This window comes from Pectobacterium hainanensis (genome assembly GCF_046237015.1).
In the GTDB taxonomy this organism is placed as follows: domain Bacteria; phylum Pseudomonadota; class Gammaproteobacteria; order Enterobacterales; family Enterobacteriaceae; genus JBJYIN01.
Map to the genome: position 1 here is coordinate 1 of NZ_JBJYIN010000003.1, position 115,343 is coordinate 115,343.

A 115,343-nucleotide genomic window follows, 5' to 3' on the forward strand; every position below is an offset into this window, starting at 1 on the left:
ATTTTAACCAGAGAACTCTATTAAGCGGTAAGACTAAATTCAGGGGGGACTACAGATCGTTGGGATCGTTTCCGGATCATTTTATTAATCACCACTAACGGAATTATAACTAGGCTTTTCTTTTTTTATATTTACATATAAATCTTTATCATCCAATTTCCACCAATATTCATTATATGATGAAGGATTTTTATATTCATAAATTGAAACAATACCAAGCAACCCACATGGGGTTTCGGACATAAAATCCCAGCCATTCCTCTCAGCGCAAAACATATCCAAACTTTCGTCATACCATACAGAAAAACCTTTTTTATCAAGGATGTTTAACGCTGTATTATATACATTACTATATTCCGATAACGCAGGCATATACACTCCATATTTGCATTAATAAAATATCAACCAATTATTTTTATTGTATAAAATAGTATTTCACATTTAAATAGGACCTTCAATGCTCGTTTAGCATTCCGTCTATCACTAAGTTTCCACCTCATTCGACTGCTTACAATACATTATTATGGCCAATAACTTTAGTTTCAGGCACGCTACCGCCCTGCTGTGACTGCCCTGTCCGACTGTGGAACAGGCATAGCAGCGGCTGTCGCCGCTGCCATTAGTCGTTTTGCTGTTGAGCCGGGGTTTATCGCGGCACGAGCCGTTCCGCCACTTGCCAGTGGGATCGCTTCCGGCTAATTACCTATTTTTTAGGTTTCCATGAATAATAATCAGCAACCCTCACTTCTTTTAGAAGAATATCTAAAGGAATGTGATCTATATCATCTGCTATTTCATCATATGGCTCGGGAAGATCAATTAAAAAACCAAAATCATCATTAATTATGATACAACCATTAAAGATATGTTGTTTATCAGTCAATTTAATGATATCAGACATTCTCATTCCAGTATGCAAAGAGTTCATGTAATGACCCCTATATCTCTCATTGCATCCGACAGATATAATTAAACCGTTAGATAATGTCGCTATCGTAATCGTTTCATCAACAACATACGCCATTCTTTTTTCATTATCAGGCAAAAAATAATCGAAAACTCTAACAACATGATTTGAATACATTTCAATGAAATAGTCTTCAATATTATCGCCTAAAACGATATTCCCAATCGATTTATTAGAAATAATATCGGCATTGATATCGATCATTTATCGTCCACCATTCATTAAGACACCATCAATATAAACTAGCGAATCTGTGATAAGATCATAATTTTCAAACCCACTGCGCCTATTCGCCCATAAACAACATCTTTGCCATTAACATCACGATAAACTTTCCAGTAGTCATTCCCATGAATATTCTTCTGGGAGCCAGCCTGAAGATATGTTCTCGACCATCCTTTCGACGTTAAATAATCATGAACATCCGCAGGCTTTTTCCCTGTCAAACGATCAGTCCAGCGACTGGTAATGCTATCTCTTTTATTAAATCCTTTAGATGAACAACCAGCCAACCCAAACGGATCAACCCAGCTGACAGGGTTATGCACATAACCGTAATTACTTTCCCCACCCAGCCCCCTATCGGGTCATCGAGATTATCCGGTACTCGCCATACTTTTTATCGCACTTAACCTATTGATGCAAATTGCTTTTTAAAAGTCACTTTCGGCCTAGTTAATAACACATTAACCTGAACATCCCGACGCGCTCTTTTAGCTCCGGACATGCTACCGCTACGCTGTGACTGCCCTGTCTGCATAAGCCACATCATAGCGGCGGCGCGAGCCGCTGCCATTAGTCGTCTTGCTGTTGAACCGGAGTTTAGCGCGGCGCGAGCCGTTCCTCGGCTTGCCTGTGGGACGGTGAAGCGTTTGCCGGGTACGGGCTGGCGAAGCCCGTAAAAGAAGAGGTTAAACAGATAAAATAAAGCCGGAAGGATCGTGGGGATCGCTTCAGGATATTTTTAATTAATTTTGATAGCTTCCTTGCCATTAATTAGAACATCAAAACAAGATTCAATGTCCTTCCCATATTTATATATGCATTCATCAAAAATACCGTATATAACACCATTACCATACATGAGGATAATATATCCATTATCACATTCACCTATAGGAACTAAAGGACATTGTGTTATTTTTTCATAACTTTCAACTTGTTCCTTGTATAGCTCAAAAATAGCTTTTTCGGGGTCTATATAGAAAAACTTACTAGGTCTATTAGTATCTTTCTTTCTAAGCTAGGACTAGGCATTCTTTCTGCCAAAGTTGTTGACGCGTAAAATTCAATCTACCTCTATATCGTAAAATATTGACTTGAGGTTTTTTATAAAATCAATAACTTGTAATAATCTTACGTCAGTATTTTGATAAACGGAACATTCTTCTTCCAATTGATTCATCATTAGTAAGTAATGATTGTCCATGTCATCCATTGCGTCATATGCTTCTTGACTGCAAAAATATAACATATTTATTAAAAATGAATTAAAAATATCATCATCGCATTCTTTAGTATGCCCATAAATATGATGAGTAGCATTGACCAATAAATACCCTTGATACTTAAAATTTTCATCTAGTAAAAAATATAGTTCATCTAATATTTGAGTTTTATAAAAAATCAGTGCGCTATTAGATGTAACGACTAATTCATTTTTTTTAATGAAGTAAGTGGCTTCGTTTTGTATTGAAACGTTATCGGAAAAAACATGAACACATTCGGACGAATTAATAATACAGAGAGAATCAATGTCAAGATTAGAGCTTTCGGATGATTTTTTTAAAACCGAAGGGATAGTTAGTAATAGAAATGTTAAAACCCGCAAGATCCCAAATAATAGGTTTCATCTGTCATCCCCAAAACGTTATAAGTATTGCAGTAGGCAAAAATCCACCACCTGTTTTTGTAATCATAAACTATGATTGTGATAATCTACTTAATTGTTTTTCTGCATTTAATTTAATTATTTCTATATTTGATTGACAGAGTTTGGATAATTTAAATTTGGCACGCTCGCTATTTATATCTCCTAAAGCCCATATACATTTTACTGCCAATGCATGACTATCATCAAATGATAAATATATGTAATTTTCTTGGGTGGCTTTGAATAAATACTCAACACTGCTTTCTGATTTAACATCCTGAAGCAGACTAGCGATATCCTCATGTTTATAGTGCCAGTGTTCAAGCAATAAAAAATTTAATTTTTCTGCCGGTATTTTTATTTCATTAAAAATAAAAATAAGTGTTATGGCATCCTCTAATTCATCAGCATTTTCTTTTTGGGATGCATTCTCTATCTCTTTTGAGATTAACTCAATGGGCGTATAGGACCCAAGATCAAATATTTTTATTATCTCCTCTTTAGAAAGTTTTTGAGAGTAAAACTGATTGAGCAGTTCTTGATTATATGGGCTCATTTAAAATACCTCCATTATTTTCGTCTCCTCGTCAATCCCAGAATTAAATATACGTAATCTCCCTGTCTTTTGTAAATGTGTAAAGCCGTCCGGATTCATAGTACGATAGTATATTTCATTTTTACAACCAGCTAACCCAAATGGACCAACCCACGTATTGAGATTAGGCATATACCCGTAGTTATTATCACCCCCCAGCCTCCCTATCGGGTCAGGCGAAACGTAGTACTCACCAGTCGGGTCGTAGAACCGAAAGTTGTTATAACATAGCCCGCTTTCGCTGTCACGATGCGGCCCCGCAAAGGCCAGTCCCGGGTGCGCGAAGCCTATCAGCGATAGTTCTCCTTCCGGGTTAAAAATAGCCTGCTCGTTACTGTTAAGCGCAACACGCAAAGTAAACACGTCTTTTTTCGATCAAAAAACACATCAGCTATTAATGACAATCAGTTAAGGGTTGATTGAATATTTTCGTCGTTTTCGTAAACGCCAAAGAATCCCATCTCGACCACCGCACGACATTTCTCATTTACACTTTAATAGTTACGTTATAACATAACATTTTTAGCGTAATTCACATGGAATGATGTCGGGCATGAGCAATACCTCTGTACGGTTAACAAACCTGACGCTGGGATATGATGGTCACCCGGCAATACGAAATATTACCGGTACGATACGCAGAGGCTCACTTACCGCCGTGGTTGGGCCCAACGGCTCAGGCAAGTCAACGCTACTTAAAGGCATCACGGGCATTTTGGCCCCGTTAAGTGGTTCATGCAGTACCAGCCCTGACGCCCGGATAGCCTACCTCCCCCAGATATCAGAGTTAGATCGGAGTTTTCCTGCGTGTGTCATCGATTTAGTTTCACTCGGCTTATGGCCTGAAAGAGGCTTATTCCGGCGCCATCGCGCCCAGGATCGTCAGCGTGTCACTGAAGCATTGGCCCACGTAGGATTATCTGGATTTGAAAGAAAACCGCTTAGCGCACTATCAGGCGGACAGCTGCAACGTGCGCTATTCGCCCGCGTGGTTCTACAGGATGCCAATATCATTCTGCTTGATGAACCCTTTAATGCTGTCGATGCCACCACCATCCACGACATGCTAACGCTGATTAAACACTGGCATGCTCAAAAACGCACCATCCTCACGGTGATTCATGATATCGACCTGGTATGTAAGCACTTTCCCGAAACCCTCATCATTAATGGCGAGCTAGTCGCATGGGGCGAGACAAACACGGTGATGCATCAGGAAGCGCTGCCACACATGCAAAATATTGCCGTAACGTCGGATAGACAGAGGGATAAGCGTCTTCATGAGGGAGCTTCAGTAAAATGATCGGATGGATTCATGAGTGGTTTATGGCCCCGTTTATCGAATTCGGTTTCATGCGTCGCGCCCTGTATGGTTCCTTTCTCCTTTCCCTTGGGGCCTGTCCGGTTGGCGTATTTTTAACGTTACGACGTATGAGCCTGGTTGGTGATGCCATGTCTCACGCGATCCTTCCTGGCGCAGCCTTTGGGTTTCTGCTGTATGGACTGGAGATTTTCCCCATGACCATCGGCGGCTTAATCGCTGGTCTGGTTGTGGCGGTATGTGCAGGCGTCGTCTCTCGCTTAACGATACAGAAAGAAGATGCGTCAATGGCTGCCTTTTATCTGATCTCTCTGGCACTCGGCGTACTTATCGTATCGTTACGGGGCTCCAGTGTTGACCTGATGCATGTTCTGTTTGGTACGGTTCTCGCTTTAAATAGCGACGCATTAATTTTAATTGCCGTCGTCGCCTTAATAACGCTACTGACCTTTTTCATATTCTGGCGAGCGTTAATTGCCGAATGCCTTGATCCCTTATTTTTACGTTCAGTTTCACGATTAGGATCGCCGGTCCATTTTATTTTTTTATCGCTGGTCGTTTTAAATCTCGTTGCCGGTTTCCAGGCGCTTGGAACCTTATTATCCGTTGGAGTCATGATATTACCTGCGGTAACGGCTCGTTTTTGGACAAAACGCGTGGCAACCATGTGTATCGTTTCTATTTTGTTGGGGATGTTTGCCTGTATAAGTGGTTTGCTATTTTCATTCCATTTTTCGCTACCGTCAGGCCCCGCAATCATATTGTCTGCTGGTGTTTTTTATCTTGTCTCTGCCTCCGTTGTCATGATGAAACATTCACGGTTAATAAAAGACACCCCATTTAATTTTTTGAAAAAAAGATAAACAGAGGAGAAAGTCGCCAATGAAAAAGGCAACGTTTTTACCATGGTATATCACCATGGCGGCATTGTTATCCCTCGTAGCAACTCCGTTACAAGCGAACGCGAAAATTAATGTTATTGCGAGTTTTTCTATTATCGGTGACATGGCGAAAAACATCGGCAAAGATCGAATTGCACTGAGGACAATTGTCGGCCCAAACAGTGATGCTCACGTTTATGAACCGTCACCTGCGGATGCCATTGCCATGGCCAAAGCCGACGTTATTCTGATTAATGGTTTGCAATTTGAAGGTTTTATTAACCGATTAGTTCAGGCCAGTGAAACTTCGGCTCCGGTGATTGAAACAACCAAAGGCGCAAATATCATTCGCGATCCCGCAGGCGGACATTATCACTTTTATGAGGGTAAAGCGGTTTTTCACGCTGCGCCTTTCGACCCACATGCCTGGCAATCTATTTCAAATGCCAAAGTGTATGTGAAAAATATTACGGATGCCTTTTGCGCGGTTGATCAATCAGGCTGCCAGTTCTATCGGGACAATGCCAAGAATTATGATCATCAACTGACAGAATTAGAAAAGAAAATAGCGTCATCCATTAATGCTATTCCACAGGATAAGCGAACCGTCGTCGTTGGCCATAATGCATTCAGATACTTTGAGCAAGCTTACGGTATTCATTTTCTTTCACCTCAAGGTATTTCTACAGAATCAGAAGCCTCAGCGGCGGATGTTGCCGGTATTTTGAAAGAGATAAAAGCGAATAAAGCCTCGGCCGTATTTTCGGAAAACATCTCTAATCCACGTTTAGTCGAACAAATTGCCTCAGAAGCCAAACTCACCGTCGCGGGCACGCTTTATTCAGATGCGTTATCAGCATCAAACGAGCCTGCTCCCACCTATCTCGCGATGATGGAACATAACGTGGCAATGATAACCAATGCCACAAACCATCATAAAAAATCACACCAGTAGTTCATTAATGGAGATAACCATGAAGAAACTTTTATTATCTGCATCAATCTCAGCGCTGCTTCTTGGTCTTAGCGGCACGTCCGCGCTGGCAGATGAAAATGTTACCGCGTGGCGGCTATTTGTCGCCGATCATGATAAGCCCGTCGTCAATATCATTGATGCGCTAGACGGCGATAAGCTTGAAACATTGAATATTAAAGGCCCGGCGAGCTTATACCGTAGTGAAAGTGGCGCGACCGTTTTCGCCGTTCAGGGAAGCGCAGGGGTTGTTTCAACAATCGCTTCCGGTATTAGTTTTCACGACCACGGCGACCATGCCGACATTGATGTTGACCCTCCTAAACTCCTGAATGTTGAGTTAACGGGTAAAAAACCAGGGCACTTTGTTGAACGTCAGGGAAAAATTGCCCAATGGTTTGACGGTGAGGCCAGCACCGATATTTTGAGTGAACAAGCTGTGCTCAATGGGAAAAAAGCGGTAACGAAAGTGAATGTCGTTGCCCCTCATCACGGTGTTGCCGTTCCTTATGATAATTATGTCGTGGTCTCTATCCCTAATCCTGAAGATGCCTCAAAACGTCCAATCGGTGCCCGAGTAGTGGGTCTTGACGGGAAAAAAGTGGGCGAAGATGCGCTATGCCCCGGTTTGCATGGCTCAGCGGGTTCAGGCGATACCTATGCCCTCGCTTGCGGAACGGGTTTACTGCTGATCACGCAGAAAGGCGCGACACCCGTAATCAAACATTTGCCGTATGCAAAATCGTTACCGGAAGGCAGTGCCTCTACGCTGATTGGAGGGAAAGGATTACAGTATTTCATCGGTAACTATGGGCCTGACCGCGTTGTGCTGGTTGATCCCACCGAATCCGATAGCTTCCGTCTGGTCCAACTCCCTACCCGACGCGTTCATTTCGCCGTGGATCCGATCAGATCGAAATTTGCCTATGTCTTTACGGAAGATGGTCGGTTAAATCAGCTCGATGTGCTTAAAGGTGAGATTACGCAATCGACCAAATTAACCGAGCCGTACTCAATGGATGGTCATTGGAACGATCCTCGTCCACGCATTGCTGTCGCGGATAACAAAATTTTTGTTACCGATCCGTTAAAAAGCAAAATTCATGTATTAGATGCGGTCAACTTCAAGAAAACGGGAGAAATCAACGTTGAAGGGCAGCCTTTTAATATTGTTGCCGTCGGCGGTTCGGGTAAAGTGCACGAAGGTGAGCACGAACATGGCACCCATGAACATCATGGTACGGAACAGCACGCGCATTGATAATTATAGACGACAAGCGTGGGATCGAGTCGAACGCCCTTCTCGCCTGAATAGCTGATTCGTTGTATTCTCCCCATGTTCCCAAATGGGGAGAATGCTTATCTGATCAACTGCATAAGGAGATGACGGTGTACAACAGGGAAAAACTGCGTTTTTCACAAATATTGCTTGGCATCGCCGCGATATTTTCAGCCCTGATGGCGGGGTTATTCGGCTGGCTCTATCTTGCTCTTTACTGGCCATATCGCGATAAATTCAATGAGTTGGGTCGATACTTTGATGAGGAAGCGACAGTGGTTTATCACGAAGATGCGAGTGCCTTTCTGTGCCCTACACTGTTTTTTACACTGCTCACCCTACTGATCGTTGCACTTTGGATGAAACGTCGGCGTCGTCCTGCCGCTCAACACGATAAACAGCAATAATACGGTAAGGCCCGGGTTCACAGCCGGTCAGCGCACCTGATGTAATCAACGTACTCGCCGCCTCCGCTGTTTCCAGCAAACAATACTCGTTAACCTGAACCTTCTCCGCAAGATGATTACACGATAGCGGAGAACACTCAGCCGAATAACTCGTCGTATATGAAACGATGTCGAACCCGATGAGTACCTTTTTTACAGGGATCTCTACATTTACTGGCACATCCGGCTCAGGTTCGTAACGAACCCAATTTGGGGCATCGTCATACTCTCTTTCATCACCTTCATAATAAAAATAAGTTAGCGATGTCGCATCGATCTGCTTTTCCCGGACAATATCATCAATCACGTCGAGCGAATCAAACAGCCAATATCCATTATGTCGCCAGCATTCAATCCACTCAGTAAAATCAGATGAAACACACGCGCTTACTGAACAGACCGTTTTGACTTGCGAGGTATGCAACCATGGCGGACAAGCCACGATGAATTTCGCCATATATCCCAATGGTTTCATTGCTGACACCCTAATAATTTCCCTAATGACCGATACTCAACGACAGGTCGGTATCGCATCAATACTCTTTTTACTATGCAGACGGCTGAAAACCATACCATAACCACTTTCCGCCGGGACGATTAATTATCTTATTTTAGATATTTTCCTCATCTTTCAGCATAATAGGGTTTTCTCTCTTCCTATTTAACGGAGAAGCCGTATGTCTCTTGAACCCACGCTCCCCAGTGGCTGGGAATACGCCGACAGCCAAAAACAGCAGGCTTTACAGGCAGAGTACCAACGTGAGCTACCAACGATTCACCCGCTTTATGGCATTGATGTATCAGCGATTGCTTACCGTGAATGTAATGATGATATTCTGGTGCGGCATACGCAGGAAACGGATCGTGTCTCGGTGGTACATCTGACCTGGATTATGAAAAAGGAGTTTGCCAATTTTCCCCGAGTGGATTTTACCGGCTCTTTTCAAGAATTCATTCAATGGGAATACCAGATGTATGGACTGGAACCGGAATAACACCAATCGGTCACTCATTAACAAGGAAGCAAATTAATGCAGGCACAAGCGCACCACTGGAAGCACACCCCCGCACCGCAGCAGACAGCGCCACTTCACTTTCAGGCACTATTTACCGATGTAGAAGCTGAAAAAATGCGGCAAGGCATTATCCCAAAGCAAATGGAAGATAAATGGTTTGTCTATTTTGAGGACGGTTGGCTTCGTTTTCATCGCAGCTGGACCGGATTTTTTATCTATGCGCTGAAACTGGAAGGCTCCCCTGCTGGCGTTCGGGTAACAGATTCATGGGTAAACCGAGATCCGGAACAATATACAAGTACCGATCTGGAATATGACCGGATTATGCTGGGTTACCTGATTGATGTCTCATTGCTGAAAAAGCAGGACGTTCCTTTTCCAACGTATAAGCACCCCGATGCCTGACGATAAAACCTCTTCCCGTTTCGCGGTAGCGCTCACGGCGTTGAATACTTTACGGTCAGAGGCAATTGGCCGTTTATCACAGGGTGATACATCGGCCCTGCCGAGCAAATTGCAGCTTGATGACGCCATTCAGTGTCTACAATTTTGCCAGCAACACCAGATAACTGCCGCCGCCAACGTCATTCAACTTCCTATGCCCCAAACGGCCACTCCCTCATCGGAATACCGCATTGTGGAAGATCACGAAACCGATCAACAGGAATACTGGACAGAACTGAGCCTAAACCATCACCCGGTCAGGCCATCACCGGGCGTCTTACTACTGGATTGCGGCCTGATACCAAAGGAATGACCACCATGTCTCAACATGAAATGGAGGCACATTTGGCGCAAGAACACCCGAGTGAATGGAAACAGATACGAGCAGGTTTGATGCAACTTGCACAATATATTCAGGAAAATGAAGCTCAGATCCGTGCCGAGCGTCAGGCACTCGGTTTAGAGAATAGATAACCCCACTCTTTCCTCCCTACCCGGCGGTACGTCAAAGAGCCTAAGTACCGCCGAGGACAATGTTTCTATACTATTTCCGTTCGGCAAAATAATGAGCAGGTGTGCTACCCATTGTTTTCCTAAACATCGTGATGAACGCGTTAACGGACTCATACCCTAATTGGGTCGCCACATTTTGGACGGGAACACCGCTGGCAAGCGCCTGTAGCGCAATAATCAAATGAAGCTGCTGACGCCAACGTCCGAAGGTCAGCCCCGTCTCACGCAACATCAATCGTGCCAACGTTCGTTCACTTACTGCCAGCCTTTTCGCCCACTCTTTAGATGTACTTCGATCGTCAGGACAACTGACCAACGTATCAGCCATTTCACGTATTTTGGCATTCGCAGAAACCGGCAAACAGAGATTTTGCTGTGGCATATCCGCTAATTCGTCAAGTGTGACTCTGGCGAGTCTGGCGGCATGACTTTCCGGCGGATAATCAATGGCCTCATGTGTTAAACGGTCAACTAATTCTCTGATCAACGGGGAGATCGCCAATGTACAACATTTATCCGGAAGCGCAGCGGTTCCGGGTTCAACGAATAAATAATTGAGGCGTGCATTCCAGGTCGCTTTAGCGCTATGCGAAACGCCACCTGGAATCCATACGCCACAGTGCGGAGGCACGATCCAGATATCGTTTTCCGTCCGACAGGTCACCGCACCGTAAAGCACGATAATTAATTGCCCCTTACGGTGTGTATGGTGTGGGACTTCCGCTTCGTAATCAATGAAATCGAGATGACGCGCGACGGCTGAGCATGGCGTAGCGTCAGGGTCAAACAGCGTATTAGCATATTGTGATTTCATGTTATTGGCAGCATTTAGGGATTTTTTGACAGAATATAGTATTTAACATGGCCTGTAACCCGGCAATAATGAGCGCCATGAGCAAAATATACGTCTGTTACCGCCACTTTTTGCGGAACCAATATGCCATGTTTCACCGCGTCGGCGTGGCACTGTCTTCCCCTTCCATACTCAGCGATGCTAATGCCTTACTGTACTCAGCCAAAAGCTTTGCGGCAGCGATGTTGGCTTATTACCTCGCCTTATCTATCGGTCTGGACAAGCCATCCTGGGCAATCGTTACTGTCTATATTGTTTCGCAAACGTCGGTTGGGGCCTCACTAAGCAGAAGCGTCTATCGTCTGGTTGGAACGGTCATCGGTGCCGCAGCAACCGTATTGATTGTGCCGACGTTTGTGAATATGCCGATTGTTTGCAGCATCGTACTTGCTGGCTGGATTGCCCTTTGTCTTTACTTCTCACTGCTTGAACGTACACCTCGCGCTTATGCCTTTGTATTGGCTGGTTACACCGCGAGTCTGATTGGTTTTCCTGCTGTATTCGATCCCAGCGCAATTTTTGATATTGCGGTCATCCGAGTGCAGGAGATCATGATCGGCATACTCTGTGTCGGTTTGATACATCGATACGTTTTTCCAAAACGTCTATCCGGGATGTTTAACCGCAAGCTGTCGGAAACGCTGCATAGCGCACGGCAAATGCTTACTGACACATTAAAGGGAACATCCGTCGGGAATGCAGGGAATCTACAACTGGCTCTCGCGTTACAGTTCTTACAGGGCGTAAATCATCATCTCCCCTATGACTTTGCCATCTCAGTTCCCGCCCAGCATGCCAGAAAAATAATCCATGACAGGCTGGCACGGTTGTTGGTTGTGAACAGCGAATTACACGATCGTATGCCGATGATAAATGCATTTTCCCCCGCGCTACAGAGGCTGCTGGAGGATGTTAAAAGCTGGCTTATCGTTGAAGACGCGAACGAACGCAAACAACAAGGCGATACGCTGACAGAGCGAAGCGCTACGTTAGCGGAACAATTAGAATCAAATGCGCGGACATTTGAAGAAAAGTTGCAAGTGAGCTTCAGCCGATACCTTCAGGAAGCGCTTGACCTCTTGCAGCAGTGCTATCGCCTTGCTGATGCCATCCATCATGCAAAACCTGTACACCTACAGACAGAAAATCAGGCGGCAAAAGGCTATGTTTTCCATCGCGATAGCCTCACCGCGCTGCGTACTGCGCTAGGGGCTTTCGTCATCATCTTGAGTGGCTGCCTGGTATGGATTTATTCAGCCTGGCCCGATGGTGCCATGGCAGTCTCTATTCTCGGGGTCTGCTGCACGTTATTTGGCAGTTTTGATACCCCAGCCCCCCATATTGTCAAATATATTGTCGGCTCAGTTTATGGCGTGGCGATCAGCCTGATTTACACCTGCATACTTCTTCCTCAAGTCACCGAATTCAATGTTCTGATTGCTGTACTCGCACCGGTCTATTTACTAGCCGGATCGCTGCAAGCTCGGCCCCCTACGACCTTTCTGGCTATGGGCATTACGCTGACATTGCCCATTTTATCCGAGTTAGACGCTCACTACCGCGGTGACTTCGTCACGGCAGTCAACACGGCCATTGCATTATTTGTCGCGACAGGTTTTGCGGTGGTCAGCATGGGTCTGCTGCAAACGGTGCAGGCAGACGCTGCTATTCATCGTCTGCTAAAAATTTGCAGGCGAGACATCCGACATAGCAAAAGGAGTGTGGTTTCAAATGACGTGTATTGGACGAATCTAATGATTGATAGAACGGCATTACTGCTGCCTCGTTTGCCGCGGAGCAAGCAATCGTCGGGACAGGTGCTCAATCAGATGTTGCATTATCTGCGTATAGGCCTCACCACCCTGCACTTACGGCGTTTACGTACTCAATTAGGGGAAGAAATCGCGACAGAGATTAACGAAATTCTTCACCTTCTCGCCCAAGAAGCAGACACCAGAATCTTACAACAGCGTATTGATTCAATGATTGCGATCCACTCTCCGTCCATGCATGAACCATTGCGTCAACTCATTTACCGGCTGATTGACCTGCGCTGTGCACTGATGGAACAAGATAAAAGGCTGACAGATGATTAGTGACGTGAATATTGATGGTGTCTTTGTTCCAGGTTTGCTGGTCATCGCGCTCATAACCTTGCTTTGCACGATGTTACTGGTTCCTCTTTTCACTTTCAGTAAGGTCTATCGCCGTTTGCCTTGTCGACCGCTGATTGATTTCTCAACTTATATTGTTACGTTTTTCCTGCTGCTACAGGGACTGAACGCGTGGGGGTTATTAGCATGAAATCATTTTTTTCTCTGTTAGGTCGCTATGCACTTACGTTAAGTGCAGTCGGCATAGCGATCATCGTCGCTTTCATCATGTGGAAATATTATGCGCAGAAGCCGTGGACCCGGGATGGGAGAGTTCGCGCTGATGTGGTGCAAATTGCGCCGGATGTTTCCGGGCCAGTAAGCAGCGTCGCAGTAAGAGATAATCAGCGGGTGAATCGTGGCGATATCCTCTATTCGATAGATCCAAACTGGTTGAAGTTAGCCGTAGCCAGCGCGAAAGCGGACGTTGAAGCCAGACGCCACGAAATGCTAATGCGCCAAAACGCCGCCACACGACGCACCCAACTCAAAGAGATGATTTCAAAAGAGGACTTACAAGAAACAGGCAGCGCAGCAAATGTCGCAACGGCTAATTATCAGAGAGCGCTGGCCGCTCTGGAGTTGGCTCAACTCAATTTATCCCGTGCTGTCGTTCGATCGCCAGTAACGGGCTATGTCACGCATCTCAGACTTCGCCCAGGAGACTATGCGACAGCAGGCGTGACAAAAGTTGCGATTATTGATGCCAGTAGTTTCTGGATTGTTGGCTATTTTGAGGAGACGAAACTACGCCATATCCGTGTGGGAAACCCAGCACAGATCGCACTGATGGGATTTGAACCTATCGTCACCGGTCACGTTGAGAGCATCGGACACGGAATCAATGACAGCAACGACGATACGGGTGGGCTGGGTCTGCCAGAGGTAGAACCTACTTTTAACTGGGTGCGGCTTGCACAGCGTATTCCTGTTCGTATTCAGATTGATAACTTACCCGAAGAAATTGAGTTAGTCGCAGGTATGTCAGCAAGCGTCGCCCTGACGCCTTGATGGTGGATCACATCGCTGCTGTAAATTTACATCAAAATCAGACAGCCATCGGTGTAGATATGGGTGGCTGTCTGCACGGTTTAGGACGCTTTTCGGGTCAGAACCAGAAGACTCTCTGGGTTAAAAACAAATGCCGCATAACGGCTGAGTAAGATAAAAGGATGGGAAAAATCAGTTAATTCAATAAGTTTCCTGTGATTTTTGTTATTACGCTTTGGATAATTCATGACAAAAGATCTGTTTATGGATGTATCAGCATGGCACATAAACTAATTAACACTGTTAACTACTTTGTGTATCATCAATCTCAGTCATTCAATTCAGGTCTAATTTATGAAGAAAGATGAAGTACGCCACTTCCGTGCTGCATTACGAGAAATGGTCAGAGAACTTGGCATGCTCAGCCGTAAAAGCAGCGGAACAGAGTTATCCCCCCTTCAGAGCCATATTTTAATTGAACTGAACAATAAGCCCTATGGCGCAACCGAACTGGCTGCAAAACTCTGTGTTGATAAGGCGAGTATGAGCCGCACCCTTCGCTCCCTGATTGATACTGGATACTTGCTAAGGGATCGTGATGAGAATGACGGCAGGGCCTCAACATTTCGCTTAAGCCAATCAGGAAAACAGCAACTTTTATATCTGGAAGAAAATGCCGACAGGTTTACAGAGGAAGCTCTTGCTTCATCCTCAGATGGAGAAGTTAAGGAATTCGTTCAAACTATCACGCGGTTCTCCAACAGCCTGCGCAATGCACGTCTCCAACGTGAAGCGGAGATGATTTTCCGCCCCATTGAGGCCAGAGACAATATCGCTATAGCAGAGATCATACGCAACAGCTTCCGGGAGAATAAAATCGATCATCTGGAAGGCGTCAGCCTTCATGATCCAGAGCTTGAACGTTTGAGCGAAGTTTACAATCAGCCAGCCGCAGGATACTGGATTGCCGAGGCTAACGGTAGGATCGTGGGAGGCGCAGGAATCGCTCCCCTATCCGGTGAAAAAGGCACCTGTGAAATGCAGAAACTGTATTTCCGCAGTGACGTAAAAGGCATGGGAATGGGTAGGCGTATGATTGCCTTCATTATCGCTCAGGCAACAGCCATGGGATACCAGTCCTGTTATCTCGAAACGCTTGATGAACTAAAGGATGCCGTTCGACTGTATGAAGCTTTCGGATTCCGTCATCTGGCTAAAAGGATGGGTGATACGGGTCATAACAGCTGTGGTATTTGCATGCTCAGGAAGCTATAACACCGTAAAAATTTGATTACGTTTACGCCTTCTGCGTTGACCCCGAAGAGGTGATGCCATAAGGCCGAATTACGGCGTTAGTCGCGCTGATACGCTTGCTTGTCAGACGGTTGCAGCAGGGGCGTATTTTTTGACAAAGAAACCGACGGCATCAATATGGTCGGTTTCTTTGTCAGAGTGAGCTTATTCTCGCGTCAATTCAAAAGCGCTCTTCTCACCATCAATTTCGATAGTCATACGCATTTTATCATTAGGCAACAGGCGGATTTGAGTCGGGATTTGTGATTTGTGGAACGGATGATCAAACAGCTTAGGCTTCTCGGAATAGGCATAGCTGTCGAAATTCAACTCGTCGCCGACCCAACGCACATTATTAAACAGGTAACGCCAATTATCATCTGCCGCTTGGAACAGTGTGAATCGACCCTGTTTATCCTTAACGATCTCTAACTGAGTCGCTTTTTTTGACTGCCATTTGCCAACGAATTTCTCGAGATCTTTATGCTCAGGGATCACCGGCGCCGCAATAAAGTCACTGGGCTTAAAGGCCGTCTTTTGACTTTTGTCCTCTGATTTATACATTTCACACAAGGGCACGACTTGCGCCACCTTCAGATAGGAAAAGGTCAGGCTTTCATTCTCAAAACCAATAGGCTGTTTCAGCTTCATCGCCCGCCCAACGATACCAAGAATCTTCAGTTGAGTGACATGGTCGGACGATGTCAGACGAATAGTCTGGCTGCTTTTGTCAACCGCATAGTGAGATTGCTCAACACCCATTTTTACCTGCGGGTTTTCACAGTTAAATGAATGTAGCAGTGCCTGGTCATCGGCACGGAACTCCACAACATTAGCGATACCATTTTTTAATGGCAGCATCGCCCAGATTCCGATAAGCGCTTTTTTATCAACAGCAGAAGGCGAGGCAGGCTGAGCTGTTGGACGGACACAGCCACTGAGTAGGGTCACAACCAATACAACAATCACGTGTTTAAACATGCTACATCCCGTAAGGAGACAGTGAAAAAAGGTCAATATAAACCAGTCTGGGGAAAGAGATAACAAACCTTCGTTCTTGGCAAACATCATGAATCTATAATGTCTGCGGAGTTGGAGGTTTTATCATGACCGCCTTGTCGCTCCCCCGGTAAAGCCAAGCCATTTCAGAAGCGGTTATTTTCCTTATACACAGGGCCCAGTGGCGCATCCATACATCATGACCAGCGGAAACAAGGGGACTAAAGGGATCAGGGCGACAGTTCCAAGAGTGCTCAGCGTTTTGGTTTTATCATTGATTGATACCACCACTGGGCGTTCCAACTGGTAAGGGGCTGCCAGTTCTGGAGCATACGATGAAGACCAAAACCCTGCCGCTTTAAACAAAACACCGAGGCGATCGTTATCAATCTGCACCGCCTGATACTCATTGACCAGCGCGGTATGCTGCCCAGCATCCAGTTTGCGCTTATCAATCACCACTAGGTACTCTGCTGTCACCTCATGCTGTTCTACCACAAAGTTAACCCGCACTCCGGAGGCCTGTTGATGAAAGCGTTCATAAAATGTCTTATAGCGCTGATATTCCTGCGGCACACCGTTACGAAAAAAACGGTAACTGTATTTCGCTGAGCTGGCAATAATGCCGGACTCAATAGGTTTAACAGCTACAATGGTATCGGTAGGCGGCAAGTTTGGCGCACTTGTACACCCTGCCAGAACAATCACTACCAGCAGCGATAAATATTTCATCATGTCAGCCATTTCTGTTCGCTATTTCCTCTGTGACATCCGGACAATTTCTTTAAGACACGACTTACAAATGTCCATCTCTGGTTATCATAACTTCCGAACCGGTTTCAATCATTCGATCTATCATAGTATCAGGAGAGGACGCTGCATCGTTTGTAAGTCAATTACAGATTTTTCCAGTCTGGCAGGTCATTGGCCTTTTTACGCCACCCGTGAAACGCGGCCATTACTACGCCAAACAAAATCCCACAGGAGAGACTTCTGAATACCGCCCAGAAGGGTTGAACACCCATACCTTGCCATGTGAAAAACCACATAACGAGCCCCCATACAAGACCAAATCCAAACCCCATCGTGATTGTGATTTGCCAGAATGAAGCGAAAGGTAATGGCGGGATCTTTAGCCCTAACTTCCATAATCCACGCAGCAGAGGCGGAGCATAGTTGCTGCGCCACATGTTTTTACTTTCCATAATGGAAAGTACGCGTTCCTTTTTTCGCTCAAAACTCATCTCTTCCTCCCGGAATGACGCTTGGTCCGTTTGTGTGAACTCTCATGTGATTGTTTGCCTTCACATCTGAACGGAATCGTGCCGACCTTCACCCGGCATCTTAACTCAAAATAGCCTGGTTAGATCCGCTTATGGCTATAAGTTCAACCGATGGACAGAGGTCAGGCCCAAATATCTCAACCATTGGGAGTAAGCCATGACAGCTATCGGCTACTGAGTGGATACGTCTATTGTAAGCGTATATTTAATCAGCTATATTCTGCCGAGGTGTTCTCCACGCCTCCATCCGCGGAAAGGGCTGCGCCCAGGTACTTTCATTCAAATACACTGTTACGACTCCAGCCTCAAAGCGGAAAAGGTTTGTGTCAGGAGATCGTATGTCTACAAAAGCTAAGCCGCAGCCAGAAAGCGGTAAAATCAACCTGGACTATCAGCGTAAACTTGCCAAAGAACTTCTTAGACATTTAAGAAATGGCACGGCATCTCCAGAATCTTATTCCTGGCTTTCAACTGGAAACCCTCGTTCAAAACCCACCTTAACCGATGCGCAGTGGTTGATTGCCAGAAAATTGGGGTTCAGTAGCTGGATGAAACTTAAAGCTCATGTCGATGCGATTAGTTTTGCTGCCAGGAACCCGGATTTCAAAACCAGTGATGAAGAGCTCACAACACATTGGCGCTGCGGCAACGATATCGCGCACAACCTAAAAATTGCTGGCTTCAAGGGTAATTTCCGTACGTTAACCGACCCTTTATGCATAGGGCCTGTTAGATATTTACATTTTGATGAATTTAAGAACATGCGGAGTGGCTATATCAGCCGCACATTCGGAATACCACATAATGAAGCGTTACACCGTCTTGAAGAAGAATATAAAAGTCTCGCGTTGTTAGAAGGAGATAACCACAACGTTCTGTGGTGCGAAGCGGACACATATGATCAGCTCTTTTTAGTTCGCTTATTGGCCGGACTTGACCGTTTGCCGCCGAAGCTGGAACTTATACAAGTCAATGGAATACCCGGTGTATCGAGATTTATCGGGATCGGTCAGCTCGCTCCCGATGTATTGGCCTGGCTATGGTCACAACGTAAACCAGTAAATAGAGACATGTTACAGTTGGCCAGGCAAGCCTGGTCAGCTTTTTGCAGTCATTCACCGGTTGAGCTTGCCAGTATGGCGGATCGCCATCACGCCCCCTTACCCTTTCTGGCTCCTGCCTTGCTAAGGCAGTTACAGGAATTACCTGCGATTAGTGGAGGATTATCCCTGACTGAACGTCTGGCTCTGGAAATTGTAAATGAAAGAGGTGCTGTCACTTTCCGCAGAGTATTTAATGAGCTTACGCGGATACGTGAACCACTACCGTTCCTTGGCGACATGATGTTTCATAGTTTGATGCGCCCTCTTATCGATACGGATCAGCCACTCCTTGTAGAACGCGACGTTCATAAGGAATGGACAGAACACACATTGACGATTACTCCGTTGGGGCGTGAAGTCTTAACTGGCGCGGCTTACTGGCCTGATTACGCCACGCATGAACGATGGATAGGAGGGGTGTGTATCAAACCAGGCCACGCCCATTGGATGCTTGATGAAAATAACAAGCCAGTGTGGAATAACTCGGTTTTGAATAAATTAAAGAACAGATAAAAGTGGAAGTGACGTAATCAGATTGCGTAGTGCATCAGAATCGCCACAGCAACGTTATCAAGGACTCCGAAGCGTCTAAGCTATCTGTGGCAATTCACATCTCGATTTTGGCATCTGCCAAGCAGACTGAATATGATGTTGCTGACAGATCAATTCGCCATCCCACGTAGGTGCACGAAACTCATCTGCAATAGTGGGTAACATTCACAGGCAAATTAACGTCTATTCAACATAATTTAATTTGTTATAAAAACCATTCTGGTTTCACACCAAAACGAGCCGACAGTGCCTTAATGTGGGCGATGGTCAAAGAGCGCTGGCCAGACAGAATCTGGCTAACCAGTGATTTAGATCCGATCTCCTCTTTGAGATCAGAGTAAGACAGCTTGTGCTGGTCAATCAGGGTACGCAGCAGTGCAACGCCGACCGGCATTTCAGCGATAGCTTTGTTGAATTCAGCGAAACGGGGGCTGTTATCTTCATAGTCGGCAATCTTACTTGCCAGGAAGTCAATAAGTGGGCTCTCGTCGTCGTTCTCGATCAGGTAGTCCACCAGCGCCATCGCTTCTCGGTAATCGCTCTCGGACGAACTCCCCCCTAGGAAGGGGACAGCAGCTACGAGTTGTTTGGTTGCTTCAATGGCTTTTGCAGTGTCGGTAATCATTCTTTGTTCTCCCTGTAATAGCGGGTCAACTTGTCGTAATCAGCGTGGGTTACGATGTGCCTCACATAGAAGCGCTTATTCACGAAATTGATATAGGCGATAACCCTTAAGTTGTTGCCTCCTACATCCAAAACCCACCACTTATTCCGGTACTTAAAATTATCCAGGCTCGGCATCAGAGTTCGCATCTCAGTTGGAGAAGAGAAATCCGTCTCGCGCACTAAGCGGTACAGCGCCCGAATGGCTAACGAATCGTTGGGATATCGCTTTGCCGCTTCCTCAAAAGGCTCTTTTGAAATTACGTGCACTTGCGGTCGTTCCATCCGTTTACATTATGTAAACATGATAGCACTGCCCTTTTCCCGTTTACAATATGTGAACGCTAACTTTTCATTTCATAACCTCGCCAAAATCCTGATCCTACCCGCCAATAGTGGACACGCGACTAAGGTAGCTCATATGACAAAATCCATATCAACCAGTAAGAAGCCACGTAAGCAACATACACCTGAATTTCGCAACGAAGCCCTGAAGCTTGCAGAACGCATCAGTGTTGCTGCCGCTGCCCGTCAACTCAGTCTGTACGAATCCCAGCTCTATAACTGGCGTAGCAAGCAGCAGAGCCAGACAACGTCCTCTGAGCGAGAGAGTGAGCAGGCAGCAGAGATTGCCCGCCTCAAACGCCAAGTACAGTCGTTATCTGAGCATTGAAGTCGATGATGCGTTGGAGAGCAAGGAAGACTCCGCTTCGACAGAGTCTTCTCACTATTAAGGTACTTTTATTCAGCAAATTTCAGCAGGGCTTCACTGTCAAGGCGATAGCGTACCCATTCAGACTGCGGCAATGCACCAATGCTCAGGTAAAAATCAATGGCAGGCTGATTCCAGTCCAGCACACTCCATTCAAGGCGGCCGCACTGCCGCTTCACTGCACATTGCGCGATACTTTTCAGCATCGCTCTTCCCGCGCCCTGCCCGCGATAATCAGGGGAAATATACAAATCTTCCATATAAATACCGTTACGCCCGAGCCATGTAGAATAGCTGGTGAAGAAAACGGCATATCCTACAGTTTTACCTTCAATCTCACAGATCAACGCTTCGGTTTTACTGTCTGCACTAAAGAGGGTTTCCCGGATCTCTTCCGCCGTAGTGACTACTTCTTCCGGAGCCTTTTCATACACAGCCAGCTCATAGATCATATCGTAAATTGCCGTTGCATCTTCCGGACGGGCCTGGCGAATCGTGATACTCATTAGTTTTCCTGTCATTTCTGAATGGTGTCGATATTGATGGCACTAAGCATAAGGGTTATTGTCAGGAGAATTAAGTGCAATGAAATCACCAAATGATGAATATTATGCATCCAACATTAAGGCGTCTTGATTTAAACCTTCTCCCTGTTTTTGACGCGATTTATCGTCACCGTTCCGTTCGTCTGGCAGCGGATGAACTGGCGATGAGCACCTCAGCGCTGAGCCATGCGCTATCAAGACTGCGTATCACTCTCAATGATCCGTTATTTTACCGGGAAGGACACCATATGTGCCCCAGCGTATATGCCATACAGCTTGCGCCTTCTATTGCTTCGTCACTGAAATTCCTCAATCAGGAGCTGACGCCGCAAACGGAGTTTGCAGCCGCCGCCAGTACGGAATGTTTACAGATTGCGATTACGGATTTTACTGCGTTTTGTATTTTCCCTGCCTTGATGCACAGACTACAGCACGAAGCGCCCGGCTTGCGCTTTGAGCTACTCTATCTGCCACACAGCCCAGCGCTGACGGAACTGCTGGCAGGAGAAGTGGATCTAGCGCTTGGATTTAGCACGTCGGATGATACCCGGCATCCGGAACTGGACGAGATCGGCTGGTTCGAAGATGAGTATGTTGTTATCAGCAACACTAACCGAGCCCAGCTAACGCTGGAGGATTATCTTGCCGCACGGCACCTTGTAGTGACGCCCTGGAATGAAAAGAAGGGTGTTCTAGATTTACAGCTTGAGAAGATGGGATATACACGTCAGATAGCGATCAAAACACCGTCTATGCTCAGCGCACCGTTTATTGTTGCGGAAAGTGATCTACTGATGGCGATCCCCCGTTTTGCCGCGGAGAAGCTCATTCCGGCAATGAATATCAAGATTTTTCCATTACCGTTCGCGATACGCTCGTTTGAAGTGAAGATTTTTTCCCATAAACGGAGTGGTCAGCGAGGTGCGACTAACTGGCTGAAGGCGAAACTGCAAACGCTGGCGAAAGAGATTAATTTAAGGCAGAAGGAAATTACAGGAGATCGCTATCTGAGGACAACGCCTTAAACTGCTGCGGCGGTGAATTCAATCGATGGACGCAACACACCGATTAAACCGCCTGCGGGTAATTCATAGCCTGGCATTTTTCTCGGCCTCTCGTTGAGCACATCCAAGAGAAAACAACCTCGTATCATTCTATAAAGCGCAGAAGGTCATCGTTTGGCTCCTGAACCAGAAATTCTTTAGCAGGCTGAGGTCTCACAGTGTGTAGTGATTATTCTGAAATTTCCGATATAGCGGCATACTGTTTGCCTACGGAGTGAAGCCAAGCACACCGCTACAGGTGGGCAGAGAGAAAGGAAAGTTGGTTACGATCGGTTCAGGAACCATTCATGCATGGATTTGCGATTCAGCGTTTTTTATTGATTTAACTCATTTTGTATTTCTCTAGTCGGACATCGCCATCATCAATATCCGTTTCATTACCCCAGCCCAGATGCTTGTAAAATTTCACCGCACGGCTATTTTTTGCCGTTTCCAACCAGACTATTTCATGATGTTTAAATAATTCTTGCTCAGCACACCCCACAAGTTCACTACCTATTCCTTTATTTTCATAATCAGGAAGAACAAATGCAGCAAAAAGACAACCTTCATCCGGCAAAATCATGGAAAAACCGACAATGACTTCATTATCCGCCGCGACCCAGGCACAAGGGCTGTGCGCTATCATATCGGTCACAATGTCTTCGGTGATCCCTATCTGACGCATTTCTTCACGGCTGAGATGATTGTCAACGACTGATGTTCTAACGATGAAAATAGCATCAACATCTGATGGCCGTGCTTGTCTTATCTCTATTCCCATTGAATCTTATCTCTGCATGGTAGAAATAGTGCGTAATCATGACACCTAACATACCCTATCAGATGCTTTTATACAGAATGAAAAGAGGATAATGTGACGCCCCTTCCCTGCTCAAAACTGCCAGCCTAATTTGAGCAAATGCAGCCAGAAAACAATGTCGGGCTAAAACTGAGCTAATACAAATAGAATGCTATTACAATGTCTATCTAAACAATAGACACTGTATGACAGCTTTTTGACACTCAACTACGTGTGCTCATCGATAAGGTTAATATCTGAATCTACAATACAGGAACATTGAATATTTATCGACTTAACACGATTAAAGTAAAAAAACACCCCGATTGATAATCATATCAAGCATAGTAAAATAGACTATATGAACAGAGATAGTCATATAGGATGACTACCTCTGTTCGTCTATTTAAATATCACTTCTATTATTTTTTCTGTTTTTCAGTCTCTTTACTCATTAAATCTTTGACCATTTGATCAGCTTTTTCAAATGAAACAAAGACTTTTTCACCAACAGCATCTTTGTCTACAGTCTCTGGGATGATTCCGGACCATTTATCACGTGGGTTATCCCCTCGTAGCCATTTATCTGGGAAATCAGCCATTTTCTTCCCTGTTTCCTGATAACGGAAAACTTGCCCCTCTTTTGTCCTTTGGTTGTAAGGGATAATGTTGTTTCCATTATGATCCTTTAACTCGTCATATAATTTCTTACGAAGAGCAATTTTTGTCTCAATAAGACTCTTATCTTTAGATGTAATAAGATTATGCTTTTCATCCGGATCATTTTTCATGTCATACAGTTCTTCTGTATCCCATACACCATAATACTGAATATATTTAAATTCTGGCGTGCGAATAGCAAAAGTCGTTGGTGTATATGGGAAATCGTATTCCCAGAAATATTCATACGCGAAGTAGTCTTTACGTTTTTCTTTCTTTTCTTGTTCTTTATTGATATTTAGGAAACTATTACCATCATAGTTTTTCGGCTTCTCTACTCCTGCCGCTTCCAGGAATGTAGGTGCAATATCAATGTTAGCGACCAGATCTTCAACAACTTCCCCTTTACCAAAACCTGGACCAGATGCGATAAGTGGTACGCGCATAGAGGTTTCATAGGCAGAACGTTTATCAGTCAGGCCATGTTCACCGAATGAAAAACCATTATCCCCCATCACCATGACAATGGTATTTTTATCCAAGCCATTAGCTTTCAGCCATTCCTGTACTCTACCTACACTGTCATCGACCGAACGCAATGTTTCATAATAATCACGCTGGAACTGCTGTATATCCATTTTTTTATTATACGGATAATCTACACCATGCCAGCTATTCCGCTGATTTTTAACCCACATGGGCTTACCTTCATAATTCTCAGGTGTATCAGCATAAGTATCTGGTAATGGGAAAGTCACCTTATCCATTGAACCTTTATGTCTGGTCGCAGGATAAAAATCGGAATGGACACCCTTATGTGACAGATACATCATGAATGGTTTCTTTTTATCAATACCATCAAGCCAGTTAACGGCATAATCAGTTAACTCATCTGTAATATACCCTTTCTGTGGCACCAACTTGCCATCGATATTCAGCTTAGCTTGCTCACCGAACATATTTATTGGATAGTAATCTCCTTGGCCTAATAACCCTACCCAACGGTCAAACCCAGCAAACCCAGCTTTCGCTGTTTGATCTGCCCCACCAAAATGCCATTTACCGAAGAAGCCTGTTTGATAACCGCTCTCACGCAATTTTTCAGGGAAATAGCGTAGTTTGGATAAGTCAGTTGGATTGTTATCTGATACACCGTGATTATGGACATACATACCGGTCAAAATGCTGGCACGGCTGGGTGAACAAAGCGAAGTAGTAACAAATGCGTTTTTAAACCATGTCCCATTATGCGCAATCTCATCCATATGAGGCGTTTTAATGCGATCATTGATAAAGCCGAATGCATCATAGCGCTGATCATCTAACAAGATATATACAATATTTGGACGCTGCGATTCAGCGTTATTTCCAGCTTTATTCGGCACCATTTTGTCTGCTGCTTGTACAGAACTACTTAGTGCTTGCAAACAACATAGTGCAATAGCACTACGTGCAAAAGTATTCATAGTTGACCTCTTTTTCCTGGATAAAGCCCAAAAAAAAACCTGACGCAGATCGAGTTATGCTCAATCTGCGTCAGGTCACGTTCATACAGCGTTACGCCCTGTTTGTTCCTATAGAATGACGCAAAAATGTTTTAATTCAATATGACTGCAACACATCTGTGAGTTTGATCACTCTCAAAGATATAAAATTTGCAGCAGTTGCATCGTCAATAGCTAAAAATTAGCGACTAAAATGATCGTCTAAAATACAACTGTAATCATTAGGTTATTTTCATATCGTTATCAATACAATAGCCTTAATGTTTATAGAACATGCCATAAACTCTCATTACCTATCTAGTAATATTGATATGTATCATCCTTTTGGTATGATAGATATTGAGATCGTTACCGAAGTATTGGGCGAAACCTGACAAGCGTTGTCTATAAATAGACCAACACCTGTCAGGTTTTTTTGTTTTCAGCACAGAGATATATCACGTAAAACAATGTTATTAGAGGGCAGTATGAGTATGAAAATACAAAATTTCCAACTGATGGCAAAACCTTCAGGCTCAGTGTGTAATATTGACTGCTCGTATTGCTTCTATCTAGAAAAAGAACATCTATACCCAGAACGAAAAAATCGCTGGAAAATGGACAATATTACTTTAGAAAATTATGTCAAAAAAAATATCGCTGGGCAAAAAGCAGATGTGGTCGATTTTCTTTGGCAAGGAGGAGAGCCCACGCTGTTAGGTATCGATTTTTTTCATGAAGCAATTCGACTACAGAATTTATATCGTGGCAATAAACAAATAAATAACTATTTCCAGACTAATGGGACGAACATTGACGATAACTGGGCCCGTTTCTTAAAAGAGCACAACTTTCTAGTTGGCTTATCTATTGACGGTGATCGTATCAGTAATGATGCTCATCGACTAACTCGAGCTGGGAAAAGTACATTTGATTCGGTTATGGCTGGTTTAAGTTCACTACAACGTCACCATGTCGAGTTCAATACACTGACCGTCGTTAATGCAGAGAACGTTCAACGCCCCCTGGATGTTTATCGTTTTCTGAAACGTATCGGTAGTCGTTATATGCAATTTATCCCATTAGTTGAAAGACGAGCAACCTTACCCGACGAAAATGGGTTAACTTTAATTCAACCTGATTTTTCAGGTCAGTGCCATGTGGAATCATGGTCAGTACCACCCGCAGCATGGGGACGCTTTCTTAACACAATTTTTGATGAATGGTCACAAAAAGATTTAGGTTCAGTCTTTGTCATGAATTTCGAACATACCATGGCTAAAATGGCGGGAATGGCAAGCGCTTGTGTCATTAACGAAGTATGCGGGGGTAATCTAATAGTGGAGGCCAATGGCGATGTATATTCCTGCGACCACTTTGTTTATCCAGAAAATAAACTAGGCAACATTAATAATGATGATCTAGTAGCATTGGTAAACTCACCAGAAAATATTGCTTTTGGGGAACGAAAACTGACTCACATTAGCAAGGATTGCTTATCCTGCCCTGTGAAATTTGTCTGTAATGGTGGATGTCCAAAACACCGTTTTTCCCTTTCCCGCGATGGCCGTCCGAATAAACACTATCTATGCCGTGGGTTTGATGTTCACCTCACTCATGTATTACCAAAAATGCAAATGATATTAAATATGATACAACATCAGGCCACACCGACTAAAATACGTAAGACGATCAAACAAAGTTATTCATAATAAAAAACACATAACAAAAAACACGATGAGAAAAAATCACTCCCATCGTGTTTTTTTAAATATCATTTTAGGCTAGTAAACTACCACCAAACCTCTGCTTGTACACCTACGCTCAATTGATCTTGTTTATCATCTCGGAAAGTAAATTTATCCAATTCATTATCCAATACGCGTAACCATGTTCCATAAAAACGGATTTCTGGCCTAGATGATAACATACTCGTATCCACCTTGATCGTATGGAATAATGTTGTTTTCACACCAGACTGTTTATAATTAACGCCTAATTTATCTTTATTATTTTGATTAAAATATCCTAACTCAATACCAGTTTGGTTATAGTTATCCCAAATCCAAGCCGGTCTAACAGCACCACTTATACTATTAAAGTCGCTGTTCTCACCTGTGTATGGACTATAAATATTATTACCTTGTGAATAGACTAGAGCATTCGCCATAATAATGTTGTCAGTAAGATACATTTCTCCTTGAGAAATCAATCTCCATGTATTCCCACTATGCTCGCCACTATAAGTAGGCAAGACCCCATCACCAGTAAATGGGTTAGAGTTCGTATACCGAGACAAATTACTGGCAATCGAGTTATTCGCAATTTGGAAAGTAAACTCATTAAACCCTTTAGGGCTTAATTTTTGGTTTAATATCACACTAGCAAGATAACTATCTTTTAAATTGAAATACTCTCCATTTCTTTCACCACTTTTCTGCGAATCACTCTTATTAGCCATCATATATTTTCCGGTCACGGATATATCGGCCTTATCCCAAAGAGGAATTTTTTTATAACGCATTTCAATAGTGTTGGTATTAGCCTGCTTTGTCGTTCTATCTGTCGCATCAGTTTTTCTTAAATTAAGATCTTCACGCGTCAGAGCCATATCTAATTTACCAGGACCTACATTGACGTTTTCTATCCCTACACCGGCACCGACACCAGAACGATGGCTTTTCCAGTCTAACATCTGTATTTCGTAAAATGGTAATGCATGCTTACCAACCCAAAAATCAGCTTCTGGTGCAAATGGGAGGAACCCTTTTGTTGTCACATACAAATCTGAAAACTGTAATCTATTCTCTGTTTCGGGAGTTTCACCAAACCACCCTGCGGCATATTGTTGCCCAACTACACCATCTAACTTAACAATAGCGTGCGCACTTCTATTATTCTGTGAATAAACCCTTTGCTTTAAAATAAAATCAAACCATCCATTATGCTCATTCCCGAAGCGCCCTAAAGCACCAGGAGCCCATCCTTCTGGCGATCCATTAGAAGCGGTTGCATACCCTGCACGAAAATAGCCAGAATAGGTGAAGCCGATGTCATCTTTAACAAATTTACTGATATCTTTTAGAGTGATATCATTATTTTCTTTACTACCTTCTTTTGTTGTAGTCGTCACATTAACCGTTGATTTTTCATCAACAGCCTGCATGACCAGTTTAGCTTGATTACTTTTAACAGGTTTTTCTGATTTATTAGCGGCCACTACTGTGGTCTTATCATTTACTTTTTCTTTCCAAGACTTTAGTTCCGCTTTAGTTGATTCTAACTCTTTTTGATTTTTCTCTAATGCTTTTTCAAGCATAATCATGCGTTGTTCTAGAGTCAATTCACTAGCGCTAACCGCTCCAATATAACCAGAAGAGCCAGTACAGATAGCAGCAATAATTATTGCTAACGTCTTTCTATTTTTCATATCAACCCCTGAAAGTATGAGTACAGTTACAAATCCGTTTTATTAGTTCCGAGTTGCAAGATGTCATAAAATAATAAAAATCAATAAGCGTACCGAAATACACTCTCCTATCTTAATTATTTATAAAATTTAATTATTCATCTTCATATCCCTCTATAGGGAAAGATGAAAATCACTTTCCCTATAGATAACACACTTATTTAAGGTGTTTCCCCTGGCTGTTGATCACTTCTTTATACCAATAAAAACTTTTCTTGCGACGGCGTTCTAATGAGCCATTACCGCTATCATCGCGATCGACATAAATAAACCCGTAACGCTTCGACATTTCCGCTTTTGACGCACTCACCAGATCAATTGGTCCCCAGCAGGTATATCCCATGATCTCAACGCCATCTTGCAAAGCTTCACCCATCTGATAAAGATGATCGTTCAGGTATTGGATACGGTAATCATCATTAATGCTGCCGTCACTTTCGATCTGATCTTTTGCGCCCAGCCCATTTTCCACCACAAATAATGGTTTTTGATAACGGTCATAAAGGTAATTCAGCAAATAACGCAGCCCTTCTGGATCGATCTGCCAACCCCATTCTGAACTTTCCAGATGCGGGTTTGGCACCATATTCAAAATATTCCCTCTGGCTTTTAGGTTCATTTCTGCATCAGCCGTTACGCACCCCGTCATGTAATAGCTGAATGAAATAAAATCGATAGTTTCTTTCAGAGACTGGCGATCATCTTCCGTCACCGTCAGTTCAATGCCATGTTGTGCAAAAAAACGGTTCATATAAGCCGGATAATATCCTCTGGCCTGAACATCGCCGAAGAATAGCCAATCACGGTTTTGCTGTAACGTTTCCATGACATCGGAAGGCTTACAGGTTAGCGGATAGAACATCGACCCCAGCATCATATTGCCAATCTTGGCATCTGGAATCATTTCATGGCAGGCCTTTACTGCTTTCGCACTGGCAACCAACTGGTGGTGAATGGCCTGATAAATATCCTGCTTGCTACTGTTATTCCCCGTCGGTAAACCGATTCCGGTAAACGGCGCATGTAATGCACAGTTAATTTCGTTAAAGGTCAGCCAATGTTTGACTTTATGCTGATAACGGGCAAACACCGTGCGGGCATAGCGTTCAAAAAACGCAATCGTTTTTCGATTGCCCCATCCACCATAGTTTTTTACCAGACCATACGGCATTTCATAATGTGACAATGTCACTAATGGCTGAATATTATGCTTCGCCAGTTCATCAAACACCCGATCGTAAAAAGCCAGCCCCGCCTCATTCGGCGTTTCTTCGTCACCCTGAGGAAAAATGCGCGACCAGGCGATAGAAAGCCGCAGACATTTGAAGCCCATTTCCGCAAACAGAGCGATATCCTCTTGATAGCGGTGATAGAAATCAATCGCGACATCCTTAATACCTGAATCTCCGGGCGTCCGTTCGACAACTTCACCAAAGATACCGTGCGGTTGTAAATCAGATGTCGATAGCCCTTTACCATCCGTTAAATACGCGCCTTCAACCTGATTCGCAGCGATCGCGCCGCCCCATAAAAAGTTTTCTGGAAAATGTTGAGTCATTTATCTCTCCCTTTCGTCAATGGCAAATGAAAATAAGGATTACCGGATGAGCGTTAATAACGCGGCCTGTTCTTGCACGTCTTCACCCGCAGATATCGTGGTCAGAACATCAATGTAATCTTCGGTGTTAGTGATAATGACCGGGGTGATGGTGTCATAGCCGGCTTGCTCAATTGCCTGATGATCAAACTCAACCAGGAGATCGCCCTGCTTTACCACATCGCCGGTTTTGATATGTGCGGTGAAATACTGACCATCCAATTTCACCGTATCGATACCCACATGAATGAGAATTTCTGCGCCATCTTCCGACTCTAATCCAATGGCGTGATTAGTTTTGAATAGGGAAGCAATCGTACCGTTGACCGGAGAAACAACGCGTCCTGAATGGGGTTTAATTGCAATCCCTTTCCCCATCAAACCACTGGCAAACGTTTGATCGGGAACTTGATCCAGCGACAGCAGCGTGCCGTTAATCGGGCTATAAATCACCTGCTTACGTGTTACGTCGCGATGAGAAGGCGTTGCGGGTACTGGCGCCGCTGGCTCAACGGCGGCTTTTTCCTGTTGTGGAATACCGAAAGCCCAAGTGGCCATTGCAGCAAACGTAAACGCAATCAAGGTGCCAATAATAGCGGCCCAGACCGTATTATCGATGCCTGAAGGAGGGATAACCTGGGTAAAAGTGAAGATACTCGGGAAACCGAAAGAATAAATGGTGGTATGGAAGAACCCCAGAACCGCCGCCCCCATCGCGCCGCCAATACACCCGAAAATAAAGGGACGTTTCAACGGTAATGTGACACCGTATACCGCAGGTTCAGTAATACCAAAAATAGCCGCCGAGAGCGCCGAACCAGAAATGCCTTTGAGCTTCATATCTCGGGTGCGCAACAATACACCCAGCACCGCGCCAGCTTGCCCCAGTACGGCAGGGATCAGCAGTGGCACCATGGTATCATGGCCCAGTACAGTAAGGTTGTTGATCATTAGTGGCACAAGCCCCCAATGCAAACCGAAAATAACAAACACCTGCCATAAACCGCCCATTAAGGCACCGGCAATGCTGGCATTAAGGCCATAAATAAACTGATAGCCATTCGCCAACATGTGACCAATCCAAGTCGCCGCAGGTCCAATCAATAAGAACGTAATCGGCACAGTAATGCAGAGACACAACATTGGCGTGAAGAAGTTACGGATATTAATATGTAATATCGCATTCAATGGTTTTTCCAGGCGTGAAGAAAGCCAGGCCGAGAAAATAATCGGGATAACGGAAGAGGAATAATTAATGAACGTAACTGGAATACCGAGAAAATAGAGTTGCTGGTAATCCGGATTTTGCATTGCACCAAATTCAGCAATCATTGACGGATGAACCAACGTCGCACCAATAACCATGGTTACAAAAGGATTCCCGCCAAATTTCTTTCCTGCCGTATAACCCAGAACGACAGGGAAGAAAAAGAACAATGCATCACTGGCGGCAAATAATACTTTATAGGTGCCATTTGTTTCGACAATCCAACCACAGACCAAGCTAAGGGCGAGAAATCCTTTTAATATACCGGAGGCGGCCATTACCCCAATTAGCGGCGTAAATATTCCGGAAATGATATCAATAAAGCGAGAAAGAATATTCCCCTTCTTTTCTTCACTTTCGTCGTTATTTGAAGAGTCAGTCTGTTCATTCATTCCAGCGACATGAAGCAAGCCATGATAGACATCGCTGACATGATTACCGACAACAACTTGAAACTGCCCTCCGCTTTCAACAACCATAATCACACCGGGATTATTTTTCAGCGTAGCAGCATCCGCTTTTTTGTTATCTTTTAATTTAAAACGTAGCCTGGTTGCACAGTGTATAACACTGATGATGTTGTCACGACCACCGACACCATCAAGTATCTCACCTGCTAATGTTTTGTATTCCATTGCCTATCCTTAATGCTAAACAGACTTATACATCAATATGTTAATTTACTGACGCTGTTTTGAGACAAAAAAAAACCCAAATCGCTTTTCCCAATAAATATTGAGAAAACGATTTAGGTTTTGCCCGCCTGACCAAATTAGCCCGACAGTAACAATCCTGCTCAAAAATCAGCATTATCCACACGCTGACAAAAATTCATTTTATCTGATAATCCATCCCTCTCGCATTGTATTCTGTAACTTTTACTATCCGCAAGGGAATTTGTTCTGCCATATGATTATTATGTGATAAGCAGCAAATTAACTGCTAATTTATTCTCCATCACCTTTCTCTTCTTTTTCCTGACCTTCAGTCCGTACCCGTTCAATATTAATAGTCAAAAACATGAGTTCTTCTTTCGTCAGCATATAATGGTACTGTTTATCGATATGAGTCTGAATTTTTTCAGCGCACCGATAAGACAATACGTATCTTTCTTTAACGACATCATGTAAAGATTCATCATCGCTAAAAACCGTATTTTTCCCAATAAGTCGTTGCGCAAAGAATTTCAAATGTGTAACAAAACGATGATAGCTTAATGCTTGCTCATCATAATTCAGGTTTAACTGATATTTCACGACATTCAGTATTTCCTGCATAATTTTAGTAATTTGTAAAACTTCAGGCATTTCGCTATCAAGCTGAGCATTAACCAGATGCAACGCGATAAAACCCGCCTCATCTTCCGGTAAACGCACTCCCAACCGTTGTGCAATAATATCCAGCGCTTCCAAACCTACGCTAAATTCTTTTGGATAGAGTCGTTTGATCTCCCACAGCAGAGCATTACGAATATCCACACCTTGCTTATGACGCTCAATCGCAAAATGACAGTGATCCGTCAACGAAATATAAACACTGTTTTGCAATTTTCCCGGCAGGCGTTCTTTAGCCAACAAAATTATCTTGTCTGCCGTGGTGATTACATCCATGGGGATTTCTGTTAGCAGTTCCGTCAAACGCGATGTCAGCTCCCCGCTTTTCATAACAAACACACGTTCAATCAGTGTTTCATCTAGCAGATCGCCAGAGTGCTTTTTGAAACCCAACCCCCGTCCCATGACAACCGACTCATTATTGTTTTCGTCAATCACCGTGACGACATTATTGTTGAGTATCTTGGCAATCTTCATCATTCAAACCCTGGAAACAAAAAAACCAGACACCCGTCTTATGAACGAATATCTGGTTTTGCCTGCTTGCGCAGTAACAATCCACAATATTGGATAAGCTATCACTTGTTGTCATCTTCTCAACCGCAATAGCGTAAAAACGTGATGCAGATCGATAGAAAAACATTTCTTTTACATCTTTATTCCTTTACTACAGAAATAAACCAAAAACCCATGTTCTTGTTAATCTCATCGACACGGAAACGTCATGGTTATGTCGCATTTCCCTGTGCAGTTGCGCAACAAAGATAGGTAAAAATGACAAATCGTTCGTTTTTTTGCGCGAACACGGCAAAATATTCGCTTTGATGCCTTTTGCTACCTTGTTTCTCATCGCTTAATAACTATAATACAAAACGTCGTTTCAATTGAATGGTTTCAGCTAACCAACGTGCCACTATCAATAACATTATTATCAACGGCATCGCCTACCCTAATCCCGCGATTGATACGCGATGTTTGGTTACGCTTTCATCATCAGTTCGTCACCATCATCTATACTTACCTACTTACCGCTTTAAGAATTCGTCTCACACAGATTGTTTCCAAATGCATTCTTTCCGAAGACACGTTTCTCGCTGCCGTCGGATCCTCCATTTTTTATCCATCACAACTTGTAGAAACTAACGTATGAAAAAGACAAAGATTGTTTGTACCATCGGGCCAAAAACAGAATCAGAAGAGATGCTGAGCAACATGCTGACCGCAGGCATGAATGTTATGCGTCTGAATTTCTCTCACGGGGATTATGCTGAACACGGTCAACGCATCAAAAACCTGCGTTCTGTTATGGCAAAAACGGGTAAGCAAGCTGCAATCCTGTTGGATACCAAAGGTCCAGAAATCCGCACGATGAAGCTGGAAAATGGTGCAGATGTTTCTCTGACCGCTGGTCAAACCTTCACGTTCACCACCGATCAAAGCATTGTTGGTAATAAAGAACGCGTAGCGGTGACTTACGCAGGTTTCACTGAAGATCTGAGCGTTGGCAATACCGTTTTGGTTGATGATGGTTTAATCGGCATGCAAGTGACCGAGATTAAAGGCACCAATGTGGTCTGTAAGGTGCTGAACAACGGCGATCTGGGCGAAAACAAAGGCGTGAATCTGCCAGGTGTTTCGATTCAGTTGCCTGCATTGGCTGAAAAAGACAAACGTGACCTGATCTTTGGTTGCGAGCAAGGCGTCGATTTTGTTGCGGCTTCATTTATCCGTAAACGTTCTGATGTTGAAGAAATTCGAGCCCACCTGAAGGCGCATGGCGGAGAACATATTCAGATCATCTCCAAAATTGAGAACCAGGAAGGTTTGAATAATTTTGATGAAATTCTGGAAGCTTCTGACGGCATCATGGTTGCCCGTGGCGACCTGGGCGTTGAAATCCCAGTTGAAGAAGTGATTTTTGCGCAAAAAATGATGATCGAAAAATGTAATCTGGCTCGTAAAGTCGTTATCACTGCGACTCAGATGCTGGATTCTATGATTAAAAACCCACGCCCTACCCGCGCAGAAGCAGGTGACGTAGCGAACGCCATTATTGATGGTACTGACGCAGTGATGTTGTCAGGCGAAAGCGCGAAAGGTAAATATCCGCTGGAATCTGTAACGATCATGGCGACAATCTGTCAGCGCACAGATATCGTGATGAAATCCCGTTTGGAAACGATCAAGAATTCTAGCAAATTGCGCATTACCGAAGCCGTATGTCGTGGCGCAGTGGAAACCGCAGAAAAACTGGATTCTCCGCTAATTGTCGTGGCAACCAGCGGGGGCAAATCAGCAAAATCTATCCGTAAATATTTCCCACACGCACGGATTCTGGCGCTGACCACAAACGAAGTCACCGCACGTCAGTTGCTGCTGACCAAAGGCGTCGATACGTTGCTAGTGAAAGAAATTGCGTCAACGGATGATTTCTACCGCATCGGTAAAGAAGCGGCGTTAAACAGTGGCTATGCGCAAGAAGGCGATGTCGTTGTTATGGTATCAGGTGCATTAGTTTCCACCGGAACGACCAATACCGCATCTGTACATCGTCTTTAAACAAAGCATAGTCTTTAAACAAAAACATCGTCTCTAAACAAAATTTTGCGATGTACATATTAAAAAAGCGCCTTGAATGGCGCTTTTTTATATTCTGTTGTTATCAAACACCCGCCAGTAACCAAATTAACGCCTTCAGTTAACACATAATTCTAATTGTCGAACACCTCAGACTTGTCCGATAAAAATAATGCTGTTTTCCTTACTTTTTTAATGATTTTGTAAAACTCGCTGTTTCTTTGAGCGAACGATCAAAATTAAGCATGTTCTCATCAAAAATTTATTCTCATTAGAAAATAGTTTGTGTAATACTTGTAACGCTACATGGAGATTAACTCAATCTAGAGGGTATTAATAATGAATCGTACTAAACTGGTACTGGGCGCGGTAATCCTGGGTTCTACTCTGCTTGCTGGTTGTTCAAGCAATGCTAAAATTGACCAACTGTCTTCTGACGTTCAGACTCTGAACGCTAAAGTTGATCAACTGAGCAACGACGTGAACGCAATCCGCTCTGACGTACAAGCTGCTAAAGACGACGCAGCTCGTGCTAACCAGCGTCTGGACAACCAAGTTCGTACTTACAAGAAGTAATCGAACTGGTTAAGTAGTGAAAATGGCGCACAATGTGCGCCATTTTTTTTGCCTATTTTCAACAAGTCACCATACCTGTCGAACATTTTCTTTTTAACTCATAGGATGCTTTCATCACACCCCATGAGCAAACTCATTTAGCGCGTTAAGCGCGCCGCCAGTGAGTTTTTCCCGCGTTATTGAGTAGAGACACTGATTGCCGTAATGGGCGCAGCCTGACGCGTTTGAGCGTCATCCGCAACGGACTGCATCGGTACCTCATACGTTTTAATATCCTGTCCCATATTCACCAGAACAGGCATACCGGAACGGCGGGCAATAGCATCAGCCACGGCTTTTTCATCGGTTTCATCATCCTTAACGAATTTCTTGGCTTTGGCCGTCAACGCAATGGGCATCGTTTGCGGATCGTCTTTATCCGATTTAGATAACGGCTGGTGCACCTCGACATAGCGTTTACCATCGGGTTCAACCGAGGTTTTAATCGCATCATTAACGATCTGTACACGAGTGCCGACAGGAACGTTGTCGAACAATGCCTTGATGTCATCAGGTCTTAAACGGATACAGCCGGAGCTCACACGCATGCCGATACCAAAATTAGCATTCGTGCCATGCAATAAATAAACCCCGCCGTGCGCTGCCAGGCGTAATGCATGTAACCCCATCGGATTATCGGGGCCTGCCGGTACAACGGCTGGCAACGTAATACCCTGTTCTTCAAGATAGTGCTTACGAATATTTGCGGTTGGCGTCCAGGTTGGGTTCTCCCGCTTATCCCTGATGGTGGTTGTCATCAACGGCGTATTGCGTCCCAACTGACCAATCCCGATAGGGTAAACAATCACAGTATTTTTACCCTTGGGGTAGTAATACAGGCGTAACTCGGCCAGGTTAACGACAATGCCTTCACGCGGAGTGTCAGGCAACAGCATTTGAGTTGGGATCGTGAGTGTCGAACCGGCTTTTGGCAGATAAGGGTCGGTTCCCGGATTTGCTTCCAACATGCCCAATAACCCAATTTTGAATTTAGCGGCGATGTCTTCCAACGGACGGCCATCGTCCGGGACGGTATACGAAATGTTTTCACCGATAAGACGGCTATTCGGAGGCGGTAATGGATACTCTGTTGCTCTGGCGATGCTGCTTGCCAGATAAGTGGCAAAGGCCATACCAAGTAAAGTTAACGCACGTTTCATACTTAGTCCCTACATCAAAACTCAAGTGTCGGTTGATAAACGAGGTCTGGAGAATTTAATTTCCAGTCACCCCTATTTAGCTATATTAGCAGTGTAAGAAAAAATTTATATTTTATTTAAAAATCAAAGTATTAATATTCAATTCTTTACAAAACTACGGATAGGATAAATTTCATATTGTCATAAATCTATAGACACATTCTGAAATATTGGTGCGTAACATCTTGATGAAAAGCAAAAAGCGCCGGACACAATGTCATGGCGCTTTCTGGTAAAAATGTTCGTCAACTCGGTCAATGCGTTAACAATGGGTTGTCCGAATTATCCAGAACATCGTTTCAGGATAATATTATTGGCCTCTAGCATGATTGATATTATTCGAAATTTAACGCCTCGCCTTGTGAGATAAAAATTAAAGGTCGCTTGCCGCTCGAGCGCGGATGGCCCGTAGCATGGCCTCCAGTCCCTGTGAACGCGAGGGTGTTAAATGCTGATTCAGCGCTAACTCCTCAAAGAAAGGCCTCACATCCCGTTCGACAATCTCTTGTACCGTCAGCCCCTGATAGAGACTAAATACTACGGCTATCAACCCTTTCACAATGGCGGCATCACTGTCGCCATACAACGTTACCCGACCTTGTTCATCGCGCTGCATAATTATCCAGACTTGACTTTGGCAACCGGCAATCAGGTTTTCAGGCTGACGCCAGGTTTCTGGCAACGGTTCGAGTCGGGCTCCCAGTTCAATAATATAAAGGTACTTTTCTTCCCAGTTGTGACAACGCGAAAAATTACGGACTAATTTCTGCGGTTCCGGCAGACTTGCCATTTTTTCCTCCCCAGACAACAAAGCTCAAGGCTTAGTTGCCCAGTAATCGATGGATACGTTGCAACCCGGCAACCAGCCGGTCAATTTCTTCGCGTGTAGTATAAACGGCAAGCGAGGCGCGGCACATACTGGAAACCGCATAGTGATCCATCACTGGCATCGCACAATGGTGGCCGGTACGAATCGCAATACCGTACTGATCGAGGAAACTACCCACATCATAAGCATGATGAGTCCCTAAATTGAACGCAATGACGCCATGACGATCCGCTGGGCCATATAGCGTCAAATCCGGGACCTGAACCAACGCCTCCAACGCATAATGCATCAGGGATGATTCATAGCGCTGAATGGCCTCACGCCCCAACGCCGTGACATAACTCAGCGCAGCCCCCAACCCCATAATCCCTGCGGTATTGGGCGATCCGGCTTCAAAGCGCCACGGTGAATCCGCATAGGTTGTTCCCGTCCGCAGGCTAACCTGACGAATCATCGCGCCTCCGCCTTCCCACGGCGGCATTGCCTCTAATAGCGCACGTTTGCCATACAGAACACCGATGCCAGAAGGACCATAAATCTTGTGCCCCGAGAAAACGAAGAAATCGCAGTCAAGATCCTGCACATCGATCGTCTGGTGCATAATCGATTGTGCACCATCAACCAGCACCACGGCACCAACGGTTTTCGCCTGTGCAATCATGGCCTTAACCGGATTTAGCGTCCCCAGTACGTTGGAAATATGCGTTACCGCCAGCAAACGAGTCCGTTCATCAAGTAATTCGGGCAAACGAGACAAATCTAACGTTCCATCCGCCGCCAACGGGATCACCCGAAGTTCAACACCTCGGGCTTCAGCCAGCATTTGCCAGGGAACGATATTGGCGTGATGTTCCATTTCCGTAATGATGAGATTATCACCCGCTTGCAGAAATGTTCGTCCATAGCTGTTAGCAACCAGATTGATCGCTTCTGTCGTTCCCCGAACAAAAACGATCTCTTCCGCCGACGCGGCATTAATAAAACTCGCCACTTGCTCACGCACCGCTTCCATCGCCGTGGTTGCCTGCGCGCTCAACGTATGAATGCCCCGATGTACCGCAGCGTATTCATGTTGATAGAAGTCGGCCTCACGCTGAATCACCGCCTGGGGTTTCTGCGCGCTAGCCGCACTGTCCAGATAGGCTAACGGTTGCCCATTAACCTCTTTTGCTAATAATGGGAAATCGGCACGAACCTGCTCTATGGGATAGCTCATAAGGTTGCCTTTTCTGATTCAGCCTGTGCGTTGGGCAAACGGTGCGCAATGCGGTTTAATATCACATTACGTAATGATTCATCCTCAATGGCTTCCGTCAACTCGGCGGCAAAAGCAAAGATAATCATCTGATGCGCATCCTGCTGCGTAATGCCACGAGAACGCAGGTAGAACAATTGTTCCTCATCCATGCGCCCTATCGTCGCACCGTGACTGCACTTCACATCATCCGCGTAGATTTCCAGCTGTGGCTTGGTATCAACCTCTGCCAGTCGCCCCAACAACAGATTGTTATTCGTCATTTGCCCATCGGTTTTCAGTGCATCGGGCGCAACTTTGATCATCCCGTTAAATACGGCTTTAGCACGATCGCTGACGATGGTTTTATGCAATTGACGGCTTTCCCCAAACCCCTTGTTATGCTCCAGATAAGTTCGGGTATCGCACACTTCACTACCGATAGGCAGAATAAGGCTATTAATCACCAGATTCGTTCCTTCACCGTTCAGTTGTGCACTCGTGTTATTGCGGGTCAACCCCGCTCCAAGCAGAAAACTGTGGCTACGAACCTGCGCATCACGCGACAACACCAGATCGTTATGCGAGAAGTGATAGCTGGCAGCCGCTTCAAAAGCCAGTTTATAGTGGCTCACGCGACTGTTTTCACCTGCGCTGATCGTCAGACGTGCGCCCGTGAAGTGCGCATGCTGGTTCAGACTGACGTAATGTTCAATGATCTGGGCACTGGCACCACGTTCAACCTGCAAGTGATGGCGATGATGCACCGTATTCAGTGCTGAATCCTGGCTGCTACTGATATGTAACAGGTATAACGGCTTTTCGGCCTGCTGATTTGCTGCCAGACGGATCAATGTGCTTTGCGCCGCCAAACTTTCAGTCAGGTGTAAAAACACTTCCGACTGAACGGCTGACGGAAATTCGCCGTGTGTCCGTCCTGTTTTGATCTCGACCTGATACGGCCCCCACTGCGCGTCACTGAGCGATTCGCTGAAGACACCATCAATAAACACCAGCCGCCAGGCATCCACGGGCAGAACCCATTCATCAAGCGTATCGGGAACAACGTCAGATACCTGCTGGGCAACAAATTCATGGGCTAACAGGTTATCCAGCGGTGTATATTTCCAATGCTCGTGTTTACGATGCGGCAAACCGAGACGGACAACCTCCTGCCAGTGCCGGTAAGCCTCTGTTGAACCCTTTGCCGCTGTGCGTTCAAACAATTGCCCCCACTGTTGCAGCGCTTTTTCTTGTTTCTGTTCAATGCCAGATTGGGCCGTTTTTTTACTGGTCACGGTTTTACTGTTCGTCGGTAAGCCAGCCATAGCCTTGCTCCTCCAACTGTTTCACCAGCGAGAAATCGCCTGATTTCACAATGCGTCCCTGATAAAGAACGTGCACATGGTCTGGCTTGATGTAATCCAGAATGCGTTGGTAGTGCGTCACAATAATGAACGAACGTTGTTCATTACGTAGCGCATTCACACCGTTAGCCACGATTTTCAGTGCATCAATATCCAGACCGGAGTCGGTTTCATCAAGGATGCACAAATCCGGCTCCAGCGCGGACATTTGCAAAATATCATTCCGTTTTTTTTCACCGCCGGAGAAACCGACGTTAACAGAACGAGTCAGCAAATCCTCTGGCATTTTCAGCAGCTTGATTTTTTCTTCGATAAAATCGGCAAAATCAAAGCGATCCAAAGGCTCCAACTCACGATATTTACGTACGGCATTGACCGCCGTCTGTAAGAAAAACTGGTTACTCACGCCAGGGATCTCAACCGGATATTGAAACGCCATGAAAATACCTTCACCAGCACGATCTTCCGGGTCCAACTCCAGCAAATCTTTACCTTTGAAGCGGACTGAACCGTCAGTCACTTCATACTCTTCCCGGCCAGCCAGCGTGGCAGAAAGCGTACTTTTCCCAGAACCGTTTGGCCCCATGATGGCATGCACTTCTCCGGGCTTAACGTTGAGATTAAGTCCATTGATGATCGCTTTGCCTTCAACGCTGACGTGTAAATTTTCGATGCTTAACATGCTCTATCCTTCCCGCGCCCTATGTTTGACGGCGCTAATTATTTTGCAACCGATGATTTCCCTGTTCAGAAAAGCCCCGGTAACCGCGAATCAACCCACGCTATGTTCCAGACTAATCGCCAGTAGTTTTTGCGCCTCTACTGCAAATTCCAGCGGCAGTTCAGAGAAAACGTCTTTGCAGAATCCATTCACGATCATTGAGATCGCATCGTCTTCACTAATGCCGCGTTGCAGGCAGTAAAACAGCTGGTCGTCGCCAATCTTCGACGTCGTGGCCTCATGCTCAAGCTGCGCGGTGTTATTACGCACTTCCACATAAGGGAAGGTATGCGCGCCACAGTCGCTACCAATTAGCATGGAGTCGCACTGGGTGAAATTACGCGCATTGGTCGCGCTCGGCATAATCTTCACCAGACCACGATAGGTATTCTCGCTGTGTCCGGCGGAGATCCCTTTGGAAATAATGGTCGAGCGAGTATTTTTGCCAATGTGAATCATTTTGGTGCCGGTATCCGCCTGCTGGCGTCCATTCGTCAACGCCACAGAGAAGAATTCACCCACGGAATTGTCGCCTCGCAGCACCACACTCGGATACTTCCAGGTAATGGCTGAACCCGTTTCCGACTGCGTCCAGGACATCTTGGAATACTCACCGGCACAAAGCGCCCGTTTGGTCACGAAGTTCAGAATACCGCCCTCAGCATCTTTACCGGAGAACCAGTTCTGTACCGTGGAATATTTCACTTCCGCATTCTTATTGATAATGACTTCGACCACGGCGGCATGCAGCTGATAAGTGTCTCGCACTGGCGCGGAACATCCTTCAATGTAACTCACATAGCTGTCATCATCGGCAATCAGGATCGTGCGCTCAAACTGCCCGGTTTTCGCCGCATTGATGCGGAAATAGGTGGACAGCTCCATTGGGCAGCGAACCCCTTTCGGGATATAGACAAACGTTCCATCCGACGCCACGGCGGCATTCAGCGCAGCAAAAAAGTTATCATTCGAGGGCACAACCGTACCGAGGTACTGACGGACTAAATCGGGATGTTCCTGAATCGCCTCACTGAAAGAGCAAAAAATAATGCCCTGCTCAGCCAATTCTGCCCGGTAAGTCGTCGCGACCGATACCGAGTCAAAAATAGCATCCACCGCGACTGATTTACCTTCGCGAACGGGGACGCCAAGCTGGTTAAACGCATTCTCAACTTCGCTGGTCAGGTAGTTATTCACTTCCGTGATACCGGACTGCTGGGTCGCCCCCGGCTGAGAACCGCAGGTATCATCGCAACTGCCGCAGGACGGAGCCGAGTAATAACTATAATCCTGGTAATCGAGCTTCTCGTAATGCGCTTTCAGCCAATGTGGTTCTTCCATTTCCAGCCACGCACGATAGGCGTTAAGGCGAAATTCCAGCATCCACTCTGGTTCATTACGCTTGGCCGATATCGCCCGGACAACCTCTTCATTGATGCCGCGCGCCAGCTCATCCGTGGCCAGTTCGGTAAAAAAGCCTTCTTTATAGCGTCCATCACCCATCCAGATCTGGACATCATCAGGTACATCTACAGTGCTACGTGCCATAATTTGTCATCACTTAAATGCCGAAGCTCTCGCCACATCCGCAGGCATGCTGAGCGTTGGGATTATTAAACTTAAACACCTGATTCAGCCCTTCACGGACAAAATCGAGTTCGGTACCATCAATGAAAGGCATCGCTTTTAACGGCACATAAAGTGGCGCACCGTCGCGTTCAAACAGCAGATCATCGGTCTCGGGTTCACGAACCAGATCCAACACATAACCAAACCCCGCGCAGCCAGACTGCTTAACACCGAGCCGCAGACCTTTCATTGCCGCATCCTGCTTCATCAAGTTCTTGATTTGTTTCACTGCGCTATCAGTCAACGTCAAACCTTTCCAGACGTTTTCATCCAGTGAAAAAGTCCCTACATTTTCCGTTTGCATAACGAATACCTCATGACGTGTCGTACCAGTTTCAGGCTGGTTTCCTCTAATGTTAGTGATAATGAAACTTGCTTCAACCTCTTGTTTTGCAGGGCTATTCGTAACATTTGCTTTTTGATGGTTGCTGCTGGGTTGGTATATCACTCGGACAATGCGAAAAACACACATTATCAATAGACATAACACAATGATAAATAAAGACTAAATCAAGTATTTCTTCATCCGTCTCTCGCTAAAAAATTATCAATTCATTATCATTAGTATAACATTCATAGCGAGTGCCTATTTATAAAACAGGAAAAGTAAATGAAGATTTCATCTGGACGCAGAGACCTTTTGAAAGGAAAAGCACATTTTCCCCATTGATCCCGACTATTTTTATAAATATGATAATGATTATCATTTGATATTAGGATTGATAACCATGCTTTCGATGAATGCCTGGCTACAGCATCAAATCGACGAATATAAATTTCAAATTCGAGATGCCACGGTCGATTTCTATATGGCCGAGGCACGACTGAACCGCGCAGAAAGTCATATCGACCATCTACGGCGTTACCATAATGCCTGTATGGATATGGTCGATTTGTGTTTACGCAATGGGGATGACGACAGCTATTTGCATGCGCTGGTGAAGTTACACAACAGGCTGATTAAAGAGATTAATAACGAAAAGCGCTGCCACCTTTTTCGGGTACAAAGCTATTATTTTGCTCGTAACACGCTCAAGTCGATTTGCCACCAGTTGAGCATGCAAGGTTCATGGGATAAAGCCACGGCCTTCCAGACTGACTTTGTTAAACGGGTGCCATTTTTACCTTGAAATTAAAAAACCGACCCGCTGTATAAAACAAACGGGTCGGTTAATGTATCGGCGCAGTTTAACTTATGGCGAGGGAGTTATCACAGCCGTTGTCAGTCGGGATGTACAGCACAACCGATTCTGATTATCGAAAATATCAATCTGCCAGACTTGATTGCGTCGACCGACATGCAACGCCCGACACACGCCTCGTACCTCACCCTCCCGTACCGCTCGCAGATGGTTGGCGTTGATTTCCATCCCCACAACCTGCTGCTCACCTTCAGTACAGAGATACCCGGCAACCGACCCCAGAGATTCCGCCAAAACGACAGACGCACCGCCATGCAGTAAGCCAAATGGCTGATGCGTCCGGGAATCGACAGGCATGACCGCTTCAAGATAATCGTCAGCTATCTGGGTATAGCGAATCCCCAGATGTTCTACCATACATCCTTTGCTTTGCTGATTGAGTTGCTCAACCGTAACCTGTCGTTTCCACTGCATTAGATAATCTCCAGTAAGGCCTGTAAGGGATGGCGTAATCCGCTACCTTCCATACGTTTAACCTGACTACGACAGGAATATCCGGTGGTCAGGCAACGTTTCTGCGGTAATTTTTGCAACGCCTGCTGCCAGGACAATGCATAAATCCCCTGTGAATTCGCCAAATTTTTGCTTTCATGACCATAGGTTCCCGCCATGCCACAACACCCTACGCTGACATTTTCCAACTTGGCACCAAAACGAGAAAAAATAGCCGCCCATTGCTGAGTGCTGGCGGGTAACGCCGTTGTTTCCGTACAGTGACCGAATAAATACCAGGATTCGCCCGTTGCCATTTGAGGGTCACGCGCAGCCAACTGCGTCGTTAGCCATTCATGTACCAGTTGTACCTGAAAATTACCGCGTTTATCCCCTAAAATCTCACGATATTCATCGCGATAACAAAGCACTAACGCAGGATCGACCCCCACCATCGGCATACCGAGCGTTGCCACTCGATTAAGAAAGTCAGATGTTTTGGCCGCCGTTTTGGCAAAACGACGCAGGAATCCCTTAATGTGCTGCGCCTTCCCATTGGGTGAGAATGGCAACAATACCGGTTTCAATTCCAGTTTCTCAATCAAATGGACAAAATCGGCCACCACCTGAGCGTCGTAGTAACTGGTAAACGGGTCTTGCACGATTAACACATACTGCTGACGTTCCGCATCGGACAAGGCTTCCAACTGCTCCAATGTGGTTTGAGATGCTCGGTGTCCGGCAAACTGCTGACGTAACGAAGGAGAAGAAAGCAGCGGTAAATCAACCATACCAATCTGGCGACGGCTTAAGGCATTCACCCACGGCATCTTAAGGAAGAAATTAAACGTGCCGGGACTCCGCGCCATCAGAGGCGCATAGCTTTCCACACCAGCGACCAAATAATCGCGTACCGGACGCAAATAGCGCGTGTGATACAGTTCTAAAAAACGCGCCCGGAAACTGGGGACGTCAATTTTGATCGGGCACTGCGTTGAACAGGCTTTACAAGCCAGACAGCCTGACATGGCCTCTTTTACTTCATGGGAAAAATCGTACTCCCCCTGACGAGCTTGCCAGGTATGACGCACTTTTTGCACGAAGGATCGCAGGCTCAACTTCTGTTGGGGTAATTTCTGCTCTAGCTCAAGTGGATCAACGCCTTGTTCCGCTAACAGGCGCAACCATTCGCGCACCAGCGCGGCCCGACCTTTCGGCGAGTGGATTCGGTTGCCAGTGATCTTCATGGAAGGACACATCGGGCTGCGAGCATCAAAATTAAAGCAGAGCCCGTTACCATTGCAATCCATTGCCCCACGGAATGATGTTCTTACCGCCAGCGGGATCGTACGATCGTAGGTTCCCCGTTTGACCGCATCGACTTTCATCATGGGGGCATCAACATCCAATGGTGCGCAAATTTTGCCCGGATTGAGCCGATTATCAGGATCGAATGCCGATTTGATACGGCGTAACTCCGCATACAGTTCGGCCCCAAAAAACTCGGGGCTATACTCAGCGCGGAAGCCTTTACCGTGCTCTCCCCACAACAAACCGCCATATTTTGCCGTTAACGCGACAATTTGATCGGAAAGCTGCTTCATCAGCATTTCTTGTTGTGGATCGCACATATCCAGAGCAGGACGAACATGCAAAACACCGGCATCGACATGACCAAACATGCCGTAGGACAGATTATGGCTGTCCAGCAATTCACGGAACGCTTCAATGTAATCGGCTAAATGCTGCGGTGGAACACACGTATCCTCGGCAAATGGGATCGGTTTGGCCTGCCCTTTACTGTTACCCAGCAGACCAACGGCCTTTTTACGCATGCCATAAATGCGTTCAATTCCGACCAAATCATTACAGGTCTGGTAGCCAATGACCCCCGCTTCTCCTGCTGAAAGTAACTCGTCCAGCCGTCCACATAGTGCGTTCACTTGCCCGTTAATCAGCGTTTCGTCATCGCCCGCAAACTCTACGATGTTCAGCCCCAGCATCTCTTGATTCGGTACATCCGTAATCAGCTCGCTAACGGAATGCCAGACAATATCTTCGCGCGCCAGATTCAAGACTTTTGAATCAACGGTTTCGACTGACAGCGCCTTCGCCTCCACCATGAAAGGCGCATTACGCAACGCGGAGTTGAACGAATCATATTTGATGTTGACCAGCCGTCGAACTTTCGGCAACGGGGTGATATCAAGCTTCGCTTCGGTAATAAACGCTAACGTGCCTTCCGCCCCAGTCAAAATCCGCGTCAAATCAAACGTTTTTAGATCATCGCTGAAGACATGACGTAAATCGTAGCCCGTCAAGAAACGGTTTAGTTTAGGAAATTTATCAAGAATCAACTGCCGCTGTTCACGACAGCGATGCAAAACCGTGTGATAAATACGGCCAACCGGCGAGTCTTCCTGCGCTAACTGTTCAGCCAGCTCCACAGGCATCGCCTGAGTATCCAGAATATCACCGCCTAATAGCAATGCCCGCAACCCCAGAACATGATCGGAGGTTTTCCCATAAACCAGCGATCCCTGTCCAGAAGCATCGGTATTAATCATACCGCCCAACGTCGCACGATTACTGGTAGACAGTTCCGGCGCGAAGAAATAACCAAAGGGTTTGAGATATTGATTAAGCTGATCTTTAATCACGCCAGCTTCAACCCGCACCCACCCTTGCTCGGGGTTAATTTCCAAAATGCGGTTCATATAACGCGACATATCGACCACAATGCCACGGTTCAGCGCCTGCCCATTTGTACCGGTACCGCCACCACGAGGCGTAAACGTCAGCTCAAGAAAACGAGCCTCACCAGCCAGACGCGCCAGAACCGCGACATCCGCCGTAGACCGAGGGAAAACCACCGCGTCCGGCAATAATTGGTAGATGCTGTTATCCGTCGCCATCGTCAGACGATCGGCATAATTTGTCGCTATATCGCCTGTAAATCCATTTTTTACCAATGCTTCCAAAAAGTTAAGCACCGGCTGAATAAGCCCGGGAGATTGTGTGATCTGTGGGATCATTATTTTTTGACCCTGTCCGTACCAAATGAAGTGTTTACCAAAAATAGGTGATTAGGTGCCGGTGAATAAACCCGTTTTCATTCATTAACCACGACGCTATTCACAGGCAGACCCCGTTTTATCATATTTTCGAACCGTGTGCGTCTCTGTAAGAGTAAAAACATACAGCATGTCGGTTTTGCCTGATTTAACCAACAAAACGTTCAACAGACTGTTAAAAAGCCCGGAAATATCTCATGATAAATTGTCGTCGCTTTCATCGCCCTGTCAGAGCGACGGCACTTCAGACATCCTGTCTGCTTAATGAGGTACGATTAATTGATACAGAATTCTCAACTACCGCGTTTGGATTTAGCCAGAATATTATTCAGCCTGCTGTTTATCACCATTATGATCATTGCCTGTTTTTGGGTGATGCAGCCTTTTATTTTGGGGTTCGCCTGGGCGTGTATGGTCGTGATTGCGACCTGGCCGCTGTTAATCAAAATTCAATCTTTATTATGGGGGCGTCGCTCACTGGCGGTGCTCACGATGACCTTGTTGCTGATACTGCTGTTCGTCATGCCAATCGCTATTTTGGTAAGTAGCGTGGTGGATAACAGTTCAGCCTTAATGAGCTGGGGAGCCAGTCAGGAGAGAATTGCTCCCCCGTCAATGGACTGGTTAACCACCATTCCATGGGTGGGCGATAAGCTTTTTAACAGTTGGCAATTACTGCTGCAAAGTGGAGGCAGCGGTATTTTTGCCAAGATCCAACCCTATTTTGGCAAAACCGCCACCTGGCTGGTGGCACAAGCGGCGCACGTCGGTCGTTTCCTGATGCATTGTGCTCTCATGCTGATATTCAGCGCCCTGCTGTATTACAAGGGTGAAGCCGTTGCAAAAGCGGTACGGCATTTTGCGATTCGTTTGGGTCAAGAACGCGGTGATACTGCCGTGATCCTGGCCGCGCAATCAATCCGCGCCGTCGCGCTGGGTGTCGTCGTCACGGCCATCGTTCAGTCGGTGATGGGAGGGATCGGACTCGGGTTGTCGGGTATTCCTTATACGACATTACTGACCGTTTTGATGTTTTTGTGCTGTCTTGCTCAACTCGGCCCGCTTCTCGTACTGATCCCAGCTATCGTTTGGCTCTACTGGAGTGGTGACACAACCTGGGGCACCATTCTTTTAGTCTGGAGTTGTGTCGTCGGCACCATTGATAACGTGATTCGCCCTGCGTTGATCCGTATGGGTGCAGACCTTCCCATGTTGCTGATTCTCTGCGGCGTCATCGGGGGATTGCTGGCATTTGGCATGATCGGTTTGTTCATCGGTCCTGTCGTTCTGGCCGTGTCCTATCGGCTGTTATTTGCCTGGGTGAAAGAGATCCCTGAGCCCGAAAGCATTGTGACACCACAGCCCTCCGACGATTCAGTCAAAGATTAACAACCGTCAAGATGGTTCCCTCACGCAGGTGGTCTAACCACCTGCTGTATCAAACAAAAAATAGATTAACAAACCTAATGAAATAAACCTTATTCTTAGGGATTATTCCTAATAAATTGGCGTTTTATCGATTATTACTTCAATTTTACTCACTATCTTCGGTTCGAAATCACCTTACTCTTAAAAAATAATTAACCATTAGGATGATTCTTAATGACTAAATAAGGCATAATCCCTAGCATGAATATCGGAGCTAGTTTTTAACTTACTGTTTGTCAATGAGGTTTCCTCCTCGTTAGAGTCGTAACGAATTGCTGTGTGTAGTCTTTGCCCATCCCCTGAGATGGGCTTTTTTTTATCTTACATTCGCCTTCCTGATTTCAACGTTGCTGCTTTACTGTGCGTTACACGAAACATTTATCGCCAGAAATTGCGGTTATCCCTATTTTTGTCGATTAGCTATTTGCATTTGCTCTACTTTGCTTTATTGGTTATGCCCATCATCTTTTACGCGGCAACAGCGTTCATTGAAAACCACTGATTAACACCCGCGTTGCTTCATTTTCTGGAGTTGTTCATGACCCATTTCGCGACCAAAGGATTCATTTTAGGCTGTTTGATCGGTTTACTGACCGCCTGTGATAATTCCCCGCCATCATCGCCGCGCCCTTTACTCACCATTGAGGGGAAAACCATGGGGACGTATTACAGCGTGAAAATCAGCGGGGAGTTGGAAGACGATAAAGCGCAATTACAACAGGAGATCGAACGTTTGCTTGAGCAAGCCAATGATGAGATCTCCACCTATCGAGCGCACTCCACGCTGTCAAAATTTAATCAATACCAAGGCACAGACCCTCAACCTATCAGCGAAGGGATGGCAGACATTATTCTGGCCGCACAGCGCATCGGTAGAGCGACAGACGGAGCCATGAATATTACCGTTGGTCCGTTGGTCAACCTGTGGGGATTCGGGCCGCAAAAACAACCTGTGACGATTCCATCACAGCAACAGATTGATCTGGCGAAACAAAAAGTCGGTTTGAACCACCTGACCTTATTCAGTGACTTTCGTGGAGAGTGGCTTCAGAAAGATCGACCCGATTTATATGTTGATCTTTCTACACTGGGTGAAGGCTACGGTGCCGATATTCTGGCACAACTCATGACCCGTAAAGGAATTACCAATTATCTCGTTTCAGTCGGTGGGGCGATTTCCAGCCGGGGAATCAATTCGGAAGGGAAACCGTGGCGCGTCGCTATCCAGAAGCCGACCGATCAGGAAAATGCCATGCAGGCCGCCGTAAATTTGCAAGGCTACTCGATCAGTACCTCCGGCAGCTATCGGAATTATTTTGAGCAAGACGGGAAGCGTTATTCCCATGTTATTGATCCTGAAACAGGACGTCCCATTACTCACCAGCTAGTCTCTGTCACCGTCATCGCGCCCACCGCGCTGGAGGCGGACGGCTGGGATACGGGGTTGATGGTTTTGGGAACGGAAAAAGCGTTAACGATTGCTGAAAAACAAGGATTGGCCGTTTATTTAATCACCAAAACAGATAACGGTTTCAGTGCCATCATGACACCGCAGTTCAAATCATTCCTGATGACACCATGATATACTAGGAGCAAAAATAAGCCCGATAGCCTCTATCGCTACCGGGCCCGCTATTTAGTGAATGATACTTCACAAAATAGGTTTCTACCGTTATTGGCGTTCCGCCAGATTCAACCAGGTCTGCACAACCGTATCCGGATTCAGGGACAAACTATCGATCCCTTGTTCCATCAACCAGATAGCGAAATCTTCATGATCCGACGGCCCCTGACCACAGATGCCAACATACTTACCCTGTTTCTTCGCCGCTTTAATGGCCATTGACAGTAGCGCCTTGACAGCATCATTGCGTTCATCAAACAGTGCGGAAACGACACCAGAATCTCGATCCAGCCCCAATGCCAGTTGCGTCATGTCATTTGAACCGATGGAGAAACCATCAAAGTGTTGCAGGAATTCATCGGCCAGTAAGGCGTTGGATGGAATTTCACACATCATGATAATCTTCAAGCCATCCTCACCACGGCGTAACCCCTGACGAGCCAACTCTTCGACGACCGCTTCGGCTTGCGCAACGGTACGGACAAACGGGATCATAATTTCCACGTTTTTCAAGCCCATCTCATTACGCACGCGTTTCACGGCGGCACATTCCAGTGCAAAACAATCTTTGAAATCAGGGGAAACATAACGACCCGCGCCACGGAAGCCCAGCATCGGGTTCTCCTCTTCTGGCTCATAACGCTCACCGCCAACCAGATTGGCATACTCATTCGATTTAAAATCGGATAAGCGCACAATCACTCGTTTTGGTGAGAATGCCGCCGCCAGCGTAGCAATCCCTTCTGTCAGACGACCGACATAAAATTCAACCGGATCGTCATAACCGTTCATCAATGCTTTGATCTCACGCTGTAGCTCTGGCGTCTGTTGGTCAAACTCCAGCAACGCACGTGGATGCACGCCGATCATACGGTTGATGATGAATTCCAGACGAGCCAGCCCAACGCCATCATTCGGCAGGCAGGCGAAATCAAATGCACGATCTGGATTACCGACGTTCATCATGATTTTCAACGACAGATCGGGCATTTCATCGATCTGGGAACTCTTCACGGTGAAATCCAGCAGATCGTGATAGACATAACCGGTATCGCCTTCGGCACAGGAAACGGTGACCTTCTGGCCATTATGGAGCCGCTCCGTCGCATCACCACAGCCAACAACCGCAGGAATACCCAGCTCACGGGCAATGATTGCCGCGTGACAGGTGCGTCCTCCACGATTGGTGACAATCGCGGCGGCTTTTTTCATGATCGGTTCCCAATCAGGATCGGTCATATCCGTCACCAGAACATCGCCTGCATTAATAAGATGCATTTCGCTAATGTCCTGAATCACTTTGACTTCACCGGCACCAATGCGATGACCGATAGCCCGGCCTTCCACCAGTACATTGCCGCCAGCGGGTAAATGGTAACGTTCCATCACCTGACCGTTAGAGCGAACGGTTTCCGGACGCGCCTGGACAATATAGAGTTTACCAGTGTGACCATCCTTCGCCCATTCGATGTCCATCGGACGCCCGTAGTGTTTCTCAATCAATAGCGCCTGACGCGCCAGCGCCTGAACTTCGTCGTCCGTCAGACTAAAACGCGTACGCTGTTGCTCAGGAACATCTTCGATTCGAACCTGCTTGCCGTGTTCCTGACTTGCGGCATAGACCATACGAATCTTTTTCGACCCCATGTTGCGACGAACAATCGCGGGTTTGTCATTGAGCAACGTGGGCTTATGCACATAAAACTCATCAGGGTTAACGGCTCCCTGAACCACCATCTCACCCAAGCCATAAGCGGAAGTAATAAACACCACTTGATCGAAACCTGACTCCGTATCAATGGTAAACATGACACCGGCCGCCGCCAGATCGGAACGCACCATGCGCTGTATGCCCGCCGACAACGCGACACCACGATGGTCATACCCTTGATGCACACGATAAGAAATAGCGCGATCGTTAAACAGAGAAGCAAATACATGCTTCACCGCCACCATCACCGCATCAATACCTTGCACATTCAGGAACGTTTCCTGCTGCCCGGCAAATGACGCATCTGGCATATCTTCTGCCGTTGCAGAAGAGCGCACCGCAAATGAAGCTTCTTTTTCACCGTCAGCCAGTTGCTGGTACGCATCACGAATCGCGTTTTCCAGCTCAGGCTGGAAGGGGGTATCAATAATCCACTGACGAATTTGCGTACCGGCTTTCGCCAATTGATTCACATCGTCAATATTCGTATTGTCCAGCAATTCATAAATACGCTGATTAATACCGCTTTGATTAAGGAAATCATTAAACGCCTGTGCCGTTGTCGCAAAACCATTCGGGACAGCTACACCCAATTCTGAAAGGTTGGTGATCATTTCACCCAGGGAGGCATTTTTTCCCCCCACCCGCTCAACGTCGTGCATACCGAGCTGGTTATACCAGAGGACATTACGCAAATCAGGGCCGTTATTGGACATCGAAAATAATCCTTTCTGCATACAATTAGGGTATGAAAGAGTTCGGTTGAGAATTAACCTCAACGCGATCAGGGTAGCATAGCGTTTTATAAAGCATGGACAGGTGAATCGTTCAACCTATGAAAAAAAACTGATTTCAGCGGCAGGTCTTGCTTAATGAAGTAAAAATCCAATATCGTAAAAGATTAGTATCGTTATCATTAAGATAATGAAATGGCGTTTCAATAAAAGTATTGAAAAAACGTAATTTTTGACGAGCTTTTTTGTTTTTACTGAGATAAAAACCTTTAAGAGGTTCATGTGGAAAGAAGCGTATTTTATATCTCCGACGGTACAGCGATCACAGCAGAAGTATTGGGCCATGCGGTGATGTCACAATTTCCTGTGGATACGGTAAGCCATACCTTACCTTTTGTGGAAACCGAAAGCCGCGCCAGAGCCGTTTGTGAACAGATCAATACGGCCTATCAACAGAGTGGTTTGCGTCCACTGGTTTTCTATTCAATTGTCACCCCAACCATTCGTGACATTATTACCAGCAGTGAAGGGTTTTGTCAGGACATTGTCCAAGCGCTGGTGGCCCCCTTACAAAAAGAGTTAAATATTACGCCGACACATGTAGCCAATCGAACCCACGGTCTGACCGCCAATAATCTGGGGAAATATGAGGCTCGTATCGCCGCAATCGACTACACGTTAGCGCATGATGACGGTATTTCACTGCGTAACCTCGATCAGGCTCAGGTCATTTTACTGGGCGTTTCTCGCTGCGGTAAAACGCCGACAAGCCTTTATCTCGCCATGCAATTCGGTATTCGTGCCGCAAACTACCCGTTTATTGCTGATGATATGGACAATCTGCGCTTACCGGATGCGTTAAAACCGTTCCAGCATAAGCTGTTCGGTTTGACCATTGATGCAGAACGTCTGGCGGCGATCCGCGAAGAACGTCGAGGCAATAGCCGCTATGCCTCTTTGCGTCAATGTCGTATGGAACTTGGTGAAGTTGAAGCGCTGTATCGCAAACATCAAATTAAATACATCAATACCACTAATTATTCTGTTGAGGAAATTTCCGCCAAAATCATCGACATCCTGGGAATGAATCGAAGAATGTACTAGTACGTGAATATTTTTTGTGTTGATACGGTTGAAATGTGTGTCGTTTCGTTTATTGTGAGTTCCATCACTTCCCGGTATTTCGCCGTTGAGAAGCAACCCATTTAGTTGAGATCCCTATCCTGATAGGCAGATGTTCATTGAGCAAAAACGACACACCGTCATGCAGCGTACGAATAAGATGAGTAATAGCGCATCACAATGATGCGTTATTGATATTCCCGTTTGGTTTAAATACGGTTTGCCATGCCCGTTTTGCATTTTACTACGCGATAATTTTTATCGCGTTATTGCCATCCCATACACGATAAACGTGTTCTGTGGCCAATGACATTGTCTCTGGAAGTAGGACTTCGACTGACAAGTTCAGAGAGATGACATGCACCAAACAGATGAACTGCGAAGCAGACGCATCGACAGTCTAATCACGCCCCATGCTTTACTTAGCAGATTACCACTGTCAGCCGACGTTGCTGAAAACGTGACGGCGTCACGAAAAAAGATTGAAAACATTCTTACTGGCCAAGATCGCCGTTTAATGGTCATTATCGGGCCCTGCTCCATCCACGATATCCCAAGCGCGATGGACTATGCGTACAAACTTGCTGAGCAACGAGTCCGCTATCAGGATCGCCTGGAAATCGTGATGCGGACCTATTTTGAGAAGCCTCGCACCGTTGTCGGCTGGAAAGGCATGATTGCCGATCCAGCGCTAAATGGCTCTTTTCTGGTCAACGAGGGGTTGGAACAGGCCAGACGTTTATTGTTAGACATCAACAAGCTGGCATTACCCACCGCGACTGAATTCCTTGATATGGTAACCGGCCAGTTCATTTCCGATTTGATTAGCTGGGGCGCGATCGGAGCTCGTACAACGGAGAGCCAGATCCACCGTGAAATGGCTTCCGCACTCTCCTGCCCCGTCGGCTTTAAAAATGGCACAGATGGTAATATCCGTATTGCGGTTGACGCCATTCGTGCGGCTCGCGCTCAACACATGTTCCTCTCACCGGATAAACAAGGTCAGATGACCATTTACCAAACACAAGGTAATCCGTTCGGTCACGTGATTATGCGTGGCGGTCAAAAGCCCAATTATTATGCAGACGATATCGCGGCAGCTTGTGCTCATTTACATGAGTTTTCATTACCAGAACATCTGGTTATCGACTTCAGTCATGGAAATTGTCAGAAGCAGCATCGTCGCCAAATGGTGGTTGCCGATAACGTTTGTCAGCAAATTCGCGCCGGATCGCGTGCTATTGTGGGCGTGATGGCCGAAAGCTTCCTGATAGAGGGCAATCAACCCATCAATGCGCCACAAGCGCTAACCTACGGACAATCCATCACCGATCCTTGTCTGGGTTGGTCGGATACGGAGACATTACTGGCGCGTCTGGCGGATAGTATCGACAGTCGTTTCTAGCCGCTCCATCGTAAAAAGCGTCTGTTTACGCAGTGGCAAAAAGTTTTGGTTAAGTGCGGCGAATACCAATAGGATTCCCGCACTCACTCACCGCTTACTGGCATCGACCTATCATTCACTCTTACCGTCCTCCCTTACCGTCGTATTAAGAAAAATTCACTTGATGTAACGTTTTTGTTACATGAAAATGATTCTCATTAATTTCTAGCAATGTTACGACAAAGAATAAGGAAGCGAGAATGCAGACGTCTATTTACCAACAATACCTCCAGGCCAAAATTGCCCATCCACGCCAATATGCGCGTGATTTAGCCGGAATGCTTGGTATTAGTGAGGCAGAACTGACGCACGCACGCGTCGGACATGATGCCGTTCGCTTACAAGGCGATGCCAAAAGCTGGCTGAGCGCACTGGAACAAGTGGGCAATACGAAATCCATCACCCGCAACCAGTATGCCGTGCATGAACACGTTGGTTATTATCAGAATCAGTCTCTGGATGGTCACGCAGGTCTTATTCTAAACCCTCGTGGTCTGGATTTGCGCTTATTCCTGCACCAGTGGGCAACGGCGTTTTCTCTGATCGAAACCACGCCACGAGGCGAACGTCAAAGCATCCAATTCTTTGATCATCAGGGGGATGCCATTCTTAAAGTCTACGCGACTGATACCACCGATATGCAAGCCTGGCAGCAATTTATTGAAAAATTCACTCAGGCTGAAAATCCGGCATTAACGCTTCGCCCGTTGGCAAATACTGAGGCATCAGCGTCCTCTGTTGACGTTCCCGCACAATTCGAAGCGGATTGGCGTGAAATGACCGACGTACACCAATTCTTCATTTTGCTGAAACGCTATAATCTCACTCGTCAACAGGCGTTTCAGGCCGTTAGCGATGATCTGGCTTACCGCGTTGATAATGATGCGCTATCACAAATTCTGACGGCAGCCCGTGAAGATCAAAATGAAATTATGGTATTTGTTGGCAATCGGGGTTGTGTGCAGATTTTCACTGGCGAAATACAACGCGTAGAACGTATGGAACAACATGCTGAATGGATTAACATTTTTAATCAGGATTTCACCCTGCATTTGATTGAGAATGAGATTGCCGAAAGTTGGGTCACACGTAAACCCACAGCCGACGGTATTGTCACTAGTCTGGAACTGTATGCCGCCGATGGTACACAGATCGCCCAACTCTTCGGCCAGCGTACCGAAGGCACGGCGGAACAACAGCAGTGGCGCGACCAGATTAGTGCGCTGAAACCGCTCAAGGAGCTTGCTGCATGAAAAACTGGCTAATTCCATTATTGCTCGCATTGCCGTTAAGTACGTCGGCGGCTGAGCGTCTTATTTCCATTGGCGGTGATGTCACCGAAATTATTTATGCATTAGGTGCAGAGAAAGACCTGATTGCCAGAGACAGCACTAGTCTGCATCCTGAAGCGGCCATCGCATTACCGGATGTCGGTTACATGCGCCAGCTTAACACTGAAGGCATTTTGTCGATGAAACCCTCACTGGTGATTGCCAGTGAACTTTCCCAGCCTTCATTGGTTTTACAGCAGGTTGCCGATAGCGGGACAAAAGTCATTCAGATTCCGGCTAAACCGGCACTGGATACCGTACCGCAAAAAATCAGCGTTATTTCTCAAGCGTTGCATCGAGAAGCAGAAGGCAAGAAACTGGCAGAAACCTACCAGAAAGAATTGGCCGCTATCGCTAATACGCCATTACCGGTTAACGTCCTGTTTGTACTCAGCCACGGCGGAATGAGCGCGATGGCTGCCGGAAAAAATACACCGGCCGATACGATTATCCGTAGCGTCGGCTTAAAAAATGCGATGCCAAATGTAGAGCGCTATCAATCGCTCTCACAGGAAGGCGTGATTGCCAGCGCACCCGACCTCATCTTGATTTCCAGCCAGGGATTAAAAAGTCTGGGTGGTGAAGCGCAGGTTTGGAAATTACCGGGGCTGGCTCTGACGCCTGCGGGAAAAAACAACCGTCTGCTGGTTGTTGATGATATGGCGATGCTTGGCTTTACGCTGGAAACCCCCGCGCTTATGGCTACGCTGCGTCAAACGGCAGAAAAAATCAAATGACGAGACGGTTCCATCCTCGTTTTTGGCTCGCTGCTTTACTGCTTTTGTTGTTGATATTGATGATCGGTGCGTCAAATCTTGGCGCACTAGCATTGTCATTTCGGACACTCTGGCAAACCCCTTTTGACGATCCGCTCTGGCATATTTGGCTGAATATTCGTATTCCTCGCGTTCTGCTGGCCGTTCTGGTCGGTAGTGCGCTTGCCTGTTCAGGAGCCATTATGCAGGGGTTATTTCGTAATCCACTAGCCGATCCCGGCTTGCTGGGTATCAGCAGCGGTGCAGCCTTATCCGTTGCGCTGACGATTGTTCTCCCGCTTGGCCTTCCCCCGTTGTTATCACTTTATAGTCCAATGTTGGCTGCCTTTGTCGGTAGTCTGGCGATTACTGCGGTTATTTTCGCGCTTAGTCGAGGCGAACACGGCGGATTGACCCGACTATTGTTAGCCGGTATTGCGCTTAACGCCCTGTGTGGCGCGGCGGTGGGGGTATTGACTTATATCAGTAATGATCAACAACTGCGCCAATTTTCCCTGTGGGGCATGGGGAGTTTAGGACAGGCGCAATGGCCGATGCTGTTAGTTTCAGCCACTCTCGCACTGCCTGCCATGGCGATCACCCTATACTATACTCGGCGCTTAAACTTGTTACAGCTAGGCGATGAAGAGGCTCATTATCTCGGCATCAACGTCAAACGAACCAAATATACCCTTTTGCTATTGAGCGCTTTGCTGGTTGGCGTGGCTGTGGCCGTTAGTGGTGTTATCGGCTTTATTGGGCTGGTGATCCCACATTTGATTCGAATGAATCTGGGTGCCGATCACCGTTGGCTTATTCCCGGTTCCATATTGGGAGGCGCGTGTCTCTTACTGATTGCGGATACGCTGGCTCGTACATTGCTCTCTCCAGCAGAAATGCCCGTTGGACTGCTTACCAGCCTGATCGGTGGCCCTTACTTTTTATGGCTGATCGTGCAACATAAGGGGCGTAGCAATGAGTAATCCAACCTCGCTCGACACGTCGCTGATTGCCCGCCATCTCAGCTTTCAGGCTGGAGAACATCATCTCACCAAAGATGTCTCGCTTGATGTTCATTGTGGTGAAATTGTCGCCATTATCGGTCCCAATGGTGCGGGCAAATCAACGCTACTCCGCCTGTTAACGGGCTATCTGACGCCACAACAGGGTGAATGCCTATTGGCGGGAAAACCCTTTGCACAATGGCAACCGAATGCGCTGGCAAGAACCCGTGCTGTTATGCGTCAGCACAGCGGAATGGCATTTGCCTTTAGCGTAGAAGAGGTGGTCGCCATGGGGCGCACGCCTCATGGACGCGCTCAGGATAATGATAGGATCGTTAAGCAAGTGATGGCGCAAACAGGGTGCCTGGAACTGGCCAGTAGAGATTATCGCCATCTTTCGGGGGGAGAACAACAGCGCGTTCAGCTCGCCCGAACCCTGGCGCAACTATGGCATGACCATCCCACTCCAGGCTGGTTATTTCTGGATGAACCAACGTCGGCGCTGGATTTATACCATCAACAGCATCTGTTACGGCTTCTGAAACAACTCACCCAACAACAACCACTGGCGGTATGTTGCGTACTGCACGACCTGAATCTGGCAGCGTTGTATGCAGACAGGATCCTGCTATTGCACGCAGGTGAATTAGTGGCACAAGGTACACCCGTAGAGGTACTGCAAACTGACGTGCTAACCCGCTGGTATCAGGCGGATCTCAACGTCAGCCCTCACCCTGAATACCCTGTACCGCAAGTTTATCTGCGACGGTAGCGGAGCAAAGGCCGGTTTTTACCGGCCTTTTAACAAATAAAGAAGGGACAACCAAAGGTTCTGACACATTAGCTGGAACACGAAATCGTCAGATGTTTTCCCCACTCCGGAGGCAACGCCGCTAAGTCCTCACTCTCCGGCATATCATCATAAGGATGGCAAAGCACCTGATGTAAACGACTCAGCTCGCTGATGTCGTCATTTTCCGCTCTCGCAATAGCATTCTGTGCCAGATAGTTACGCAGAATATATTTGGGGTTGGCCTGTTTCATACTCAGTTGACGCTCAATATCCGTTTGGTCTTCTTTCATCAAACGCCGACGATAAACGCAGAACCACTCATCAAACGCCTGGCGATCGATAAATTCATCACGCAAAGGAGAGGCGGCAACCTGTTTCTCCGTTTCAGACAGAAGGCGAAAAATGCGGGTAAAATCACACCGCTCCTGCTGCATCAGACGTAAAAGCCCAACGAGAATATCGTTGTCCTGATTATCTGCGGTAAATAGCCCCAATTTAGCTCGCATCAACAAGCCATAGTGCTGCATCAACGCGGGTTCGTAGCGTGCCAGCGCATTTTCTAACGTATCAGTATCCATCAATCCGGATAATGCCTGAGCGAGACGATGGAGATTCCACAACCCTACCGATGGCTGATTATCAAAGGCATAACGTCCCTGATGATCGGAGTGATTGCAGATATAATCAGGCTGGTAATCATCCAGAAAACCATAAGGACCATAATCGATCGTTAACCCCAGAATAGACATATTGTCCGTGTTCATCACGCCATGAGCAAAACCAACGGTTTGCCAATGCGCAATCAAACGCGCCGTTCGTTCAACAACGTCACCAAACCATAACGCATAGCGTTGTTCATCTTCCCGCCATTGCGGCCAGTGACGGGCAATAACGTAGTCGGCAAGTTGCCGAACCTTGTCTGGCTCACGACGATAGTAAAAATGTTCGAAATGACCGAAGCGAATATGGCTTTCAGCCACCCGTAGCAGCATCGCGCCTTTCTCCTCCTGCTCTCGCTGGACAAGTTGTTCGCTGGTCACTATCGTTAACGCACGCGTTGTCGGTATCCCGAGATGGTGCATGGCCTCAGATGCCAGGAATTCACGAATAACCGATCGCAACACGGCGCGTCCATCTCCCATGCGCGAATAAGGAGTTAGACCGGCACCTTTCAAATGCCAGTCCATCGAACGTCCATCTGCCAATTGCTGCTCACCAAGAAGAATACCGCGCCCATCACCTAACTGCCCGGCCCACATGCCAAACTGATGTCCGCTGTAAACCTGAACTAGCGGCTCCATGCCCGGAAGCAGCGTTTCACCACACCAAACCGCCTGATTTTCAGGCGAAAACCAGGACGCCTCAAGACCCAACTCATTTGCCAGCCCTTCGCTGTAATAAAGCAAACGGGCACCCTGAAGCGGTGTAGGTTTTAGTGCGGTATAAAACCCAGGTAACTGCTGAAAGTAATGATTAACGAACTGTGGCATATGCGGCATCATGTTTCTCCCCTGTAAGAGAAGTGTAGAGTGCCTGCGATGGAATTAACACGGATAGAAAGAAAGGGTATTGGCTATTTACGTTCTCTGTTTTACGTTCTGCATTTAATCAATTGGGTTCTACTTGCGTCCTTAACTCATCAAAATGAACGGCAGACCATAAATCACCTTGAACCGCATCAATATTTAAATTTTTAACCTTATGAAAGCATTCAATGGTATTAATGCTCTTCACCACAATGCCCACCTGCGGATAGTAGTCTTTAATTACCCTCAATAAAGGCTCGACAATATGGGTATTGGGCGGACGCGATAATAAATGCTCAACAAAATGCTGCTCCATTTTGACATAACTGAGCAATCCATCATGCAACGGTTTTAGATTACTTTTTCCACCACCAAAATTATCCAACCAAAGATTAAATGCCTGCCCCATTTGCGCCAGTCGCTCATCATCCTTTCCCAATGATAAGTAAGGAAAATATTCATTAATCGATAATTGAATAAAATCTAATTGTTTAAGCGAACACCATAAAGGGGGATTTTGAATAAAAAGATCGACGACATCACTGTCCACACGCAACACCAATATAATACCATTATCGATAAACCAATGGGCTTTATCCTGAATGAATAATATTTGTTCCTGAATAAAATCATATCGTTGACGGTGATTGAGTAAAGTAAACATAATATCTGACGGCATACTCAGATTACCTGACGAGCTATTAAATCGACTTACCATTTCAACAGCGATAAGCCGTCCTTCCAGACCATAAATAGGCCAGAAAACGTAATCGCTAACATAATCGACCTCTAATCGAATGATCATATGGTGTCGTCAAAGTAAAGTAATACGCCGTCATACTTCAATTCGAATGGCTTAGGGCATTTTGCCAGCCCCGTCGTCACCCCGATTAACCAATCGAGGTTGCCATCCACGTAGACAGTTGCTGTAACGCTTCCCGCTGCTCAGGATATTTCCTGATTAATCGCTGACATACTTCAATAATGCTCGCTGGCCGATATTCCGTACCTTGTAACGCCGTTGCCAGATTTTCGAGCGGCGTCGGATTCAGGCTATCGGTATAAACCTGCGCTCGACTAATCACACCTCGCTCTACATCAAAATGTAACTCTACGCCGCCCCAAGGGAAACGGGTATCAAGTAGATGGGAGAAATCAGGTGCCTGACCGAAATTCCATTCCCAACTACTCTGACGGGCAAATTGTTCACGAAAACCGGGTAAATCAGGCAACGCCGTAGGTGAAATCATTTCAGCGTCACACCGTTCGCCGTAATAATTAAAAAATGCCTCAGTAATCACCTGACAGATACGCGAGTGATCGAGAGTCGGCAAAATCTCAACCAGATTCGCCACCCGCGAACGGACAGAGGTAATACCTTTAGCCTGTAATTTCTTAATATCCGGATTCAGATAATCGGCCAGACGGTTTAAATTAGCATTGAGTAACAGAGTACCATGATGAAAACCACGATCTTTGGTTTCACGATAGGCAGAACCAGAGATTTTACGGCTCCCGTCATGCGTTTCCACAACCAGATCGTTGCGCCCTGACGCGCTGGCGTTGATACCAAGATCGGAAAGCGCATCAAGAATAATCTGTGTCGAAACTTGCTTATCATAGCCGGGTTTGCCTGCCATAAAAGTAAAACAGGTATTACCCAAATCATGAAAAACCGCCCCGCCGCCGCTACTACGACGAGCCAGTTTAATCCCTTCTTCTGCCATTCGGCGCGTATTACATTCTTTCCATGGATTCTGCGCTCGCCCAATCACCACAGTATCTGCATTTCGCCAGAGAAACAACACACGTTGCGTCGGCGGCATTTGCCGAAAAATACACTCCTCAACCGCCAGATTAAACCAGGGATCGAAGGAATCAGAAACTAACAAACGTAGTGAAGACATCACTCGCTCCCTGTCATGGAAAACACATCAGATGCGACGAGCCTGCCAGTACGCACGCTTCCAGTAAACATTATCCAGCGATGATCGAATCACCCCTTGGCTGGTGGAAGCATGGATAAACTGATCATTTTTGTCATAAATGCCGACGTGCAATCCGCTGCTACCGCTGCCCGTCTTGAAAAAAACCAGATCGCCCGGTAATAAGCTGTCACGTTCAATCCGCTCGCCTAGCTCAGTTTGCGCTTCTGTCGTGCGCGGTAATTGAATACCAAACCGATCGCGGAACGTCAGATAAACAAAGCCAGAACAATCGACACCGTTTCGATCCAGACCGCCATAACGATACGGCGTCTTATACCATTGACCGAGTTGATCGTTTAACTGTGCGATCACCATAATAGAATCACTCAGGCGTGCATTTGGTGGGGGGCCTTTATGACTACTACTACACCCGACCATCACCAGGCTTGCCACTATCAACAGATGTCTTAAGCGTATCATGCTTCTTACCTGAAAAATTTACAGATGCCTGTCATGCCCGTAAAGCGTTAGCAATCAGAGCGATATTTTTGTCTAATCTAGACAGAACGGTGACAACAGGCAAGTAAAGACGATTTTTCTGATAGAGAAAGTCAGATGCTATGCGGGATAATCCAATGACGTCCATCGACAATGTGACGTTGGAACTCAACACCAAAGACCGATGACAGCAGAGCCGGACTCATCACGTCATCCGTCGCCCCTTGCGCGATAAGCCGTCCCGCCGCAATCAGCCAAACCTTATCAGCATGGTGAAGGCTATGGTTCAAGTCGTGCGCACACAGAATAATGGTGATACCTGCCAGGCATAGTTGATGTAGTAGCTCATCCAACGCCACCTGTTGCGCAACATCCAGGCTATTGGTGGGTTCATCCAGTAGCAGCAAACGAGCATGAGGGTTCAGCGTTGGCCATATCTGCAAGCATACTGCGGCCAATCGGACTCGTTGCCACTCGCCACCAGAGAGCCGGGTTAAAGGACGGGCCAGTTTATCGGTCAACGCTAAACGGTCAGCAAGAAAATGGACGACCGACTCAACGTTTGTCTCGTCGGCCATTGGCGGTTGGTGTAAACGTAAGTACTGAAACACCGGCATAAACGCTATCGGCGGTTGTTGCTGTGCCAGATAGGCCCGTTGCAACGCCAGATCCTGAGAAGATAATTGGGAAAGCGCTGAGCCTGCTAAATAGACCTCACCTTCCCCTGTCAGTAACCCGGATAACCGGGCTAACAGCGTGCTCTTTCCCGCACCATTCGGCCCGATGATATGTAATAGTTCGCCCGAGCCACACTCAGCATCAACCGGAAACAAACGAGGTCTGGCACCGACCTGCCTCAGTTTTAATAACGGTGTTTCATTCTGTTTCAATTACTTTGCCAACGCCTCTTCCACCGCGTTAACGATCGTTGCGTGATCGGGTGCCAAATCGGGCGCAAAACGCTGGATAACCTGCCCTTGACGGTCAATCAGGAATTTTTCGAAATTCCACAAAATGTCTTCCGGATTTTTCGGTTTACGACCTTTATTGACGAGTCGCTCGTAAAAACCGCTTAACATGGAACCCGTCGCTTTCGGTTGCTCACGAATTAATAGCTGATAGAGGGGATGACGATGAGCGCCGTTGACCTCGATCTTGCTAAACATAGGAAACTGGACGCCGAAGGTTCCCCGACAAAACGCCTGGATTTCCTCTTCGCTGCCCGGTTCTTGTCCGCCAAATTCATTCGATGGAAACCCCAGCACGACCAATCCCCGATCGCGATACGTTTCGTAAATCGTCTCCAGTGCTTCGTATTGTTTCGTCAAACCACACTGCGAAGCCACGTTAACAATCAAGGCAACCTTTCCTTGATAAGCCCCAAGCGTTGTGGCTTCACCCGTGATGGTTTTTAGCGGGATAGTGTAGATTTCGTTACTCATCATAGAGCTCCTTCCATTCTGCGATTCATCAACGCCGCCAGCATTCGTGCTGGCCGACACGGTGTACTAAAGACGATTACGTAGCAGTAGCCAAATAAACCACGGCGATCCCAGCGTAGCGGTAACCACGCCAATCGGCAACTCGGCGGATGACAGCACAATACGCGCCACGGTATCCGCCAGCATCAAAATGGCACCGCCTGCCAATGCACACCCGGTGAGCAAATAGCGCTGATCGGTCAATCCATACAGGCGTAACATATGGGGAATAATTAACCCAACAAAACCAATGACACCGGCCAACGCGACGCTCAATCCGACCAAGATGCCAACAATCAAAACCAGTACGTTACGCCAACGATAAACCGAAACGCCGAGCTGGCGCGCCTGTATCTCCCCCAGAGTCAATCCATTAAGCACCGAACCTTGTCGACTTAACCAGAGAATAAAAGGCAACAGTGCCGCAACCAGCCAGCCATGACGCCAGTCGATGCCGCTAAATCCGCCCATCATCCAGTACATTAACTGTCGTAAATCGAGGCTGGTACTAAAGTAGACCGCCCACGTCATAACAGCGCTGCAAATGATACCCAGCGCCACACCAATCAATAGCAGACGAGCATTGGAAACATGGGCGCGCGCAAAGCGCAGAAGAAGAAAGGTAATGAACAATGCCCCGGCAATCGCACTAAAACTCAGCGTCCAGACGGGAAGTTGTCCCTGCCCCAATAAGACGGTGAGCACCAGTGCGACACCCGCGCCATTGGCAACCCCCAGCAAACCAGGTTCCGCCAGCGGATTATCGAAAATCGCCTGCATCACCGCCCCCGCCATCGCCAGACTGGCTCCGACCAGCATAACAGCCAGCGTTCTGGGCAAACGCAAATGCCAGACAAAAATTTGCTGCGTATCATCCAACCAGGACGTCGGCCAAATCCAGCGATCGCCAGCACACAGGCTGATAATCAGAATCACAAACGTTAGGCATAACAACACGACCAAACGCCATCGATCCCGAATGTGTTGCTGTCGTGTTAATTGGGTATATCCTGGATTGAATAGCTGCATCGGCCACCAGCAATAAAACAAACGTGCCGTACATCGGAGGTGTCCCACATTTTCCCCTCGATGACGACACGAATTATTCGTCTCTCTATGTTAAACGATTTTACACTTTTCTTGTTTTTTCAACATGCCTGTTTTTTTCAACGGCTTTGTTTTCTCAGCATGTATGATTTTTTCAACATAGATTACTTTTTCAGCATGGCCGATGGCTTAAATGACATCATGTTATTTTGTGCTGCACACCGCAATGTAGTTCAACTGGTGACGGTTACGGCGAAACGTGTGGAACATGTTGAAAAACATCGGCCGATTTTCTCTTTTCAGCGCATTTTTCAAAATCCGCGCAGCGCCAGACAAGCCTTCATCGTAAATCAGTCCCTTAGGCGTCAGCAGCGTCATCGCACCATGATCGCTTTTTACCTGACTAAAGCCACAATCGCTAAACAACGCGATCCACCCATCATGCAGCATAGGTTGCGCATGCACATTAATTGCCTTATGCATTTGTGCAACGGCATCCTGTGCGCCTTTGTCTTTTTCAGACAGCAGCATGATATCGTGTGTAATCAGACGTCCCCCCGGTTTCAACACGCGGTAATATTCTTCCACGATGCGACTTTTCGCTTTATCTGCATACATCGTCAGCATGGCTTCATTGATCACGACATCAAAATGATTATCCGGAAACGGCAGTTCCAGCGCATTAGCCTGCACAATGGTCACCCGCGAAGCCAGATTATTCGCAGCAACATTTTCCTGAGCCTTCTGCAAGGCCGCCTTATCCATATCTGCGCCGATAACCTGACACTCAAAGCGTTGAGCGATCTCCATCGCCGTTGTCGCCATATTACAGGCCACTTCCAGCACCAGGCTGTCCCGCGTAAATCCTGCCTGATTGATCAACCACTCTGTTGCTTTTCGTCCACCGGGGCGCAACCGCTTTTTACCCAATCGCGCTAAGAATTTATGCCCTGCTTCATGTTCACTCATACTCTCGTCTCCTCTGGATCACCGATAAATGTTAAACGTGGCTGAATCATTGAGACTTCAGTGTTTTAAGCATAATCAGCAGCATACGAGACGCCTGTGGCGCATCAACAGCATGCGGCACATTAGCCGGCATACGCACCAACGTCCCCGGCTGGGCGATAACGGGTTCACCACCTATCGTCAACATAAGCTCGCCTTCAAGCACCATCACCAGAGCATCATAGGGAGCACTGTGCTCACTTAGCCCTTGACCCTGATCAAACGCGAATAACGTCACGTTTCCACCATCCGTTCGCGCCAATACACGGCTGGCAATACCTTGTTCAGTTGGCGTAATCAGCGCGTTTAGCACTAAAGCCTGTGCCGCGGGGAGTGTATTTTCTTTCATCGTTTATCTCCTTCAGTTTGATTCAGCCGATAACGATTCCGCTTGCTGAATCTATGCAAGTGATTATTATTTTCATTTACTCTATTGATGGTAATTCTTGCCTTGCGGAGGGCAAATGACATTTGTCAAAAAGGCCTTGTTACCTGATGAATACGGTGATGTGCTATTTCAGCACCACTGGATGAAGGGAGAACCCGATGAAGTGATCCACGGGTTATTGGCGAAAAGTGAACGGATGTTTTTCACTCAGGACGATCTCCTGTTTCGTGAAGGGGATAACATGAGTCACTGCCTGTTAGTCGAAAACGGGATACTACAAGCTTTCCGCCACACTTTTGGGGGAGACGAGAAAATTTTTGGCCAGTTTCAGCGTGGTGAATTCGTCGCCATTGCCGCCGTTTTCATGGATCATGGACGCTTTCCTATGAATATTCGTGCATTAAGTGAAGGACAAGCGTTGATGATCCCCCGATATGAAATCCATCAATTCTGCCTGCAACGCCCGGCGCTAGCGCTGCGATTATTAAATTATCTGGGAAAAAAACTCTACTCGACCATCAATCAGATCGACTGGCTCACCTCCAGTTCCGCCGCCCAACGACTGGCTGATTATCTGCTGCGGCAACACCAGACGCAGAAAAGCCTTCATCTGGTTTTACCTGTCAATCGTGGGCAATTAGCGACCTCACTCGGTATTCGTGGTGAAACGCTGAGTCGATTAATGGCGGAATGGAAACGACAAGGCTATATCACTTATCGGGGGCATATGGTGGAATTGTGTGATATGGATTATTTGAAACAACTGGCAGCAGAAGCCAGACGCACGTTCTAAACCCCTGCGTCAATGCAAAGAGTAAAAAGGAGGAGGTATTGAGGAGGATGTGTTAGCACCAAAAAGACTTTCTCGATCATTTTGACATTTGTCATTCGGCAAACACACGTCTATCCGCTACGCTTAATAAATGAGAATACCTCTCATTATCTATAGGTGACGCGAGGGTAACGGCTATGCTGACAATTTTCCGACGATTCTTTGCGAAGACGCTCCCCCCTAACACGGAGCCGACAACAAAAGTAGACTCCCATGTTTATTGCAGCGAAAGTGAATTCTGCTTCTTTAATCACTCGGCAACCTTACCATTCGATCAGGTCAACGAGTGCCATAACAAGAATCCGCATTGGGGAAGCCAACGCGAATAACGGTACGCGTGACGTCATCAGAATTTGATACTTTTACGTCGCGTCAGCCAGGCACCAACAAATTCGGGTACAACCGTACTGGCTGGACCGTAAATTTTTTCATCAAACTGGCTTTCGACCTGACTCGGTTCCAGATTCAACTCAAGCGTATAAGCGCCATGCGCATGTGCTTCATGCACAAAGCCTGCCGCCGGATAAACATGTCCAGACGTACCAATCGCAATAAAATAATCCGCCTGTGACAGCGCCTGATAAATTTTGTCCATATACAGCGGCATTTCACCAAACCAGACAACATGCGGACGCAACGCGGCTGGAAACTGACAACAGTGGCAGCGTTCATCGGCAGAGAGATCGTCACTCCAGTCAAATACCTGACCGCTCTGGCAACAACGCACTTTCAACAACTCGCCATGCATATGAATGACTCGCTGACTGCCTGCTCGCTCGTGCAGGTTATCAATATTTTGAGTGATCAGTTGAAAGTTATCCCCCAGCATCGCCTCCAGATTAGCCAATGCCAGATGCGCCGCATTAGGCACAATCTCCGGCTGCTGAAGCTGTCGGCGCCGAGCATTGTAGAAAGCCTGCACCAACTGGGGATCGCGTTTAAAACCTTCAGGCGTGGCAACATCTTCGACGCGATGCTCTTCCCACAGGCCATCTGCGGCCCGAAAGGTACGAATTCCCGACTCAGCGGAAATACCTGCGCCGGTCAACACAACAACACGTGGTTTTTTCACTTCACTCGCCGCCAGATAATCTCGATGAAAGATACGAGCACGCAGGCGCTGCTGACGCATACGTTTCCCTTTATGAAAACGTCCTAACCGTTGGTGCGTATGCATATTTCTCCTGCTAGTTATCCATTAAGTGTAACAGAGCCGCACCACGAACGCCGCCAGCGTCGCCATAACGCGCTTTTTCTATCCGTGGCAATTTGGCAATCGGTAACAACCGCGAAGGTAGACGGGCAGGTAATATCTGATAAATTTCATCAAAATTTGATAATCCGCCCCCCAGTACCAGCAAATGCGGATCAAAAATAGTCAATAAATTTCCCAGACAGGCCGCCAGTAAATCCATGAAACGATCGACAAAAGCCAATGCCTTCTCTTCCCCGCCGCGATAGTGCCTGATGATGGTAACCGCAGGAAGGTTCTCTTGATAAAAATGTGAATACAGCCACTCGAATCCACGTCCGGAAATATAATTTTCGATACAACCAGACTGACCACAGCCGCACTTAACACGAGGAATATCCGTTCCAACAATATCCAGTGCGTCGATCGGCAATCGAAAATGGCCGAACTCACCCGTCATACCGTTATATCCGTCAATCGGACGCCCATTGGCAACGATGCCACCACCTACACCGGTACCCAATATCATCCCCAAAACAATGGGGTAAGCGCGGAACTCTGCATGCCAGGCTTCCGACAAGACAAAACAGTTGGCATCGTTATTAATACGAATTTCACGCTGCAACACGTGCCCCAAATCCGCACCCAGCGGGCGTCCCATCGTCGCTGGTAAATTAGCCGTAAACAGCTCGCCACGATCGCCTGAAGGCATCCCCGGCACGCCAATACCAACATGCCCCGCCGTCCCGCTCAATGCATCGGCTTCTTTAACCATCGAGACAAGCGTGTTGATTAACTCATCGTAATTATCACGTGGCGTGGGCACTCGCTTTTGCCACACTTTATTCAGTTCGGCATCAAACACGCCCAGTTCAATTTTTGTGCCACCCATGTCGAAACCGTAATACATAACTGCTCCTTAATGGATGATGAGACGCCGATGACGCCCTTCTACGCGGTGATAAAAGCTATTGCCCACTCAGCACTCTGGCCGGATCGATACGACTCGCCCGACGAGCCGGGTACCAGCTGGCGATCAGACTCAACACCAGTGCGGTTATCAACACACTGACAACATCCGTGATATGCAATTCCGATGGTAGAAAATCAATAAAATAAATATCGCCCGATAAAAAGCGATGTCCAATTAACGACTCAATACCACTGATAATGTTCGTCAATTGCAATGTCAGGATCACACCCGCAATCACACCGCTCACACTTCCCAGCAATCCTGCTAACAAGCCATACCAGACAAATATAGCGCGGATCAGACCATCCGGTGCACCCAGCGTCCGTAATACCGCAATATCACTGCTTTTATCTTTTACAGCCATCACCAGCGTAGAAACAATATTAAAACAGGCCACGCCGATCACCAGAACCATCGCCAGATACATGATGGTTCTGATCATCTGGATATCGCGATACATATAGCCATAACTACCGATCCAGCTACGAATCTTGACATAGGCATTGGTCACTTCTCCGGCATCGCGTACCAATTTATTAGCGGAAAACGCATCGTCCACTTTGATCGCGATACCCGTCACGCTGCTCCCCATATCCAGATATTGTTGCGCGTCGGCTAGCGGCACCAGAGCCAGACTGTGATCTAGCTGCCCGCTTAATTGTAAAACGCCGCTAACATGAAGGCGAATACGCTTAGGCTGCATCAGCCGCATTTCAGGATCGCTATTGGGGATCATCACGGTAACCCAATCCCCTTCTTTAACATTCAACGCGTTGGCGACACCCTGACCAATAATGACCTGCTGTTTGCCAGCCTGAAAATGCTGCCAGGCATTATTGGCGACAAACGACGGCAATGCACTCAGACGGCTCTCTTGCTGCGGATCGACACCATTAACCTGAATCGCTCGCAAGTTAGCCCCATTCTCCAACAACCCGGTAAAATGGATATACGGCGCGGCCGCGGCCACGCCCGGCACATCTTCTATTTTTGGCAACAGCGACTGCCATCCGTCAAAAGGCTGGTTAATCGGTTCGATTTCTCCATGAGGCACAACCGCCAGAATGCGGTTATTCAACTCCCGTTCGAAACCATTCATGGCACTCAGGCCGACGATCAATACCGCAACGCCCAGCGCGATACCGACGGTAGAAATGACTGAAATCAGCGAAACCATGCCACCACGACGACGGCCGCGGCTGAAACGCAGACCAATCCGCAAGGAAAGCGGAGGAAATGTCATTACCTCACTCCCATCAATGTCAGTTCCTGCTGTAACTGTCCATCCCGCATCTCTAGCTGGCGTCCCAACCGCCTTGCCAGTTGCAGATCATGCGTTACCACAAGAAACGCCGTTCCCTGCCTCACATTTAATTCGCCCAGCAATTCAAAAATCGTATCCGTGGTACGTTGATCAAGATTACCGGTAGGCTCATCCGCCAACACCAGTGACGGACTATTGACCAACGCTCTGGCTATGGCGACACGCTGACGTTCGCCACCAGACAGTTCCGATGATCGATGATGAACTCGCGCCTCCAACCCTACGGCAGCCAGCATTTCTCTGGCCTTATCCTGCGCCTGCGCGGTGGGAACATTGCCAATCAACAAGGGCATCGCCACATTTTCTAACGCGGTAAAATCTGGCAGTAAATGGTGAAACTGGTAAATAAACCCCAGTTCATGATTACGCAACTCAGATTTGGCTCCCGAAGATAGCTGATTCAGCGATTGTCCTTTAAAAATGACATCACCCGACGTTGGCGCATCCAACCCGCCTAGCAGATGCAGTAACGTACTTTTCCCCGATCCCGAACTTCCGACGATAGCCATCATCTCACCGCTGCGCATTTCAAAGGTCACATTTCGCAGCACATCCGTTGACAACTTTCCTTCCTGATAACGCTTACACAGGTTATTGCACTGCAATAACAGTAGATCATTCATAACGTAAAGCCTCTGCGGGGTGAACGGCGGCGGCGCGCCAGGATGGATAAAGTGTGGACAGCAATGCGATCAGCATGGCGCTTAAAACAATCACCACCACCTGAAACGGATCAATAGCAACCGGTAACGCCGCTCCACCCATCAGCAATCCTAACATTGGCATCAGCGTATTAAGTTGACTGGCGAATAGTACGCCCAATAACGCGCCCAGCAATGCCCCAACGACACCAGCACTTCCCCCCTGTACCATAAAAACGGCCATAATCTGGCGCTGTGTTAATCCTTGCGTTTGCAGAATCGCAACCTCGCCTTGTTTCTCCATCACCAGCAGCCCCAGTGAAGTAATAATATTGAACGCGGCAACGGCAATAATCAGGCTCAGCAGCAGACCCATCATATTTTTTTCCATCCGAACCGCTTGAAAAAGTTCACCTTTTCGTTCACGCCAGTCTTTCCATACTGTGCCGGTTGGCAATGTTTGGCGACTCAGCACATCCACCGTCAACGGTTTATCCAACCATAAACGCCAGCCGGTGATATTCCCTATGGGGTAACGCATCAAACGCGAGGCATCCTGCTGATTGACCAGCAGTTGATATCCATCGACTTCACTGTTCGACGCAAACGTCCCCGCGACCGTGAAAATACGCTGACTGGGAATGCGCCCCATCGGCGTCAGTTGACTTGCACTCGGTACCATCAAACGTAACTGATCGCCACGCCTCACCCCTAATTGAGAAGCCAGCAGTTCGCCTAAAATGGCCTGATATTCCCCCGGTTGCAGCGTTTGCTGTTTGACATTAACCAGATAGCGGGATAGCGGTTCATGTTCTTCCGGATCGATGCCCAGCATCACGCCGACAGAGACGCTACGGGCACTCTGTAGCACCACTTCTCCGGTCGTTAAGGGCAAAATTCGCTGTACGCCCGTGAGCGAACTCAGCGTGGAAGCCGGCATGGTTTGAGGATCGAGCGATCCCTGCGACGTGGTGACCAACGCCTGTGGCATCAGCCCCAGAATATTGTTCTCCAACTCGCGCTCAAACCCATTCATCACAGAAAGCACGGTGACCAGCGCCATTACGCCAAGCGTGATGCCAATCGCCGATAGCCAAGAGACAAACCGCCCGAAGCGGTCTGATGCGCGCCCACGCATATAGCGCAAGCCAATAAATAATGCGACAGGTTGATACATGAAATCCGTCTGGATAAGGTTGCTAAAGCAAAGTGAACAAGGATAATAAAGGGTAGTATCGCTTTATGGAACCCTAACACCCTCACTCTCCGGCTTTTTATTAGCGGGTACCGGGGTCGAGACCTGATAATCAGATTATGCCTGAACAATATCGTTATTCCTTGCCGCACAAAGCGGGTGAGCAACGCCTGCTAGGTCAGCTAACCGGCGCAGCCTGCGCCGTCGAGTGCGCCGAGATTGTTGAACGCCACCAGGGGCTGGTCGTTCTTATTACGCCTGATATGCAAAATGCACTGCGCTTACGCGATGAAATACAGCAATTTACCGAGCTCAGTGTCACGACCCTGCCCGATTGGGAAACGTTACCTTACGACAGTTTTTCTCCCCATCAGGAAATCATTTCAAACCGACTCGCGACGTTATACCAGCTTCCTCATATGACGCGAGGCGTTCTGGTGTTACCCGTCAACACGCTGATGCAGCGCGTATGCCCTCATGCATTCCTGCACGGCCATGCGCTCATGTTGAAAAAAGGGCAGCACTTATCACGCGATAAACTGCGTACCCAGCTAGAACAGGCCGGCTATCGCAGCGTGGATCAGGTCATGGAACATGGGGAATACGCAACCCGTGGAGCACTGCTGGACCTTTTCCCAATGGGAAGCGAAGAGCCCTATCGTATTGATTTTTTTGATGACGAAATCGATAGCCTGCGTTTGTTCGATGTCGATTCACAGCGAACGCTGAACGAAGTTCCCCTGATTGAATTGTTGCCTGCACACGAATTTCCCACCGATAAAAATGCCATCGAATGTTTTCGCAGCCAGTGGCGTGAACAATTTGAGGTACGGCGTGACGCTGAGCATATTTATCAACAGGTGAGTAAGAGTACCTGGCCGGCTGGGATCGAGTATTGGCAACCGCTATTTTTCAATCAGCCGCTACCCGCGCTGTTCAGCTATTTCCCTGAAAACACGTTGATTGTTAACAGCGGTGATCTACAGCAAGGTGCTGAACGTTTCTGGCAGGACATTGGACAGCGATTTGAGAGCCGTCGGGTTGATCCGATGCGACCGCTTTTGCCACCGGACTCACTGTGGTTGCGTGTCGATATGCTGTTTTCCGAGTTAAAAAACTGGCCGCGAGTACAGTTACGTACCGAGACCCTGCCGGAAAAAGCGTCACATGTGAATCTAGGCTATCTTCCCCTGCCAGATCTGGCGGTTCAGCCTCAGCAAAAAGCGCCACTGGACGCATTACGCCGTTTTATCGAACAATTTTTCAGCGAACAACATGAAGGGCAAATTATTTTTTCCGTTGAGAGTGAAGGCCGACGGGAAACGCTTCAGGAGTTGTTGGCGCGGATTAAGCTAAATCCCACCGCCATTGCAACCTTGGGGCAAGCTCAGCATCGCGGAACCAGTTTGGTTATCGGTGCCAGCGAGCATGGCTTTATTGATACGCTACGGCAGCGCGCATTCATCTGCGAAAGCGACCTCTTAGGCGAACGCATTAGCCGCCGTCGTCAAGATAATCGGCGTACCATCAACACCGATACCTTGATTCGCAATCTGGCAGAGCTTCGTCCGGGCCAGCCCGTTGTCCATCTTGAACACGGCGTGGGACGTTATGTTGGTTTGACGACGCTGGAAGCTGGTGGAATTCAGGCCGAATACCTGATCTTGACCTACGCCGGAGAAGATAAACTGTATGTCCCGGTATCATCGCTGCATCTCATTAGCCGTTATGCGGGTGGCGCGGATGAAAATGCGCCATTGCATAAACTGGGTGGTGACGCCTGGTCCCGCGCTCGTCAGAAAGCGGCGGAAAAAGTGCGCGATGTCGCCGCAGAGTTGCTGGATATTTATGCTCAGCGTGCGGTTAAAAGCGGTTTTGCCTTTAAGCATGACAAAGAACAATATCAGCTTTTCTGCGCGAGCTTCCCTTTTGAAACGACGCCCGATCAGGCGCAAGCCATTAATGCGGTGCTGAGCGACATGTGCCAACCGTTGGCCATGGATCGGCTGGTATGCGGCGACGTGGGATTTGGTAAAACCGAAGTGGCGATGCGCGCCGCGTTTCTGGCCATAGAGAATCATAAGCAGGTGGCGGTTCTGGTTCCTACCACGCTGCTGGCTCAGCAACATTATGATAATTTCCGCGACCGTTTTGCCAATTGGCCGGTAAAAATCGAAATGATCTCCCGTTTCCGTAGCGCTCGCGAACAAACACAGATTTTGTCAGAAACGCAGGAAGGCAAAGTCGATATTCTGATCGGAACACATAAGCTGCTGCAAAGTGACGTCAACTGGCACGATCTTGGGCTACTGATCGTCGATGAAGAACACCGTTTCGGTGTGCGTCATAAAGAACGTATCAAAGCAATGCGAGCAAATGTGGATATTCTGACGCTCACCGCCACACCGATTCCGCGCACGCTGAATATGGCCATGAGCGGCATGCGCGATCTCTCGATCATCGCAACGCCTCCCGCTCGCCGTCTGGCGGTAAAAACCTTTGTGCGTGAATACGATAATCTAGTGGTGCGCGAGGCTATTCTGCGTGAAGTGCTGCGCGGTGGTCAGGTTTATTATCTCTACAACGATGTGGAGAATATCGAAAAAGCCGCCCAGCGATTGGCAGAACTGGTGCCAGAAGCGCGTATCACCATTGGTCATGGGCAAATGCGTGAACGCGATCTGGAACGAGTGATGAATGATTTCCACCATCAACGTTTCAACGTGCTGGTTTGCACCACCATTATCGAAACTGGGATTGATATCCCCAGTGCCAATACCATCATTATCGAACGTGCCGATCATTTCGGACTCGCACAGCTACACCAACTTCGTGGCCGCGTTGGGCGTTCATACCATCAGGCCTATGCCTATCTGCTGACCCCCAATCCCAAGGCCATGAGTACCGATGCACACAAGCGTCTGGAAGCGATTGCATCGTTGGAAGATCTCGGCGCAGGTTTTGCACTGGCAACTCACGATTTAGAAATTCGTGGGGCAGGCGAATTACTGGGTGAAGATCAGAGTGGACAAATGACCAGCGTCGGTTTCTCTCTGTATATGGAACTGCTGGAAAGTGCCGTTGATGCGTTGAAAGCAGGACGTGAGCCTTCATTGGAAGACTTGGTCAATAGCCAGACTGACGTTGAACTACGTTTACCTGCCCTGCTACCTGACGATTTCATCCCCGACGTGAATACCCGTTTATCCTTTTACAAACGAATTGCCAGTGCAAAAAACACCGGTGAACTGGATGAACTGAAAGTCGAACTGATTGATCGTTTCGGCAAGCTACCCGATGCGACACGTCACCTGTTGCAGATCGCCGTATTACGACAGCAGGCACAATCGCTGGGCATCAAGCGTATTGAAGGTAACGAAAAAGGCGGGTTTATCGAGTTTAGCGATAAAAATCGCGTCGATCCTTCTCATTTGATTGGCTTGTTACAACGTGATCCCAAAACTTATCGGCTGGATGGCCCGGCACGTCTGAAATTTATTGCAGATCTCAGCGCCCGACCACAACGTATTGAGTTTATCGGATTGTTATTGACCAACATGGCCCAACACACGCTCGCCGCCTGATACCGGAGAGCATCGTTTCGCTATGACAAAGTAAGACGAGTCCAGTGAAATAGACGATGATCAGTGGCTACCTGACACGGTAGCCAAATCTAATACGACTTATCTTCTTTACATGTCCTGCGATAACACAGTAAAGTCGCCAGCCTTTTTCGTGGCATGGGATCATCAGGATGTTTATAGGCTTTGACTACGGCACTGCAAATTGTTCTGTCGCAGTAATGAATGCAGGCACACCACAACTCCTACCATTGGAAAACCAATCGCCTTATCTGTCTTCCCTACTTTGCGCCCCCACGCGAGAAGCAGTCAGCGAGTGGCTGTGGCGCCATCATCAGGTCAATGCTGAAGGTGAAACAGCGCAACTGCTAAAACGTGCTATTGGCTATAATCGCGATGAAGATATTCATGTACATCTCGATAGCGTAAAGTTTGGGCAGGCGGCGCTACACCAATATATCAATGACCCGGAAGATACCTGGTTTGTCAAATCCCCCAAATCCTTCCTTGGTGCCGTTGGCCTAAAGCCTCAGCAAATTGCGCTATTTGAAGATCTGGTCTGTGCCATGATGCAGCATATTCGCCAACAGGCAGAACAATGCGTTGGAAAATCCATTCGGCAAGCGGTGATTGGTCGTCCAATCAATTTCCAAAGTACCGGGGGAGAAGAAGCCAATCAACAGGCTCAAGGTATACTCGATCGCGCGGCCCATCGTGCCGGATTTGAACACATCGAGTTCCAATTTGAGCCCGTTGCCGCCGGACTAGACTTCGAATCCACATTGCATAAAGAAACGCGGGTGCTGGTGGTGGATATCGGCGGTGGGACGACCGATTGTTCAATGTTACTGATGGGACCATTATGGCACCAGAAGCATGACCGTAGCCAAAGTCTGTTAGGACATAGCGGCTGCCGGGTTGGCGGTAACGATCTTGATATTATGCTCGCATTTAAACAGTTAATGCCGCTGCTGGGAATGAATGGCGAAACCGAAAAAGGCATTGCACTGCCCATGATGACATGGTGGAACGCGGTAGCAATTAACGATATTCCAGCACAGACCGAATTCTACAGCACGGCATGTCGCACGTTGATTAATGAAATGATTCGGGATGCCCGACATCCAGAACAAATCAAACATTTGTTAACCGTCTGGCAACAACGATTAAGCTATCGGCTGGTACAACAGGCTGAAGAATGCAAGATCACGCTCTCTGACTCGCCGGAAACCATGGCTGATTTGCATTTCATTGCGCCAAATCTCACCACTGCAATAACCACTGATGAGTTGAATACGGCGATCAGTCCACCGTTACTGCGTATTCAGCAGCAAATCACACAGGCACTCGAGTCCAGCCAAACGCAACCCGATGTCATCTACCTAACAGGCGGTAGTGCCCGTTCCCCTATGTTAAAACAGGCGATATCTCAGTTGTTACCCACGATCCCCATTGCCAGTGGTGACGATTTCGGCTCCGTTACCGCCGGGTTAGCACGCTGGGCCGCGATCATGTTCAGAGCATGATCCCTCTTTCTTCTTCGCGCATAGAAAGCAGAAAGCCGCGAGAAACACATTCTGGTTTCTCGCGGCTCGATTAAACAGTGTCAGCGCAAAGGAAATCAGCCGAAGCGACTAACTTTGTTGATTGAGAATAAGTTGACCGTTTCTGTCTACCGGAATCTGTGTTCCGGGATCGCGATCCATACGGATTTTACCTTGTTGATCACCAATTTTATAAGTCACATCGTAGCCTAACAGCTTTTGTGACTTGTCATATACCGTCTGACACCGCTGCTGCGTTGTCGTGTAAGTATCATTGTCCTGCATACTGCCCTGAACCTGGTTGCCGGCATAGCCACCCGCTAACGCCCCTGCAACCGTCGCAACATCTTTCCCTCTGCCGCCACCGAATTGGTGACCCAGCACACCACCTGCCACCGCCCCCAACACCGAACCTGCAATTTTATGCTCATCCTGAACGGGACGACGGTGCGTGACGTTAACATTACGACATTCCTGGCGAGGCGTTTTCACCGTTTCTTTAATAGGTGTTGCCGTCAATACCTGAGCGTACTGTGGTTTAGGTGAGAACACATCCATACTTGCCACTGCCGCCACGCCCAATGCTGCCGCGACACCAATACCTACACCCGCTAACATTGACTTGTTCACAGGATACCTCCCGAATATATTTCCGCGCATTCCCCACCAGCGACCCCGTATAAAGCTGACTCAACTTTATTACCCCTCGCGTGACACGCGATGAATCCGGTGGTTCCTCCTGAATACCTTTTATTCAGGATTTGCGACGTGCGCGCGACGCCGTCTATAAACAGTGAGAAGTCTGCACAATGTTTATTAGCCCCGCAATAAGACTCATTAACCAAAAATGTCACTTTAGTAACATAAAACCATCATTTGGGAATTATCTTAACGGGAATCGATAATAAGACGATATTTTATTCTGAGAGGTAATGCTGACGTTTTGATTCAAAACCGCCTGCTGATGCAGGCGGTTGGTAAGCTTAGTGCAGTTTAAGGCGTGGACGGATAACCCGATTGATGCCGCCAACCAGCATCATCAAACCTGTTTTCACATAGCCATGCAAGGCAATCTGATGCATACGGTACAGAGAGATGTAAACAAAACGTGCAATTCGCCCTTCCACCATAACCGAACCGCGCATCAGGTTTCCCATCAAACTTCCGACCGTACTGAATTTGGACAGTGACACCAGTGAACCATGATCTTTATACACATAAGACTTCAACGGCTGTCCATTCAGCAGAGCCAATATATTGCCATGGCAACGGGAAGCCATCTGGTGCGCCGCCTGCGCTCTTGGAGGGACAAAACCGCCGCCTTCCTGAGGACAAGAAGCACAATCGCCAATGGCGAAAACATTAGGATCTCGCGTTGTCTGTAGTGTCGGTTCAACCACAAGCTGATTGATCCGATTCGTTTCCAGACCAGCAATCTCCTTCATGGCATCAGGCGCTTTAATTCCGGCGGCCCACACCATCAGGTCAGCCTCAATAAACTCACCGTCTTTCGTATTTAAACCACCGGGTTCCGCGCTGGTCACCATTGTCTTGGTCAGCACACGAACACCGATATTCGTTAGTTCCTGATGTGCCGCCGCTGAAATACGCGGAGGTAACGCAGGCAAGATACGTTCTCCAGCTTCAACCAGTGTGACATTCAACGTCTCCTGATCCAGACCGTCGAACCCATAGCTATGCAACTGCTTCACAGCATTGTGTAATTCGGCCGAGAGTTCCACACCCGTTGCGCCGCCACCAACGATAGCAATGTTCACACGTCCTTTTTCATCGGTATTCGCGGTGAACTTCAGGAACAGATTCAGCATTTCATTGTGGAAACGTCGGGCCTGCTTGGGGTTGTCCAGAAAAATACAGTGATCTTTTACGCCCGGCGTACCAAAATCGTTCGACGTGCTTCCTAAAGCGACCACTAAAATGTCATAAGGTATTTTGCGTGCAGCCACCAGCAATTCACCCTGTTCATCCAGGATTTCTGCCAGTTGAATGTGTTTTTGCTCACGATCGATATCAGTCAGCATACCCAATTGGAATTGAAAGAAGTGATTCCGGGCATGTGCCAAATAACTTAGCGCATCCATATCATCATCTAACGATCCGGTTGCCACCTCGTGTAACAACGGTTTCCACAGATGACTATGATTACGATCGACCAGCGTGATTTCCGCTTTTTTCTTACGGCCTAATTTGTGCCCCAAACTGGTTGCCAGTTCAAGTCCACCGGCTCCCCCGCCGACAATAACAATTTTCTTGGTTGGCGATGTCAAAATGACCCCCTAAAATGTGAACCAATAGTTAATAAAGGGTAAAAATAATATCCTTATATTACATAGGGTTCCTGTCAGTTAAACTCAATATCTGCTGAAAGAATAACACGATGGGTCATTTGGTCATACCAAAATTGATATATATCAATTTATTTTCAGGATGGAACTTACACCTGAAAAATTTCATTTTTATTTCAGTAAATTAGCAAGGTGGTATGGCGATTTGATAGGAAAGGGAGAAAAACCAGAACGGCAATTCCCCTCGTTAAAGCATAAAGGCGATATGCTGGTTCAAACATTCAGCCCAGCGTTTTAAACGCTTTCATCCGCTGTAGGTGCGGAGAAATACTCTTGAATTTATGGGTCTGAACATCATCCCACACGATCTCGTAGTAATTATCCAATTCCTGCGCACTACGTTGGCTATTCAGTATTTCATCCTGACGGGATAGGATCACCAGACAACGATCGCGGTTTTTCTCACGAAAATTTGCCACACACTTAGTGGCAATATCCAGGTACTCCTCTGGACGATCAATTTTTCCGTCCATATTTTCTTGTGGAAACAGATTAGGATTGAATATCACCTGTCGTACATCACATAAGAATCCGACACGCTCAGCCCAAAAACCACCAAGACCGACACCGCAAATCAATGGCCGATCATCGTTGCCATGTTGGATCATTTTATCGACCTGCTTCAGCAAATGCTGCATGTCATGACGGGGATGCCGGGTGCTGTAGCTGATTAATCGCACATCCTCATCAATAAACTGTAGCTGCAACACTTTTTCATGGTTACCAGGGCTGGTCGAGTCAAAACCATGTAAATAGATAATCATCGCTAACCTCACCACTGTTCTATCAATCGGTTATCAGGCAGATTTATACGCCTGCCAGCGTTCACTGAGCAGGGTCAGCGCCTGATTAGCCTGTTTCCAACGCGGCGAATCCAGCAGTTGCCTGCGTGAAAATTTCCCTTGATGATATAAGCAGGACAATTGTTCCGCCTTGATCGGGGACAGCTTGTCTAATACGCTTACTGCCCCTTCCCGGTTATTGCACACCAGAATCATGTCACATCCCGCATTCAGGGAAGCCTGAGCACGATCGGGATAATTCCCCATCACCGCCGCCCCTTCCATCGAAAGATCATCAGAAAAAATGATACCGTTAAAATTCAGCGATTGCCGCAACACATGCTTTAGCCAGAACGGTGAACCACTGGCTGGAAGCGGATCAACTTCAGTATAAATCACATGCGCTGGCATGATGGCATCCAGTTGCTGTTGCTGGATCAACTGGCTGAAAACAGACATATCATGTTCGCGAATTGTTTCCAGCGGACGCGGATCGCGCGGTGTTTCTTTGTGCGAATCGGCACTGACCGCACCATGACCAGGAAAATGCTTACCCGTCACTTTCATTCCGGCTTCGTGCATACCGCGAATAAAGCGTTGTGCAACGATCAGGGCTTTTTGCGGCTCGGCATGAAAAGCACGTTCACCAATGGCAGCACTTTGATGACCAATATCCAATACGGGCGCAAAACTAATATCGATATCCATCGATATCATCTCTGCCGCCATCAACCACCCAGCCTCTTCTGCTAACCGCTGCGCCTCCGCATCGTCATTTAACGCAGCAAAAGCCTGAGCCGCAGGTAAACGCGTAAATCCTTCACGAAAACGCTGAACACGTCCCCCTTCCTGATCAACGGCCACAATTAGCCGAGTACGTGACGCCACTCGAATCTGACGGACTAACTCACGCAACTGTTCTGCATCATGGAAATTACGGGTAAATAAAATCACGCCACCAACCAACGGATGCGCTAATACTTCGCGATCTTCTGCATCCAGCTCATAGCTGGCGACATCTAACATTACCGGACCCACACAAACCTCATTCTTCACTGTTTGTTATGCCAATCTGACCACATAACGTTCATTAATCATATTAAGAGCCTATCCCAGTAGGCGTTATTGGTGCAGCCAGTTTGGACACGGACAGCGCGGAGAAACCGGAGCGTACACGTAGTACGTGAGGATTTCGAGCACTGCCCAGGTTCAAAATGGCAAATAAAATAGCCCTAATGGGATAGGCTCTAAGTCTGCTCTGGGAATTAATTCACCCCTAGCTGGCGACGTAACGATGGGATAACCTCTAAAAATCTGTCTTGCTTCGTTTGTTGCCAACGCACTTCAAACCACATCAACACCAGATAGTCCACCCAAGGTAGCCATTGCACCACATGCTGATACAACCGTTCCGATGATAAACCGGGGCGGTGTTGTTGATACGTGGCTAAAAAAGCCTTTTGCGCGGGTATATCCATCTGATTTGCTCGAAAAATAAATGCCATTTCAAACGCAATATCGCCATCCGATGCATATTCCCAGTCAATAAGCATCATTCCCTCATCGGTTATCAGCAGATTTTCTGCATGGACATCCAGATGTAGTGGTGCATAGGCTAATGACGCCGGTAATGACTCATGCTGAAAATGCTGATACAACCGCAACAATGCTGGTGAGCGTCGCTTAACATCCATTTGTTGCCAGTGGCGAGCAAACAACTTTCGCAGATCGAGCGGGTAACCGCTGCACGGTTGTTGATGGATAGTAGATAAACATCCTGCTAATGCACCATTGGTCACCAACGTAGAAAATTCATCGGCGTTAGTAATACGGCCAGGAACCCATTCGATAATCAACCAGTCGCGCTGCCACAACAGCGGACGGGGTGCCAATCCAGCAGCAGCCATCTGGCGTAGCAGGTGAAATTCTCGCTGACGATCGGTTCCAGCCTGATATCCTAATGGCGATTGCGGACGAGCCAGCCACGTTATTTCTGGTCCCGTGATACGCCAACTTTCACTACTCAGCCCACTAACAGGCTCGAAATGAAAACCGGCGGTATCAACCGCCGGAAAATATTGACGAACGAGGGCAGTCAGTTGTTGTTTAGTGTTTAACGTTGCCATTACCCGACCAGACAATTTCGCCAGTCTGCACCAGCATCAATTGCATATCGATTACAGGGGATTTCACATCGCCACTGATATCGCTATACAACACATATTGCGCACTCACATAACGAGCCAACCCAATCGCCTTGCTACGCGACCCCAAACTGTCATCAACCGATAACCCTAACGTTTGCTTAGCCATCGCCAATTGTTCGCGTGGCACCAGAGTAAACGTATTACTGGATGACAAGGCGCTATATAACGCATTATTGGCTTTCGCCGTTTGCAACGACCCGTTCGTGTTATTCTTTACACTATCCAGCAGCAGGATGCTCCCTTGCGTAACGCCATCAGCTTTCAGCATCTGCGCCACCAGAGGATCAATACTGGCTTCCCAATTCAGCGTTTGAATTTTCGGCGGTGGCGGAACTTGTTCCCCCGGTGGAGGGGTAACCGGAACCTGAGGTTCTACCGGTTCAATCGTTGCAGGCGGTTCAACGGGTTCAGGTGGACGGCTTGGACACCCTGTCAATACCAGCACGGCCAGCGCCACGCCTAGATACTTTTTCATATTTCCTCTCTCAACACACCATTACAAAAATAGATGAAGGCGAACCTGGCGCACATCAGGATTGCTGCGCGTTGAAAAAATCCTCATTTCTGTCTGGGGCTGGAGTTCAAGAACTTGCACGTCGTCATACGGTAAGATATCCAACCCATTATCGTCATACCAGTAGAAGCGGTACTGCACGGTGACGGAGTGGTTGCTATTGTTACTGACAACAGAAGACGCTCGACGTTTACCATTATCAGCATCAAGAGACGGATTTCCTGCCGTTACCCCAGCCGATAACAACGGCGCATCCAATACCAACGTTTGCCGTTCATTAATGGTAAGCACTTTTGGTGTGCTGCATGCCGCCAAGATACTGGCGATCACGAGAACGGATAAACATTGCATCCTGGGAATACGCATCAAAAGCTCCATCAATCCGCAAGCAACGGCCCCAAGGCATGTCCACCCAGCAGGTGCATATGAATATGATAAACCTCCTGCCCACCATGACGATTACAGTTAATGATCAAACGATAACCGTCCTCGGCAATCCCTTCCTGTCGCGCGATTTTTCCCGCGACCGTGATCATTCGCCCCAGCGCGGCTTCATGCTCTGCGGTGGTTTCATTGACCGTCGGGATCAATACATTGGGAACAATCAAAATATGAGTCGGTGTGCGAGGTGCAATATCACGAAAAGCAGTAACCAGTTCATCCTGATAGACGATATCAGCAGGAATTTCCCGGCGGATAATCTTACTAAAAATGGTTTCTTCAGCCATGTTGATTTCCTTTTTTAAACAGACATAACCCTGAGTCATATTGGCAGTATGAGTGACCTACTCTATTTCTTTCAACCCTCTTCATCTATTTATGATGCAGATGGTTAAAATACGACACACTGTTACCGTGGTTTGAACAACACGACGTTGCCAGGATCTGAAACCTGCCTCTTGGTCTATCCCACGCTATACCTCAAATTACTTATGCGTTGGCACTACCGGCACACTCCCTGAACCTCGCGCTGACGCAAGCATACGGCAGATCCACGTAAAAAAGGGGCTTTCGCCCCTTTCAATGCTCCCCATAAAACCGAATCAGTGATGACGAATATAGTCATCCATATCCGTTTTCAAGTTATCGGATTTCGTACCGAAAATAGCCTGAACACCAGAACCCGCCACCACGACCCCGGCCGCTCCAAGCTTCTTCAGACTCACCTGATCAACTTTCGACACGTCACCGACGCTAACACGCAAGCGAGTGATGCAGGCATCAAGATTAGTAATATTCTCTTTGCCACCGAAAGCCGTCACAAGGGCTGCCGCCATCTCTGAACTATTCTGCGCGGTATGCTCAGACGTTGACTCTTCACGACCCGGCGTTTTCAAATTAAGTTTGGCAATCAGAACACGGAAAAGCGTGTAGTAAACCAGCGCGTAGCACAGACCAATAATCGGGAACAACCACAGATTGCTGCCGTTACCGCTCAGTACCACAAAATCGATCAGACCGTGTGAGAAGCTTGTGCCATCGCGCATCCCCAACAAAATACAGATCGGAAAAGCTAAGCCTGCCAGAATCGCATGAATAACATACAAAATTGGTGCAACAAACAGGAAGGAGAACTCAATAGGCTCAGTGATCCCCGTCAGGAACGAAGTCAATGCGGCGGAGAGCATGATGCCGCCCACTTTTGCCCGATTTTCCGGTTTTGCTGAGTGCCAAATAGCAATCGCCGCAGCTGGCAGACCGTACATCTTGAATAAGAAGCCACCAGACAATTTACCCGCCGTCGGATCACCTGCCATGTAACGTGGGATATCACCGTGGAACACCTGACCCGCAGCATTCGTGAACTCGCCGATCTGCATCTGGAAAGGAACGTTCCAGATGTGGTGCAAACCAAACGGAACCAGAGAACGCTCTACCACACCGTATAAACCAAACGCCAGAACCGGATTCTGGTAAGCAGCCCAATGGGAGAAAGTCTGGATCGCGGTGCCAACTGGAGGCCATACAAACGAGAGAACTAACCCCGTCGCGATCGCCGTCAAGCCAGAAATGATCGGCACAAAGCGTTTACCGGCAAAGAAGCCTAAATACTCGGGCAGTTGAATACGGTAGAAACGGTTGAACATATAGGCGGCAATCGCACCAGCAATAATCCCACCCAATACGCCGGTATCCGCCAAATGCTTCTCGGCAATTTCTGCCGCGGGTAGATTCAAAACCAGCGGCGCAATCGCTGCCATCGTTTTTACCATGATGCCATACGCCACCACAGCCGCCAGTGCAGAGACACCGTCATTATTGGTAAATCCTAGCGCCACGCCGATAGCAAAAATCAACGGCATATTGGCAAACACAGAGTCACCAGCCTGCGCCATGACGCTAGAGACAATTTCAGGCAACCAGCTAAAATTGGCCGATCCAACCCCCAGTAAAATACCTGCGATGGGCAATACGGATACGGGCAGCATTAGCGACTTACCTACTTTTTGCAGGTTTGCGAATGCATTCTTGAACATAATTGAGAGTGCTCCTGAGTAATAGTGCTTATATTTCTGATACTTCGTATTAGCAAAGGTGGGGAGAATGTACCTTCACATTTCGGGGTGTCTTAGCCCCCTTTAATTTTTACGCAGAGTAAAATAAATACATCTGGTAATGTTTGATAGCTATCACGTTTCGATGAGACGGCAAGTAAAATTTGCGCATAATATAAATAAATTTGTGATATATGGCTAAAAACAGCCCTTCCTGACGAGGGAATACCAAGTCAGGAGGTCATTTAACAATCATTAATTACACGGCGAAAAAAAATAGCACAACCCACTACGAGGAAAGCGCTGACCATCGTACAGGATCGAGGTGAAACAAGCGGGTGAAATTATCCGTCGTGGCCGCTGCCAATTCATCCAGCGTCGTTCCTTTCAAGACAGATAAGTATTCCGCTATATCACGCACATAAGCTGGTTGGTTTTCCTGTCCACGGTAAGGGACAGGCGCCAACCAAGGAGAGTCCGTTTCGATTAACATTCGATCCAACGGAACATAGCGTGCAACATCGCGTAATTCTTCCGCAGTGCGAAACGTGACGATGCCGGAAAAAGAAATATAAAACCCCATATCCAACAGCGTTCTGGCCGTCGCCAGATCTTCGGTAAAACAATGTAGTACACCACCACATTTTTCCACCTGCTCTTCTTTCAGAATAGCAAGTGTGTCTTCTCGTGCCGCGCGTGTATGCACAATGACCGGTTTATTGAGCTCATTGCCAATACGGATGTGCTCGCGAAAAGAAGCCTGCTGCTGCACCTTCGTCTCTGCCTGATAATAATAATCCAGACCGGTTTCCCCCAAAGCGACCACCCGGGGCTCAGCGGCTAGCTGGCGCAGTTCAGCATAATCGTAGGGCTCACTTTGATTTAATGGATGAACGCCGCAGGAGAATGCCACATTATCCCGTTCGCCGATCTGTTCCGCCATTGCCAGATAACCCGGTAGCGTAGTCGCAACCGCCAGAACAAAGCTAACGCCACGACAAGATGCTTTGTCGAGAACATCAGAAACGTCTTTATGCAATGACTGATAATCCAGTCCGTCAAGATGGCAATGGGAATCAACTAACAACATGATATTTACTCAAAATTGATTAAACAGAGAAGGGATGAAAGTACCGCTGCACCGTCGCCGACAAGCTTTGTTCAGCATCAAGCAATCGTTCAGTCAATAACAGTTCACGGTTAACGCCGGTTACCATCAGGAGTTTTTGTCGACACTGAAGCCAGTGATGCAACTCATATTGCAATTGCACATGGGTAAACGCATGTACGAAACGCTCAACGAGCATGGGTTGATCTTGATTCACTCGATGTTCACCAACACCTTGCTGCCATTTTATCGCATCTAAAAGAAGTGAAGTCAGCCAGTGAATCCGCTCACTGACATCATCATGATTAAATAATGGGAGCAATGAAAACAAATCACGTGAATCTAGCGCGGTAGCCCATTCCTGACATAGGACGTTACGCTGTTTCCAGCGTTCTGGCTGCAATAGTGTCTCAGCCGCGAGCGGCGCGCCGGCCTGAAGCCGCAACGCCGTACGTATTGCCTGAGGATCATAATGATGGCGTGCATTCAGCCATTGTACACTCTGCGTTTCATCCGGCACATCCAGATAACGGTACAGACAACGACTGCGCATCGTTGCTAACAAACGAGAAGGTTCACGGCAGCCAAACAGAAAATAGGTTCGCTGAGGTGGTTCTTCCAATGTCTTTAACAACGCGTTCGCCGCCGCTTCTGTTAACCATTCAGCGGACGGTAGCCAAACGACCTTCGCTCCTCCTTGCCGCGAATGTTGGTAAAGCTTATCCAACACCTCACGCACAGCGTCGACCCCCAGACTCTGTTTCCCTTTTTCAGGACTGAGCATGTACCAGTCAGGGTGGGTACTCGCCATCATCAGATGACAGTCGTGACACTTTCCACAGCTTTTCATCCCTTCCGGCTGCTGACACATCAGCCAACGACTTAACGCATAAACCAGAGAGTCGTCTCCCATACCGGGTAAGGCATGTAACAAAAGGGCATGATGCCCTCTTCCGGCCTGATATTGCCCGATCAATTGACGATAAGGCGCGTTAAGCCAGGGATACCAATCCATTAGTCGTGACCTTGAGAAAAAGCAACGGATGACGCCGCGGTTTGATGCAATCCCTGCTGTTGCAGCCAATCCTGTAGCACCATTTGTATCGCCGCACTGACGCATTCCAGCGATTGAGAAGCATCGATCGTGACGATAGTGGCGTCTTCTGCCGCTAATGCCTGATAACGAGCACGAGTCCGCTCAAAAAATGCCAGTGACTCTTGCTCAATGCGATCCAATTCCCCACGCCCGCGGGCCCGTTGTAATCCGATTTCCGGCGGTAAATCAAGATAAAGGGTCAGATCGGGACGAAAATCGCCCAATACGGTATCACGCAAAGACATTAACAGTTTCTGGTCGATCTGCCGCCCACCACCTTGATAGGCCTGAGAAGAAAGATCGTGACGATCGCCGACGACCCATAGCCCCCTCGCAAGTGCAGGTTTAATGACGTTATCAACCAGTTGCACCCTGGCTGCATACAGCATTAAAACTTCAGCTTTATCCGTTACCTGTTCATCACTGATGCCCTGCTTGATCAATTCACGCAGTTTCTCGGCCAACGGTGTTCCACCAGGCTCTCGTGTAAAAACCACATCCTGGATGCCGTATGCCCGAAGCGTTTCGACGACACAATTACGCGCCGTTGTTTTGCCCGCGCCTTCCAGACCTTCAATTACGATAAATTTACTGTTCATCCCGTTCCTTTAAGGCTGAGCGATATACCCTTACCGCACGATTGTGATCTTCCAGGTTAGTCGTAAAACGATGCCCACCCTTGCCATCGGCGACAAAATAAAGGTATGGCGTCTTAGCCGGGTGAGCCGCCGCCTCTATGGAGGCTTTTCCCGGTATAGCGATCGGCGTTGGCGGCAGGCCAGAGATCGTGTATGTGTTGTAAGGCGTTGGCGTATCCAGCGCCTTGCGGGTTATCACACCGGAGTACGAATCTCCCATGCCATAAATAACCGTTGGATCGGTTTGTAAACGCATCCCCATACGTAGCCGATTAACGAAAACAGATGCAACCTGAGGGCGCTCTTCACTGACAGCCGTTTCTTTTTCAATAATGGATGCCATCGTCAGCAATTCATCCGCCGTTTTGTAAGGTAGTCCGTCTTCTCTCTCTTTCCATACATCATCGACCGTTTTCTTCATCCGCTGGTGAGCCCGTTTTAGCAGCGCCAAATCCGTCGTATCCGCCGTATATGAGTATGTATCCGGATAGAACCACCCTTCCGGGTTGGGTTTATCTTCTATCCCCAACGCAGTGGCAATCTCTGGAATACTTTTATCAACCAGTACATGCTTAATATAGGGCGATTGACGCAATATGGTGATCCAATCACTCAGACGAGAACCTTCAATAAAACGAATCGAAAACTGTGCCTCTTTTCCGCTGGCTAACAATGCCAACATCTCACGTACCGTCATGTCAGCGGCCAAACGGTACGTCCCGGCCTTGAATCTCGCCAAATCAGGTTCAACACGCAGCAACCAGGGGAAAAAGGTTCCCGTGGCGATCACGCCTTGATCCAGCAATAACGCTTCCAAACCTTCGCGTCCAGTACCTGCGGGAAGCGTAAAAATCATGTCTTGTTCAATTGCAAGCGGTGAACTGGCAAACTGCTGTAGTTTCTGCCACAAAAACAAACTTATGAGCAGTAAAGCAACGACAATCAGCACACCAATCTTCTTTTTCTTCATCACTTAACCATCGACTAACAGTTAGGGCTCAGAAATCGGTACAGATCTCTGGAGCGATAACACCAGACATGAGCCTGGTTTACAGGGATTATGGGCATTAATGCATTACAGACCAAAACCTCATCGGCATGCGCAAGCGCGGTAAGGGGTTCTGTCACAATCCTCACATCAAAATGGCTATCAGCCAATAGCGACAGTATATGCTGCCGGGCAACCCCGTCGACACCAGCATAGGTTAAATCTGGCGTATAAACCTGATTTCCCTTCCGCCAAAATAAATTAGCCGCACAGCATTCCACTAGCGCACCAGCGGTGTCAAGCACCAAGGCTTCATCAGCAGACGTCTGATTAAGACAGGTACGGATTAAAATTTGCTCCAGACGATTGAGATGTTTGATACCTGCCAGCAAAGGCTGTTTAGCCAACGCAATAGGACTCAAATTCAGGTTAATGCCGCGTTCACGCCAATGACAATAGTGCTCGGGGTAATCGCCTTGCATAACGATACGCGTCGCTTGGTTACAATCTTGACTGCTGTAACCCCGGCCTCCCTGACCTCGTGTTAATATCACTTTTACTACGCCTAGTCGCTGCCCTACTGCGGCCAGCATCATTTCCTCTGCCAGCAACGACCAGTCAATCGACGGTAACAGCAAACGTTCTACCGCTCGTTGCAAACGGCTAATATGGCGCTCAATCCATATTATTTGACCATCGATTACCCTGGCCGTGGTAAAACAGCCATCGCCGAACTGAATAGACCGGTCTGAAACCGATAAAATGTCCTGTTGCTGACCATTGATCCAACGCATGTCTTACATCCTTTCAGCCAAGAGCCATCAGCTTGCCAGTTAACGCAATCATCGGGCAAGCCATCATTCGCACGAGGAGCGTTTTTCGATGTTACTTGCGATGACCCACGGACAACCTCCCATGAGTAGTGCAAATCAGAAACGTTTTGTGTGAGTCAGCAAAAGGAGTCGCGGCGATGGTTTATCACAAAAAAAAACCCGGAAACCGGGTTTTTTAATAAGACAACGATGTTTAAACCCTGCGGAATATCAGTGAACCGTTGGTGCCACCGAAGCCAAAAGAGTTACACAGCGTATATTCCAGATTATTAACCTGACGTGCTTCGTGCGGCACGAAATCCAAGTCGCAGCCATCATCTGGATTATCTAGGTTGATCGTTGGCGGTACAGCCTGATCGCGTAATGCAAGGATACTGAAAATAGACTCAACGGCACCCGCGGCACCCAATAGGTGACCCGTCATCGATTTCGTCGAACTGACCAACACTCGGTAGGCATCATCGCCAAACACAGATTTGACAGCCTGAGTTTCGGCTTTGTCACCTGCTGAAGTCGAGGTTCCGTGAGCGTTGATGTAACCAATTTGCGATGTTGAAAGCGCCGCATCCCGCAATGCGTTTTCCATTGCTAATGCTGCACCTGCTCCATTTTCCGGTGGTGACGTCATATGGTAGGCATCACTGCTCATGCCAAAACCAACAACCTCGGCATAAATCTTGGCACCGCGTTTTTTAGCATGTTCGTACTCTTCCAGCACGAGCATACCCGCACCATCTCCCAGCACAAAACCATCGCGATCTTTATCCCATGGGCGACTTGCCGCCTGTGGGTTGTCATTACGCGTGGATAATGCACGGGCTGCGCCAAAACCACCGACGCCCAATGGAGTACTGGCTTTTTCTGCCCCACCCGCCACCATGATATCTGCGTCGTTATACGCGATGATTCGGGCAGCATGACCAATATTATGCACACCGGAAGTGCAAGCCGTCGCAATAGAGATGCTCGGGCCACGCAATCCGTACATAATGGTCAGATGTCCGGCAACCATATTGACAATGGTTGATGGCACAAAAAACGGACTAATCTTGCGCGGTCCGCCGTTTACCAGGGCACTATGGTTCTCTTCAATGAGACCTAGGCCACCGATACCGGAACCGATCGCAGCACCAAAGCGTGGTGCATTTTCTTCCGTTATTTCAATGCCGGAATCTTTAATGGCTTGAATACCCGCCATGATTCCATACTGAATGAAGGCATCCATTTTTCGCGCTTCTTTACGCGAAATGAATTCCTCACAATTAAAATCCTTTACTAAGCCAGCAAAACGCGTTGCGTAGGCACTAGTATCGAAATGGTCGATCAGGCTGATACCACTCTGACCGGCAAGAAGAGCACTCCACGTAGACTCAACTGTGTTGCCGACAGGAGATAACATGCCCAGTCCGGTCACAACTACTCGACGCTTAGACACGCTTGTCCTCCAGGGAGGGAAAAATATGACACTGCGGGACAAAAAACTTAGGCGGTCGAATGACCGCCTAGATATGTTCGCTTACTGCTGGTTAGCCTGAATGAAATCAATGGCTGCCTGAACAGTCGTGATTTTTTCAGCTTCTTCGTCTGGAATTTCTGTATCAAATTCTTCTTCCAGCGCCATTACCAGCTCAACAGTGTCAAGAGAATCAGCGCCGAGGTCATCAACGAAAGAAGCATTGTTTACGACTTCTTCCTGCTTAACACCAAGCTGTTCAACGATGATTTTCTTAACGCGTTCTTCGATAGTGCTCATACTCTTAAATTTCCTATCAAAACTCGCTTTCGCGATGGTTTTCGTAGTGTATAAAATGTTGAAAAAGATGCAACAAAATCCCGGCTGGTCGAACCACGATTTTGTGCTATTTTGCGGTCATGACCGCAAATAACGCAAATATTTTTCGTGCTTTTTAGATCATATACATGCCGCCATTGACATGCAATGTCTCGCCGGTAATGTAACCTGCCTCGTCAGAGGCTAAAAATGAAACAGCACTGGCGATTTCTTTAGCATCACCAAGCCGGTTAGCGGGAACCTGACTCAAAATGCCTGCTCGCTGTTCTTCTGTCAACGCCTGAGTCATATCCGTTTCAATAAAACCCGGTGCAACCACGTTAACAGTAATGCCACGGGAAGCGACTTCACGAGCGAGAGACTTACTAAAACCAATCAGCCCAGCTTTCGCGGCTGCATAGTTTGCCTGCCCTGCGTTTCCCATTGTACCAACAACGGAGCCAATAGTGATGATTCGTCCAAAACGTTTCTTCATCATTGCACGCATCACTGCTTTAGACAGTCGGAACACGGATGTCAAATTCGTATCCAGAATATCCTGCCATTCGTCTTCTTTCATCCGCATTAGCAGATTATCACGCGTAATCCCGGCATTATTAACCAAAATGTCAACGTCGCCAAATTCAGCGCGAATATCAGATAGAACCTTATCAACTGACGCCACATCCGCAACGTTCAGTACATAACCTTTACCATTCTCACCCAGCCAGGCGCTGATAGTTTCAGCGCCCTTTTCGCTGGTTGCGGTCCCAATGACTTTTGCACCACGGGCAACCAACGTCTCTGCTATCGCCCGGCCGATACCTCGGCTTGCACCGGTAACCAGTGCAATTTTTCCCTCAAAACTCATTGTGTTCTCCGTTTTTATTTTTCAAGTGCCGCTGACAGAGAAGCTGGATCGTTTACTGCGGCAGCTGTCAACGTATCAACGATTCGTTTCGTTAAGCCAGTCAGAACTTTTCCCGGCCCCACTTCTAATAACGATTCAACGCCTTGTGATGCGATAAACTCGACACACTCCGTCCAACGCACAGGACGATAAAGCTGACGAACCAGCGCACTACGGATTGCGTCTGGTGTCGTTTCAATACGGGCATCAACATTATTGACCACAGGAATTAACGGCGTATGAATGTCCACAGACTCAAGCGCGGCAGCCAGTTTCTTTGCTGCCGGCTCCATCAATGCACAATGCGACGGAACGCTGACAGGCAACGGTAATGCGCGCTTCGCTCCCGCCGCCTTACATGCCGCACCCGCACGTTCTACCGCTTCTTTGTTACCCGCAATAACCACTTGACCAGGAGAATTGAAGTTTACCGGCGAAACCACCTGCCCTTGTGCCGATATCTCACACGCTTTAGCTATCGCTTCATTATCAAGGCCAATGATCGCATACATTGCTCCAGTACCTTCCGGCACGGCTTCCTGCATAAGTTTGCCACGCAATTCAACCAGACGAACCGCCTGCTGGAAATCCAATACACCCGCACAAACCAGCGCAGAATATTCGCCTAAACTATGACCCGACATCAGCGAGGGTTGTTTGCCCCCTTGTTGCTGCCAGACACGCCAGATTGCGACAGACGCGGTCAATAACGCAGGCTGGGTTTGCCAGGTTTTATTCAACTCTTCAACAGGACCTTGTTGAGTCAGTTGCCATAGGTCATAGCCTAAAACATCAGAAGCCTGAGCAAAAGTTTCAGTAACGATCGGGTATTCTGTAGCCAGTTCAGCCAACATACCGACAGTCTGCGATCCCTGTCCGGGAAAAACCATTGCAAATTGCGTCATATTAAATCCTGTTTAATTAAAAACGAACCAGTGCAGAACCCCAGGTAAAACCGCCGCCAAAAGCCTCAAGCAATACCAGGTGTCCTGGCTTGATACGCCCGTCACGCACGGCTTCATCCAAAGCGGAGGGAACAGAAGCAGCGGACGTATTGCCATGGCGATCTAACGTCACCACCACCTTATCCATTCCCATCCCTAACTTTTTCGCCGTTGCACTGATAATACGAAGATTAGCCTGATGAGGAACCAACCAATCCAATTCATTTTTTTCCAGTTGTGAGGCTTGCAACGTTTCTTCAACGATGTGCGCCAATTCAGTGACCGCGACTTTAAAGACTTCATTACCTGCCATCGTCAGATATGCAGGTGTCTCCTGATGCAAGCGATCCTGATGGGGTAACGTCAACAATTCGCCGTAACGTCCATCCGCATGCAAATGCGTAGATAAAATGCCCGGTTGTTCTGATGCGGCCAATACAACGGCTCCCGCACCATCACCAAATAAAATAAGCGTACCACGATCTTCAGGATCTAACGTGCGGGACAACGTGTCAGAACCAATAACTAACGCATAGTCGACTGCGCCATTTTTAATATATTGATCGGCAACGCTCAATGCGTAAGTGAAACCGGCACAAGCAGCGGCTAAGTCAAACGCCATCGTATCTTTTATATCGAGTAACTGTTGAATTTGGCAAGCCGAACTGGGGAATGCATGGCTCGACGATGTCGTAGCTACAAGCAGCAACCCCACCTTCGATTTGTCAATACCGGCCATTTCCAACGCCTTTTGCGCGGCCTGGTAGCCCATGGTCGCGACATTTTCATCAGGCGCGGCAATACGACGTTCACGTATCCCTGTACGCGTAACGATCCATTCGTCAGACGTCTCCACCATTTTCTCTAAATCAGCATTCGTTCTGACTTGCTTTGGCAAATAACTGCCCGTTCCGATTATTTTTGTATACATGTACGCTCAGTCACTCTTGGGTAATACAGCTTCTAGACGGGCAGCGATCCGCTCGGGAAGTTGCCGCCGTACCGTCTGCATGGCTTGCTCAATGGCAACGGCAAACGCTTTCTGATTCGCAGCGCCATGGCTTTTGATTACGGTTCCCCGTAATCCTAATAGACATGCGCCATTATATTGGTCAGGGTTCAAATGACCGAAACGCTTTGATAACCGTTTTTGTAACAAACGCCCCAGCCATTTCAACCACCAGGACTGCTTTTTCTTATGATCAGGATCTGAAGAAGAAGATTTCAGCAACGACAGGAACATCCTGACTACGCCTTCCATCGTCTTCAACGTGACATTACCGACAAAACCATCACAGACCATGACGTCTGTCTTGCCTGTCAACAACTCATTACCTTCGAGGTAACCAATATAATTGATCGACGGTGTATTTTTTAATCGACTGGCAGCATCGCGAATACTGCTCAGACCCTTTGTCTCTTCTTCACCAATATTCAGCAACGCTACCCGAGGATTTTCCAGCTCAAGCACGACTTCTGCCATCACCGATCCCATCACGGCAAACTGAACCAACATCGTACCATCGCAGTCAACATTGGCTCCTAAATCCAACACCACGGTTTTACCCTGCTGCTGATGAGGCAAAATAGAGACCAGTGCTGGACGTTCAATACCGTCAAGGGGTTTGAGCAAAAGCTTTGCTAATCCCATTAAAGCACCAGTATTACCTGCACTTACACAGGCCTGTGCTCTTCCTTCTTTAATCAGCTCAAGTGCGATGCGCATTGATGTTCCGCGACTCGCGCGGATCGCCTGCGACGGTTTTGCATCACTGGCAATAACCGATTCGGCTGGAACAATCTCTAACCGGGATAATCGTTCAGAATCGATTTTGGCAAGTAATGGCTCAATCGCAACAGGATCGCCAACTAATAACAGACAGAGATCCGGATTAGAAGCCAGTGCCTGCAATGCAGCAGGCACCGTTACGCAGGGACCGAAATCCCCGCCCATCGCATCTAACGCCAGAGTTAGGCGTGTCAAGGTATCGCCTTGCTAATAATTCGCAAAAATTACTTGGCAATGACCTTGCGACCACGGTAATAACCATCCGCGGTGATGTGGTGACGCAGATGCGTTTCGCCAGAAACTTTATCTACGGATACAGAAGAAGTGGTTAACGCATCGTGAGAGCGACGCATACCACGTTTGGAACGGCTAGGTTTGTTCTGTTGTACGGCCATGGACCTTACTCCTTAATTACTTACGCTTTAAACTGGCTAATACGGCAAACGGATTTGGCTTTTCTGCCTCTTCAGGCAATTTACCAAACACCATGTCCGCTTCGGACACTTCACAGTGTTCAGAATCATGTACCGGGGCGATAGGCAATGTAAGGATGATTTCATCTTCAACCATTGCCAACAGATCAACTTCGCCAAACTCATCAACGTCGATCGGTTCATACACTTCCGGCAAAGCTTCAGCCTGCTCATCATTGACGACCGGGCTAAAACAAAACGTCGCATGAACCTGATGCTCAAATGGCTTTCCGCAGCGTTGGCACATTAATGTCACCGTCACATCTGCACTACCGTCAATCACCGCTAAACGTTGATTATCAATATTGAAAGACAAAGAAGCCTGAACATCACTGTCCACACTCACCACTGACTCGGCAATACGCATTACCTGTTCAGACGTATAGACACCAACATAGTCCAAACGCTTCTGGGCAGTACGAACCGCATCAAGGGTTAAGGGTAATTTTACCTTTTGCATAGGGCGCGCATATTAACGTCGTAACGACATAGAGTCAAAGAAAAAGGCTGTGAAGCACGACCTTTCACCAATATTCGCTTCCAGAGCGGCGCATAGTTTAAAATGCCTTTAGTCATTACGCTACGGTTTATAAAAAAATTATGTATCCAATCGTTCTCGCTTCAACATCACCCTACCGCCGCGCGTTACTGGAGAAGCTCGCGATTCCTTTTGTTTGTGCGGCACCAGACATTGATGAAAGCCCTCATCCTGGAGAGGATGCCTTTACACTGGTGACACGGCTAGCAGAAAGTAAAGCACAAGCGCTAGCCATACATTATCCCAATCACCTGATTATTGGTTCCGATCAGGTTTGTGTATTGGAAAATACCATCACAGGGAAACCGCACAATAAAGCTAACGCGACACGTCAATTACAGCAGGCCAGCGGCAAGTGCGTCTCTTTTTTCACTGGTTTGGCACTTTTTAATAGCGCAGCACAAAAAATGCAGAGCAGCGTGGAGCCCTTTGACGTGCATTTTCGGGTACTGACAGAAACGGAAATTAGCGGCTATCTGGATAAAGAACAGCCCTGGAACTGTGCTGGTAGTTTCAAAAGCGAAGGATTAGGAATTGCACTCTTTGACCGACTAGATGGTCGAGATCCCAATGCGTTAATCGGCTTACCGCTCATTGCCCTGCTCGCAATGTTGAAAGCTGAAGGAATAAATCCGCTGACAGAAAACTAACGACGGAATACCCTCATCTGGCTATTCCGTCTTCATCACCCAGAGAAAAACTAGGCTTTGGCTTTACGCAACGCCAACAAACACCGACGCAACTGTTCGTCTAACGGCGCTTCAATCCGGAGCGTCTCTCCCGTATTGGGGTGCTCAAAACGTAACGCTTGCGCATGCAAAAAGAGACGTTTTAGACCTGTTCCTGCTAATTGCTGATCGAACGCCCGTTCCCCATAGCGATCGTCAAAAGCGATCGGATGCCCAGCATACTGCGTGTGAACACGGATCTGATGGGTTCGCCCTGTTACCGGGCTAGCACGCACCAGCGTTGCCACATCATCAAAACGCTCTTCAACTTTAAACCGGGTTTCTGAGGGTTTACCTTCACTGTTCACTCGAACAATACGCTCGCCGCTCTGAAGGATATTTTTCAACAAAGGTGCCTGTACCACTTTGCAATGAGACTGCCATTGGCCGCGAACCAGAGCCAGATAATCCTTTTGCATCCCTTTTAAGCGTAATTGCTCGTGTAATGAGCGCAACGCCGATCGTTTCTTGGCAACTAACAGAACACCTGATGTATCCCGATCCAATCGATGGACCAGTTCCAAAAATCGTGCTTCAGGACGTAGTGCGCGTAATCCTTCGATCACACCGAAACTCAACCCACTACCACCGTGTACCGCCGTACCGGACGGCTTGTTTAATACCAACAGGTAGTCGTCTTCATAGAGAATACAATCCGCCAGCGCGGCGACCTTGCCCAAACTAGCCGAAACGGGTGTTTCATCACGCTCGGCCTGTCTGACGGGCGGGATACGTATCTCATCACCCGCCAACAATTTATATTCGGGTTTTATCCGCTTCTTATTTACCCTTACCTCACCTTTTCTCAAGATGCGATAAACCATACTTTTAGGCACACCTTTCAAGCGGGTATGCAAAAAGTTATCAATGCGCTGTCCAGCCTCATCGGCGGAGATCGTCACAAATTGTACTGAAGGATTGTCTATTTTCATGATGCGCGATTCTAAATAGAGCAGCCGGATAGCGCCACTCCTTTTTCTGTGCTTAACTGTGTGTCTGACTTATGAAGATATTGTTACACCAACAGGTTTGGTTGATTTAGTGTCAACGACTACCAGTTTGAGTGATAACAGCACAACTATCTTGATATTGGCAGGCAAAGTCACCTTGCTATAACGGTATCAGCAATGGAATAATGCTTCGTGTTTTCCGTGCTGGTTTCCATTAAAACAAGGGAAATTGCGGAATTATTAAGTTTGCCTGATGACACACACACGCAGCAATGGCGTAAGACGTAATGTGTAATCAAGCAGTTAGCGGGCTGCGGATTGCAGCTTGGCCGGTAAATGGAATCAGATCTGGCGACATTCTTCAGAAGCTGTTCCCTCAGTAAACGCACTGTTTTCCAAAAGGAAATACAGGCTACCGAAATATGCGCCTCTATGCAGGCGACAACCGGGAGGTTGACGTCCCTGCGATAAGCCACGAGGCCATCGGTTCACGCCGGTCATGCGGTTCTTTTTGTCCGCAGCTCTATCAATAATGCAAGTAAAAATAACGAGTAAGTTAAAGATGAAGAGAATGTTGATTAACGCGACTCAGCAAGAAGAGTTGCGTGTTGCCTTGGTTGATGGTCAACGGCTGTATGATCTGGATATCGAAAGTCCCGGTCATGAGCAGAAGAAAGCAAATATCTACAAAGGTAAAATCACTCGTATTGAACCCAGTCTTGAAGCCGCTTTTGTCGATTATGGCGCGGAAAGACATGGTTTTCTCCCTCTCAAAGAAATCGCGCGTGAATATTTTCCCAGCAACTATGCCTCTCATGGTCGCCCAAACATTAAAGATGTGTTGCGTGAAGGCCAGGAAGTCATTGTTCAGGTGGATAAAGAAGAGCGTGGTAACAAAGGCGCAGCGCTGACAACGTTTATCAGTCTGGCCGGTAGCTATCTGGTATTAATGCCAAACAACCCTCGTGCCGGTGGGATTTCCCGTCGTATTGAAGGTGATGACCGAACGGAGCTAAAAGAAGCGTTAGGTTCGTTGCAATTGCCCGATGGCATGGGGTTGATTGTACGAACCGCAGGTGTTGGTAAGTCAGCCGAAGCACTGCAATGGGATTTAGCATTCCGTTTAAAACATTGGGAAGCGATCAAGAAGGCAGCCGAAGGCCGTTCTGCGCCGTTTCTGATCCATCAGGAAAGTAACGTGATCGTGCGGGCTTTCCGTGACTATCTGCGTCCTGATATCGGCGAAATACTGATCGACAACCCTAAAATTCTCGACCTGGCTAAAGAGCACATCTCTGCGCTTGGACGACCTGATTTCAGTAGCAAAATCAAGCTGTACAGTGGAGAGATCCCTCTATTCAGCCATTATCAAATCGAATCTCAGATTGAATCGGCATTTCAACGCGAAGTTCGTCTGCCATCGGGTGGTTCCATCGTCATTGATACCACTGAGGCGCTAACCGCGATCGATATTAACTCCGCCCGCGCAACCCGTGGCGGCGATATTGAAGAAACGGCTTTCAATACTAATCTGGAAGCGGCTGATGAAATTGCCCGCCAGTTACGTTTACGCGATTTAGGCGGTCTGATCGTTATCGACTTTATTGATATGACGCCTGTTCGTCATCAACGTGAAGTCGAAAATAGACTGCGAGACTCGGTACGTCAGGATCGTGCTCGCATCCAGATTGGTCGAATCTCACGTTTTGGCTTATTGGAAATGTCGCGTCAGCGTCTTAGCCCTTCATTAGGCGAGTCCAGTCATCATGTATGCCCACGTTGCGGCGGAACCGGTACTGTTCGTGATAATGAATCGCTCTCTCTGTCCATTCTGCGTTTGATTGAAGAAGAGGCGCTGAAAGAGAACACCAAAGAAGTCCATGCCATTGTCCCTGTTCCTATCGCGTCTTATTTGCTGAACGAAAAACGTGATGCCGTTAATGCTATTGAGCAGCGTCAGGGGGGTGTCCGCGCCGTTATCGTTCCTCATGATGGAATGCAGACACCGCATTACTCTGTGGTACGCGTTCGGAAAGGTGAAGAGAAACCAACGCTTAGTTACTTATTGCCACAACAGTTAGAAACAGAAACGCAACAGCTACAGGAAGAACAAACGGTCGAGCGTAAGCAACCTGAATTGCCCGCACTGGCGACGTTCACCATGCCGGATATGCCTACGGTGACTGAAGAACGTACGTCTTCTGAAGCAAAAGCAGTGCCTGCGAAAAATACCGTTTCAGGGGAGCAGCAACCAGGGCTTGTCTGTCGTTTAATTGGTGCGCTGAAAAAACTGTTTGCATCTGATACCGAATCTAAAACCGGCGTTGAGACAGCCGAGAAAAAATTAGATACGGCAACTGAGAATAACGAAGGACAACGTCAGGATCGTCGTAACTCTCGTCGTCAGAGTAATAACCGTCGCGATCGAGGTCCACGTGACAACCGGGATGTGCGTGAAGAGCAACGTCGTAATAAGCGCCAAAATCCAGAGGCGGCAGTTGATACTCGCGTAACAGATGATGTGGAAAAAGGTTCAGTTGATGAGCAACCTCGTCGCGAACCGCGAGCGGAGCGCCAACGTCGTCGCCAAGACGATAAACGTCAGTCACAGCAAGAAACTAAAGCACAGAATACGCTCATTGATGAGATTGAAGACAACAGCAGCGAACAGGAAAAAACCGCGCCGGTTATGCCTCGTCGCCAACGTCGCCAATTGACACAAAAAGTCCGTGTACAATCTGGGCAGGAATTGGAATCTACTGTCAATGCAACAGCAGTGGCTGAGGTCGAGGCCATCCCTGTTGTTACAACACCGACTGTTGCAACGCCGATCGTTGAACCTGTCAATGTGGTTGATAGCCCTGAGACTGATGGCGAGCAACCAACTGAGGCAAATCGCGCGAATGCTGAAAATGGTGGCATGCCACGCCGCTCACGCCGCTCGCCTCGCCATTTGCGCGTTAGCGGACAGCGTCGCCGTCGCTATCGTGACGAACGTTATCCTTCACATTCACCGATGCCGTTAGAAAGTGCGGCGGCATCACCGGAGATGGCGTCTGGTAAGGTGTGGATCAACTATCCGGTAGCACAACACCAGCAGACGGAGTCGTTTGATAAAGCGTTATCGGAAGATAATGCAGCCATCGCAGCAACGCCGTTACTTCCAGTAATTGCGGAAAATGTTGTCCCCTTAGCTGAACAACCCGCCGCACAACCTGAATCGGCTGTCCCCGTCGTTGTGGACACATCAGAAACAACAACGTCGGAAATGACCGAACCAGAGCAGGCAGTCGCGGCTGATCAAACGTCCGAACCCGCACCTCAGGCACACGCAGAGGTCTTTAATCAAGAGTCGGATGTTCAGCAAGACAACACAACAACGGCTGAAACCATCGAGCCATTTGTATCGGAAGAAATAGCGGCGAACATTGCTGCCCCCGTATCCGAGGTAGTCGAGACTGCCCCAGAAACGGCAACAGAGATTTCCCGTGAAACCGATGCTACCTCTACGGCCATCGCTGCGGAAACGGCAGTGGTCGAGACAGAACAACGGGCGCAAGTTTCTACCAACCAGCCCGAGTCTGTTGCAGAAGAGGTGAATAACACGGTAGCGGTACAAGATGTTAACCCCATCGTTGCCCCGGTTCAGCCAGTGACAGAGTTGACACCAGCTATCACCACAACGTCGCGTTACAAACATTTAGCAACTGCGCCAATGACTAAAGCACCAGCACCTGATTATCAGCCAGAGCACCCTCGTCAGAGTGATTGGGTTCGCCCAGAATATCATTTTGCCGGGAAAGGCTCCGCAGGTGGTCATGCTGCTGTTAATCAAGCCACTGCGCCAGCGGCTAAACCGATAGCCATCAGCGAGTAAACCTCGTTTATCGTATCGTTACATCAAACACCCGCCATTGGCGGGTGTTTCTTTAATACTCAGCTAACGGATCTAATTTCAAGCCCCCATAAACAAACACATGCATTCCTGACACTTTGCACTTATTCTTGTTCCCCGACGCATCAGTCTCATCATCCCACTGACAAGTGATATTTTTACTGAACGCCGGAGCACAATTTCATGACCGCACTGCCTGCTATTCTAAAAATTCGCCGCCCTGACGATTGGCATATCCATTTACGCGACGATCGCATGCTGGAAACCGTTCTTCCCTACACCAGTCGATTTTTTGGTCGTGCGATTGTCATGCCAAACCTGACGCCCCCGGTTACCAGCGTTGCAGACGCGATCGCTTATCGAAACCGAATCCTGGCGGCTATTCCTGAAGGCGACAATTTTAAACCGCTGATGACCTGTTATTTGACAGACTCGCTGGACGCCGTTGAGGTAACAAACGGTTTCGAACAAGGTGTGTTCACCGCAGCTAAGCTCTATCCCGCCAACGCAACCACTAATTCCAGCCATGGCGTAACCAATATTGCCAATATCGCGTCAATCCTGGAGAAAATGCAAAAAATCGGTATGCCATTGCTGGTCCATGGTGAAGTTACCGATCCAGCCATTGACATTTTTGATCGCGAAGCCAGATTCATCGAATCAATTCTGGAGCCACTACGTAAACAGTTCCCTGAACTGAAAATTGTTTTAGAACACATTACGACCAAAGAAGCGGCGCAATATGTCCTTTCAGGCAATCAATATATTGCTGCAACGATTACGCCTCAGCACCTCATGTTTAATCGAAATCACATGTTGGTTGGCGGCATTCGCCCACATCTTTTTTGCTTACCTATTCTGAAAAGGAATATCCATCAACAGGCTTTGCGAGAAGCGGTGGCAAGTGGTTGTGAGCGTTTATTCCTTGGTACTGATTCTGCCCCCCACACCAAGCACAGGAAAGAATCCAGCTGTGGTTGCGCAGGCGTTTTTAACGCTCAGGCCGCGATAAGCGCTTACGCAACTGTTTTTGAGGAAATGGAGGCATTAAATAAATTTGAAGCGTTCTGTTCGTTGAACGGCCCCCGTTTCTATAATTTACCCGTCAATGAAGGCTGGATTGAACTTCACCGAGAACCGATCACCTTTCCAGAAGAGATTCAGATGGGAAGCGAGTCATTGATTCCTTTTATGGCCGGGCAAAGCCTGAACTGGTCCGTGAAATAATGGTCGTCCCTATCATTTAACGATGATAGGGAAGTTTGACATCATAGCTTGTTCTCCTTCTCAAATAACTGTATAAATAAACAGTTAAAAATTGGAGGCAATTATGCGTGTAGAAATTACTTTGTCAAAGCTGTCACCTTTACCTGCTGGCGCCATAGAAGCGCTTCAGCACGAACTTGAGCATAGGATCCATAAACATTATCCCGACGCCCCCATTTCGGTCCGCTATGCTGGTAGCAATAGCCTGTCAGTGATGGGAGCGAACAAAGATGATAAAGATCGGATTTCCGAAATTTTACAAGAAACTTGGGAAAGTGCAGATGACTGGTTCACTCCAGACTAAAAGTCTTATCCCAGTAGGGATTATTGGCGATACGATTGGCTCTAAGTCAGAAAAAACCGAATGTATGCACTTATTCGCCATTCCACTCTATGCTCTATTTGCTACACCCTATTTCCCCCGTTAAAAACCCTGGTTGAATAATAAATTATACTTGGTAAGGTGCAGTAAGCTGATATGGCATTTCGCCACTTTGTCACGATGGAGGATACTGGACATGACCGTTGAAAAACCAGAAGAAGCAATGACATTCGGTGAACTGCTGGAGCTAATTGCAGAGCAGCAGCGAAAAATTGATGTTCTGGAACTTGCGTTCTCATCTCTGGTGTTCTGTCTTGATGAAAAGTCAAACCAACTGATGATCCATAATCTGAAATTAGAATCACAAAACGAAAATCGTGATCCTCAGATGAAAAAACATCTTGCTCGATTCGCCGCTGCGCTAGAAAGAAATGCGGAGTTAAATACCGAATAGCCGGTCACAGTTTCTTTCCATCCTCCGTTACCGCTTGGGGCAGATATATCCTCTAACTAATTAAAGTTTCGGGACAAAACATCATCACGTTAAGCAATGCGTGAGTGAGTTCTTAGAGCGAGGCACATTCATGTGCCTCATCACGCAACAAGTAAAAGAAAAAATCAAATTCATCCCCAACGAATTTAACCAACCAAAGTCTGATCTGCGGTGAAAGCATTTTACCCCGCCCTGCTCTGGTAAGTATTCGGGGAACAAATATGCCAGGTGCTGATTTTTCTCCGCTTACAATGACGCGGTTGCCCCTAGACGCATGCCATCGTCAATAACCAGAAAACGTGAGGATGATGGTATATCCGTCTTTGACATTTTTATTTCTCTCCCTTCATTTTTTTGCAAAAAACTTGAAAATATTTTCCATAAATTAAATAAGCAACGATATACTCATATTGCTCTTCTAAATAAGGAGCCGCCTTAAACCTCGTTAGTCACTCATGTTAGTAACTAGTCAATAAGGGGTATTTATGGATAGAAAAAATGAAGTTATTCAGACACATCCTCTTGTAGGTTGGGACATCAGCACCGTTGACAGTTATGATGCCATGATGATCCGTTTACACTACTTATCCACCTCGGATCAAGCTCCAGATGAAGCACAAGTTGACCGGACGCTATGGTTAACAACCGATGTCGCCAGGCAGTTGATAAACATACTGGAAGCAGGAATCGCTAAAATTGAATCAACGGATTGTCAATCCAGTGACTATCGGAAACATTAGTGATTGATATCGTTTACCAAAAATTTTTATACCAGATTTATTTTATTAAATGATTAACGATAACACCGCCTTCCCGGCGGTGTTGTCGTTTTAAATAATCCCTTTGTTTCCCTTTTTACGGTGTCGTATTTTTCACCACAATCTCATAACAAATAATCACTCGCTACATCATTATTCCGCTAATAAACAATCAAAGTTGCGCAAAATTTAATCTATCAAACAGTGATAACTTCTTGAGCTGAAATGATCCAGGAAGCGTTATTTATTTCTTTGTCATTCCCGTTGATTAGATTGAATAAAAAATAAATTTAAATTCAAAAAAATTGCTCAACGTTGCGTAATTGTAATGTTTTGAAATTTCATTTTTCATTTGTTTTTTTTCATGATTAATTTTTGCCAAGTTGATCACGTTATCAGCATAACAAGGAACCACCACGCTGAACGTGATAAACACCTCCGCAGTGCAGAATTTCTCAATGTATCCAAACATCCGCAGGCCACATTTACGTCAACCGAAGTGAAAAAAGAGGGTGATGAACTGGACATCACGGGCAATCTGACTCTGAACGGCGTCACCAAACCCGTAAAACTGGAAGCGAAACTGGTTGGACAGGGAAATGACCCATGGGGTAACTACCGCGCCGGTTTTGAAGCCGAGGGCACTATTAAGCTAAAAGATTTCAACATCACAACAGATCTAGGCCCGGCCTCTCAGGAAGTTGAACTGATCCTTTCAGTTGAAGGCGTACGGCAGAAGTAAAATATAGATGTTGTCGATGATACAAGCCCTTTCAGAAATGAAGGGGCTTGTATTTTAGCGTTATACCATATCCTCATCGGATGACGAGGACGACGACGGTATAGATAAGGTACTCTTCAATAATCCCTTGGATTTGTTAAAAACTTTCATCCCATTTTCACGACCACTGCGCTTCGCCCGCTGCTCTTCCAGAGGAAGTGCCATCTCCTCCTGGCAATGGGGGCTGCAACAACCGTCGTATTTCATCGCACAAGATGGACACTGGATAAACAGCAAGTGACACCCTTCATTACGACAGTTGGTATGGCTATCACAAGGGGCGCCGCACTGATGACAATGCGCAATAACATCATCGGAAATACGCTCGCCCATCCGTTCATCAAAAACGAAATTTTTACCAATAAATTTCAGTGGTAGTCCTTTTGCCTTCGCCTGACGAGCATACTCAATGATCCCACCTTCAACGTGATAAATATTTTTAAAACCATGATGCAGCATGTAAGCACTTGCCTTTTCACAGCGAATACCCCCCGTGCAATACATGACGATATTCTTATCACGCTCATGATTGAGCATATCTACTACCATAGGAAGTTGCTCCCGAAACGTATCAGAGGGAACTTCCAACGCATTTTCAAAATGCCCAACTTCGTATTCGTAGTGGTTACGCATATCAACAAACAGCGTATTCGGATCTTCCGCCATGGCGTTGACCTGCTCTGCTTTCAGGTATTGCCCTACGTTGGCCGGATTAAACGTAGGATCGTCAATACCATCTGCCACAATACGATCGCGAACTTTCATTCTCAGCACCCAAAATGATTTACCATCATCATCCAACGCGATATTGAGTCGAATCTGGTCAAGTGCAGGATGCATAGTAAACAGCGTCGATTTAAATGCATCGAACTGATTATTCGGTACACTGATTTGCGCGTTAATGCCTTCAGATGCAATGTAAATGCGCCCAAATACATTCAGCTGTTTGAATTGGATATACAAACGATCGCGAAATAGATTAGGTTCATCAATCGTAAAATATTTATAAAAGGAAACTGTGGTACGCGGCTCGGTTTCCGCGAGCATACGCGCCTTCAGTTCCTCATTGGAAACTCGGTTATGTAACACTGGCATGGTGTACTTTCCTGTCTTCGTTGAGGTGAACAATACCGGCGGCATCATACTTGGTTGCTGTCAGGAAGTGAAATTGCCGATGGAATGTGAAATAGTGATCTCATCATATCAGTAACGTTGCAGGTCTTTGCCTGGATCGTTACCTTCCCGATTTCCTGAGAAAAGCATAATCAGAGGTCGTTACAATGAGCCAATTATTCACCCCCGTTTCTTTTGGCAAGCTCACACTACCAAACCGTGTGATCATCGCACCGATGTGTCAGTACTCCGCAGACGAAGGAAAAGCAACGGCATGGCATACCATGCACCTGGGCCATCTCTCCCACTCTGGCGCTGGCTTGCTGATTATCGAAGCAACATCCGTTACACCCGAAGGCCGGATCTCCCCCAACGATCTGGGATTATGGGATGACGCTACCGAGCAAGCTCTTGAACCAGTTATTCAGGCCGTAAAACGTTATTCAACGATCCCATTAGGTATTCAGCTCGCGCATGCGGGGCGTAAGGCCTCAACAGCGGTCCCCTGGGAAGGGCGTGCCTTTTTGCGCAAAGAACAAGGAGGCTGGCAAACCGTCGCACCCTCAGCGCTCCCTTATAATGAAACGGACGACATACCACTCGCCATGTCACGGCAACAAATCCAGGATCTTATTGCCGCGTTTGTTGAATCAGCCAAACGAGCAGACCGTCTCGGTTTTGACTTGATCGAACTGCATGCCGCACACGGTTACTTAATGCATCAATTTCTATCACCATTATCCAACCAGCGTACTGATGATTATGGCGGTTCATTACAGAACCGCCAGCGTTTAGTGTTAGAGGTTTACCAAGCAGTGCGACGAGTTTTTCCCGCACACAAAGCGGTGGGCGTCAGAATTTCAGCGACAGATGGCGTTGATGGCGGCTGGGATGTGGCGCAATCAATTCAACTCAGCAAAGCACTTCATGAATTAGGCTGTGATTTTATCCATGTTTCCAGCGGTGGATTGTCAGCCAAACAGCACATCCAGCCCGGCCCTAACTATCAGGTTCCCTATGCTCAACGTATTAAGCAGGAAGTCGGTATCCCCACAATTGCCGTCGGACTGATTACTGAACCAGAGCAAGCTGAAGCCATCATCGCGACAGGCGAAGCCGATGCGGTCGGGCTAGCTCGAGCGATTCTTTTCAATCCTCGCTGGCCTTGGCATGCCGCAGCCAAGCTCGGTGCTCAGGTTAGCGCGCCACCGCAGTATTGGCGCAGTGAACCTCGTTACGTAAAAGATCTCTTTCAGCAATAGCGCAGGCGTTCGTGATGGATTATCGACATTCCGAGGCGATGCCATCAAAGGTTAAAAACCATCATCAGGAGATGGTATCATGACTGCCATCTCCATTTTTTGTATAAAAATCAGGCTGAAACACGTCGCCAATTTGTTTTTTCATGAAACTGCCGCAATAATCTATTCAACAGAGTAAATAATTTATTCACTTCATTTAACGGTATACGTGCAAATTCGCACCAGAATATTGATATTAAGGCCATGACACAGATCCCTTCTTTTAATCGTTCACTTTTACATCCACGATACTGGGCCACCTGGTTAGGCATCGGTATCCTTTACCTTATCGTTTTATTGCCTTACCCCGCCCTATATTGGATCGGAACCCGACTAGGTCATCTCTCTATGCGTTTGTTACCTCGCCGAGTCGAGATTACCACTCGAAATCTGGAACTCTGCTTTCCAGACATGACGCTAGCAGAGCGAAATGAATGGGTTAGGAAAAATTTCGAAGCCGTTGGCATGGGTGTACTAGAAACCGGCATGGCATGGTTCTGGCCAGATTGGCGCATTGATCGTTGGTTTACGGTAAAAGGCCTTGAACATATACAGTCAGTGCGTGAACGCAAAAAAGGAATCCTGCTTATCGGTATTCATTTTTTGACACTGGAACTTGGCGCTCGTATTTTCGGTATGAAAAACCCTGGGATCGGTGTCTATCGCCCCAATGACAATAAGTTGATTGATTGGCTACAGACATGGGGAAGACTGCGTTCCAACAAGTCCATGCTAGACCGTAAAGATCTGAAAGGTATGATTCGGGCATTAAAACAAGGTGAGATTATCTGGTACGCACCAGACCATGACTACGGCCCGCGCAGCAGTGTATTTGTTCCCTTGTTTGCGGTTGATAAAGCCGCGACAACGATCGGAAGCTATATTCTGACTCGCTCGGCTCGACCAGCCATTGTGCCGTTTGTCCCGCGCCGTTTGCCAAATGGGAAAGGATATGAGCTCTTAATTCAACCCGTCGAATGGGATGTTCCGATAGAGAGCGAAGTAGCTACCGCAACCTGGATGAACAAAGTGGTTGAAGAGAACATTCTGTTAGCTCCGGAACAATACATGTGGCTGCATCGACGTTTTAAAACACGACCAGAGGGCGAACCTTCTCTGTATTAACGACACCGCATTCAATTCTTATCCCTTCACGAACGTATCGTGAAGGGACTTCCTTCTCTCGTCGAATCGTCAATACTTACTGAATCCGCTTGCGGATCAATAGCAAAGCAAGTTTGGGGTAAAAAAAAAGCAACAGTGAAAAACTATTGCTTTTTTGGATGCTGATATTAAGAAAAAATCAACGTTTGATCAGTGGTGCGGAGAGCTTCCGATAATAATCAGACCATGCTACATGCTTATCCGGTTGCTGCCACACATGGTAATGTAAGCGAGAAATGGTGACCGGATCGCTGAGCAAAGCCAAACGCTGGTTATTATCCACTTCTTCCGGTTTACGATTCAGTGCGTCATGAACATGCTGTTCGCGAACGGCTTCGATCGCCTGACTGAAACGATGTCGGGCTGTGGCCATCGCACTAGCGAGCGCATTAATTGAAGGATCGAATACCGCCTGAATAAATCCATGCTCCAATTTACGCTGACGGTTCAACTGGCAATATTTATCCGTCGCGACAAGCTCACGAGGCGGCTCATATTCTTCTGGTATTAACAACAGTTTGGCTCGTTTACAACCGAGGCCTAATGAGGCACGGCTAGAATAAACAGACACAAAGGGCGACAGAATCAATGAGAACACAATGGGAGACAACCACCACAAGAAGCGTAAATCCAACCAGGCCATCCCAATAGCCCAAACCAGACCTAACGCCAGTTGGGAACCATGACGAACGAAGGCTTCTCCCCATGGCGTTGCATCATCATCCCGCTGAGGTGACTTCCACTGTACAGACCACCCAAGAAACGCACTGACAACAAACACCGTGTGGAACAACATCCTCACCGGAGCCAGAAGGACCGAAAACAACATTTCTACTAGCAAAGAAATGAATACTCGGAACGCGCCACCATAGGGTTTTGCGCCTTTCGCCCAAACCAAAATGACACTCAGCAGTTTAGGCAGAAACAGTAATACCAGCGTGGTGGAAAATAGCGCAATCGCCAGTTCTGGCCGCCACTGTGGCCAGACGGGGAATAACTGCCTGGGCTGTAGAAAATACTGCGGCTCCATCAGCGTATGCACCACCTGCAAAGCCGTTGATAGCATCAAAAACATGAACCATAGCGGTGCAGAAAGGTAAGACATCACCCCTGTCAGGAATACGGCGCGATGGACCGGATGCATCCCTTTAACCAGAAACAACCTGAAATTCATCAAGTTACCATGACACCAACGACGGTCACGTTTTAATTCATCCAACAGATTTGGCGGTAATTCCTCATAACTTCCCGGCAAATCATACGCAATCCAGACCCCCCATCCGGCACGACGCATCAATGCTGCTTCAACGAAGTCGTGAGAAAGGATGGCGCCAGCAAATGATCCTTCACCAGGCAACGGTGCCAAGGCACAGTGCTCAATGAACGGTTTCACTCGAATAATCGCGTTGTGTCCCCAATAATGGGACTCACCTAATTGCCAGAAATGAAGGCCTGCGGTAAAAAGCGGACCATACACCCGGGTGGCAAACTGTTGGCAACGTGCATAGAGCGTGTCCATACCAGATGCCTTCGGTGAGGACTGAATAATCCCGGCATTGGGATTCGCTTCCATGAGTCTGACAAGCGATGTCAAACATTCGCCACTCATCACGCTATCGGCATCCAAAATCACCATATAGCTATATTGACTACCCCAACGGCGGCAGAAATCATCAATATTGCCACTCTTGCGTTTGACACGGCGGCGGCGGCGGCGATAAAAAATGCGTCCGGCTCCCCCGACATCGCGGCAAAGCTCCATCCAGGCTTTTTGTTCCGAAACACACGTATCAGGATCGTTACTGTCGCTCAATACATAAATGTCGAAGTGGTCAAGCGCTCCCGTTGCTTCCACCGACTCATAGGTGGCACGCAACCCCGCAAACACTCGTTCAACATCCTCATTACAGATCGGCATGATCAGCGCAGTACGATGTTCTGGATTAAGCGGCTCATCCCCTACTGTCGTGGATGAAATGCTATATTTATCACGCCCGATCAGTAATTGCAGAAACCCCATCAACGCAGTCCAGAACCCAGCGGAAACCCAGCAAAACAACACCGCAAATAGAACCAGAATACCGCTTTGCAATACATAAGGGAGCATTTGCATTAATGACCGAGTCAAAGGCTGATCGGACATAGCAAACGGGTCAATCAACGCCCAACCTTGATAAGGCAAAATCGTCTTCATGTACCATGTTGCAACCGCCGTCTGAAAAAGCGTCAGGATTAGCAGAATATAACGGCGGATAGTACCGACCAAACGCCAGCGATTTTCAGCAATTCGCTCTTCAGGGCTGGTATGGTGGCGAGGTGGCGTTGAGCGCCCCAACAGACTTTCCCACCAGCGGACTAGTGGGTTAGTCCGCCAAACATCGGGGAACATGGATGCTCGGGTGATTGTCGGCATCGCCTTTAATGCTGTCCGACCTTCTCTGTCTTTGCCTAATTGATTACCGTCATTTAATGCATCTGGCCAAGCCATCTCCAAACGCGCTTTAACCGAATTCAGTGTGGCATCGTCTTCTGTACGAATATTGACCTGCTCATCGTTAGCCAATGCCTGATGCAAGGCAACCTGTTCCATATTGTCAGATTTCGGTAGCTTCTCACGTAAAACCCCTGCCTGCTCAGCAGACAGGGGTAGCTTCTCAATATAATTGAGAGGGGTAGTTGACTTATTCATTAGCAGGTAGCTGATAGCTCCAGGTTTCAGTCAAAGTGGTTTCGCCATTAACCAACGCGGCCCTCATTTCTGTTGGCTGCTTGTTATCTTTCACTTTCAAACGCAATGTCAAGCGCCAGCCATGAGTCACCGGGTTATAACGGACATTGTTTTCAACAATTTCACCGTTGTCACCAATACTAACCTGCGAGGCGATAGGCGTCGCTTCATCCATTTCTTTCAGCGTCGGACCAACAAAGTCGACCAGAAAAGCGATCGTGCCATCAGGCTGACGGATCAAGTTGGATTGCTTCACATCGCCAGTGGAACGACGCGTTTGCTGTACATAAGCAATTTCTGGTGAATGCAACTGATCTTCATCACGGGTGAAATGAATTCGATATTTTAAATCCAGCGGTTTGCCAGTTTCAGGCAAAACATCCGGCGTCCAGAATGCAACGATATTATCGTTCGTTTCATCAGCCGTTGGAATTTCAACCAGTTCAACCTTACCTTTACCCCACTCGCCTTTGGGTTCGATCCAACCGCTTGGGCGCAGGTCATAGCGATCATCCAAATCTTCATAGGCTGAGAAATCGCGGCCACGCTGTAATAAACCAAACCCTTTGGGATTTTCTATGGCGTAAGTGCTGACAGAAAGATGTTTCGGGTTATTCAGCGGTCGCCAGATCCATTCACCATTACCGGCATGAATTGACAAGCCATTGGAGTCATGCAGCGCAGGGCGATAGTTCAACGTTGAGGAGGGCTGATTCGGCCCGAAAAGATACATACTGGTCAGCGGTGCAATCCCCAGTTTACCCACGTTATCACGCAGATAAACTTTGGCCTGAACATCCATCACACTGTCGCGACCAGGATAGACAATGAAGCGATAGGCACCCGTTGCACGTGGCGAATCCAACAATGCATAAATGACCAGATGTTTATCATTTTGCTTGGGTCGTTCGATCCAAAACTCACGAAAACGCGGAAACTCTTCGCCGGACGGTAAAGCGGTATCAATAGCCAATCCGCGAGCTGACAGACCATAAATCTGCCCTTTCCCCACAACGCGGAAATAACTTGCCCCCAGCATGCTGACGATCTCATCGTCTTTATCCTGTTTATTAATGGGATAAAGCACTTTGAAACCCGCAAAGCCAAGATTTTTTACCGTTTCCGGATCGTGGTTAACTGAGCCAAAATTAAAGTAATCAGCCGAATACTTAATTTCATCAACCGTTGTTGCGGTGACTTCATTAATTTTCACCGGCGTATCGAAATACATCCCTTGATGGTAGAACTGTAGTTTGAATGATGTCTGTAACGCGTTCCAGTATGATTTTTCGTGATTAA

At 47.2% G+C, this 115,343-nt stretch carries 108 protein-coding genes, 1 other RNA gene and 3 pseudogenes (1 of these 112 running past the window's edge); 42 read left to right on the forward strand and 70 right to left on the reverse strand.

Annotation, left to right across the window (positions count from 1 at the left end; translation table 11 throughout):
- Positions 1-84: 84 nt before the first annotated feature.
- Entirely contained in the window at positions 85-372 is a 288-nt protein-coding gene (locus tag ACKPVM_RS03550) for a hypothetical protein (RefSeq protein ID WP_409306967.1), read from the reverse strand.
- 192 nt (positions 373-564) lie between these two features.
- Here ACKPVM_RS03550 and ACKPVM_RS03555 point away from each other — a divergent pair, with 192 nt between their 5' ends.
- Entirely contained in the window at positions 565-699 is a 135-nt protein-coding gene (locus ACKPVM_RS03555; RefSeq protein ID WP_409306968.1) for a hypothetical protein, read from the forward strand.
- Positions 700-703: 4 nt separating this feature from the next.
- On the opposite strand, the gene ACKPVM_RS03560 is transcribed toward ACKPVM_RS03555, so the two are convergent.
- From ACKPVM_RS03560 to ACKPVM_RS03580, 5 genes and pseudogenes are all read right to left on the reverse strand, one after another.
- Positions 704-1,171 (reverse strand): hypothetical protein, encoded by a 468-nt coding sequence (locus tag ACKPVM_RS03560; protein WP_409306970.1) that lies wholly within the window; start codon positions 1,169-1,171, stop codon positions 704-706.
- 760 nt (positions 1,172-1,931) lie between these two features.
- Positions 1,932-2,180 (reverse strand): annotated as a pseudogene (locus ACKPVM_RS03565) (SUKH-3 domain-containing protein); the annotation flags it as partial.
- A gap of 75 nt (positions 2,181-2,255) precedes the next feature.
- On the reverse strand, positions 2,256-2,519 hold the full coding sequence (locus tag ACKPVM_RS03570) for a hypothetical protein (protein WP_409306971.1): 264 nt from the start codon (positions 2,517-2,519) through the stop codon (positions 2,256-2,258).
- Between the two features lie 370 nt (positions 2,520-2,889).
- Positions 2,890-3,396, reverse strand: a complete 507-nt coding sequence (locus ACKPVM_RS03575; protein WP_409306973.1) for a hypothetical protein — start codon at positions 3,394-3,396, stop codon at positions 2,890-2,892.
- A complete protein-coding gene (locus ACKPVM_RS03580; protein ID WP_409306975.1) occupies positions 3,397-3,798 on the reverse strand; it encodes an RHS repeat-associated core domain-containing protein in 402 nt (133 codons plus the stop codon).
- A gap of 190 nt (positions 3,799-3,988) precedes the next feature.
- On the opposite strand from ACKPVM_RS03580, the gene aztA reads away from it, so the two are divergent.
- The 5 genes from aztA (at position 3,989) to ACKPVM_RS03605 (ending at position 8,296) form a co-directional block, all read left to right on the forward strand.
- Positions 3,989-4,738 (forward strand): zinc ABC transporter ATP-binding protein AztA, encoded by a 750-nt coding sequence (gene aztA, locus ACKPVM_RS03585; RefSeq protein ID WP_409306977.1) that lies wholly within the window; start codon positions 3,989-3,991, stop codon positions 4,736-4,738.
- Positions 4,735-5,619 (forward strand): zinc ABC transporter permease AztB, encoded by an 885-nt coding sequence (aztB, locus tag ACKPVM_RS03590; protein WP_409306978.1) that lies wholly within the window; start codon positions 4,735-4,737, stop codon positions 5,617-5,619. The genes aztA and aztB overlap by 4 nt, the downstream gene beginning before the upstream one ends.
- A gap of 19 nt (positions 5,620-5,638) precedes the next feature.
- A complete protein-coding gene (gene aztC / locus ACKPVM_RS03595) occupies positions 5,639-6,592 on the forward strand; it encodes a zinc ABC transporter substrate-binding protein AztC (protein WP_409306980.1) in 954 nt (317 codons plus the stop codon).
- 19 nt (positions 6,593-6,611) lie between these two features.
- Positions 6,612-7,871 carry a zinc metallochaperone AztD gene (aztD, locus tag ACKPVM_RS03600; RefSeq protein ID WP_409306982.1) on the forward strand — a complete coding sequence of 420 codons (1,260 nt, stop codon included), beginning with the start codon at positions 6,612-6,614 and terminating at the stop codon, positions 7,869-7,871.
- Positions 7,872-7,999: 128 nt separating this feature from the next.
- On the forward strand, positions 8,000-8,296 hold the full coding sequence (locus ACKPVM_RS03605) for a hypothetical protein (RefSeq protein ID WP_409306984.1): 297 nt from the start codon (positions 8,000-8,002) through the stop codon (positions 8,294-8,296).
- Here ACKPVM_RS03605 and ACKPVM_RS03610 read toward each other — a convergent pair.
- The gene (locus ACKPVM_RS03610; protein ID WP_409306985.1) at positions 8,223-8,810 is read right to left on the reverse strand and encodes a hypothetical protein; all 588 of its coding nucleotides are present in this window, start codon (positions 8,808-8,810) and stop codon (positions 8,223-8,225) included. The two genes, ACKPVM_RS03605 and ACKPVM_RS03610, sit on opposite strands and share 74 nt — an antisense overlap.
- A 202-nt stretch (positions 8,811-9,012) precedes the next feature.
- Here ACKPVM_RS03610 and ACKPVM_RS03615 point away from each other — a divergent pair, with 202 nt between their 5' ends.
- From ACKPVM_RS03615 to ACKPVM_RS03630, 4 genes are read left to right on the forward strand one after another with little or no spacing between them, the layout of a single operon-like run.
- A complete protein-coding gene (locus tag ACKPVM_RS03615; RefSeq protein WP_409306987.1) occupies positions 9,013-9,330 on the forward strand; it encodes a hypothetical protein in 318 nt (105 codons plus the stop codon).
- A gap of 36 nt (positions 9,331-9,366) precedes the next feature.
- Positions 9,367-9,756, forward strand: a complete 390-nt coding sequence (locus ACKPVM_RS03620) for a hypothetical protein (RefSeq protein ID WP_409306989.1) — start codon at positions 9,367-9,369, stop codon at positions 9,754-9,756.
- Entirely contained in the window at positions 9,749-10,108 is a 360-nt protein-coding gene (locus tag ACKPVM_RS03625; protein WP_409306990.1) for a hypothetical protein, read from the forward strand. Before ACKPVM_RS03620 ends, ACKPVM_RS03625 begins: the two co-directional genes overlap by 8 nt.
- 5 nt (positions 10,109-10,113) lie before the next feature.
- A complete protein-coding gene (locus ACKPVM_RS03630) occupies positions 10,114-10,269 on the forward strand; it encodes a hypothetical protein (protein WP_409306992.1) in 156 nt (51 codons plus the stop codon).
- 70 nt (positions 10,270-10,339) lie between these two features.
- Here ACKPVM_RS03630 and ACKPVM_RS03635 read toward each other — a convergent pair whose 3' ends face one another.
- Positions 10,340-11,122, reverse strand: coding sequence for an AraC family transcriptional regulator (locus ACKPVM_RS03635; protein WP_409306993.1), 783 nt, complete (start codon positions 11,120-11,122; stop codon positions 10,340-10,342).
- Between the two features lie 128 nt (positions 11,123-11,250).
- On the opposite strand from ACKPVM_RS03635, the gene ACKPVM_RS03640 reads away from it, so the two are divergent.
- From ACKPVM_RS03640 to ACKPVM_RS03655, 4 genes are all read left to right on the forward strand, one after another.
- Positions 11,251-13,257: an FUSC family protein gene (locus ACKPVM_RS03640; protein ID WP_409307377.1), complete on the forward strand. Its 2,007-nt coding sequence runs from the start codon at positions 11,251-11,253 to the stop codon at positions 13,255-13,257.
- Entirely contained in the window at positions 13,250-13,465 is a 216-nt protein-coding gene (locus ACKPVM_RS03645; protein ID WP_409306994.1) for a DUF1656 domain-containing protein, read from the forward strand. The genes ACKPVM_RS03640 and ACKPVM_RS03645 overlap by 8 nt, the downstream gene beginning before the upstream one ends.
- On the forward strand, positions 13,462-14,325 hold the full coding sequence (locus ACKPVM_RS03650) for an efflux RND transporter periplasmic adaptor subunit (protein ID WP_409306996.1): 864 nt from the start codon (positions 13,462-13,464) through the stop codon (positions 14,323-14,325). Before ACKPVM_RS03645 ends, ACKPVM_RS03650 begins: the two co-directional genes overlap by 4 nt.
- 333 nt (positions 14,326-14,658) lie before the next feature.
- Positions 14,659-15,579: a bifunctional helix-turn-helix transcriptional regulator/GNAT family N-acetyltransferase gene (locus ACKPVM_RS03655; RefSeq protein ID WP_409306997.1), complete on the forward strand. Its 921-nt coding sequence runs from the start codon at positions 14,659-14,661 to the stop codon at positions 15,577-15,579.
- Positions 15,580-15,762: 183 nt separating this feature from the next.
- On the opposite strand, the gene ACKPVM_RS03660 is transcribed toward ACKPVM_RS03655, so the two are convergent.
- From ACKPVM_RS03660 to ACKPVM_RS03670, 3 genes are all read right to left on the reverse strand, one after another.
- On the reverse strand, positions 15,763-16,578 hold the full coding sequence (locus ACKPVM_RS03660) for a hypothetical protein (protein WP_409306999.1): 816 nt from the start codon (positions 16,576-16,578) through the stop codon (positions 15,763-15,765).
- Between the two features lie 183 nt (positions 16,579-16,761).
- Complete coding sequence (locus ACKPVM_RS03665) at positions 16,762-17,331, reverse strand: hypothetical protein (RefSeq protein ID WP_409307000.1); 570 nt, start codon at positions 17,329-17,331, stop codon at positions 16,762-16,764.
- Between the two features lie 161 nt (positions 17,332-17,492).
- The gene (locus ACKPVM_RS03670) at positions 17,493-17,840 is read right to left on the reverse strand and encodes a DUF6404 family protein (protein ID WP_409307002.1); all 348 of its coding nucleotides are present in this window, start codon (positions 17,838-17,840) and stop codon (positions 17,493-17,495) included.
- A gap of 377 nt (positions 17,841-18,217) precedes the next feature.
- Here ACKPVM_RS03670 and ACKPVM_RS03675 point away from each other — a divergent pair, with 377 nt between their 5' ends.
- Positions 18,218-19,495, forward strand: a complete 1,278-nt coding sequence (locus tag ACKPVM_RS03675) for a DUF1835 domain-containing protein (RefSeq protein WP_409307004.1) — start codon at positions 18,218-18,220, stop codon at positions 19,493-19,495.
- A gap of 244 nt (positions 19,496-19,739) precedes the next feature.
- Here ACKPVM_RS03675 and ACKPVM_RS03680 read toward each other — a convergent pair whose 3' ends face one another.
- Entirely contained in the window at positions 19,740-20,159 is a 420-nt protein-coding gene (locus ACKPVM_RS03680; protein ID WP_409307005.1) for a helix-turn-helix domain-containing protein, read from the reverse strand.
- Positions 20,156-20,467: a type II toxin-antitoxin system HigB family toxin gene (locus ACKPVM_RS03685; RefSeq protein WP_409307378.1), complete on the reverse strand. Its 312-nt coding sequence runs from the start codon at positions 20,465-20,467 to the stop codon at positions 20,156-20,158. Before ACKPVM_RS03685 ends, ACKPVM_RS03680 begins: the two co-directional genes overlap by 4 nt.
- 151 nt (positions 20,468-20,618) lie before the next feature.
- Here ACKPVM_RS03685 and ACKPVM_RS03690 point away from each other — a divergent pair.
- Positions 20,619-20,864, forward strand: a pseudogene (locus tag ACKPVM_RS03690) (transposase); the annotation flags it as partial.
- Positions 20,865-20,938: 74 nt separating this feature from the next.
- Here the strand turns inward: ACKPVM_RS03690 and ACKPVM_RS03695 are convergent.
- Positions 20,939-21,415, reverse strand: a complete 477-nt coding sequence (locus ACKPVM_RS03695) for a GNAT family N-acetyltransferase (protein WP_409307007.1) — start codon at positions 21,413-21,415, stop codon at positions 20,939-20,941.
- 92 nt (positions 21,416-21,507) lie between these two features.
- On the opposite strand from ACKPVM_RS03695, the gene ACKPVM_RS03700 reads away from it, so the two are divergent.
- Positions 21,508-22,479, forward strand: a complete 972-nt coding sequence (locus ACKPVM_RS03700; RefSeq protein ID WP_409307009.1) for a LysR family transcriptional regulator — start codon at positions 21,508-21,510, stop codon at positions 22,477-22,479.
- A 361-nt stretch (positions 22,480-22,840) separates the two neighbouring features.
- On the opposite strand, the gene ACKPVM_RS03705 is transcribed toward ACKPVM_RS03700, so the two are convergent.
- Together ACKPVM_RS03705 and ACKPVM_RS03710 are read right to left on the reverse strand one after the other, a co-directional pair.
- Entirely contained in the window at positions 22,841-23,281 is a 441-nt protein-coding gene (locus ACKPVM_RS03705; protein ID WP_409307011.1) for a GNAT family N-acetyltransferase, read from the reverse strand.
- 440 nt (positions 23,282-23,721) lie between these two features.
- Positions 23,722-25,425, reverse strand: coding sequence for a sulfatase family protein (locus tag ACKPVM_RS03710; protein ID WP_409307013.1), 1,704 nt, complete (start codon positions 25,423-25,425; stop codon positions 23,722-23,724).
- A gap of 512 nt (positions 25,426-25,937) precedes the next feature.
- Here ACKPVM_RS03710 and ACKPVM_RS03715 point away from each other — a divergent pair.
- Positions 25,938-27,155 carry an anaerobic sulfatase maturase gene (locus tag ACKPVM_RS03715; protein WP_409307015.1) on the forward strand — a complete coding sequence of 406 codons (1,218 nt, stop codon included), beginning with the start codon at positions 25,938-25,940 and terminating at the stop codon, positions 27,153-27,155.
- An 80-nt stretch (positions 27,156-27,235) separates the two neighbouring features.
- On the opposite strand, the gene ACKPVM_RS03720 is transcribed toward ACKPVM_RS03715, so the two are convergent.
- The 4 genes from ACKPVM_RS03720 to licT all read right to left on the reverse strand — a co-directional run bounded on the left by ACKPVM_RS03720 (position 27,236) and on the right by licT (position 33,587).
- Positions 27,236-28,873, reverse strand: a complete 1,638-nt coding sequence (locus tag ACKPVM_RS03720) for a carbohydrate porin (protein ID WP_409307017.1) — start codon at positions 28,871-28,873, stop codon at positions 27,236-27,238.
- A gap of 196 nt (positions 28,874-29,069) precedes the next feature.
- Complete coding sequence (locus ACKPVM_RS03725) at positions 29,070-30,470, reverse strand: glycoside hydrolase family 1 protein (protein ID WP_409307019.1); 1,401 nt, start codon at positions 30,468-30,470, stop codon at positions 29,070-29,072.
- Between the two features lie 39 nt (positions 30,471-30,509).
- A complete protein-coding gene (gene bglF / locus ACKPVM_RS03730) occupies positions 30,510-32,411 on the reverse strand; it encodes a PTS beta-glucoside transporter subunit IIABC (protein ID WP_409307021.1) in 1,902 nt (633 codons plus the stop codon).
- A 312-nt stretch (positions 32,412-32,723) separates the two neighbouring features.
- Positions 32,724-33,587, reverse strand: coding sequence for a BglG family transcription antiterminator LicT (licT, locus tag ACKPVM_RS03735; RefSeq protein ID WP_409307380.1), 864 nt, complete (start codon positions 33,585-33,587; stop codon positions 32,724-32,726).
- Positions 33,588-34,256: 669 nt separating this feature from the next.
- Between licT and pykF the strand changes: the two genes are divergently transcribed.
- Together pykF and ACKPVM_RS03745 are read left to right on the forward strand one after the other, a co-directional pair.
- Positions 34,257-35,669 (forward strand): pyruvate kinase PykF, encoded by a 1,413-nt coding sequence (pykF, locus tag ACKPVM_RS03740; protein ID WP_409307023.1) that lies wholly within the window; start codon positions 34,257-34,259, stop codon positions 35,667-35,669.
- Between the two features lie 357 nt (positions 35,670-36,026).
- The gene (locus tag ACKPVM_RS03745; protein ID WP_005970385.1) at positions 36,027-36,263 is read left to right on the forward strand and encodes a major outer membrane lipoprotein; all 237 of its coding nucleotides are present in this window, start codon (positions 36,027-36,029) and stop codon (positions 36,261-36,263) included.
- Positions 36,264-36,439: 176 nt separating this feature from the next.
- Here the strand turns inward: ACKPVM_RS03745 and ACKPVM_RS03750 are convergent, their stop codons facing one another.
- The 7 genes from ACKPVM_RS03750 to sufA form a co-directional block, all read right to left on the reverse strand.
- Entirely contained in the window at positions 36,440-37,462 is a 1,023-nt protein-coding gene (locus ACKPVM_RS03750; protein ID WP_409307026.1) for a L,D-transpeptidase family protein, read from the reverse strand.
- 412 nt (positions 37,463-37,874) lie between these two features.
- Positions 37,875-38,291 carry a cysteine desulfuration protein SufE gene (gene sufE, locus ACKPVM_RS03755; protein ID WP_409307027.1) on the reverse strand — a complete coding sequence of 139 codons (417 nt, stop codon included), beginning with the start codon at positions 38,289-38,291 and terminating at the stop codon, positions 37,875-37,877.
- Between the two features lie 31 nt (positions 38,292-38,322).
- On the reverse strand, positions 38,323-39,546 hold the full coding sequence (gene sufS, locus ACKPVM_RS03760; protein ID WP_409307029.1) for a cysteine desulfurase SufS: 1,224 nt from the start codon (positions 39,544-39,546) through the stop codon (positions 38,323-38,325).
- A complete protein-coding gene (gene sufD, locus ACKPVM_RS03765; RefSeq protein ID WP_409307030.1) occupies positions 39,543-40,892 on the reverse strand; it encodes a Fe-S cluster assembly protein SufD in 1,350 nt (449 codons plus the stop codon). The genes sufS and sufD overlap by 4 nt, the downstream gene beginning before the upstream one ends.
- Positions 40,867-41,613 carry a Fe-S cluster assembly ATPase SufC gene (sufC, locus tag ACKPVM_RS03770; protein WP_409307032.1) on the reverse strand — a complete coding sequence of 249 codons (747 nt, stop codon included), beginning with the start codon at positions 41,611-41,613 and terminating at the stop codon, positions 40,867-40,869. Before sufC ends, sufD begins: the two co-directional genes overlap by 26 nt.
- Positions 41,614-41,703: 90 nt before the next feature.
- On the reverse strand, positions 41,704-43,200 hold the full coding sequence (gene sufB, locus ACKPVM_RS03775; RefSeq protein ID WP_409307034.1) for a Fe-S cluster assembly protein SufB: 1,497 nt from the start codon (positions 43,198-43,200) through the stop codon (positions 41,704-41,706).
- A 13-nt stretch (positions 43,201-43,213) separates the two neighbouring features.
- Positions 43,214-43,585, reverse strand: coding sequence for a Fe-S cluster assembly scaffold SufA (gene sufA / locus ACKPVM_RS03780; RefSeq protein WP_409307035.1), 372 nt, complete (start codon positions 43,583-43,585; stop codon positions 43,214-43,216).
- 424 nt (positions 43,586-44,009) lie between these two features.
- Here sufA and ACKPVM_RS03785 point away from each other — a divergent pair, with 424 nt between their 5' ends.
- Complete coding sequence (locus tag ACKPVM_RS03785; RefSeq protein WP_409307037.1) at positions 44,010-44,411, forward strand: hypothetical protein; 402 nt, start codon at positions 44,010-44,012, stop codon at positions 44,409-44,411.
- 63 nt (positions 44,412-44,474) lie between these two features.
- Here the strand turns inward: ACKPVM_RS03785 and menI are convergent, their stop codons facing one another.
- The gene (gene menI / locus ACKPVM_RS03790; protein ID WP_409307039.1) at positions 44,475-44,897 is read right to left on the reverse strand and encodes a 1,4-dihydroxy-2-naphthoyl-CoA hydrolase; all 423 of its coding nucleotides are present in this window, start codon (positions 44,895-44,897) and stop codon (positions 44,475-44,477) included.
- The gene (ydiJ, locus tag ACKPVM_RS03795) at positions 44,897-47,950 is read right to left on the reverse strand and encodes a D-2-hydroxyglutarate dehydrogenase YdiJ (RefSeq protein WP_409307041.1); all 3,054 of its coding nucleotides are present in this window, start codon (positions 47,948-47,950) and stop codon (positions 44,897-44,899) included. The genes menI and ydiJ overlap by 1 nt, the downstream gene beginning before the upstream one ends.
- Positions 47,951-48,268: 318 nt before the next feature.
- Between ydiJ and ydiK the strand changes: the two genes are divergently transcribed.
- The 3 genes from ydiK (at position 48,269) to apbE (ending at position 50,999) form a co-directional block, all read left to right on the forward strand.
- Positions 48,269-49,378 (forward strand): AI-2E family transporter YdiK, encoded by a 1,110-nt coding sequence (gene ydiK / locus ACKPVM_RS03800; protein ID WP_409307042.1) that lies wholly within the window; start codon positions 48,269-48,271, stop codon positions 49,376-49,378.
- 247 nt (positions 49,379-49,625) lie between these two features.
- Positions 49,626-49,737: antisense sRNA RprA (gene rprA / locus ACKPVM_RS03805), an RNA gene on the forward strand.
- 218 nt (positions 49,738-49,955) lie between these two features.
- Entirely contained in the window at positions 49,956-50,999 is a 1,044-nt protein-coding gene (gene apbE / locus ACKPVM_RS03810; RefSeq protein ID WP_409307044.1) for an FAD:protein FMN transferase ApbE, read from the forward strand.
- Between the two features lie 90 nt (positions 51,000-51,089).
- Here the strand turns inward: apbE and ppsA are convergent, their stop codons facing one another.
- A complete protein-coding gene (gene ppsA, locus ACKPVM_RS03815) occupies positions 51,090-53,468 on the reverse strand; it encodes a phosphoenolpyruvate synthase (protein WP_409307045.1) in 2,379 nt (792 codons plus the stop codon).
- A 300-nt stretch (positions 53,469-53,768) separates the two neighbouring features.
- Between ppsA and ppsR the strand changes: the two genes are divergently transcribed.
- The 6 genes from ppsR to ACKPVM_RS03845 all read left to right on the forward strand — a co-directional run bounded on the left by ppsR (position 53,769) and on the right by ACKPVM_RS03845 (position 59,914).
- Positions 53,769-54,590 carry a posphoenolpyruvate synthetase regulatory kinase/phosphorylase PpsR gene (gene ppsR / locus ACKPVM_RS03820; RefSeq protein WP_409307047.1) on the forward strand — a complete coding sequence of 274 codons (822 nt, stop codon included), beginning with the start codon at positions 53,769-53,771 and terminating at the stop codon, positions 54,588-54,590.
- A 376-nt stretch (positions 54,591-54,966) separates the two neighbouring features.
- Positions 54,967-56,013: a 3-deoxy-7-phosphoheptulonate synthase gene (locus ACKPVM_RS03825; protein WP_409307049.1), complete on the forward strand. Its 1,047-nt coding sequence runs from the start codon at positions 54,967-54,969 to the stop codon at positions 56,011-56,013.
- Positions 56,014-56,252: 239 nt separating this feature from the next.
- Positions 56,253-57,305, forward strand: coding sequence for a hemin-degrading factor (locus ACKPVM_RS03830; RefSeq protein ID WP_409307050.1), 1,053 nt, complete (start codon positions 56,253-56,255; stop codon positions 57,303-57,305).
- Entirely contained in the window at positions 57,302-58,120 is an 819-nt protein-coding gene (locus ACKPVM_RS03835) for a heme/hemin ABC transporter substrate-binding protein (protein ID WP_409307052.1), read from the forward strand. Before ACKPVM_RS03830 ends, ACKPVM_RS03835 begins: the two co-directional genes overlap by 4 nt.
- A complete protein-coding gene (locus ACKPVM_RS03840) occupies positions 58,117-59,121 on the forward strand; it encodes a FecCD family ABC transporter permease (protein WP_409307053.1) in 1,005 nt (334 codons plus the stop codon). Before ACKPVM_RS03835 ends, ACKPVM_RS03840 begins: the two co-directional genes overlap by 4 nt.
- Complete coding sequence (locus ACKPVM_RS03845) at positions 59,114-59,914, forward strand: heme ABC transporter ATP-binding protein (RefSeq protein ID WP_409307055.1); 801 nt, start codon at positions 59,114-59,116, stop codon at positions 59,912-59,914. Before ACKPVM_RS03840 ends, ACKPVM_RS03845 begins: the two co-directional genes overlap by 8 nt.
- 68 nt (positions 59,915-59,982) lie before the next feature.
- Here the strand turns inward: ACKPVM_RS03845 and ACKPVM_RS03850 are convergent, their stop codons facing one another.
- The 9 genes from ACKPVM_RS03850 to ACKPVM_RS03890 all read right to left on the reverse strand — a co-directional run bounded on the left by ACKPVM_RS03850 (position 59,983) and on the right by ACKPVM_RS03890 (position 67,772).
- Complete coding sequence (locus ACKPVM_RS03850; RefSeq protein ID WP_409307382.1) at positions 59,983-61,425, reverse strand: protein adenylyltransferase SelO; 1,443 nt, start codon at positions 61,423-61,425, stop codon at positions 59,983-59,985.
- Between the two features lie 118 nt (positions 61,426-61,543).
- Entirely contained in the window at positions 61,544-62,266 is a 723-nt protein-coding gene (locus ACKPVM_RS03855) for an EAL domain-containing protein (RefSeq protein WP_409307057.1), read from the reverse strand.
- Positions 62,267-62,351: 85 nt separating this feature from the next.
- Entirely contained in the window at positions 62,352-63,368 is a 1,017-nt protein-coding gene (lplA, locus tag ACKPVM_RS03860) for a lipoate--protein ligase (protein WP_409307059.1), read from the reverse strand.
- A gap of 27 nt (positions 63,369-63,395) precedes the next feature.
- Positions 63,396-63,869 carry a C40 family peptidase gene (locus tag ACKPVM_RS03865; RefSeq protein ID WP_409307060.1) on the reverse strand — a complete coding sequence of 158 codons (474 nt, stop codon included), beginning with the start codon at positions 63,867-63,869 and terminating at the stop codon, positions 63,396-63,398.
- 131 nt (positions 63,870-64,000) lie between these two features.
- Entirely contained in the window at positions 64,001-64,777 is a 777-nt protein-coding gene (gene btuD, locus ACKPVM_RS03870; RefSeq protein ID WP_409307061.1) for a vitamin B12 ABC transporter ATP-binding protein BtuD, read from the reverse strand.
- Positions 64,778-65,329 carry a glutathione peroxidase gene (locus ACKPVM_RS03875; protein ID WP_409307384.1) on the reverse strand — a complete coding sequence of 184 codons (552 nt, stop codon included), beginning with the start codon at positions 65,327-65,329 and terminating at the stop codon, positions 64,778-64,780.
- Between the two features lie 66 nt (positions 65,330-65,395).
- On the reverse strand, positions 65,396-66,397 hold the full coding sequence (gene btuC / locus ACKPVM_RS03880; RefSeq protein WP_409307386.1) for a vitamin B12 ABC transporter permease BtuC: 1,002 nt from the start codon (positions 66,395-66,397) through the stop codon (positions 65,396-65,398).
- Between the two features lie 222 nt (positions 66,398-66,619).
- Entirely contained in the window at positions 66,620-67,384 is a 765-nt protein-coding gene (locus ACKPVM_RS03885) for a class I SAM-dependent methyltransferase (RefSeq protein WP_409307063.1), read from the reverse strand.
- A 46-nt stretch (positions 67,385-67,430) separates the two neighbouring features.
- Positions 67,431-67,772 carry a cupin domain-containing protein gene (locus tag ACKPVM_RS03890; protein WP_409307065.1) on the reverse strand — a complete coding sequence of 114 codons (342 nt, stop codon included), beginning with the start codon at positions 67,770-67,772 and terminating at the stop codon, positions 67,431-67,433.
- Positions 67,773-67,887: 115 nt separating this feature from the next.
- On the opposite strand from ACKPVM_RS03890, the gene ACKPVM_RS03895 reads away from it, so the two are divergent.
- The gene (locus ACKPVM_RS03895) at positions 67,888-68,604 is read left to right on the forward strand and encodes a Crp/Fnr family transcriptional regulator (protein ID WP_409307067.1); all 717 of its coding nucleotides are present in this window, start codon (positions 67,888-67,890) and stop codon (positions 68,602-68,604) included.
- Between the two features lie 385 nt (positions 68,605-68,989).
- On the opposite strand, the gene cobB is transcribed toward ACKPVM_RS03895, so the two are convergent.
- The 5 genes from cobB to lolC are packed head-to-tail and all read right to left on the reverse strand — an operon-like array spanning position 68,990 to position 73,950.
- Positions 68,990-69,820: a Sir2 family NAD+-dependent deacetylase gene (gene cobB, locus ACKPVM_RS03900; protein WP_409307069.1), complete on the reverse strand. Its 831-nt coding sequence runs from the start codon at positions 69,818-69,820 to the stop codon at positions 68,990-68,992.
- Between the two features lie 10 nt (positions 69,821-69,830).
- On the reverse strand, positions 69,831-70,745 hold the full coding sequence (gene nagK, locus ACKPVM_RS03905) for an N-acetylglucosamine kinase (RefSeq protein ID WP_409307071.1): 915 nt from the start codon (positions 70,743-70,745) through the stop codon (positions 69,831-69,833).
- Positions 70,746-70,803: 58 nt separating this feature from the next.
- Complete coding sequence (gene lolE / locus ACKPVM_RS03910) at positions 70,804-72,051, reverse strand: lipoprotein-releasing ABC transporter permease subunit LolE (RefSeq protein WP_409307073.1); 1,248 nt, start codon at positions 72,049-72,051, stop codon at positions 70,804-70,806.
- Positions 72,051-72,755 carry a lipoprotein-releasing ABC transporter ATP-binding protein LolD gene (gene lolD / locus ACKPVM_RS03915; RefSeq protein WP_409307075.1) on the reverse strand — a complete coding sequence of 235 codons (705 nt, stop codon included), beginning with the start codon at positions 72,753-72,755 and terminating at the stop codon, positions 72,051-72,053. The genes lolE and lolD overlap by 1 nt, the downstream gene beginning before the upstream one ends.
- Positions 72,748-73,950 carry a lipoprotein-releasing ABC transporter permease subunit LolC gene (gene lolC / locus ACKPVM_RS03920; protein WP_409307077.1) on the reverse strand — a complete coding sequence of 401 codons (1,203 nt, stop codon included), beginning with the start codon at positions 73,948-73,950 and terminating at the stop codon, positions 72,748-72,750. The genes lolD and lolC overlap by 8 nt, the downstream gene beginning before the upstream one ends.
- A 137-nt stretch (positions 73,951-74,087) precedes the next feature.
- Between lolC and mfd the strand changes: the two genes are divergently transcribed.
- Positions 74,088-77,552: a transcription-repair coupling factor gene (gene mfd / locus ACKPVM_RS03925; RefSeq protein ID WP_409307079.1), complete on the forward strand. Its 3,465-nt coding sequence runs from the start codon at positions 74,088-74,090 to the stop codon at positions 77,550-77,552.
- 170 nt (positions 77,553-77,722) lie between these two features.
- Complete coding sequence (gene yegD, locus ACKPVM_RS03930; protein WP_409307081.1) at positions 77,723-79,075, forward strand: molecular chaperone; 1,353 nt, start codon at positions 77,723-77,725, stop codon at positions 79,073-79,075.
- A gap of 108 nt (positions 79,076-79,183) precedes the next feature.
- On the opposite strand, the gene ACKPVM_RS03935 is transcribed toward yegD, so the two are convergent.
- The 22 genes from ACKPVM_RS03935 to yceD all read right to left on the reverse strand — a co-directional run bounded on the left by ACKPVM_RS03935 (position 79,184) and on the right by yceD (position 98,467).
- Positions 79,184-79,723: a glycine zipper 2TM domain-containing protein gene (locus tag ACKPVM_RS03935; protein ID WP_409307083.1), complete on the reverse strand. Its 540-nt coding sequence runs from the start codon at positions 79,721-79,723 to the stop codon at positions 79,184-79,186.
- 353 nt (positions 79,724-80,076) lie between these two features.
- Positions 80,077-81,381 carry an NAD(P)/FAD-dependent oxidoreductase gene (locus tag ACKPVM_RS03940; RefSeq protein ID WP_409307085.1) on the reverse strand — a complete coding sequence of 435 codons (1,305 nt, stop codon included), beginning with the start codon at positions 81,379-81,381 and terminating at the stop codon, positions 80,077-80,079.
- Positions 81,382-81,680: 299 nt separating this feature from the next.
- Positions 81,681-82,223 carry an alpha/beta hydrolase YcfP gene (gene ycfP / locus ACKPVM_RS03945; protein ID WP_409307087.1) on the reverse strand — a complete coding sequence of 181 codons (543 nt, stop codon included), beginning with the start codon at positions 82,221-82,223 and terminating at the stop codon, positions 81,681-81,683.
- Positions 82,224-82,256: 33 nt separating this feature from the next.
- Positions 82,257-83,279, reverse strand: a complete 1,023-nt coding sequence (nagZ, locus tag ACKPVM_RS03950) for a beta-N-acetylhexosaminidase (protein ID WP_409307089.1) — start codon at positions 83,277-83,279, stop codon at positions 82,257-82,259.
- Between the two features lie 227 nt (positions 83,280-83,506).
- Positions 83,507-84,367 carry a thiamine kinase gene (gene thiK, locus ACKPVM_RS03955; RefSeq protein WP_409307091.1) on the reverse strand — a complete coding sequence of 287 codons (861 nt, stop codon included), beginning with the start codon at positions 84,365-84,367 and terminating at the stop codon, positions 83,507-83,509.
- A complete protein-coding gene (gene lpoB, locus ACKPVM_RS03960; protein WP_409307093.1) occupies positions 84,348-84,923 on the reverse strand; it encodes a penicillin-binding protein activator LpoB in 576 nt (191 codons plus the stop codon). Before lpoB ends, thiK begins: the two co-directional genes overlap by 20 nt.
- Positions 84,924-84,944: 21 nt before the next feature.
- A complete protein-coding gene (locus ACKPVM_RS03965; protein WP_409307095.1) occupies positions 84,945-85,328 on the reverse strand; it encodes a YcfL family putative periplasmic lipoprotein in 384 nt (127 codons plus the stop codon).
- Positions 85,329-85,339: 11 nt separating this feature from the next.
- Positions 85,340-85,690, reverse strand: coding sequence for a purine nucleoside phosphoramidase (gene hinT / locus ACKPVM_RS03970; protein ID WP_409307097.1), 351 nt, complete (start codon positions 85,688-85,690; stop codon positions 85,340-85,342).
- A 315-nt stretch (positions 85,691-86,005) separates the two neighbouring features.
- Entirely contained in the window at positions 86,006-87,439 is a 1,434-nt protein-coding gene (gene ptsG / locus ACKPVM_RS03975; protein WP_409307099.1) for a PTS glucose transporter subunit IIBC, read from the reverse strand.
- 307 nt (positions 87,440-87,746) lie between these two features.
- Positions 87,747-88,547: a metal-dependent hydrolase gene (locus tag ACKPVM_RS03980; protein WP_409307101.1), complete on the reverse strand. Its 801-nt coding sequence runs from the start codon at positions 88,545-88,547 to the stop codon at positions 87,747-87,749.
- A gap of 19 nt (positions 88,548-88,566) precedes the next feature.
- Positions 88,567-89,580 (reverse strand): DNA polymerase III subunit delta', encoded by a 1,014-nt coding sequence (holB, locus tag ACKPVM_RS03985; RefSeq protein WP_409307103.1) that lies wholly within the window; start codon positions 89,578-89,580, stop codon positions 88,567-88,569.
- Positions 89,580-90,260: a dTMP kinase gene (gene tmk / locus ACKPVM_RS03990; RefSeq protein WP_409307105.1), complete on the reverse strand. Its 681-nt coding sequence runs from the start codon at positions 90,258-90,260 to the stop codon at positions 89,580-89,582. The genes holB and tmk overlap by 1 nt, the downstream gene beginning before the upstream one ends.
- Positions 90,250-91,269: an endolytic transglycosylase MltG gene (gene mltG / locus ACKPVM_RS03995; protein ID WP_409307107.1), complete on the reverse strand. Its 1,020-nt coding sequence runs from the start codon at positions 91,267-91,269 to the stop codon at positions 90,250-90,252. Before mltG ends, tmk begins: the two co-directional genes overlap by 11 nt.
- Before the next feature lie 14 nt (positions 91,270-91,283).
- The gene (gene pabC / locus ACKPVM_RS04000; RefSeq protein WP_409307109.1) at positions 91,284-92,081 is read right to left on the reverse strand and encodes an aminodeoxychorismate lyase; all 798 of its coding nucleotides are present in this window, start codon (positions 92,079-92,081) and stop codon (positions 91,284-91,286) included.
- Between the two features lie 232 nt (positions 92,082-92,313).
- Entirely contained in the window at positions 92,314-93,555 is a 1,242-nt protein-coding gene (fabF, locus tag ACKPVM_RS04005) for a beta-ketoacyl-ACP synthase II (RefSeq protein WP_409307111.1), read from the reverse strand.
- 81 nt (positions 93,556-93,636) lie between these two features.
- Positions 93,637-93,873 (reverse strand): acyl carrier protein, encoded by a 237-nt coding sequence (gene acpP / locus ACKPVM_RS04010; RefSeq protein WP_005970506.1) that lies wholly within the window; start codon positions 93,871-93,873, stop codon positions 93,637-93,639.
- A 154-nt stretch (positions 93,874-94,027) separates the two neighbouring features.
- Positions 94,028-94,762 (reverse strand): 3-oxoacyl-ACP reductase FabG, encoded by a 735-nt coding sequence (fabG, locus tag ACKPVM_RS04015; RefSeq protein WP_409307113.1) that lies wholly within the window; start codon positions 94,760-94,762, stop codon positions 94,028-94,030.
- Positions 94,763-94,776: 14 nt separating this feature from the next.
- Positions 94,777-95,706 (reverse strand): ACP S-malonyltransferase, encoded by a 930-nt coding sequence (gene fabD / locus ACKPVM_RS04020; RefSeq protein WP_409307115.1) that lies wholly within the window; start codon positions 95,704-95,706, stop codon positions 94,777-94,779.
- Between the two features lie 16 nt (positions 95,707-95,722).
- Positions 95,723-96,676, reverse strand: coding sequence for a beta-ketoacyl-ACP synthase III (locus tag ACKPVM_RS04025; protein WP_409307117.1), 954 nt, complete (start codon positions 96,674-96,676; stop codon positions 95,723-95,725).
- 6 nt (positions 96,677-96,682) lie between these two features.
- On the reverse strand, positions 96,683-97,729 hold the full coding sequence (gene plsX / locus ACKPVM_RS04030; protein WP_409307119.1) for a phosphate acyltransferase PlsX: 1,047 nt from the start codon (positions 97,727-97,729) through the stop codon (positions 96,683-96,685).
- Positions 97,730-97,758: 29 nt separating this feature from the next.
- Complete coding sequence (rpmF, locus tag ACKPVM_RS04035; RefSeq protein WP_011093369.1) at positions 97,759-97,929, reverse strand: 50S ribosomal protein L32; 171 nt, start codon at positions 97,927-97,929, stop codon at positions 97,759-97,761.
- 16 nt (positions 97,930-97,945) lie between these two features.
- Positions 97,946-98,467 (reverse strand): 23S rRNA accumulation protein YceD, encoded by a 522-nt coding sequence (gene yceD, locus ACKPVM_RS04040; RefSeq protein WP_409307121.1) that lies wholly within the window; start codon positions 98,465-98,467, stop codon positions 97,946-97,948.
- A gap of 140 nt (positions 98,468-98,607) precedes the next feature.
- Between yceD and ACKPVM_RS04045 the strand changes: the two genes are divergently transcribed.
- Entirely contained in the window at positions 98,608-99,195 is a 588-nt protein-coding gene (locus tag ACKPVM_RS04045) for a Maf family protein (protein WP_409307123.1), read from the forward strand.
- Positions 99,196-99,245: 50 nt separating this feature from the next.
- On the opposite strand, the gene rluC is transcribed toward ACKPVM_RS04045, so the two are convergent.
- Positions 99,246-100,205, reverse strand: coding sequence for a 23S rRNA pseudouridine(955/2504/2580) synthase RluC (gene rluC / locus ACKPVM_RS04050; protein ID WP_409307125.1), 960 nt, complete (start codon positions 100,203-100,205; stop codon positions 99,246-99,248).
- A gap of 580 nt (positions 100,206-100,785) precedes the next feature.
- Here rluC and rne point away from each other — a divergent pair.
- The 6 genes and pseudogenes from rne to ACKPVM_RS04080 form a co-directional block, all read left to right on the forward strand.
- Positions 100,786-104,100, forward strand: coding sequence for a ribonuclease E (rne, locus tag ACKPVM_RS04055; protein WP_409307127.1), 3,315 nt, complete (start codon positions 100,786-100,788; stop codon positions 104,098-104,100).
- Positions 104,101-104,301: 201 nt separating this feature from the next.
- The gene (gene pyrC / locus ACKPVM_RS04060; protein ID WP_409307129.1) at positions 104,302-105,345 is read left to right on the forward strand and encodes a dihydroorotase; all 1,044 of its coding nucleotides are present in this window, start codon (positions 104,302-104,304) and stop codon (positions 105,343-105,345) included.
- 103 nt (positions 105,346-105,448) lie between these two features.
- Positions 105,449-105,688, forward strand: a complete 240-nt coding sequence (gene dinI, locus ACKPVM_RS04065; protein ID WP_409307130.1) for a DNA damage-inducible protein I — start codon at positions 105,449-105,451, stop codon at positions 105,686-105,688.
- A gap of 214 nt (positions 105,689-105,902) precedes the next feature.
- A complete protein-coding gene (locus ACKPVM_RS04070) occupies positions 105,903-106,160 on the forward strand; it encodes a hypothetical protein (protein ID WP_409307131.1) in 258 nt (85 codons plus the stop codon).
- A 524-nt stretch (positions 106,161-106,684) separates the two neighbouring features.
- Positions 106,685-106,939, forward strand: coding sequence for a biofilm formation regulator BssS (bssS, locus tag ACKPVM_RS04075; RefSeq protein WP_409307133.1), 255 nt, complete (start codon positions 106,685-106,687; stop codon positions 106,937-106,939).
- Positions 106,940-107,369: 430 nt separating this feature from the next.
- Positions 107,370-107,699 (forward strand): annotated as a pseudogene (locus ACKPVM_RS04080) (YceI family protein); the annotation flags it as partial.
- Between the two features lie 60 nt (positions 107,700-107,759).
- On the opposite strand, the gene trhO reads toward ACKPVM_RS04080, so the two are convergent.
- Positions 107,760-108,833, reverse strand: coding sequence for an oxygen-dependent tRNA uridine(34) hydroxylase TrhO (trhO, locus tag ACKPVM_RS04085; RefSeq protein WP_409307134.1), 1,074 nt, complete (start codon positions 108,831-108,833; stop codon positions 107,760-107,762).
- A 185-nt stretch (positions 108,834-109,018) separates the two neighbouring features.
- Here trhO and ACKPVM_RS04090 point away from each other — a divergent pair, with 185 nt between their 5' ends.
- The gene (locus tag ACKPVM_RS04090) at positions 109,019-110,113 is read left to right on the forward strand and encodes an NADH:flavin oxidoreductase/NADH oxidase (RefSeq protein ID WP_409307136.1); all 1,095 of its coding nucleotides are present in this window, start codon (positions 109,019-109,021) and stop codon (positions 110,111-110,113) included.
- 243 nt (positions 110,114-110,356) lie between these two features.
- Positions 110,357-111,277 carry a Kdo(2)-lipid IV(A) acyltransferase gene (locus ACKPVM_RS04095; protein WP_409307137.1) on the forward strand — a complete coding sequence of 307 codons (921 nt, stop codon included), beginning with the start codon at positions 110,357-110,359 and terminating at the stop codon, positions 111,275-111,277.
- Positions 111,278-111,455: 178 nt separating this feature from the next.
- Here ACKPVM_RS04095 and mdoH read toward each other — a convergent pair whose 3' ends face one another.
- Positions 111,456-114,005: a glucans biosynthesis glucosyltransferase MdoH gene (gene mdoH, locus ACKPVM_RS04100; RefSeq protein ID WP_409307139.1), complete on the reverse strand. Its 2,550-nt coding sequence runs from the start codon at positions 114,003-114,005 to the stop codon at positions 111,456-111,458.
- Positions 113,998-115,343 carry the 3' portion of a glucan biosynthesis protein G gene (locus ACKPVM_RS04105; protein ID WP_409307387.1) on the reverse strand. It continues 163 nt past the right edge of the window, so the window shows 1,346 of its 1,509 coding nt (coding positions 164-1,509); its start codon lies off the right edge, out of view — the gene reads right to left on this strand; it ends in the stop codon at positions 113,998-114,000. Before ACKPVM_RS04105 ends, mdoH begins: the two co-directional genes overlap by 8 nt.

What these genes read in the sequence shown, in the direction of transcription:
- lolE (WP_409307073.1), bottom strand. Translation starts at nt 72,051, where the DNA reads ATGACATTTCCTCCGCTTTCCTTGCGGATTGGTCTGCGTTTCAGCCGC.
- aztB (WP_409306978.1), top strand. Translation starts at nt 4,735, where the DNA reads ATGATCGGATGGATTCATGAGTGGTTTATGGCCCCGTTTATCGAATTC.
- rne (WP_409307127.1), top strand. Translation starts at nt 100,786, where the DNA reads ATGAAGAGAATGTTGATTAACGCGACTCAGCAAGAAGAGTTGCGTGTT.
- ACKPVM_RS03620 (WP_409306989.1), top strand. Translation starts at nt 9,367, where the DNA reads ATGCAGGCACAAGCGCACCACTGGAAGCACACCCCCGCACCGCAGCAG.
- ycfP (WP_409307087.1), bottom strand. Translation starts at nt 82,223, where the DNA reads ATGATTATCTATTTACATGGTTTTGACTCGACCAGCCCTGGTAACCAT.
- ACKPVM_RS03645 (WP_409306994.1), top strand. Translation starts at nt 13,250, where the DNA reads ATGATTAGTGACGTGAATATTGATGGTGTCTTTGTTCCAGGTTTGCTG.
- ydiJ (WP_409307041.1), bottom strand. Translation starts at nt 47,950, where the DNA reads ATGATCCCACAGATCACACAATCTCCCGGGCTTATTCAGCCGGTGCTT.
- ACKPVM_RS03980 (WP_409307101.1), bottom strand. Translation starts at nt 88,547, where the DNA reads ATGTTGTTAGTTGATTCCCATTGCCATCTTGACGGACTGGATTATCAG.
- acpP (WP_005970506.1), bottom strand. Translation starts at nt 93,873, where the DNA reads ATGAGCACTATCGAAGAACGCGTTAAGAAAATCATCGTTGAACAGCTT.
- ACKPVM_RS03865 (WP_409307060.1), bottom strand. Translation starts at nt 63,869, where the DNA reads ATGATACGCTTAAGACATCTGTTGATAGTGGCAAGCCTGGTGATGGTC.
- ACKPVM_RS03855 (WP_409307057.1), bottom strand. Translation starts at nt 62,266, where the DNA reads ATGATCATTCGATTAGAGGTCGATTATGTTAGCGATTACGTTTTCTGG.
- hinT (WP_409307097.1), bottom strand. Translation starts at nt 85,690, where the DNA reads ATGGCTGAAGAAACCATTTTTAGTAAGATTATCCGCCGGGAAATTCCT.
- ACKPVM_RS03965 (WP_409307095.1), bottom strand. Translation starts at nt 85,328, where the DNA reads ATGCGTATTCCCAGGATGCAATGTTTATCCGTTCTCGTGATCGCCAGT.
- apbE (WP_409307044.1), top strand. Translation starts at nt 49,956, where the DNA reads ATGACCCATTTCGCGACCAAAGGATTCATTTTAGGCTGTTTGATCGGT.
- licT (WP_409307380.1), bottom strand. Translation starts at nt 33,587, where the DNA reads ATGAAGATTGCCAAGATACTCAACAATAATGTCGTCACGGTGATTGAC.
- ACKPVM_RS04045 (WP_409307123.1), top strand. Translation starts at nt 98,608, where the DNA reads ATGTATCCAATCGTTCTCGCTTCAACATCACCCTACCGCCGCGCGTTA.
- ACKPVM_RS03890 (WP_409307065.1), bottom strand. Translation starts at nt 67,772, where the DNA reads ATGAAAGAAAATACACTCCCCGCGGCACAGGCTTTAGTGCTAAACGCG.
- yegD (WP_409307081.1), top strand. Translation starts at nt 77,723, where the DNA reads ATGTTTATAGGCTTTGACTACGGCACTGCAAATTGTTCTGTCGCAGTA.
- ACKPVM_RS03675 (WP_409307004.1), top strand. Translation starts at nt 18,218, where the DNA reads ATGTCTACAAAAGCTAAGCCGCAGCCAGAAAGCGGTAAAATCAACCTG.
- lolD (WP_409307075.1), bottom strand. Translation starts at nt 72,755, where the DNA reads ATGAATGATCTACTGTTATTGCAGTGCAATAACCTGTGTAAGCGTTAT.
- ACKPVM_RS03700 (WP_409307009.1), top strand. Translation starts at nt 21,508, where the DNA reads ATGATGAATATTATGCATCCAACATTAAGGCGTCTTGATTTAAACCTT.
- ACKPVM_RS04095 (WP_409307137.1), top strand. Translation starts at nt 110,357, where the DNA reads ATGACACAGATCCCTTCTTTTAATCGTTCACTTTTACATCCACGATAC.
- ACKPVM_RS03680 (WP_409307005.1), bottom strand. Translation starts at nt 20,159, where the DNA reads ATGATTACCGACACTGCAAAAGCCATTGAAGCAACCAAACAACTCGTA.
- ACKPVM_RS03895 (WP_409307067.1), top strand. Translation starts at nt 67,888, where the DNA reads ATGACATTTGTCAAAAAGGCCTTGTTACCTGATGAATACGGTGATGTG.
- ACKPVM_RS03710 (WP_409307013.1), bottom strand. Translation starts at nt 25,425, where the DNA reads ATGAATACTTTTGCACGTAGTGCTATTGCACTATGTTGTTTGCAAGCA.
- trhO (WP_409307134.1), bottom strand. Translation starts at nt 108,833, where the DNA reads ATGCCAGTGTTACATAACCGAGTTTCCAATGAGGAACTGAAGGCGCGT.
- sufE (WP_409307027.1), bottom strand. Translation starts at nt 38,291, where the DNA reads ATGGCAAGTCTGCCGGAACCGCAGAAATTAGTCCGTAATTTTTCGCGT.
- ACKPVM_RS03665 (WP_409307000.1), bottom strand. Translation starts at nt 17,331, where the DNA reads ATGATGAAATATTTATCGCTGCTGGTAGTGATTGTTCTGGCAGGGTGT.
- ACKPVM_RS03550 (WP_409306967.1), bottom strand. Translation starts at nt 372, where the DNA reads ATGCCTGCGTTATCGGAATATAGTAATGTATATAATACAGCGTTAAAC.
- pabC (WP_409307109.1), bottom strand. Translation starts at nt 92,081, where the DNA reads ATGCGTTGGATCAATGGTCAGCAACAGGACATTTTATCGGTTTCAGAC.
- ACKPVM_RS03715 (WP_409307015.1), top strand. Translation starts at nt 25,938, where the DNA reads ATGAAAATACAAAATTTCCAACTGATGGCAAAACCTTCAGGCTCAGTG.
- ACKPVM_RS03615 (WP_409306987.1), top strand. Translation starts at nt 9,013, where the DNA reads ATGTCTCTTGAACCCACGCTCCCCAGTGGCTGGGAATACGCCGACAGC.
- aztC (WP_409306980.1), top strand. Translation starts at nt 5,639, where the DNA reads ATGAAAAAGGCAACGTTTTTACCATGGTATATCACCATGGCGGCATTG.
- sufA (WP_409307035.1), bottom strand. Translation starts at nt 43,585, where the DNA reads ATGCAAACGGAAAATGTAGGGACTTTTTCACTGGATGAAAACGTCTGG.
- sufS (WP_409307029.1), bottom strand. Translation starts at nt 39,546, where the DNA reads ATGAGCTATCCCATAGAGCAGGTTCGTGCCGATTTCCCATTATTAGCA.
- ACKPVM_RS03560 (WP_409306970.1), bottom strand. Translation starts at nt 1,171, where the DNA reads ATGATCGATATCAATGCCGATATTATTTCTAATAAATCGATTGGGAAT.
- ACKPVM_RS03835 (WP_409307052.1), top strand. Translation starts at nt 57,302, where the DNA reads ATGAAAAACTGGCTAATTCCATTATTGCTCGCATTGCCGTTAAGTACG.
- ACKPVM_RS04090 (WP_409307136.1), top strand. Translation starts at nt 109,019, where the DNA reads ATGAGCCAATTATTCACCCCCGTTTCTTTTGGCAAGCTCACACTACCA.
- ACKPVM_RS03640 (WP_409307377.1), top strand. Translation starts at nt 11,251, where the DNA reads ATGTTTCACCGCGTCGGCGTGGCACTGTCTTCCCCTTCCATACTCAGC.
- ACKPVM_RS03575 (WP_409306973.1), bottom strand. Translation starts at nt 3,396, where the DNA reads ATGAGCCCATATAATCAAGAACTGCTCAATCAGTTTTACTCTCAAAAA.
- ACKPVM_RS03705 (WP_409307011.1), bottom strand. Translation starts at nt 23,281, where the DNA reads ATGGGAATAGAGATAAGACAAGCACGGCCATCAGATGTTGATGCTATT.
- lolC (WP_409307077.1), bottom strand. Translation starts at nt 73,950, where the DNA reads ATGTATCAACCTGTCGCATTATTTATTGGCTTGCGCTATATGCGTGGG.
- nagK (WP_409307071.1), bottom strand. Translation starts at nt 70,745, where the DNA reads ATGTATTACGGTTTCGACATGGGTGGCACAAAAATTGAACTGGGCGTG.
- rluC (WP_409307125.1), bottom strand. Translation starts at nt 100,205, where the DNA reads ATGAAAATAGACAATCCTTCAGTACAATTTGTGACGATCTCCGCCGAT.
- ACKPVM_RS03725 (WP_409307019.1), bottom strand. Translation starts at nt 30,470, where the DNA reads ATGACTCAACATTTTCCAGAAAACTTTTTATGGGGCGGCGCGATCGCT.
- ACKPVM_RS04025 (WP_409307117.1), bottom strand. Translation starts at nt 96,676, where the DNA reads ATGTATACAAAAATAATCGGAACGGGCAGTTATTTGCCAAAGCAAGTC.
- rpmF (WP_011093369.1), bottom strand. Translation starts at nt 97,929, where the DNA reads ATGGCCGTACAACAGAACAAACCTAGCCGTTCCAAACGTGGTATGCGT.
- lpoB (WP_409307093.1), bottom strand. Translation starts at nt 84,923, where the DNA reads ATGAAAAAGTATCTAGGCGTGGCGCTGGCCGTGCTGGTATTGACAGGG.
- sufB (WP_409307034.1), bottom strand. Translation starts at nt 43,200, where the DNA reads ATGGCACGTAGCACTGTAGATGTACCTGATGATGTCCAGATCTGGATG.
- ACKPVM_RS03745 (WP_005970385.1), top strand. Translation starts at nt 36,027, where the DNA reads ATGAATCGTACTAAACTGGTACTGGGCGCGGTAATCCTGGGTTCTACT.
- ACKPVM_RS03840 (WP_409307053.1), top strand. Translation starts at nt 58,117, where the DNA reads ATGACGAGACGGTTCCATCCTCGTTTTTGGCTCGCTGCTTTACTGCTT.
- sufC (WP_409307032.1), bottom strand. Translation starts at nt 41,613, where the DNA reads ATGTTAAGCATCGAAAATTTACACGTCAGCGTTGAAGGCAAAGCGATC.
- ACKPVM_RS03825 (WP_409307049.1), top strand. Translation starts at nt 54,967, where the DNA reads ATGCACCAAACAGATGAACTGCGAAGCAGACGCATCGACAGTCTAATC.
- menI (WP_409307039.1), bottom strand. Translation starts at nt 44,897, where the DNA reads ATGCAGTGGAAACGACAGGTTACGGTTGAGCAACTCAATCAGCAAAGC.
- ACKPVM_RS03830 (WP_409307050.1), top strand. Translation starts at nt 56,253, where the DNA reads ATGCAGACGTCTATTTACCAACAATACCTCCAGGCCAAAATTGCCCAT.
- ACKPVM_RS03750 (WP_409307026.1), bottom strand. Translation starts at nt 37,462, where the DNA reads ATGAAACGTGCGTTAACTTTACTTGGTATGGCCTTTGCCACTTATCTG.
- ACKPVM_RS03845 (WP_409307055.1), top strand. Translation starts at nt 59,114, where the DNA reads ATGAGTAATCCAACCTCGCTCGACACGTCGCTGATTGCCCGCCATCTC.
- holB (WP_409307103.1), bottom strand. Translation starts at nt 89,580, where the DNA reads ATGGATTGGTATCCCTGGCTTAACGCGCCTTATCGTCAATTGATCGGG.
- tmk (WP_409307105.1), bottom strand. Translation starts at nt 90,260, where the DNA reads ATGAACAGTAAATTTATCGTAATTGAAGGTCTGGAAGGCGCGGGCAAA.
- ACKPVM_RS03695 (WP_409307007.1), bottom strand. Translation starts at nt 21,415, where the DNA reads ATGAGTATCACGATTCGCCAGGCCCGTCCGGAAGATGCAACGGCAATT.
- ACKPVM_RS03650 (WP_409306996.1), top strand. Translation starts at nt 13,462, where the DNA reads ATGAAATCATTTTTTTCTCTGTTAGGTCGCTATGCACTTACGTTAAGT.
- ACKPVM_RS03785 (WP_409307037.1), top strand. Translation starts at nt 44,010, where the DNA reads ATGCTTTCGATGAATGCCTGGCTACAGCATCAAATCGACGAATATAAA.
- bssS (WP_409307133.1), top strand. Translation starts at nt 106,685, where the DNA reads ATGGATAGAAAAAATGAAGTTATTCAGACACATCCTCTTGTAGGTTGG.
- ACKPVM_RS03850 (WP_409307382.1), bottom strand. Translation starts at nt 61,425, where the DNA reads ATGCCACAGTTCGTTAATCATTACTTTCAGCAGTTACCTGGGTTTTAT.
- ACKPVM_RS03670 (WP_409307002.1), bottom strand. Translation starts at nt 17,840, where the DNA reads ATGAGTTTTGAGCGAAAAAAGGAACGCGTACTTTCCATTATGGAAAGT.
- thiK (WP_409307091.1), bottom strand. Translation starts at nt 84,367, where the DNA reads ATGGCAACGTTAAACACTAAACAACAACTGACTGCCCTCGTTCGTCAA.
- yceD (WP_409307121.1), bottom strand. Translation starts at nt 98,467, where the DNA reads ATGCAAAAGGTAAAATTACCCTTAACCCTTGATGCGGTTCGTACTGCC.
- lplA (WP_409307059.1), bottom strand. Translation starts at nt 63,368, where the DNA reads ATGTCTTCACTACGTTTGTTAGTTTCTGATTCCTTCGATCCCTGGTTT.
- ACKPVM_RS03625 (WP_409306990.1), top strand. Translation starts at nt 9,749, where the DNA reads ATGCCTGACGATAAAACCTCTTCCCGTTTCGCGGTAGCGCTCACGGCG.
- ACKPVM_RS03875 (WP_409307384.1), bottom strand. Translation starts at nt 65,329, where the DNA reads ATGAGTAACGAAATCTACACTATCCCGCTAAAAACCATCACGGGTGAA.
- pykF (WP_409307023.1), top strand. Translation starts at nt 34,257, where the DNA reads ATGAAAAAGACAAAGATTGTTTGTACCATCGGGCCAAAAACAGAATCA.
- fabD (WP_409307115.1), bottom strand. Translation starts at nt 95,706, where the DNA reads ATGACGCAATTTGCAATGGTTTTTCCCGGACAGGGATCGCAGACTGTC.
- mltG (WP_409307107.1), bottom strand. Translation starts at nt 91,269, where the DNA reads ATGAAGAAAAAGAAGATTGGTGTGCTGATTGTCGTTGCTTTACTGCTC.
- ppsA (WP_409307045.1), bottom strand. Translation starts at nt 53,468, where the DNA reads ATGTCCAATAACGGCCCTGATTTGCGTAATGTCCTCTGGTATAACCAG.
- bglF (WP_409307021.1), bottom strand. Translation starts at nt 32,411, where the DNA reads ATGGAATACAAAACATTAGCAGGTGAGATACTTGATGGTGTCGGTGGT.
- mfd (WP_409307079.1), top strand. Translation starts at nt 74,088, where the DNA reads ATGCCTGAACAATATCGTTATTCCTTGCCGCACAAAGCGGGTGAGCAA.
- ACKPVM_RS03655 (WP_409306997.1), top strand. Translation starts at nt 14,659, where the DNA reads ATGAAGAAAGATGAAGTACGCCACTTCCGTGCTGCATTACGAGAAATG.
- btuC (WP_409307386.1), bottom strand. Translation starts at nt 66,397, where the DNA reads ATGCAGCTATTCAATCCAGGATATACCCAATTAACACGACAGCAACAC.
- ptsG (WP_409307099.1), bottom strand. Translation starts at nt 87,439, where the DNA reads ATGTTCAAGAATGCATTCGCAAACCTGCAAAAAGTAGGTAAGTCGCTA.
- sufD (WP_409307030.1), bottom strand. Translation starts at nt 40,892, where the DNA reads ATGGCTGGCTTACCGACGAACAGTAAAACCGTGACCAGTAAAAAAACG.
- ACKPVM_RS03610 (WP_409306985.1), bottom strand. Translation starts at nt 8,810, where the DNA reads ATGAAACCATTGGGATATATGGCGAAATTCATCGTGGCTTGTCCGCCA.
- ACKPVM_RS03720 (WP_409307017.1), bottom strand. Translation starts at nt 28,873, where the DNA reads ATGAAAAATAGAAAGACGTTAGCAATAATTATTGCTGCTATCTGTACT.
- ACKPVM_RS03630 (WP_409306992.1), top strand. Translation starts at nt 10,114, where the DNA reads ATGTCTCAACATGAAATGGAGGCACATTTGGCGCAAGAACACCCGAGT.
- aztD (WP_409306982.1), top strand. Translation starts at nt 6,612, where the DNA reads ATGAAGAAACTTTTATTATCTGCATCAATCTCAGCGCTGCTTCTTGGT.
- fabG (WP_409307113.1), bottom strand. Translation starts at nt 94,762, where the DNA reads ATGAGTTTTGAGGGAAAAATTGCACTGGTTACCGGTGCAAGCCGAGGT.
- ACKPVM_RS03635 (WP_409306993.1), bottom strand. Translation starts at nt 11,122, where the DNA reads ATGAAATCACAATATGCTAATACGCTGTTTGACCCTGACGCTACGCCA.
- cobB (WP_409307069.1), bottom strand. Translation starts at nt 69,820, where the DNA reads ATGCATACGCACCAACGGTTAGGACGTTTTCATAAAGGGAAACGTATG.
- ACKPVM_RS04070 (WP_409307131.1), top strand. Translation starts at nt 105,903, where the DNA reads ATGACCGTTGAAAAACCAGAAGAAGCAATGACATTCGGTGAACTGCTG.
- pyrC (WP_409307129.1), top strand. Translation starts at nt 104,302, where the DNA reads ATGACCGCACTGCCTGCTATTCTAAAAATTCGCCGCCCTGACGATTGG.
- ACKPVM_RS03885 (WP_409307063.1), bottom strand. Translation starts at nt 67,384, where the DNA reads ATGAGTGAACATGAAGCAGGGCATAAATTCTTAGCGCGATTGGGTAAA.
- aztA (WP_409306977.1), top strand. Translation starts at nt 3,989, where the DNA reads ATGAGCAATACCTCTGTACGGTTAACAAACCTGACGCTGGGATATGAT.
- ACKPVM_RS03660 (WP_409306999.1), bottom strand. Translation starts at nt 16,578, where the DNA reads ATGTTTAAACACGTGATTGTTGTATTGGTTGTGACCCTACTCAGTGGC.
- dinI (WP_409307130.1), top strand. Translation starts at nt 105,449, where the DNA reads ATGCGTGTAGAAATTACTTTGTCAAAGCTGTCACCTTTACCTGCTGGC.
- mdoH (WP_409307139.1), bottom strand. Translation starts at nt 114,005, where the DNA reads ATGAATAAGTCAACTACCCCTCTCAATTATATTGAGAAGCTACCCCTG.